The 113,186-nt window shown below is 74.9% G+C and carries 104 protein-coding genes, 1 pseudogene and 1 riboswitch (2 of these 106 only partly in view); of the genes and pseudogenes, 64 read left to right on the forward strand and 41 right to left on the reverse strand.

What is annotated here, in order from left to right; translation table 11 throughout:
• The 6 genes from J0910_RS08450 to J0910_RS08475 form a co-directional block, all read left to right on the forward strand.
• A protein-coding gene (locus J0910_RS08450; RefSeq protein WP_420157966.1) for an Asp23/Gls24 family envelope stress response protein crosses the window boundary here: on the forward strand, positions 1–363 show its 3' portion. Its footprint begins 75 nt before the window's first position; 363 of the gene's 438 nt are visible here — the last part of the coding sequence; its start codon lies off the left edge, out of view; its stop codon occupies positions 361–363.
• A 70-nt stretch (positions 364–433) separates the two neighbouring features.
• Entirely contained in the window at positions 434–1,039 is a 606-nt protein-coding gene (locus tag J0910_RS08455) for a DUF6286 domain-containing protein (RefSeq protein ID WP_420157967.1), read from the forward strand.
• Between the two features lie 5 nt (positions 1,040–1,044).
• Positions 1,045–1,629 (forward strand): alkaline shock response membrane anchor protein AmaP, encoded by a 585-nt coding sequence (locus tag J0910_RS08460; protein WP_420157968.1) that lies wholly within the window; start codon positions 1,045–1,047, stop codon positions 1,627–1,629.
• 736 nt (positions 1,630–2,365) lie between these two features.
• Positions 2,366–3,226 carry a hypothetical protein gene (locus J0910_RS08465; RefSeq protein WP_420157969.1) on the forward strand — a complete coding sequence of 287 codons (861 nt, stop codon included), beginning with the start codon at positions 2,366–2,368 and terminating at the stop codon, positions 3,224–3,226.
• Between the two features lie 167 nt (positions 3,227–3,393).
• Positions 3,394–3,798: a VOC family protein gene (locus tag J0910_RS08470; protein WP_420157970.1), complete on the forward strand. Its 405-nt coding sequence runs from the start codon at positions 3,394–3,396 to the stop codon at positions 3,796–3,798.
• A gap of 67 nt (positions 3,799–3,865) precedes the next feature.
• A complete protein-coding gene (locus J0910_RS08475; RefSeq protein WP_420157971.1) occupies positions 3,866–4,051 on the forward strand; it encodes a hypothetical protein in 186 nt (61 codons plus the stop codon).
• Positions 4,052–4,089: 38 nt separating this feature from the next.
• On the opposite strand, the gene J0910_RS08480 is transcribed toward J0910_RS08475, so the two are convergent.
• The 8 genes from J0910_RS08480 to J0910_RS08515 all read right to left on the reverse strand — a co-directional run bounded on the left by J0910_RS08480 (position 4,090) and on the right by J0910_RS08515 (position 12,915).
• A complete protein-coding gene (locus J0910_RS08480; RefSeq protein ID WP_420157972.1) occupies positions 4,090–4,524 on the reverse strand; it encodes a PIN domain-containing protein in 435 nt (144 codons plus the stop codon).
• Positions 4,515–4,760, reverse strand: coding sequence for a ribbon-helix-helix domain-containing protein (locus tag J0910_RS08485; RefSeq protein ID WP_420157973.1), 246 nt, complete (start codon positions 4,758–4,760; stop codon positions 4,515–4,517). Before J0910_RS08485 ends, J0910_RS08480 begins: the two co-directional genes overlap by 10 nt.
• A 40-nt stretch (positions 4,761–4,800) precedes the next feature.
• Entirely contained in the window at positions 4,801–6,213 is a 1,413-nt protein-coding gene (locus J0910_RS08490) for an L-serine ammonia-lyase (protein ID WP_420157974.1), read from the reverse strand.
• 338 nt (positions 6,214–6,551) lie between these two features.
• A complete protein-coding gene (locus J0910_RS08495; protein WP_420157975.1) occupies positions 6,552–7,823 on the reverse strand; it encodes a serine hydroxymethyltransferase in 1,272 nt (423 codons plus the stop codon).
• Between the two features lie 5 nt (positions 7,824–7,828).
• Positions 7,829–8,209: a glycine cleavage system protein GcvH gene (gene gcvH, locus J0910_RS08500; RefSeq protein WP_420157976.1), complete on the reverse strand. Its 381-nt coding sequence runs from the start codon at positions 8,207–8,209 to the stop codon at positions 7,829–7,831.
• A gap of 193 nt (positions 8,210–8,402) precedes the next feature.
• Positions 8,403–9,524 (reverse strand): glycine cleavage system aminomethyltransferase GcvT, encoded by a 1,122-nt coding sequence (gene gcvT, locus J0910_RS08505; RefSeq protein ID WP_420157977.1) that lies wholly within the window; start codon positions 9,522–9,524, stop codon positions 8,403–8,405.
• Positions 9,525–9,673: 149 nt separating this feature from the next.
• Positions 9,674–9,773, reverse strand: a riboswitch (glycine riboswitch).
• A 240-nt stretch (positions 9,774–10,013) separates the two neighbouring features.
• The gene (locus tag J0910_RS08510; protein WP_420157978.1) at positions 10,014–11,069 is read right to left on the reverse strand and encodes a 3-deoxy-7-phosphoheptulonate synthase; all 1,056 of its coding nucleotides are present in this window, start codon (positions 11,067–11,069) and stop codon (positions 10,014–10,016) included.
• 142 nt (positions 11,070–11,211) lie between these two features.
• Entirely contained in the window at positions 11,212–12,915 is a 1,704-nt protein-coding gene (locus tag J0910_RS08515) for an AMP-binding protein (RefSeq protein WP_420157979.1), read from the reverse strand.
• Positions 12,916–13,479: 564 nt separating this feature from the next.
• Between J0910_RS08515 and pip the strand changes: the two genes are divergently transcribed.
• A complete protein-coding gene (gene pip / locus J0910_RS08520; RefSeq protein ID WP_420161921.1) occupies positions 13,480–14,439 on the forward strand; it encodes a prolyl aminopeptidase in 960 nt (319 codons plus the stop codon).
• A gap of 133 nt (positions 14,440–14,572) precedes the next feature.
• Entirely contained in the window at positions 14,573–14,764 is a 192-nt protein-coding gene (locus tag J0910_RS08525; protein WP_420157980.1) for a ferredoxin, read from the forward strand.
• Here the strand turns inward: J0910_RS08525 and J0910_RS08530 are convergent.
• Both J0910_RS08530 and J0910_RS08535 read right to left on the reverse strand, forming a co-directional pair.
• A complete protein-coding gene (locus J0910_RS08530; protein ID WP_420157981.1) occupies positions 14,748–15,962 on the reverse strand; it encodes an NAD(P)/FAD-dependent oxidoreductase in 1,215 nt (404 codons plus the stop codon). The genes J0910_RS08525 and J0910_RS08530 overlap by 17 nt on opposite strands.
• 61 nt (positions 15,963–16,023) lie before the next feature.
• Positions 16,024–16,986, reverse strand: a complete 963-nt coding sequence (locus J0910_RS08535) for an asparaginase (RefSeq protein WP_420157982.1) — start codon at positions 16,984–16,986, stop codon at positions 16,024–16,026.
• A 210-nt stretch (positions 16,987–17,196) separates the two neighbouring features.
• On the opposite strand from J0910_RS08535, the gene J0910_RS08540 reads away from it, so the two are divergent.
• Positions 17,197–18,141, forward strand: coding sequence for a 3'-5' exonuclease (locus tag J0910_RS08540; protein ID WP_420157983.1), 945 nt, complete (start codon positions 17,197–17,199; stop codon positions 18,139–18,141).
• A gap of 50 nt (positions 18,142–18,191) precedes the next feature.
• On the opposite strand, the gene J0910_RS08545 is transcribed toward J0910_RS08540, so the two are convergent.
• From J0910_RS08545 to J0910_RS08555, 3 genes are all read right to left on the reverse strand, one after another.
• Entirely contained in the window at positions 18,192–18,383 is a 192-nt protein-coding gene (locus J0910_RS08545; protein ID WP_420157984.1) for a hypothetical protein, read from the reverse strand.
• Between the two features lie 858 nt (positions 18,384–19,241).
• Positions 19,242–19,871 (reverse strand): TetR/AcrR family transcriptional regulator, encoded by a 630-nt coding sequence (locus J0910_RS08550; protein ID WP_420157985.1) that lies wholly within the window; start codon positions 19,869–19,871, stop codon positions 19,242–19,244.
• Between the two features lie 224 nt (positions 19,872–20,095).
• On the reverse strand, positions 20,096–20,764 hold the full coding sequence (locus tag J0910_RS08555) for a biliverdin-producing heme oxygenase (RefSeq protein WP_420157986.1): 669 nt from the start codon (positions 20,762–20,764) through the stop codon (positions 20,096–20,098).
• A gap of 540 nt (positions 20,765–21,304) precedes the next feature.
• Here J0910_RS08555 and J0910_RS08560 point away from each other — a divergent pair.
• The 6 genes from J0910_RS08560 to J0910_RS08585 all read left to right on the forward strand — a co-directional run bounded on the left by J0910_RS08560 (position 21,305) and on the right by J0910_RS08585 (position 27,229).
• Entirely contained in the window at positions 21,305–22,546 is a 1,242-nt protein-coding gene (locus J0910_RS08560) for a PP2C family protein-serine/threonine phosphatase (protein ID WP_420157987.1), read from the forward strand.
• On the forward strand, positions 22,543–24,252 hold the full coding sequence (locus J0910_RS08565) for a sensor histidine kinase (protein ID WP_420157988.1): 1,710 nt from the start codon (positions 22,543–22,545) through the stop codon (positions 24,250–24,252). Before J0910_RS08560 ends, J0910_RS08565 begins: the two co-directional genes overlap by 4 nt.
• A 37-nt stretch (positions 24,253–24,289) precedes the next feature.
• A complete protein-coding gene (locus J0910_RS08570; RefSeq protein ID WP_184397724.1) occupies positions 24,290–24,703 on the forward strand; it encodes a response regulator in 414 nt (137 codons plus the stop codon).
• A gap of 105 nt (positions 24,704–24,808) precedes the next feature.
• On the forward strand, positions 24,809–25,339 hold the full coding sequence (locus J0910_RS08575) for a low molecular weight protein-tyrosine-phosphatase (protein ID WP_420157989.1): 531 nt from the start codon (positions 24,809–24,811) through the stop codon (positions 25,337–25,339).
• 8 nt (positions 25,340–25,347) lie between these two features.
• Positions 25,348–26,226 carry a fructosamine kinase family protein gene (locus J0910_RS08580; protein ID WP_420157990.1) on the forward strand — a complete coding sequence of 293 codons (879 nt, stop codon included), beginning with the start codon at positions 25,348–25,350 and terminating at the stop codon, positions 26,224–26,226.
• A gap of 154 nt (positions 26,227–26,380) precedes the next feature.
• The gene (locus J0910_RS08585; protein WP_420157991.1) at positions 26,381–27,229 is read left to right on the forward strand and encodes a DUF8017 domain-containing protein; all 849 of its coding nucleotides are present in this window, start codon (positions 26,381–26,383) and stop codon (positions 27,227–27,229) included.
• Positions 27,230–27,270: 41 nt separating this feature from the next.
• Here J0910_RS08585 and J0910_RS08590 read toward each other — a convergent pair whose 3' ends face one another.
• Together J0910_RS08590 and J0910_RS08595 are read right to left on the reverse strand one after the other, a co-directional pair.
• Positions 27,271–27,816: a hypothetical protein gene (locus tag J0910_RS08590; RefSeq protein WP_420157992.1), complete on the reverse strand. Its 546-nt coding sequence runs from the start codon at positions 27,814–27,816 to the stop codon at positions 27,271–27,273.
• Positions 27,813–28,151 (reverse strand): SHOCT domain-containing protein, encoded by a 339-nt coding sequence (locus J0910_RS08595; RefSeq protein WP_420157993.1) that lies wholly within the window; start codon positions 28,149–28,151, stop codon positions 27,813–27,815. The genes J0910_RS08590 and J0910_RS08595 overlap by 4 nt, the downstream gene beginning before the upstream one ends.
• Positions 28,152–28,285: 134 nt before the next feature.
• On the opposite strand from J0910_RS08595, the gene J0910_RS08600 reads away from it, so the two are divergent.
• Complete coding sequence (locus J0910_RS08600; protein ID WP_420157994.1) at positions 28,286–29,563, forward strand: sensor histidine kinase; 1,278 nt, start codon at positions 28,286–28,288, stop codon at positions 29,561–29,563.
• Positions 29,560–30,219 carry a response regulator gene (locus tag J0910_RS08605; RefSeq protein ID WP_420157995.1) on the forward strand — a complete coding sequence of 220 codons (660 nt, stop codon included), beginning with the start codon at positions 29,560–29,562 and terminating at the stop codon, positions 30,217–30,219. The genes J0910_RS08600 and J0910_RS08605 overlap by 4 nt, the downstream gene beginning before the upstream one ends.
• Positions 30,220–30,312: 93 nt before the next feature.
• Here J0910_RS08605 and J0910_RS08610 read toward each other — a convergent pair whose 3' ends face one another.
• From J0910_RS08610 to J0910_RS08620, 3 genes are all read right to left on the reverse strand, one after another.
• A complete protein-coding gene (locus tag J0910_RS08610; RefSeq protein ID WP_420157996.1) occupies positions 30,313–31,290 on the reverse strand; it encodes a carbohydrate ABC transporter permease in 978 nt (325 codons plus the stop codon).
• Positions 31,287–32,267 (reverse strand): carbohydrate ABC transporter permease, encoded by a 981-nt coding sequence (locus J0910_RS08615; protein WP_420157997.1) that lies wholly within the window; start codon positions 32,265–32,267, stop codon positions 31,287–31,289. The genes J0910_RS08610 and J0910_RS08615 overlap by 4 nt, the downstream gene beginning before the upstream one ends.
• Positions 32,268–32,335: 68 nt before the next feature.
• Positions 32,336–33,688, reverse strand: a complete 1,353-nt coding sequence (locus tag J0910_RS08620) for an ABC transporter substrate-binding protein (RefSeq protein ID WP_420157998.1) — start codon at positions 33,686–33,688, stop codon at positions 32,336–32,338.
• A 205-nt stretch (positions 33,689–33,893) separates the two neighbouring features.
• On the opposite strand from J0910_RS08620, the gene lon reads away from it, so the two are divergent.
• The 5 genes from lon to J0910_RS08645 all read left to right on the forward strand — a co-directional run bounded on the left by lon (position 33,894) and on the right by J0910_RS08645 (position 41,926).
• A complete protein-coding gene (gene lon / locus J0910_RS08625; RefSeq protein ID WP_420157999.1) occupies positions 33,894–36,308 on the forward strand; it encodes an endopeptidase La in 2,415 nt (804 codons plus the stop codon).
• Between the two features lie 133 nt (positions 36,309–36,441).
• A complete protein-coding gene (locus tag J0910_RS08630) occupies positions 36,442–37,527 on the forward strand; it encodes a Gfo/Idh/MocA family oxidoreductase (RefSeq protein ID WP_420158000.1) in 1,086 nt (361 codons plus the stop codon).
• A 346-nt stretch (positions 37,528–37,873) separates the two neighbouring features.
• Positions 37,874–39,106, forward strand: coding sequence for an MFS transporter (locus tag J0910_RS08635; RefSeq protein WP_420158001.1), 1,233 nt, complete (start codon positions 37,874–37,876; stop codon positions 39,104–39,106).
• Positions 39,107–39,207: 101 nt separating this feature from the next.
• Entirely contained in the window at positions 39,208–40,578 is a 1,371-nt protein-coding gene (locus J0910_RS08640; protein ID WP_420158002.1) for a four-carbon acid sugar kinase family protein, read from the forward strand.
• A gap of 223 nt (positions 40,579–40,801) precedes the next feature.
• Positions 40,802–41,926, forward strand: a complete 1,125-nt coding sequence (locus J0910_RS08645) for an adenosine deaminase (RefSeq protein ID WP_420158003.1) — start codon at positions 40,802–40,804, stop codon at positions 41,924–41,926.
• A gap of 137 nt (positions 41,927–42,063) precedes the next feature.
• Here J0910_RS08645 and J0910_RS08650 read toward each other — a convergent pair whose 3' ends face one another.
• The 4 genes from J0910_RS08650 to J0910_RS08665 all read right to left on the reverse strand — a co-directional run bounded on the left by J0910_RS08650 (position 42,064) and on the right by J0910_RS08665 (position 45,935).
• On the reverse strand, positions 42,064–42,381 hold the full coding sequence (locus J0910_RS08650) for a DUF4873 domain-containing protein (protein WP_420161922.1): 318 nt from the start codon (positions 42,379–42,381) through the stop codon (positions 42,064–42,066).
• A 5-nt stretch (positions 42,382–42,386) separates the two neighbouring features.
• Positions 42,387–43,940: a flavin-containing monooxygenase gene (locus J0910_RS08655; protein ID WP_474646588.1), complete on the reverse strand. Its 1,554-nt coding sequence runs from the start codon at positions 43,938–43,940 to the stop codon at positions 42,387–42,389.
• A 143-nt stretch (positions 43,941–44,083) separates the two neighbouring features.
• The gene (locus tag J0910_RS08660; protein WP_420158004.1) at positions 44,084–45,028 is read right to left on the reverse strand and encodes an AurF N-oxygenase family protein; all 945 of its coding nucleotides are present in this window, start codon (positions 45,026–45,028) and stop codon (positions 44,084–44,086) included.
• 64 nt (positions 45,029–45,092) lie between these two features.
• Complete coding sequence (locus tag J0910_RS08665; protein WP_420158005.1) at positions 45,093–45,935, reverse strand: SDR family NAD(P)-dependent oxidoreductase; 843 nt, start codon at positions 45,933–45,935, stop codon at positions 45,093–45,095.
• A 104-nt stretch (positions 45,936–46,039) separates the two neighbouring features.
• Here J0910_RS08665 and J0910_RS08670 point away from each other — a divergent pair, with 104 nt between their 5' ends.
• Positions 46,040–46,822 carry a MerR family transcriptional regulator gene (locus tag J0910_RS08670; RefSeq protein ID WP_420158006.1) on the forward strand — a complete coding sequence of 261 codons (783 nt, stop codon included), beginning with the start codon at positions 46,040–46,042 and terminating at the stop codon, positions 46,820–46,822.
• A 24-nt stretch (positions 46,823–46,846) separates the two neighbouring features.
• On the opposite strand, the gene J0910_RS08675 is transcribed toward J0910_RS08670, so the two are convergent.
• Complete coding sequence (locus J0910_RS08675; protein ID WP_420158007.1) at positions 46,847–47,779, reverse strand: alpha/beta fold hydrolase; 933 nt, start codon at positions 47,777–47,779, stop codon at positions 46,847–46,849.
• Between the two features lie 105 nt (positions 47,780–47,884).
• Positions 47,885–49,777, reverse strand: coding sequence for an FAD-dependent oxidoreductase (locus J0910_RS08680; protein ID WP_420158008.1), 1,893 nt, complete (start codon positions 49,775–49,777; stop codon positions 47,885–47,887).
• A gap of 224 nt (positions 49,778–50,001) precedes the next feature.
• Here J0910_RS08680 and J0910_RS08685 point away from each other — a divergent pair, with 224 nt between their 5' ends.
• Together J0910_RS08685 and J0910_RS08690 are read left to right on the forward strand one after the other, a co-directional pair.
• Positions 50,002–50,631: a DUF6230 family protein gene (locus J0910_RS08685; protein ID WP_420158009.1), complete on the forward strand. Its 630-nt coding sequence runs from the start codon at positions 50,002–50,004 to the stop codon at positions 50,629–50,631.
• 3 nt (positions 50,632–50,634) lie between these two features.
• Entirely contained in the window at positions 50,635–51,987 is a 1,353-nt protein-coding gene (locus J0910_RS08690) for a DUF6114 domain-containing protein (RefSeq protein ID WP_420158010.1), read from the forward strand.
• A gap of 262 nt (positions 51,988–52,249) precedes the next feature.
• On the opposite strand, the gene J0910_RS08695 is transcribed toward J0910_RS08690, so the two are convergent.
• On the reverse strand, positions 52,250–54,112 hold the full coding sequence (locus J0910_RS08695; protein WP_420158011.1) for a UvrD-helicase domain-containing protein: 1,863 nt from the start codon (positions 54,110–54,112) through the stop codon (positions 52,250–52,252).
• 607 nt (positions 54,113–54,719) lie between these two features.
• Here J0910_RS08695 and J0910_RS08700 point away from each other — a divergent pair.
• Complete coding sequence (locus J0910_RS08700; protein ID WP_420158012.1) at positions 54,720–55,091, forward strand: DUF3817 domain-containing protein; 372 nt, start codon at positions 54,720–54,722, stop codon at positions 55,089–55,091.
• Between the two features lie 114 nt (positions 55,092–55,205).
• Positions 55,206–55,799 carry a DUF1707 SHOCT-like domain-containing protein gene (locus tag J0910_RS08705; protein WP_420158013.1) on the forward strand — a complete coding sequence of 198 codons (594 nt, stop codon included), beginning with the start codon at positions 55,206–55,208 and terminating at the stop codon, positions 55,797–55,799.
• A gap of 399 nt (positions 55,800–56,198) precedes the next feature.
• Here J0910_RS08705 and cydC read toward each other — a convergent pair whose 3' ends face one another.
• From cydC to J0910_RS08735, 6 genes are all read right to left on the reverse strand, one after another.
• Positions 56,199–58,004, reverse strand: coding sequence for a thiol reductant ABC exporter subunit CydC (gene cydC, locus J0910_RS08710; protein WP_420158014.1), 1,806 nt, complete (start codon positions 58,002–58,004; stop codon positions 56,199–56,201).
• Positions 58,005–58,137: 133 nt separating this feature from the next.
• Positions 58,138–59,898, reverse strand: a complete 1,761-nt coding sequence (gene cydD, locus J0910_RS08715; protein ID WP_420158015.1) for a thiol reductant ABC exporter subunit CydD — start codon at positions 59,896–59,898, stop codon at positions 58,138–58,140.
• Positions 59,899–59,928: 30 nt separating this feature from the next.
• Positions 59,929–60,987, reverse strand: coding sequence for a cytochrome d ubiquinol oxidase subunit II (gene cydB, locus J0910_RS08720; RefSeq protein ID WP_420158016.1), 1,059 nt, complete (start codon positions 60,985–60,987; stop codon positions 59,929–59,931).
• A 13-nt stretch (positions 60,988–61,000) separates the two neighbouring features.
• On the reverse strand, positions 61,001–62,464 hold the full coding sequence (locus J0910_RS08725; protein ID WP_420158017.1) for a cytochrome ubiquinol oxidase subunit I: 1,464 nt from the start codon (positions 62,462–62,464) through the stop codon (positions 61,001–61,003).
• A 287-nt stretch (positions 62,465–62,751) separates the two neighbouring features.
• A complete protein-coding gene (locus tag J0910_RS08730; protein WP_420158018.1) occupies positions 62,752–63,219 on the reverse strand; it encodes a DUF3515 domain-containing protein in 468 nt (155 codons plus the stop codon).
• Between the two features lie 44 nt (positions 63,220–63,263).
• Positions 63,264–63,497 (reverse strand): Lrp/AsnC family transcriptional regulator, encoded by a 234-nt coding sequence (locus J0910_RS08735; RefSeq protein WP_017592613.1) that lies wholly within the window; start codon positions 63,495–63,497, stop codon positions 63,264–63,266.
• Between the two features lie 110 nt (positions 63,498–63,607).
• On the opposite strand from J0910_RS08735, the gene J0910_RS08740 reads away from it, so the two are divergent.
• Both J0910_RS08740 and J0910_RS08745 read left to right on the forward strand, forming a co-directional pair.
• Entirely contained in the window at positions 63,608–64,582 is a 975-nt protein-coding gene (locus tag J0910_RS08740; protein ID WP_420158019.1) for a thiamine-phosphate kinase, read from the forward strand.
• 269 nt (positions 64,583–64,851) lie between these two features.
• Positions 64,852–65,580, forward strand: a complete 729-nt coding sequence (locus J0910_RS08745) for a cellulose binding domain-containing protein (RefSeq protein ID WP_420158020.1) — start codon at positions 64,852–64,854, stop codon at positions 65,578–65,580.
• Between the two features lie 169 nt (positions 65,581–65,749).
• Here the strand turns inward: J0910_RS08745 and rpmB are convergent, their stop codons facing one another.
• Positions 65,750–65,935, reverse strand: coding sequence for a 50S ribosomal protein L28 (rpmB, locus tag J0910_RS08750; RefSeq protein ID WP_020380098.1), 186 nt, complete (start codon positions 65,933–65,935; stop codon positions 65,750–65,752).
• A gap of 368 nt (positions 65,936–66,303) precedes the next feature.
• Here rpmB and recG point away from each other — a divergent pair, with 368 nt between their 5' ends.
• From recG to J0910_RS08890, 28 genes are all read left to right on the forward strand, one after another.
• Entirely contained in the window at positions 66,304–68,523 is a 2,220-nt protein-coding gene (gene recG, locus J0910_RS08755) for an ATP-dependent DNA helicase RecG (RefSeq protein WP_420158021.1), read from the forward strand.
• A 68-nt stretch (positions 68,524–68,591) separates the two neighbouring features.
• On the forward strand, positions 68,592–69,197 hold the full coding sequence (gene rsmD / locus J0910_RS08760) for a 16S rRNA (guanine(966)-N(2))-methyltransferase RsmD (protein WP_420158022.1): 606 nt from the start codon (positions 68,592–68,594) through the stop codon (positions 69,195–69,197).
• Between the two features lie 43 nt (positions 69,198–69,240).
• A complete protein-coding gene (gene coaD, locus J0910_RS08765; RefSeq protein ID WP_420158023.1) occupies positions 69,241–69,735 on the forward strand; it encodes a pantetheine-phosphate adenylyltransferase in 495 nt (164 codons plus the stop codon).
• A gap of 169 nt (positions 69,736–69,904) precedes the next feature.
• A complete protein-coding gene (locus tag J0910_RS08770) occupies positions 69,905–70,489 on the forward strand; it encodes a YceD family protein (protein ID WP_420161924.1) in 585 nt (194 codons plus the stop codon).
• Between the two features lie 158 nt (positions 70,490–70,647).
• The gene (gene rpmF / locus J0910_RS08775) at positions 70,648–70,824 is read left to right on the forward strand and encodes a 50S ribosomal protein L32 (RefSeq protein WP_017592606.1); all 177 of its coding nucleotides are present in this window, start codon (positions 70,648–70,650) and stop codon (positions 70,822–70,824) included.
• A 294-nt stretch (positions 70,825–71,118) separates the two neighbouring features.
• On the forward strand, positions 71,119–71,862 hold the full coding sequence (gene rnc / locus J0910_RS08780; RefSeq protein WP_420158024.1) for a ribonuclease III: 744 nt from the start codon (positions 71,119–71,121) through the stop codon (positions 71,860–71,862).
• Between the two features lies 1 nt (position 71,863).
• Entirely contained in the window at positions 71,864–72,745 is an 882-nt protein-coding gene (gene mutM, locus J0910_RS08785; protein WP_420158025.1) for a bifunctional DNA-formamidopyrimidine glycosylase/DNA-(apurinic or apyrimidinic site) lyase, read from the forward strand.
• Positions 72,746–72,810: 65 nt separating this feature from the next.
• Positions 72,811–73,098: an acylphosphatase gene (locus tag J0910_RS08790; RefSeq protein WP_420158026.1), complete on the forward strand. Its 288-nt coding sequence runs from the start codon at positions 72,811–72,813 to the stop codon at positions 73,096–73,098.
• Between the two features lie 276 nt (positions 73,099–73,374).
• Entirely contained in the window at positions 73,375–73,566 is a 192-nt protein-coding gene (locus tag J0910_RS08795) for a hypothetical protein (protein WP_017592602.1), read from the forward strand.
• Positions 73,567–73,965: 399 nt separating this feature from the next.
• Positions 73,966–77,520, forward strand: a complete 3,555-nt coding sequence (smc, locus tag J0910_RS08800; protein ID WP_420158027.1) for a chromosome segregation protein SMC — start codon at positions 73,966–73,968, stop codon at positions 77,518–77,520.
• A 300-nt stretch (positions 77,521–77,820) separates the two neighbouring features.
• Entirely contained in the window at positions 77,821–78,759 is a 939-nt protein-coding gene (locus J0910_RS08805) for an ABC transporter substrate-binding protein (RefSeq protein WP_420158028.1), read from the forward strand.
• Positions 78,760–78,764: 5 nt separating this feature from the next.
• Positions 78,765–79,799 carry a FecCD family ABC transporter permease gene (locus J0910_RS08810; protein ID WP_420158029.1) on the forward strand — a complete coding sequence of 345 codons (1,035 nt, stop codon included), beginning with the start codon at positions 78,765–78,767 and terminating at the stop codon, positions 79,797–79,799.
• Positions 79,800–79,980: 181 nt separating this feature from the next.
• The gene (ftsY, locus tag J0910_RS08815; protein WP_420158030.1) at positions 79,981–81,183 is read left to right on the forward strand and encodes a signal recognition particle-docking protein FtsY; all 1,203 of its coding nucleotides are present in this window, start codon (positions 79,981–79,983) and stop codon (positions 81,181–81,183) included.
• 313 nt (positions 81,184–81,496) lie between these two features.
• Complete coding sequence (locus tag J0910_RS08820) at positions 81,497–82,804, forward strand: ammonium transporter (RefSeq protein WP_420158031.1); 1,308 nt, start codon at positions 81,497–81,499, stop codon at positions 82,802–82,804.
• A 463-nt stretch (positions 82,805–83,267) separates the two neighbouring features.
• Positions 83,268–84,440: a LolA-like protein gene (locus J0910_RS08825; protein ID WP_420158032.1), complete on the forward strand. Its 1,173-nt coding sequence runs from the start codon at positions 83,268–83,270 to the stop codon at positions 84,438–84,440.
• 145 nt (positions 84,441–84,585) lie between these two features.
• Entirely contained in the window at positions 84,586–86,172 is a 1,587-nt protein-coding gene (gene ffh / locus J0910_RS08830; RefSeq protein WP_420158033.1) for a signal recognition particle protein, read from the forward strand.
• A gap of 302 nt (positions 86,173–86,474) precedes the next feature.
• On the forward strand, positions 86,475–86,930 hold the full coding sequence (rpsP, locus tag J0910_RS08835) for a 30S ribosomal protein S16 (RefSeq protein ID WP_420158034.1): 456 nt from the start codon (positions 86,475–86,477) through the stop codon (positions 86,928–86,930).
• A 1-nt stretch (position 86,931) separates the two neighbouring features.
• Positions 86,932–87,174, forward strand: a complete 243-nt coding sequence (locus tag J0910_RS08840; RefSeq protein ID WP_420158035.1) for an RNA-binding protein — start codon at positions 86,932–86,934, stop codon at positions 87,172–87,174.
• Between the two features lie 165 nt (positions 87,175–87,339).
• Entirely contained in the window at positions 87,340–87,867 is a 528-nt protein-coding gene (rimM, locus tag J0910_RS08845) for a ribosome maturation factor RimM (protein ID WP_420158036.1), read from the forward strand.
• 6 nt (positions 87,868–87,873) lie between these two features.
• Entirely contained in the window at positions 87,874–88,680 is an 807-nt protein-coding gene (gene trmD, locus J0910_RS08850; RefSeq protein WP_420158037.1) for a tRNA (guanosine(37)-N1)-methyltransferase TrmD, read from the forward strand.
• A gap of 163 nt (positions 88,681–88,843) precedes the next feature.
• Positions 88,844–89,203 (forward strand): 50S ribosomal protein L19, encoded by a 360-nt coding sequence (gene rplS, locus J0910_RS08855; RefSeq protein ID WP_420158038.1) that lies wholly within the window; start codon positions 88,844–88,846, stop codon positions 89,201–89,203.
• 203 nt (positions 89,204–89,406) lie between these two features.
• Positions 89,407–90,240: a signal peptidase I gene (gene lepB, locus J0910_RS08860; protein ID WP_420158039.1), complete on the forward strand. Its 834-nt coding sequence runs from the start codon at positions 89,407–89,409 to the stop codon at positions 90,238–90,240.
• 142 nt (positions 90,241–90,382) lie between these two features.
• On the forward strand, positions 90,383–90,709 hold the full coding sequence (locus J0910_RS08865) for a DUF2469 domain-containing protein (protein WP_420158040.1): 327 nt from the start codon (positions 90,383–90,385) through the stop codon (positions 90,707–90,709).
• A 1,655-nt stretch (positions 90,710–92,364) separates the two neighbouring features.
• Positions 92,365–92,748, forward strand: a complete 384-nt coding sequence (locus J0910_RS08870; protein WP_420158041.1) for a YraN family protein — start codon at positions 92,365–92,367, stop codon at positions 92,746–92,748.
• Positions 92,749–94,272, forward strand: coding sequence for a YifB family Mg chelatase-like AAA ATPase (locus J0910_RS08875; protein WP_420158042.1), 1,524 nt, complete (start codon positions 92,749–92,751; stop codon positions 94,270–94,272).
• 298 nt (positions 94,273–94,570) lie between these two features.
• Entirely contained in the window at positions 94,571–95,722 is a 1,152-nt protein-coding gene (gene dprA, locus J0910_RS08880; protein WP_420158043.1) for a DNA-processing protein DprA, read from the forward strand.
• 509 nt (positions 95,723–96,231) lie between these two features.
• On the forward strand, positions 96,232–96,603 hold the full coding sequence (locus J0910_RS08885) for a RidA family protein (protein ID WP_420158044.1): 372 nt from the start codon (positions 96,232–96,234) through the stop codon (positions 96,601–96,603).
• Positions 96,600–97,505 (forward strand): tyrosine recombinase XerC, encoded by a 906-nt coding sequence (locus tag J0910_RS08890; protein ID WP_420158045.1) that lies wholly within the window; start codon positions 96,600–96,602, stop codon positions 97,503–97,505. Before J0910_RS08885 ends, J0910_RS08890 begins: the two co-directional genes overlap by 4 nt.
• Positions 97,506–97,883: 378 nt before the next feature.
• Here J0910_RS08890 and J0910_RS08895 read toward each other — a convergent pair.
• Positions 97,884–98,489: pseudogene (locus J0910_RS08895) on the reverse strand (murein hydrolase activator EnvC family protein); the annotation flags it as partial.
• A gap of 229 nt (positions 98,490–98,718) precedes the next feature.
• On the opposite strand from J0910_RS08895, the gene rpsB reads away from it, so the two are divergent.
• The 5 genes from rpsB (at position 98,719) to J0910_RS08920 (ending at position 103,057) form a co-directional block, all read left to right on the forward strand.
• Positions 98,719–99,630 (forward strand): 30S ribosomal protein S2, encoded by a 912-nt coding sequence (gene rpsB, locus J0910_RS08900; protein ID WP_420158046.1) that lies wholly within the window; start codon positions 98,719–98,721, stop codon positions 99,628–99,630.
• An 86-nt stretch (positions 99,631–99,716) separates the two neighbouring features.
• The gene (gene tsf, locus J0910_RS08905) at positions 99,717–100,550 is read left to right on the forward strand and encodes a translation elongation factor Ts (protein WP_420158047.1); all 834 of its coding nucleotides are present in this window, start codon (positions 99,717–99,719) and stop codon (positions 100,548–100,550) included.
• A gap of 135 nt (positions 100,551–100,685) precedes the next feature.
• Entirely contained in the window at positions 100,686–101,453 is a 768-nt protein-coding gene (gene pyrH / locus J0910_RS08910; RefSeq protein ID WP_017592579.1) for a UMP kinase, read from the forward strand.
• A gap of 91 nt (positions 101,454–101,544) precedes the next feature.
• Complete coding sequence (gene frr / locus J0910_RS08915; RefSeq protein WP_420158048.1) at positions 101,545–102,102, forward strand: ribosome recycling factor; 558 nt, start codon at positions 101,545–101,547, stop codon at positions 102,100–102,102.
• Positions 102,103–102,118: 16 nt separating this feature from the next.
• The gene (locus J0910_RS08920) at positions 102,119–103,057 is read left to right on the forward strand and encodes a phosphatidate cytidylyltransferase (protein WP_420158049.1); all 939 of its coding nucleotides are present in this window, start codon (positions 102,119–102,121) and stop codon (positions 103,055–103,057) included.
• 75 nt (positions 103,058–103,132) lie between these two features.
• On the opposite strand, the gene J0910_RS08925 is transcribed toward J0910_RS08920, so the two are convergent.
• From J0910_RS08925 to J0910_RS08950, 6 genes are all read right to left on the reverse strand, one after another.
• On the reverse strand, positions 103,133–103,699 hold the full coding sequence (locus J0910_RS08925) for a TetR/AcrR family transcriptional regulator (RefSeq protein ID WP_420158050.1): 567 nt from the start codon (positions 103,697–103,699) through the stop codon (positions 103,133–103,135).
• Entirely contained in the window at positions 103,692–104,510 is an 819-nt protein-coding gene (locus tag J0910_RS08930) for an alpha/beta fold hydrolase (protein ID WP_420158051.1), read from the reverse strand. The genes J0910_RS08925 and J0910_RS08930 overlap by 8 nt, the downstream gene beginning before the upstream one ends.
• A 676-nt stretch (positions 104,511–105,186) precedes the next feature.
• Entirely contained in the window at positions 105,187–106,113 is a 927-nt protein-coding gene (locus tag J0910_RS08935) for an NAD(P)H-binding protein (RefSeq protein WP_420158052.1), read from the reverse strand.
• A 26-nt stretch (positions 106,114–106,139) separates the two neighbouring features.
• The gene (locus tag J0910_RS08940) at positions 106,140–107,399 is read right to left on the reverse strand and encodes an MFS transporter (protein ID WP_420158053.1); all 1,260 of its coding nucleotides are present in this window, start codon (positions 107,397–107,399) and stop codon (positions 106,140–106,142) included.
• Entirely contained in the window at positions 107,396–108,001 is a 606-nt protein-coding gene (locus J0910_RS08945; protein WP_420158054.1) for a helix-turn-helix domain-containing protein, read from the reverse strand. Before J0910_RS08945 ends, J0910_RS08940 begins: the two co-directional genes overlap by 4 nt.
• Positions 108,002–108,443: 442 nt before the next feature.
• A complete protein-coding gene (locus J0910_RS08950; RefSeq protein ID WP_420158055.1) occupies positions 108,444–109,526 on the reverse strand; it encodes a suppressor of fused domain protein in 1,083 nt (360 codons plus the stop codon).
• A gap of 357 nt (positions 109,527–109,883) precedes the next feature.
• On the opposite strand from J0910_RS08950, the gene rlmN reads away from it, so the two are divergent.
• Together rlmN and J0910_RS08960 are read left to right on the forward strand one after the other, a co-directional pair.
• Complete coding sequence (gene rlmN, locus J0910_RS08955; RefSeq protein WP_420158056.1) at positions 109,884–110,981, forward strand: dual-specificity RNA methyltransferase RlmN; 1,098 nt, start codon at positions 109,884–109,886, stop codon at positions 110,979–110,981.
• A gap of 16 nt (positions 110,982–110,997) precedes the next feature.
• Positions 110,998–111,489 carry a hypothetical protein gene (locus tag J0910_RS08960; RefSeq protein ID WP_420158057.1) on the forward strand — a complete coding sequence of 164 codons (492 nt, stop codon included), beginning with the start codon at positions 110,998–111,000 and terminating at the stop codon, positions 111,487–111,489.
• Positions 111,490–111,514: 25 nt separating this feature from the next.
• On the opposite strand, the gene J0910_RS08965 is transcribed toward J0910_RS08960, so the two are convergent.
• Together J0910_RS08965 and J0910_RS08970 are read right to left on the reverse strand one after the other, a co-directional pair.
• Positions 111,515–112,009 carry an Lrp/AsnC family transcriptional regulator gene (locus J0910_RS08965; protein ID WP_420158058.1) on the reverse strand — a complete coding sequence of 165 codons (495 nt, stop codon included), beginning with the start codon at positions 112,007–112,009 and terminating at the stop codon, positions 111,515–111,517.
• 128 nt (positions 112,010–112,137) lie between these two features.
• Positions 112,138–113,186, reverse strand: the 3' portion of a protein-coding gene (locus J0910_RS08970; RefSeq protein ID WP_420158059.1) for a PucR family transcriptional regulator. Its footprint extends 574 nt past the window's final position; 1,049 of the gene's 1,623 nt are visible here — the last part of the coding sequence; its start codon lies beyond the right edge, outside the window — the gene reads right to left on this strand; the stop codon is at positions 112,138–112,140.

Genomic DNA, 113,186 nt, shown 5'->3' on the forward strand with positions numbered 1-113,186 from the left:
GCCGCCCGGCCGGCGCGGCCCGGCGCCCCGGTGGAGGCCGGGGCGCGCGGCAGGACCGCGATCCCCGCCCGGGTGGTGGAGAAGATCGCGGTCCGCACCGCCGCCGAGCAGCCCGGGGTGCGCCCGCTCGGCGGCCGCGGCCCGTTCGGCGGACCGGAGCCGGCGCGCGCCCAGGCCCGGCTGAGCGGCGGCACCGCGGTCATCCGGCTGACGGTGGCCCTGGCCTACCCGGTCCCGCTCCGCAGCACCACCGCCGAGCTGCGGGCCCGGGTCGCCGGACGGGTCGAGGAGCTGACCGGGATGCAGGTGCCCAGGGTCGACATCGACGTCGCCGGGCTGGTGCGCGCCGGGCGGGTCGGATGAGCGCCGGGGAAGGCGCGGAGCGGGGGCGCCGCCGGGCGCGGCGCGGAGAAGCGGCGATCGGGAGGGCGCGATGACGACGGTGGAGGAGGCGGTCGGCCGCCCCGACGGCGCGACCGTGCGGCGTGCGCGCCGGGTGGCCGTGCACACCTTCCGCCCGCGCAGGTCGTGGCCGGCGCTGATCGCGGCGGCCGTGCTGCTGGCCGTCGCGGCGCTGGCCGCGACGGTGGTCATCGCCGGCCTGGCCGGCGCACCGCTGCGGATCCCGTTCTTCACCGCGGCCGCCGACCGGCTGGCCGGCGCCCGGCTGGGCGACCCCGGCGTGCAGGTCGCCTCGGCGGTGCTGGTGCTGATCGGGCTGCTGCTCATCGGGTCGGCCCTGCTGCCCGGCCGCTCCGGGTGGACCGCGCTGCGCACCGACGACCCCGATCTGGTGGTCGGGGTCTCCCGGTCCGCGCTGAAGCGCGCGCTGGCGGCCGCCGCGCGCGAGGTCGGCGGGGTGCGCGGGGTGCGGGTGTCGGTGCGCGGCCGCCGGGTGCGGGTGCGGGTCGACAGCGACCTGAGCGGCTCGCCGACCCTGCGCGACGAGGTGAGCGATGCGGTGCGGCGGCGGCTCGGCGAACTCGACCCGCTGCGCGGCATGCGGGTCGGCACCAGGGTCCGGTTCGCGAGGACGTGAGGACGATGGCGCTGACACGGACGGCGCGCCGCGGCGCGCGCGGAAACCGCTGGGGGCTCGGCCTCCTCGGCCTGCTGCTGGCCGCGGCCGGTGCCGCGGGGGCGGCGGCCGGGGCCGGGCTGCTCGGCCCGGAGGCGGCCGGGGTGCGGATCGGTGCCGCCGCGGCGGCCGCCCCGCCGTGGGCGCCCTACGCCGCGGCCGCGGCGGCGGTGCTGATCGCCCTGGCGGCGCTGCGCTGGCTGCTGGTCCAGGCGCGCCCGGAGGCCGTCCGGCACGTGCTGCTGGAGCCGGAGGAGGGGCGCGGCCGGAGCGAGGCGGCGGCCGGTGCCGTGCAGGGCGCGGTCGAGGAGGCGGTGGCCGGCCTCCCGGGGGTGCGCAGGGTCCGCGCGCGGCTGATCGACTCGGCCCGCGACCCGCGGCTCCGCCTCGACCTGACCCTCGAAGAGGACGCCGACGTGGTCCGCGTCCGCTCCCGGATCCGCGACGAGGCCCTGCGCGACCTGCGCACCGCCCTGGAGGCCGACCGGGTCCCCGCGGTCGTCCGGATGGCCATGACCCCGCCCCGCAGGGACCGCCGCCGGGTGGCCTGACCGGCACCGCCGGAGAGGGCCGCCCCCGCCCGTGCGCCGCCCCGCTCTGCGAGGGCCGCGGTCCGCCCCGGGCCCGCCCGGTCCCGGCGCCTCCCGGCCGTCGGCCGCTCCGGGCCCTCCGCACCACCCGGTCTCCTCCGTCCCGCCCCTTCCCGGGGCGCGCTCTTTCCCCGGCCCTTTCCCGCCAGGGAGAGCCCTTCGGGGAGCCCTGCCGCCCGCGACCGGACCGGCCGGAGGAGGCGGCGCGGGACTCGGCGGCCGCCCCGGTTCCCTGCCGCCGCCTCCGGGACGGCTCCGGCGGGCCTCCTCGCCCGCAGAGGCGGCGGTCGGGAGGAGTGTCGCGGGCGGCTCTGCCCCGGCGGCGCCGCCGTACGCGCGGCCGCACCGCTCAGAGACCGTCGGGTATGCGGGTGGTCGCCCGGACTCGGCGGCGGACCGCCCCGTTGATCTTGGAGCCGCGGGGGTATCAGGGCGCCCTGATACCCCCGCAGCGCCGAGACCAACGGGGAAGCGGGACGGCGGCGCGCGGCCCGGAGCGGCCGCGGCGGCGCCGGGCCCCCGAACCCCGCCTCTCCCGACCCGGGGCCGGACACTCCGGGCGACCGGCCGCACACCCGACGGTCTCTCAGGCGGACCCCGCCGTTCCCCCGGAGTGGAAGATGAGGCTAGGCTTACCTATGGTCTGAGGGTCGGCGCGGGAGCCCCCTCGCGGTTCCTGCTCGCCTCAGGGGGGTCCATGAAGAGCTGCCATCCGCTGGCAGGGGTCGTGCGCTGGGTCAACGAGCGCGAGCTCGCGATCGGCGTCCGGCTCGTCGCCCCCGCGGCCCCCGGCCCCGACGGCGACGGGTGGATCCGGGCGGACCGGCTGCCCGAACGGGTCCCCGAGCTCATCGGCCTGCTCGCCGAGCGGTCCTGCTCCGGGCACCGGACGGCGGCCGCCGCCTTCCTCGCCATCGACACCGGCCGGCAGGTGCTCTGCTTCGCCTCGGTCTCGGCCTACCTCACCGGCAGGGCGCCGGAGCTGGCCGCGGACCGGTTCTGGGTCCGCCACGACGAGAACGGCCGCGTCGTCGAGGCGGCGTTCCGCCAGGGCGCGGCGGCCGTCCTGGCCGGGGACCCGATGTCGGCGCGCCCCGGGGTGCTGCCGGTCCGCAGTGACCGAGAGCTGGACGCCTGGTTCGTCGCCGGAGCCGTCTCGGTGCTGGAGCCGGTGGTCGAGGCGGTCCGCGCGCACACCCGCTTCGGCGCCCGCGCGCAGTGGGACCGCATCTCCGACGCCCCGTTCGAGGCGCTGCTGCGCGGCGCCGAGGAGGTCGGCGCGGACCAGGCCGCGGCCTGGGAGCGCGCGCACCGGATCGCCTCCTGCCTGAACCGGGACCGCAGGCGGGTCGAGCTCCGCCAGCGCCCGTTCCCGCTGGCGCTGGCCGGCCGCCCGGGGCACCGCCCGGAGCGGACCTTCCTGGTCCGGGCCGGCTGCTGCTTCTACTACCGCTTCGCCGACACCAAGTGCGCCGGCTGCCCGCTCAGCGACGACGGGACGCGGGAGGCCGCGCTGCGCGCCGCGCACGAGCCGGCCGCCCTGGCCGCTCGGGACTGACCGGCGCGGCCGGCCCGGAGCGCCGGGAACCGGCCTCCGCGCGACACCCGTCCCCGATTCCTCCGGCGCCGGGATCGCCCCACCGGCAGGGGATCCCGGCGGCCCGAGCCCCATCGGCCCCGCCCTGACCAGGGGCGATCTGCGGTCGCAGGTGTTACCTTCGTCACATGAGCAAGCAGATCTTCGTGAACCTGCCCGTGGCCGACCTCGACCGGGCCAAGGACTTCTACACCGGACTCGGCTACCGGATCGACCCGATGTTCAGCGACGAGAACGCCGCCGCCATCGTGATCAGCGACGAGATCTCCGTGATGCTGCTGGTGCACGACTTCTTCAAGCAGTTCACCGACCAGGCGGTCGCCGACACCGCCGTGCACCGCGAGGTCATCAACGCCCTCTCCGCGGACTCCCGCGCCGAGGTCGACGCCCTCCTCGACCGCGCCCTCGCCGCCGGCGCCACCGAGCCCCGCCCGGCCCAGGAGGAGGGCCCGATGTACGGACGCAGCTTCCTCGACCCCGACGGCCACCTGTGGGAGGTCGTCCACATGGACATGTCGGCACTGGAGGGGTAGTCACCGGATGGAGGACGCTGATCGGCGACCGGCTGCTTCACCTGGTGCTCCAGAGGGGGGAACACCCGTGTCAGACAGGGAGACCGCCAGTGGCGGCGGAGAGCGGCACCACTCGGGACCGGGTGAGGACACCGAGGTCCAGAAGCGGGCCGGGGAAGAAGCCCTCGCCGAAGCCCGCCGCCGGCACGTCATGGAGACCGCGCGCCGGGTGGTCCGGGTGTCTGCCGGGCTGAATGGACGGCTCGCCCGCTGACGAGCCGTGCGCCGGGATTCTTCGGTGGAGGGGCCCGCTTACAGGTCGTCGGGGAGCAGGCGGAAGGCCTTGTGCTGGGTCAGGGGGCGTATGGCTCGGAAATCGCGGCGGTCCAGCGTCAGGACGGTATCGGTCCTGTACTCGCCGGCCAGGGCCGCGTTCACCGCATCGGCGAGGTCCAGGTCGAGAGCGCTGTAGCGCCGCTGAACGTCCTGTGCCGTATTGAGGACCTCCGTCCCGACCTCTGGAATCTGAAAGCGGAGTCGGCGGGCCTGCGCGAGGATGAATGAGATGAGCTTGTTCCGGGCATCGGAGCCGTACCTGGCCTTCGCCAGGTGATCGACCTCCGCCAGCACAAGAGGAGAGATGATCACGGTCCCTGCCTCCTGCAGCACGCTCTGACACGCTGCCGACTCGGAGGAGTTCCGGTCGGACGCTGCGATGATCCCGGATGTGTCGGCGATTACGAGCACCTGTCAGAGGCCCCTTCGGAGACCGCCGCCGTCACGTCCTCGCTGGTTGCGGTCTCACCACTGCCGTCGAAAACGGGCCAGTCGAGAGGTTCGTCCCAGACGCGGTTCGCCATGGCCGCCAGGTGGATGGCTTCACGGATGAGTTCCGCCTCGGGGACACCGCGCCGCTGAGCGGCTTCCTTGAGGAGGGCGAGGTCCTCTGGGTCGGCGTAGACATTGGTTCTCTTCATGGACATGTACCAATGCTAGTCCATGTACCAGGACGCCGCCTGTGTTTCAGCACTCGATCACGTTGACGGCGAGGCCGCCGCGAGACGTCTCCTTGTACTTGTCGTGCATGTCGCGGCCGGTGTCCCTCATGGTCTTGATGACCTTGTCCAGGCTGACGAAGTGGCTGCCGTCGCCGCGCAGCGCCATCCGGGTGGCGGTGATGGCCTTGACCGAGGCCACCGCGTTCCGCTCGATGCAGGGGACCTGGACCAGGCCGCCGATGGGGTCGCAGGTGAGGCCGAGGTTGTGCTCCATGGCGATCTCGGCGGCGTTCTCCACCTGGGCGGGGGTGCCGCCCAGGGCCTCGGCGAGGCCGGCGGCGGCCATCGAGGAGGCGGAGCCGACCTCGCCCTGGCAGCCGACCTCGGCGCCGGAGATGGAGGCGTTCTCCTTGAACAGGATGCCGATCGCGGCGGCGGTGAGCAGGAAGCGGACCACGCCCTCGTCCCCGGAGCCGCGGCAGAAGTGCAGGTAGTAGTGGAGCACGGCGGGGACGATGCCGGCCGCTCCGTTGGTCGGTGCGGTGACCACCCGGCCGCCGGCCGCGTTCTCCTCGTTGACGGCCAGCGCGTACAGCGTGATCCAGTCGCTGCCGTGCATCGGGTCGCTGGTGTCCGGGGACGCCGGGGCGAGCAGGCCGGTGTCGTCGCAGGCGCCGCCGAGCTGGCGGTAGAGCCGGTGCGCGCGGCGCGGCACGCGCAGCCCGCCCGGCAGGGTGCCCTCGGTGCTCACCCCGCGGCGCACGCACTGCCGCATGGCATGCCAGATCTCCAGCAGGCCCGTCCGGATCTCCTCCTGGGTGCGGCCGAACGCCCGCTCGTTGGCGAGCACCACCGAGCTGATCGACATGCCGGTCTTCCGGCACACCTCCAGCAGCTCCTCCGCGGTGGAGAAGGGGTGCGGCAGCACCGTGGTGTCCGGGGTGATCCGGTCGGCGCCGGCCGCGGCCTCGTCGACCACGAAGCCGCCGCCCACCGAGTAGTAGACCTTGGAGCGGAGCTCTGCGCCGTCCGCCCCGTAGGCGGTGAACCGCATCCCGTTCGGGTGGCCGGGCAGGCTCTCCTTGCGGCGGAAGTCCACGTCGTGCGCCGGATCGAAGGCGATCTCCGGGCCGCCGGCGCCGAGCCGCATCCGCCCGGTCTCCCGGACCGAGGCCAGCAGCTCCGGGACGGCGTCCACGTCGACGCCCTCCGGGGTCTCGCCGAGCAGCCCCAGGATGACGGCGGTGTCGCTGCCGTGGCCCTTGCCGGTGAGGGCGAGCGATCCGTACAGGTCGCAGCGGACCGACGCGGTCAGGGGGGCCTTCCCCTCCGCGGTGAGGCCTTCGACGAAGGTGAGCGCGGCCTTCATCGGGCCGACGGTGTGCGAGCTCGACGGCCCGATGCCGATCTTGAACAGGTCGAAGACGCTGATGGCCATGGGTCCTGCCCTCCTCGTTGAGCACAGGGGATGAAGCGGGGTCCGGAGCGGCCGGGTGTGCGCGGGGCCGGGGCCGGACGGGACGGGTAGCGGGATCCGGGGGCCGGCGCGGCGGCGCACCCGGTGGTGCGCGGCGCCCGGCAGGATCGCTGTGGCTGTGTGGCTGTGTGGCTGTGTGGCTGTGTGGCTGTGCGGCTGGTGCGGCCGTGCGGCCGCGCGGGCGGTCCCTCCTGGGCGAGGGGCCGCCGGAAACGGGGGCAGCCGGGCCGCGCCCGCCCCGGGCGGGGCGCGCTCGACCCGGCTGCCGCCGGACGGACCGGCCGGACCGGAAGGGCCGGCTACAGGCCCGGGTAGAGCGGGTGCTTGCGCACCAGCGCCTCGACCCGGCCGCGCAGCGCGGCGGAGTCGTAGCCCGGCTTGAGCGCCTCGGCGATGATGTCGGCGACCTCGGTGAAGTCGGCGTCGCCGAAGCCCCGGGAGGCCAGCGCCGGGGTGCCGATGCGCAGCCCGGAGGTGACCATCGGCGGCCGCGGGTCGTTCGGCACCGCGTTGCGGTTCACCGTGATGCCGATCTCGTCCAGCCGGTCCTCGGCCTGCTGGCCGTCGAGCTCGGAGTCGACCAGGTCGACCAGGACGAGGTGGACGTCGGTCCCGCCGCTGGCCACCTTGACCCCCGCCTCGGCGGCGTCGGCCTGGGTGAGCCGCTCGGCGAGCAGCCGCGCCCCGGCCACGGTGCGGCGCTGCCGGTCGGCGAACTCCTCCGAGGCGGCGGCCTTCAGCGCGACCGCCTTGGCGGCGATCACGTGCTCCAGCGGACCGCCCTGCATGCCCGGGAAGACCGCGGAGTTGATCTTCTTGGCGTACTCCTGCTTGCACAGGATCAGGCCGCCGCGGGGGCCGCCCAGGGTCTTGTGCGTGGTGGTGGTGACGATGTCGGCGTGCGGCACCGGGTTGGGGTGCAGCCCCGCCGCGACCAGCCCGGCGAAGTGCGCCATGTCCACCATGAGCAGGGCGCCGACCGAGTCGGCGATCTCCCGGAACCGGGCGAAGTCCAGCTGCCGCGGGTAGGCCGACCAGCCGGCCACGATCATCGCCGGCCGGTGCTCCTCGGCGAGCTTGGCCACCTCGTCGTAGTCGACCAGGCCGTCGGCGTCGCGGACGTGGTACGGGACCGGGTTGAGGATCTTCCCGGAGTAGTTGATCTTCATCCCGTGGGTGAGGTGGCCGCCGTGCGCCAGGTCCAGCCCGAGGATGGTGTCGCCCGGCTTGAGCAGGGAGAAGTAGACCGCGGTGTTGGCCTGGGCGCCGGAGTGCGGCTGGACGTTGGCGTGCTCGGCGCCGAACAGGGCCTTGGCCCGGTCGATGGCGAGCTGCTCCACGACGTCCACGTGCTCGCAGCCGCCGTAGTAGCGGCGGCCCGGGTAACCCTCGGCGTACTTGTTGGTGAGAACGGTGCCCTGCGCCTCCAGCACGGCGCGCGGGGCGAAGTTCTCCGAGGCGATCATCTCCAGGGTGTCGCGCTGGCGGGACAGCTCGCTGTCCACGGCCGCGGCGACCTCGGGGTCGAAGTCGGCGAGCGTGCGGTCGAGAAGGTCGTCCTGGTCGCTCATGCTGATCAGCCCTCGCCTTCGGTCAGCTGGGTGTACTGCTCGGCGGTGAGCAGGTCCTTCGGCTCCTCGGACAGCTCGACCTTGAACAGCCAGCCCTGGCCGTAGGGGTCGCTTCCGATGACCTCGGGGTCCTCCACAGCGGCCTGGTTGACCTCGACCACCTCGCCGGCGACCGGCGCGTAGAGGTCGCTGACCGACTTGGTGGACTCGATCTCGCCGCAGGTGTCTCCGGGGGAGACGGTGTCGCCGGAGTTCGGGGGGTCCACGAAGACGATGTCGCCCAGTGCCTCGGCGGCGTACTTCGTGATGCCGACGGTGGCGACGCCTTCGTTGACGGCCACCCACTCGTGTTCGCTGGTGTAGCTCAGCTCAGCGGGAACGCTCAATTTGGATTCTCCAGGAGGATCTGTGCTGTCGACCGGTCCGCGCCCGTTCGCTGTGCGCGCCCTCGGCCTCGGAGTGCAGGCCTCTGTCGCGGTCCGCACCCCACCCACCTGCAAATTGTGCCGGGTGGCGGGGGCGGAGCGCACGCCAGGTCCGCGTCCGGAGCGCCTGCGGGCGCCGGACGCGGCCGGCGGGCTAGCGCTCCCGCTTGTAGAACGGCAGGTCGACCACGTCGACCTCCTCGCTGCGGCCGCGGACGTCCACGCTGAACGCACCCGCGGAGGTGTCCAGTTCGGCGTCGACGTAGGCCATCGCGATGGGCTTGCCGAGGGTCGGGGAGGGCGCACCGCTGGTGACCGACCCCACTTCGACCCCGTCGCGCAGCACCGGCATGCCCTTGCGCACCGGGCGGCGGCCCCGGCCGACCAGCCCGATGAGCTTGCGGGAGCGGCCCTGGTCCGCGGCGCGCCGCAGCGCCTCGCGGCCGACGAAGTCGCCCTCCTTCTCGAACTTGACCACCCGGCCCTGGCCGGCGTCGAACGGGGTGAGGTCCCGGCTCAGCTCCTGGCCGTACAGCGGCATCCCGGCCTCCAGGCGCAGGGTGTCCCGGGAGGAGAGCCCGGCGGGCACCAGCCCGTGCGGCTCGCCGGCCTTGAGCAGGGCCTCCCACACCGCGGGGGCGTCCGAGGCCTCGACGAAGAGCTCGAAGCCGTCCTCGCCGGTGTAGCCGGTGCGGGCGAGCAGCACCGGGTGCCCGGCCACGGTGTGCCGGTAGCCCGCGTAGTACTTGATGCCGTCCAGGTCGGCGTCGGTCAGCGGGGCGAGGATCCCGACGGCGGCCGGGCCCTGCAGCGCGATCAGCGCGGTCTCGGCGGAGCGGTCCTCGACGCGGGCGTCGAAGCCGGCGGCGCGCTCGGTGAGCGCGGCCAGCACCGTGCCGGCGTTGGCCGCGTTGGCCACCACCAGGTAGTGCTCCTCGCCGAGCCGGTAGACGATGAGGTCGTCCAGGACGCCGCCGTCGGCGTCGGTGATCATCGTGTAGCGGGCCCGGCCCACCGCGACCTTGGACAGGTGGCCGACGAGGGCGTGGTCGAGCACGGCGGCGGCCTCCGCGCCGAGCACGTGGATCTCGCCCATGTGGGACAGGTCGAAGAGTCCGGCCTTCTCCCGGACCGCGGTGTGCTCGGCCTTCTCGCTGCTGTAGCGGAGCGGCATCAGCCAGCCCGCGAAGTCGACGAGGGTGGCGCCGAGCGCCTCGTGTGCGGCGCGGAGCGGGGTCTCGCGCGGTTCCGCGGAATCGCTGCCGGCGGCTGTCATGGTGACTCCTGAGAGGATGGTCGTCGGTCGGAAACCAGGGCTGTGGCCATCCTCCCCCTCTGTCATCGGTGCCTGAGAGCTTCACCGCGCGCACGGCGCGGCTTGCACCTTCGGCGAGGGGCACCGGCGCCCCTGCTTTCCAGAGTGGTCTCGTCCGTGCGGTCCGTCTCGCCTGAGAGGTTCTCTGGGGAGGAATTGCTCCTTCGGCGGCCCGCGCCGGCTGCGCGGGCGCTCTCCCGCACGGGGTCGGCGACCGGGAGCCAGCCTAGCAGCGACGCCGGTCACATCCCAGGCCCGGGCGGCGGCGCCCGGGCCCGGCCCCAGGTCGGCGCGGGCCGATGGCGCCGTGCCGCAGCACCGCCCGCACGCCGCGCTCCGGCCCGGCCAGGGCGGAGACGCCGGCGAGCGAGAGCCCTCCGGCGCACCGGCGGGCGCACGGCGAAGGCCCCGCGGCGGAACCGCCGCGGGGCCTTCGCCGTGCGCCCGGGGTCAGGCCTTGCGCCGGCCGCGGACCGCCTCGGCCAGGCCCTGCAGCACCTGCTCGGTGGTGGACCAGCTCATGCACTTGTCGGTGATGGACTGCCCGTAGACCAGGTCGGCGGGGTCGCCCAGCTTCTGCGCCCCCTCCTCGATGAAGCTCTCCAGCATGACGCCCACGATGCCCTGCTGCCCCTCGGCGATCTGGTCGGCGATGGCCTGGGCGACCAGCGGCTGGCGCTTGTGGTCCTTGCCGCTGTTGGCGTGGCTGGCGTCGATCATGACGCGGCGGCGCAGTCCGGCCGCCTCGATGGTGTCCAGCGCGGGCCCGACCTCTTCGGCGCCGTGGTTGGGGCCGGAGCGGCCGCCGCGCAGGATGACGTGGCAGTCGGCGTTGCCGGAGGTGACGACGACCGAGCCGGCGCCGGCCGGGTCGACGCCGAAGAAGGTGTGCGAGGCGGCGGCGGCCCCGCAGGCGTCCACCGCGACCTGCACGTCGCCGTCGGTGCCGTTCTTGAACCCGACCGGCATGCTCAGGCCGCTGCTGAGCTGGCGGTGCACCTGGCTCTCGGTGGTGCGGGCGCCGATGGCGCCCCAGCTCACCGCGTCGGCGATGTACTGCGGGGTGATCGGGTCGAGGAACTCGGTGCCCGCCGGGACGCCCAGGGAGTTGATGTCCAGCAGCAGCTTGCGCGCGGTGCGCAGGCCGCGGTGGACGTCGTGGCTCTCGTCCAGGCGCGGGTCGTTGATCAGGCCCTTCCAGCCGAGCGTGGTCCGCGGCTTCTCGAAGTAGACCCGCATCACGACGCACAGGTCGGCGCTGAGCGAGGGGATGAGCGCCTTGAGCCGGCGCGCGTAGTCCAGCGCGGCGTCCGGGTCGTGCACCGAGCAGGGGCCGACGATGACCAGCAGGCGGTCGTCCTCGCCGTCCAGCACCCGCTTGACCTCGGCGCGGGCGTCGGCGACCAGGTCGCTGCGGTCCGGTCCCATCGGCAGCTCGGCGAGCAGGTCCCGCGGGGCGATCAGCGGCGTGTAGCTGGTGATCCGGGTGTCGTTCGTGCTCATCATCGCTGCGCCGAGTCCTCTCCCAAGCATGCCTGAACTGCCCATCTGCACCCTAGCGGGTGGCGGGCGGACCGGCGGGCGGCGAGGGTCGAGTGTGGTGCGGCTCATCAGGGCGGGACCGGGCCGGGCGGGCCCTCCCGCCGGCTCACCCCTTCAGCCCGGGGAAGTCCTCCTCCCAGTACTCGTGGGGGTTGCGGTCCGCCTCCCCCGGGTCGCGGCCGCCCTCCGCGGTGCGCAGCTCCACCCGGCGGATCTTGCCGGAGATCGTCTTGGGCAGCGGGGCGAACTCCAGCCGCCGGACCCGCTTGTAGGGCGAGAGCCGCTCCCGGCAGAACTCCAGGATCGACCGGGCCAGCTCGGCGCCGGGCTCCTCGCCCTCGGCCAGGGCGATGTAGGCCTTGGGCACCGAGAGCCGGACCGGGTCGGGCGAGGGGACCACCGCCGCCTCGGCGACGGCGGCGTGCTCGATCAGCACGCTCTCCAGCTCGAAGGGGGAGATGCGGTAGTCGGAGGCCTTGAAGACGTCGTCGCCGCGGCCGATGTAGGTGATGTACCCGTCGGCGTCCCGGGAGGCCACGTCGCCGGTGTGGTACCGGCCGCCGCGCATCGCCCGGGCGGTCGCCTCGTCGCCGTCCCGGTACCCGGCCATCACGCCGACCGGGGCGTTCTCCAGCGCCACGCAGATCTCGCCCTGCTCGGAGAGCTCTTCGGTGACCGGGTCCTCCAGCACGACCTCGTAGCCGGGCATCGGCCGCCCCATCGAGCCGGGGCGCACCTCCTGGCCGGGGGAGTTGCCGACCAGCAGGGTCGTCTCGGTCTGGCCGAAGCCGTCCCGCACGGTCAGCCCCCAGGCGGCCCGGACCCGCTCGATCACCTCGGGGTTGAGCGGCTCCCCGGCGGAGACCGCCTCGCGCACCCCGACCTTCCACCGGCCCAGGTCGGCCTGGATGAGCATGCGCCACACGGTCGGCGGGGCGCAGAAGGTGTCCACCCCGCAGCGCGCGACCTGGTCCAGCAGGCCCGCGGCGTCGAACCGGCCCTGGTTCACCGCGAGCACGGTGGCCTGCGCGTTCAGCGGAGCGAAGACGTTGCTCCAGGCGTGCTTGGCCCAGCCCGGCGAGGAGATGTTGAGGTGCACGTCGCCCGGGCGGATGCCGATCCAGTACATCGTGGTGAGGTGGCCCACCGGGTAGGAGAGGTGGGTGTGCTGCACCGGCTTGGGCACCGAGGTGGTGCCGGAGGTGAAGTAGAGCAGCAGCGGGTCGTCGGCGCGGGTGGTGCGGTCGGGCGCGAAGTCCAGCGCCGCGTGCTGGGAGTCCTCGTAGGAGAGCCAGCCCTCCATGTGGCCGATGCTGATCCGGGTCCAGTGCCCGGGCAGCCCGGCGAACTTGGGGGTGTCGGCGGCGTCGGTGACCACGTGCGAGACCCGGCCGCGCTCCAGCCGGTCGGCCAGGTCGCCGCCGGCCAGCAGCGGGGTCGCCGGGATGACCACGGCGCCCAGCCGGATCGAGGCCAGGGTCGTCTCCCACAGCTCGGCCTGGTTGCCGAGCATCACCAGGATCCGGTCGCCGAACCGGACGCCCTGGTTGTGCAGCCAGTTCGCGACCTGGCGGCTGCGCTCGGCCAGCTCCCGGTAGGTCACCCGGGTCTCGCCGCCCTCCTCGTCCACGATCCGCAGCGCGAGCCGGTCCGGGTGCTCCTCGGCCGCGGGGTCGAAGTGGTCCTGCACCCAGTTGAACCGCTCCGGAGCCGGCCAGCGGAAGCCGCGCCGGGCCGCCTCGTAGTCCTCCCGGTGCTCGAGCAGGAAGTCGCGCGCCTCCCGGAAGGCGGCGGTGGCGCTGTTCTTCATGGTGGGGACCTCCGCGTCCGACGTGTGAGCGGTGTCACTCTAGCCCGCGCCCGCCGCCCCTGTCCCGCCGCCTCGGCCGCCTGTGGACGGACGCGCCCTGGGCCGCCCGGCCCCGCTGTCACCGGGATCCGCCGGGTGAGCGAGCTCGGCGGTGACCAGGGCGTGTGGCGGTTCGGCGAGGACGGGGCGCGGATCGAGTACGCCGACAAGCGGGGGTGCACCGGCTGCTGCGGGCGGTGGGCGCCTGCACGGTGCCGTTCGCGGCCGTCGCCTCGGTCGGCTTCCACGCGGGCAAGTGGCGGCGGAAGAGCCGGACGCCGCCGGCGGAGCGGATCCTGCGCGCCGAGTGGCAGGAGCCGGGCGGGGGGCCCGCTGCCCTGGCGGCCGCGCCGCGGATGCCTCCGGGCGGACGATCCTGGGATGATCCGCGGAACAGGGCCCGGAGCGGCCGGCCCGGAGGCCGCCCCCGGCCCCGGGGAGGACCCCTGCGCCGGCCCTCCCGCGCCGACCGCGGCTCCGCGCCCGGCGCGACCGAGAAGAGAAGGAAGGCACCACCCCATGTCCCTGCGCACCCTCTACCCGCCGATCACGCCCTACGACAGCGGCATGCTCGACGTCGGCGACGGCGACCGCGTCTACTGGGAGCTGTGCGGCAACCCCGAGGGCAAGCCGGCCGTCTTCCTGCACGGCGGCCCCGGCGGCGGCTGCGGCCCCGACCACCGGCGGCTGTTCGACCCCGAGCGCTACCGGGTGCTCCTGTTCGACCAGCGCAACTGCGGCCGCAGCACCCCGCACGCCGGCGGGATGGACGTGGACCTGTCCGCCAACACCACCTGGAACCTGGTCGCCGACATGGAGCGGCTCCGGGAGATGATCGGGGTGGAGGAGTGGCAGGTCTTCGGTGGCTCCTGGGGCAGCGCGCTGGCGCTCGCCTACGCCCAGGAGCACCCCGAGCGGGTCAGCGAGCTGATCGTGCGCGGCATCTTCACCCTGCGCGACGACGAGCTGCGCTGGTTCTACCAGGAGGGCGCCTCGCACCTGTTCCCCGACGTCTGGGAGGGCTACCTGGCGCCCATCCCGGAGGAGGAGCGGGGCGACCTGATCTCCGCCTACGCGGCCCGGCTGAACCACCCCGACCGGGAGGTCCGGGTGGCGGCGGCGCGCGCGTGGAGCGTGTGGGAGGGCTCGACGGTGACCCTGCTCCCCAACGAGGCGCTCCGCGCGCACCACGCCGAGGACGACTACGCCCTGGCCTTCGCCCGGATCGAGAACCACTACTTCACCAACGGGGGCTTCTTCACCCCGGGCCAGCTCATCGAGCGGGCCGACCGGCTGCGCGGCATCCCCGGCGTGATCGTGCAGGGCCGCTACGACGTGTGCACCCCGGCGCGGACCGCGTTCGACCTGCACCGGGCCTGGCCGGAGGCGGAGTTCCACGTGGTGGACGACGCCGGGCACGCGTTCAACGAGCCCGGCATCCTGCACCGGCTGATCGAGGCCACGGACCGGTTCGCCCGGGACTGAGCGCCGGCGGCCGGGCGCCGGCGGACCCCTCGGGGCCCCCGCGCCGGTGCGCGGCCCGCCCCCGCGCGGGCGCGGGCCGCGCACCGGGTCTAGGCTCGGGGCAGGCGAGCAGGAAAGCGAGGAGGATCACACCATGCGGGTCATCGCCGATTACGACCTGTGCGAGAGCAACGCCGTGTGCATGGGCATCCTGCCGGAGGTGTTCGAGGTCCGCGACGACGACAACCTCTACATCCTTCAGGAGGAGCCGCCCGAGGACATGCGGGCCAAGGTCGAGGAGGCCGTCCGGATGTGCCCCAAGCAGGCGCTCAGCGTCGAGGGGTGAACCCGGCCGCGGCCAGCGCCTCGTCCCAGGGGGTGCGCTCGGCCAGCAGTGGCCGGTAGCGCATCGTCTTCGGGGTGGAGCGCAGTCCCAGCACCCCGGTGAGCAGGCCGTCCCGGCCGAGGAACGCGACGAACTTGCGGTCCTCGGCCGAGCCGTGCACGAACTCCACCGTGTCGGCGGGGGCGGCCTGCCCGAGCAGCTGGATCTTCATCTTGTACTGGTCGGACCAGAAGTACGGGACCGGCTCGTAGGGCTCCTGGGCCCCCTCGCCGGCCAGCAGGTTGCGCGCGGAGACCGCGGCCTGCTCGCCCGCGTTGGTCCAGTGCTCCAGGCGCATCCGCCCCCCGTACCGCGGGTGCGGGAAGTTCGCCAGGTCGCCGGCGGCGTACACGCCGGGCACGCTGGTCCTGCCGTGCGCGTCGCAGAGCACGCCGCCCGCCCCGTCGGCCAGCCGCACCCCTGAGCCGGCCAGCCAGCCGGTGTTCAGCTCCACGCCCAGGCCGCAGACGACCAGCGGCGCCTCCACCGCGGTGCCGTCGGCCAGCCGCACCCGCTCCACCCGGCCGGCCCCCTCGAACCCGGCCACCGGCGTGCCCAGCCGCACGTCCACCCCGTTGTCCCGGTGCAGCTCGGTGAGGACCGAGCCGACCCGCGGGTCCACCGCGCGGGTCAGCGGGGCGGGCGCCGCCTCGATCAGCACCACCTCCAGGCCGGCCGCGCGGGCGCTGGCCGCGACCTCGGCGCCGACGAACCCGGCGCCGACCACCGCGATCCGCCCGGCGGAGCCGAACGCGTCGCGCACCGCCTCGGCGTCCTCGATGGTGCGCAGCACGTGCACCCCGGGCAGGTCGGTCCCGGGGCGGCGGGCGGTGGCGCCGGTGGCGATGATCAGCCCGTCGCCGCGGACCACCGAGCCGTCGTCCAGCTCCACCGCGCGGTCGCCGGGGCGCAGCCGCACCGCCGCGCGCCCCAACCGCAGGTCCAGGCCGAGGGCGTCGATCTGCTCGTCGTCGCGGAGCGCCACGCCCTTGGGCGAGCCGATCCCGGTGAGCACCTCCTTGGAGAGCGGCGGGCGGGAGTAGGGCCGGTGCCGCTCGGCGCCGACCAGGATGATCCGGCCGTCGTGGCCGGCGTCCCGCAGCGCCTCAGCGGAGTGCAGGCCGGCCATTCCGGCGCCGGCGATGACGATGTCGCGCATGTGCTCTATCCCGCCTTCGTCGTACAGGTGAGGGGTCCGGTGCGGCCGGGCCGGCCGCGGTTCACAGCGGGCGGATCGACCCGACGCTCCGGCCGCCGCCCAGGATGTCGCCGCTGAGCAGCTCGGACAGGGGAGAGACGTCCGCCCCGAGGGCGTCCAGCGCGGTGAGCCCGACCATGGTGCGCGCCCGGGTCTCGGCGTCCCCGTCGCTGATCTTCACCGCGGCGGTCTCCCCGGTGGGGGCGGCGATCACGATGACCCCCTCGGCGCCGATCTTGGAGACCGCGCCGGGCAGGCCGCGCATGATCCGGGTGTCGTCGCGGCCCTCGCCCGCGACGTACTCCGGGAACGCCCGCATCGCCGCGATGACGGCGCCCTCCGGGGTGTCCGGGGCCGCGGCGGCCATGGCCTGCACGCCGCGCGCCAGGCCGGTGAGCGAGATCGCCATCTGCGGCGCCCCGCACCCGTCGACCGCGGTGTGCGCGACCGGCTCCCCGGACAGCTCCTCGATGGTCGAGCGGACCAGCACCTGCAGCGGGTGGGCGGGGTCCAGGTAGTCGCCGGTGCTCCAGCCGCGGGCGACGCAGGCGGCGAGCATCGCGGCGTGCTTGCCGGAGCAGTTCATCAGCAGCCGGGTCGGCTGCCCCCCGCTGCGCAGCAGGTCGTCGCGGAACCTGCGGCCCATCGGCCAGTCCGGCGGGCACTGCAGGTCGTCGGCGGTGAGGCCGGCCTTGGCCAGGGTCTTGGAAGCGGCCTCCACGTGGATGTCCTGGCCGCTGTGGCTGCCCGCGGCGATGGCCAGCCGGGCCCCCTCGACGTCGGCCCCGGCGCGCAGCGCGGCCGCCGCCTGGAAGGGCTTGGCGGCCGAGCGCGGGAACACCGGCAGGTCGACCGGGCCGCGGGCGTACCCGGTCCCGCCGGAGACGGTCAGCCCGACCACGGCGCCGAAGTGCACGCTCTCCCGGAGGCCGGACCGGGTGGTCTCGGCGAGGGGGACGTAGGCGGGAAGCTCAGACGACGGCACGGACACGCGTACTCCATTCGCGGCTGGTGAGGATGCTGCCAGACGGCTCAACGTATCGCGGGGCGGACCTCTTCCCGCGGCCCGGCTCCGGCCGGGAGGGGCGGCCCGGCTCCGGCCGGGAGGGGCGGCCCGGCTCCGGCCGGGAGGGGCGGCCCGCCGGTGCCGTAGGGTCGGTGCCCGGCCCCCGGTGGACAGGCGGGCCGGGCGTCGGTGGACGGAGGTGCGCAGGACGTGCTGGAGCGGCTGGCGGACAGGCGGGCGCGGACGCCGGGGGCGGTCGCCTCCGGGGTGCTGACCCGGTCGGCGGGCGCGGGCGCGCGGCCCGTGCGCGATCTGGAGTTCGCGGTGCTCGCGATGGGGCCGGCCGGCCCCGGGCAGGAGGACCGCGACCGGCCGCGCGAGGTCGGGGTGGTGCGGATGCGCGGCGGCGGGGAGGTGCTGCGCGAGTTCACCACCCTGGTCTACCCGGGCGTCCCGGTCCCCGGCGCGGTGCACAGCGGCATCACCGGCGGCGACATGCTGGGGGCGCCGCGCGCCGAGGAGCTGGCCGCCCCGCTGGCGGAGCTGCTCTCCGGCGCGGTGCTGGCCGCGCACGGCCTGGAGGAGGCGGAGGCGTTCCTCGCCGCGGTGCCGGGCGAGGGCGGGCGCCCTGCCCGGGTCCCGGGGCTGTGCACGCTGCGCGCGCTCCGCTCCCAGGTCGACCTGGATTCCTATTCGCTGCCCCGGGCCTCGCACGCGCTGGGCGGCCGGTGGCCGACCGGGCAGCACACCGCGCTGGGCGCGGCCCGCGCCTGCGCCCGGCTGCTCGCCGAGGCGGCGTCCGCCGCGCCGGGTCCGCTGTACTACCGGGGGCCGGCCCCGCGCCCGCTGCGCGCCCCGGCGGGCGCCCCGGTCCGCCTCAAGCCGCGCACCTCGGCCCGGGGGGACCTGGGCCGCGCGGCGGAGTGGCCGCCGGTCTGGCGCCCGCTGGAGCTCCGGCCCGGGCTGTGCGGCGGGGAGTTCGGCCCCGAGGCCCGCCGCGCGGCCGAGCAGGACGCCCGGGACCGCGCCCGGCGCCGCGAGGCGGCGGCCGCCGCCGCGGCCCTCACCGGTGCGCTGGCCGCCGCCGCGGCGGGCCGGGCCCTGCTCCGCGCCCCGCTGCGCGCCCTGCGCTGACCGGCCCCGCCGCTCCGGCGGGAGGCGGCGGGCGCCCCGGAGGGGCCCGGTCAGAGCCCGGAGAGAGCGAGGAAGAGGGCGGCGATCAGCGCGCTGCCGCCGAGGGTGGTGAGCGCGGCCCGCCCGGTCTCGGTGAGCCGGAGGGGGAGCGCGGCGGCCGCCGGGCGGAGCCGGGGGATGCGGTCGGCCAGCGCGGCGGCGACCAGGGCCGCACCGGTGAGGAGGCAGAGGAGGGAGAGCACGGGTCGGCCTTTCCGGAGGGGAGCGGAGGCGTCTGCGAGCGTGCCTGATTCTGCCCCATCCGGGGCCGGAGCGGGAGAGGGCGGGAAAGGCGCCCGGCGCACCGCTCCGCCCGTGCCTTCCAGCGCGGCCGCTGAACTTGTTCTTCGACCTCGGGGACGGCCGGGGCATCGAGGCGGCCGATGGGTGGAGGCGGCCTGTGATCGCCGCCCGTACCCGGCTCCGCCCGGCCCGGCCGCCGAGGACCTGCGCCGCCCCTGGGGGCGGCCCCGGGCGGCCGGGGCGGTGAGCCCGGCGCGGGTGCGGCGGGGCTTTCGCGGCGCCCGCGCGGAGGCGGCCCGTCCCGCCGGTGCGCTCGAACCCCCGGCTCCGGGCCCCGGCCGCCCCCCCGGGGGGCGAAGAACCGGCGCCGGGCACCGCGCCATGACGCGGGAAGGACAGCCGAACGCGCCATAGGCCTGAAGGAGCACCGCGCCCGCCCAGGTTGAAAACAAGCCGAAGGGGAGCCCGCCCCGGGGCGATGGCCTCGGCGCGGCGGTCCCGGTAGAGCCTCGCGGAGCCGCGGCCGGCGCGGTCGGGGACCTGCCGGGCGCTCCCGGGGCCCGTCCCGGTGTTCGGAGGCCTCCTCCTGCGGTGGCTGAAGGGGGAGTCCGTCCTGAAGGGCGGTCTCGGCGCGGGGGCCTTGGCAGGGCGCCGCGGAGCCGGGCGGTCGTCGCGGCGGAGGACCCGCCGGGCGGTCGCGGGGGCGGTCCGTCCCCGGCGTCCGGCAGGGCCGTCCGCTGCGGCCGGCCCTCCCGTCGCGGCCCCGCTCTCCCGCCCTCCCGCCCGCGGGGGCCGGCGGAGGCGGTGCCGGGGCGGGGTCAGCCCCGGCCGGGCTCCGGCCGCTCCGCCTCCGCGCCGGCCCCCAGGGCGCGCAGGGTGAAGGAGGTGACCAGCCGGTGCGCCTCGTCGAGCGCGGTCTGGCCCTGCTGGATCGGGACGCGCTGGGCGCTGATCATCGCCAGCACCAGGCGGGCGGTGGGCTCGGCCGGGGCCGGGTCGAAGGCGCCCTCCTCGACGCCGTTCTGCAGCACCTCGACCAGCAGGCGCTGCATCGGCTCCACGTGGTCGGCGAGCTTCTGGTAGGCGTCCGGACCGAGGCTGGCGCCCAGTTCGGCGGCGGCCGGGTGCGGGTGCTCGGCGAGCGCCTCCAGCTGGAAGCGGACGAAGGAGGAGAGCCGCTCCGCGGGGGTGGCGCCCCCGGGCAGGGCGGCGCGGTAGCGCTCGACGAATCCGGCGGTGCCCTGCTCGGCGAAGGCCAGCAGCAGGGCGGCCTTGTCCGGGAAGTAGTTGTACAGCGCGGTGCGCGTGATGCCCGCCCCGGCCGCGACGTCGGTCATCGAGATCTCGTCGATGCCCTGGGTGCGGGCGAGCTCGGCGACGGCCGCCAGGATGCGCTCGCGCGTCTGGGCCCGGTGCGCGGCGATGGTCGGAGCGGAGATCTTGGGCATGGAACCCATGGTGGCACGGCGGCGCGCCGTGCGGGCGTCCTCGCGCGGGGCGGTCGGACGGGGACGCGCGGCGGCGCCCGGGAGGAGCGCCTTCCGGCGCCGGGGCCGCGGAGGCCGGGCGCGGGCGGGGGCGCTCACTGCGGGCCCGTTCCCGCCGGGGGCCGAGGGGGCGGAGCGGAGGGGCCGCGGGCGGCGCGGATCGCCCGGGGCCCCTCCGCCCCGGGTCAGGCGGCGAGGCCTGCGGCGTGCCGGCGGCCGAGGTCGGCCAGGACCTCGGTGTTGAGCTGGTAGGCGAGCCGGGTCTCGCGGATCATCCGGTGCCGGGCGGGCTCGTCCAGCTCCAGCGCGTCCAGCCGGGAGCGGTAGCCCTCTTTGAACCGGGGGAGGCTGCCGAGGGCGGAGAAGTCGTAGAAGGAGGCGCCGCCGTCCTCGCCGAAGCCGTAGGTGCGCACCGCGATCCTGCGGATGAACTGGCCGCCGGAGATGTCGCCGAGGTAGCGGGTGTAGTGGTGCGCCACGTACCCGGCGGGGTCGTCGGCCATCTGCCGGATGCGCGCGGCGTAGGTCGCGGTGGGCGGGGTGGGGGAGATGCGGTCGGCCCAGTCCGGCCCGTAGAGCAGGGCCAGGTCGCGTTCGAGGGCGGGCAGGCGGAGCAGCTCCGCGGTGATGAACGGGCCGGCCAGCGGGTCGCCGGCCAGGGAGCGGCCGACCTCCTCCAGGGCGGCGTAGGCGAAGTGGTGCTGGGCGGCCATGGCGGCGTAGCCGCTCCGGTCCAGCCGCCCGTCGAGCAGCGCCCGGGTGAACCCGTGCTGCTCGGCCTCCTGGTGGGCCTCCCAGGTGGCGGCCTTGAGTCTGGCGGAGAAGGGCTCCGCCCCGGTGCTCGGTGCGTCCATGCGGGTACTCCTCGATTCCGCGGCGCGGCCCGGGGCTCCCGGGCCGTCGAGGTTCTTTCTGACATGATGTCACCAAGACGGCGGCGGGTGTCAAGGCGGATATGACACTCTGTCGGGAACGCGGGATGCGTCACTCCGGGCGGAACCGGAGCGCGCCGCTGCGCCGCCGGTCAGGGCGGGTGCGCACCGGTCTTTCGCGTGTGCGCGGCGCGGGGCGGGGGCGGCCGGTATCCTGTCCGGCGGACAAGGTGTGCACAGTTCTCGAATCGGGACGAAACGTCCACGGCGCCCGAAGCGGGCCGCCGGGCCCCCTCGCCGGGAGGAACCGCGGGCGGGGGCGGTGGGAACGGGGCGCACCGGTCCGAGCGTTGTGCACGGTGGCGGCCGAGCGGCGCGCCGCCGACGGAGGGGCGACGGCGCCGCGCCGGAGCGCTGAGGCCCTCGTCGCATGTGGTGGCGGGGGCGCGCGGCGGGACATTATCGTTTGTCTGCCGTGCAGGGGGCGGCGCGGGCAATGTCGACGATCGAGGACTTGGGGCTGTGAGCGTGACGCGATCCGAATCAGCGGGGCCGGCCGGTGCCGACCGCGCCGGTGAGGCCGCCGCCGCGGCCGGTCCCGGGGAACCCCGGGTCTCCTCGGTCGACGTGCTGCTCATCGAGGACGACGCCCAGGACGCCTTCCTGGTCGAGGAGCTGCTCGCGGACACCGCCCTGGAGTGCAGGATCACCTGGGTCCGCACCCTCGGCGAGGCGCGCGGCGCGATCCCGGGCTTCCGCGGCTGCATCCTGCTCGACCTCAACCTCCCCGACGCCGGCGGCATGGACCTGCTGCGCACCGTGCTGGACAGCGCCGACTCCGCCGCCGTCGTGGTGCTGACCGGCCTGGACGACGAGCACGAAGGGGTCGCCGCGGTCGCCGCCGGCGCCCAGGACTACCTGGTCAAGGGCCAGGTCGACGGCTCGCTGCTGGCGCGCAGCCTGCGCTACTCGGTGGAGCGCCAGCGCGCCGACGAGAACGCCCGGCAGCTCCGCGAGGCCGAGCTGTACGCCCGGGAGAACATGCGCCTGGAGCGCGGCCTGCTCCCGCAGGTCCTGCTGGACAGCTCGCCGCTGTCGCACCGCACCTTCTACCGCCCCGGTCGCAAGCGGGCCCTGGTCGGCGGCGACTTCTACGACGCGGTGGAGAAGGACGGCACCACGCACGTCATCGTCGGCGACGTCAGCGGGCACGGCCCGGACGAGGCCGCGCTCGGCGTGCAGCTCCGCATCGCCTGGCGGGCGCTGGTCATGGGCGGGGTCGCCGAGGGGGCGCTGCTGCCCGCGCTGGAGGAGATCCTGGTCAGCGAGCGCACCCAGGAGGAGATGTACGCCACGCTGTGCCAGATCAGCCTGGACAACGGCGGCGAGCGCGCCCGCATCCGCCTGTTCGGCCACCCGCCGCCGCTGCTCATCGAGGCCGGCAAGGTGGAGGAGGTGTGCGCCTCCCCGCACCCGCCGCTGGGCGTCTTCCCGGACAGCGAAGCCGACGTGGAGGAGTTCGCCTTCCCCCGCGGGGCCACCCTGATGCTCTACACCGACGGCCTGGTCGACGCCTACGACGGCGGCCCGCCGGACCGGCTGGAGGTGGCCGGCCTGCGCCGGATCCTCACCGGGGTGATCGACTCCGGCACCTCCATCGTGGACCTGCCCGAGCGCGTCGTCGACGAGGCCGAGCGGTACAACGGCGGACCCCTGCAGGACGACGTGGCCATGCTGCTGGTCACCCACGGGAGCACTCGTTGAATCCTTGGACCCTCCGGCGCCGGGTCACCGTCCTGCTGGCGATCGTCGCCGCGCTGCTCATCGCGGCCGTCTCGGTGATCACGTTCGCCTCGCTGAACGCCCGCGAGTCGCTGGACCGGCAGGTCGACGAGCTCTCCCCGGCGCAGTCCGCGGTGCAGCAGACCATGTCGGCCTACCTCAACATGGACAACGGCATCCGCGGCTACGCGCTGACCGAGGACGTCGAGTTCCTCAGCCCCTACCAGCAGGGCGGGAACACGCTGCGCGAGACGCGGCCCACGCTCACGGCGGTCGCGGAGAGCAACCAGCAGATCTCCGACGCCGTGCAGCGGGTGCTGGACGCCGGAGAGGCCTGGCAGCAGCAGTTCGCCGAGCCCACCAAGGACAAGGTCGAGGCCGGGGAGGAGGTCGACGCCTCCGACTACGGCCTGGGCCGGGACCTCTTCGACGAGCTGCGCCGGGCCTCCGCCTCCGCGGACCGGCTGATCGGCGAGGAGATCGAGAGCGCCCGCACCGGCCTGACCTACGCCACCCAGCAGGTGGTCGCGCTCCTCGTGCTGGTCGGCTTCACCGTGCTGATGCTCTCGGTCTTCCTCTGGGTGATGCTGCAGCACTGGGTGCTCCGCCCGCTCGACGAGCTCGGCAGGCACCTGCAGCAGGTCTCCGAGGGCTACTACGCGCACCGCATCGAGCTGCACGGCCCGCCGGAGATCACCCGGGTCGGCCGGGACGTCGACGCGATGCGCGAGCGCATCGTCAGCGACCTGCAGGAGGTCGGCGCGGCCCGGCGCAAGCTGCAGGAGCAGTCGGACCTGCTGGAGGAGCAGGCCGAGGAGCTGCGCCGGTCCAACCTGGAGCTGGAGCAGTTCGCCTACGTCGCCTCGCACGACCTGCAGGAGCCGCTGCGCAAGGTGGCCAGCTTCTGCCAGCTGCTCCAGCGGCGCTACCGGGGGCAGCTCGACGACCGGGCCGACTCCTACATCGACTTCGCGGTCGAGGGCGCCAAGCGCATGCAGACCCTCATCAACGACCTGCTGGCGTTCTCCCGGGTCGGCCGGACCAAGAACTTCGCCCAGGTCGACCTGAACACCGCGCTGGAGGACGCGCTCAACAGCCTGGAGACCCGGCTGGACGAGGCCGGCGCGGTGGTCACCGGCGAGGACCTGCCCACCATCGAGGGCGACCGCACCCTGCTCACCCAGGTCTTCTTCAACCTGGTGGGCAACGCGGTGAAGTTCCGCGGCGAGAACGACGCCCGGGTGCACATCAGCGCCCGGCGCGAGGGCGACGAGTGGGTCTTCTGCTGCGCCGACAACGGCATCGGCATCGACCCCCAGTACGCCGAGCGGATCTTCGTCATCTTCCAGCGGCTGCACACCCGGGACAAGTACGGCGGCACCGGCATCGGGCTGGCCATGTGCAAGAAGATCATCGAGTTCCACGGCGGCCGGATCTGGCTGGACACCGAGTCCGACGAGCCCGGCACCCGCATATGCTGGTCCCTGCCCGCCGCGCCCGACGACCGGGGTACCGAGGAGGGCGCCGCGGCGGTCTCCGCCGGGGACGGCGCCGAGACCCCCGCCGGGGGGGCGCCCGAGCCCGGCCCCGCGCCGGAGGGCGCCGCGGAGGGCCCCGGCGGCCCGGACGGGGACGCGGGCGACGGCGGCTCCGGAGGGGCGGCTCCCGACGAATCCGAGAAGGTCTGAGACATTGAGCGAGGTCACTTTGGTGCAACCCATAGAGGTGCTGCTGGTCGAAGACGACCCCGGCGACGTCCTCATGACCAAGGAGGCGTTCGAGGAGCACAAGGTCGGCAACCGGCTGCACGTCGTCTCCGACGGGGTCGAGGCGCTGCGCTTCCTCCGCCGCGAAGGGGAGTACACCGAAGCCCCGCAGCCGCACCTGATCCTGCTCGACCTCAACCTGCCCCGCAAGGACGGCCGGGAGGTCCTGGAGGAGGTCAAGGGCGACCCCGACCTCGCGCACATCCCGATCGTCGTGCTGACCACCTCCGAGGCGGAGGAGGACATCCTGCGCTCCTACCGGCTGCACGCCAACGCCTACGTGGCCAAGCCCGTCGACTTCGAGCAGTTCATCCAGGTCGTCCGGCAGATCGACGACTTCTTCGTCACCGTGGTCCGGCTGCCCAAGGGCTGAGGCGGGGCGCCGCCGGCCCGCGCCGGCCGGCCGGCGCGGACCCGGATCGCAAGACGCCCCTTGTGGTGCGGCGGCCTGAGGGCCGAACTGGAATACGGTGGGGTCATGAGCTTGCCCGAACCCCGCAGGACCGCGGGCGCCTACCGCATCATCCTCGTGTGCCTCGGCAACATCTGCCGGTCGCCGATGGCGGAGAAGGTCCTCGTCTCCGACCTGCAGCGCGCCGGCATCGCCGACCGGGTCGAGGTGGACAGCGCCGGGACCGGCGGCTGGCACATCGGCTCCGGGATGGACGCCCGCGCCGCGGCGACGCTGCGGGTGCACGGCTACCCCACCGGCCACGAGGCGCGGAGGTTCGCCCCGTCCTGGTTCGCCGAGCGCGACCTCGTCCTGGTCATGGACACCGACAACCTCGACGAGCTGCGCGCCCTGGCCCCGGACGAGGAGTCCCGCTCCCGGATCGCGCTGTTCCGCTCGTTCGCGCCGGGCACCGGCGCCAACCCGGAGATCCCCGACCCCTACTACGGCGGCGAGGACGGCTTCACCGCCGTGCTGACCATGGTCGAGGCGGCCGCCAAGGGGCTGGCCGAAGAGCTCGCCGAGCGCCTCGGCACCGACCCCGCCCGCGCGCGCTAGGAGGCCGAGTGGACAGCGAGGAGCGGATCGCCGCCCGGGTGGGCGAACTGGCCGGCCGCGACGCGGTCCGGGCGCACGACCTCGGGGCCTCGCACGCCTGGCGCACCTACCGGGTGGACACCGCCGACGGTCCGCCGCTGTTCGCCAAGGCGCTCCCCGAGGGGGACACCGGCTTCCCCGGGCTGTTCCGCGCCGAGGCGCTCGGCCTGGACTGGCTGGGCCGGTCCTTCGGGTCCCCCGCGGCGCCGGTGCAGGGCTGGGACGACGCGACCCTGGTGCTGCCCTGGGCCGAGGCCCGCCCGCCCTCCCCGGAGGCCGCCGAGCGGTTCGGCCACCAGCTCGCCTCGATGCACCTGGCCGGCGCGGACTCCTTCGGCGCCCCCAGGGACGGCTACATCGGCCCGCTCCCGCTGGACAACGCCCCGCACCCGGAGTGGCCGGAGTTCTACGCCACCCGCAGGCTGGAGCCCTTCCTGCGGCGCGCCGCCGACCGCGGCGCCCTCACCCCGGGCGACGTGCGCGAGGTGGAGAAGGTCATCGGCGCGGTCGAGGAGCTCGCCGGCGAGCCGGAGCCGCCCGCCCGGATCCACGGCGACCTGTGGGGCGGCAACGTCATCTGGCAGGACGACGGGGCGCTGCTGGTCGACCCGGCGGCCTGCGGCGGCCACCGCGAGGCCGACCTGGCGATGCTGGCCCTGTTCGGCCTGCCGCACCTGGACCGGGTCCGGGACGCCTACAACGAGGCGGCGCCGCTGGCGGCCGGCTGGCGCGGCCGCATCGCCCTGCACCAGCTCTTCCCGCTGCTGGTGCACGTCTGCCTGTTCGGCGCGGCCTACCGCACCACCGCCATGGACACCGCCCGCGCCGCGCTGCGCGGCCCGGCGTGACCCCCGGGGGCCCGCCCCGCGGAGATGGCCGGGTCCGGCCCGGCCCGGCCTGATCCCCGGCCGCGGGGAACCGCCGGACCTGCTCTAAAGTCTCACCTGACGTACCCCCGATCGCCCCGATCCCCCGTACACGGGGCGCGACCAGGAGAGACCAGTGAGTTATCAGGGTGGAGGCTACGGGCCGCCGCAGGGCCCGATGCCGGGCGGACCGCCACCGGGCCGGCAGAGCGCGGGCAACCGCATCCTCATCGTCTCCCTGGCGCTGGTCATGGTCGCGGCCGCGGCCATCGCGATCGGCGTCGTGGTCTGGTCCTTCCGCGGCGAGGGGCGGGAGGGCGGCGGCACCGCAGCCTCCCCGGCCCCGAGCGCCTCCCCGGCCTCGGAGGAGTCCCCCGAGCCCTCCCCGGAGGCCTCCTCGGGCGCCGACGACCTGGTCAACCCGGGCTGGAAACTGGCGACCGCCGAGTTCTACGACTTCTACTACGAGGTGCCCTACAGCGACTGGACGCTCTCCCCCGGGCGCGGCAACGACATCGGCTTCGACGAGAACGGCGACGGGGAGCTGGACTACGTCTGGGAGGGCGCCGCCTCCTACCTCAGGTCGCCCTGCGAGGACTGGGGCGCCCGCGCCGACGTCGGCGCCTTCGGCGTGCTGGACTCCACCGACACCGAGGCCTCCGTGCCGAAGGTCGCCGAGCTCTGGGGCGAGCTGGGCTACAGCGGGGAGAAGGAGGACCAGGCCTCCTCCACCGAGGTCCGGTCGGTCGAGGCGCTGGAGGTCAACGGGCTCTCCGGGCACCTGGCCATCGTGGACGTCACCGTCCCCGGCGGGCTGAGCGAGTGCGCGCCGGAGAAGGCCGTGGTCTACACCGCGGCCTTCCCCGACGAGGAGCGCGAGGGGCGGCTGCGCACGCTGAGCGTGGTGGCCGACGCCGGCGTCCCCGACGCGCTGAGCGAGTCCCGGATGCGCAGGATCATCGAGAGCGTCCGCGACATCGGCTGACCCGGCGCCGGCGGCGCGCCCCGGGCGCCCGGACACCGGGTTCACCGGTCCGCGCCCCGGCGGGCGGGGCGGCGGGGGATCCTGCCGAACGGCTTGACCGTGGAGAGCAGCACCGTCGCCAGCAGCACGGTGAACGAGACCGACAGCGCGCCGAGCGCGGAGGCGCGGTCGGCCGCGCCGGCCGCGGCCGGGTCCGCGCCGATCGCGCGGACGGCCGGGCCGATGCTCAGGTTGCTCCCGGCGACCAGCAGCGCGGTCAGCCCCAGCTTGACCGCCACCCAGTAGTGCCGGAACAGCCCCCACGGGGTGCCCAGGGACAGGACCAGCCCGCTGGCCAGCGCGGTCAGGCTCAGCGGCAGGACGAGCAGGCCGGACAGGAGCCCGGCGGCGCCGTAGGCGGCCTCCCGGGTCGCCTCGGAGCCGGTCGCCCACCCCAGGGCGGCCAGGGTCAGCAGGCTCCCGTGCACGCCGACCCAGCCCGCCGAGGCGGTCACGTGCAGGCTCAGCGCGGCCTTCCGCCACCCCGGCGGGAGCCGCCGGGCGCGCACCGCGCCCGGCGGTCCCGCGGCGGCCGGAGCGGTGGTCACCGCCGGTCCTTTCCGTCCCGGCCGGGCGTCCAGTTCAGCGCGCTGGCGCGCTCCATGAACTCCTCGACGGTGATGTCGCCCTTGGCGAAGCGCTCCGCCAGCACCCGGCGGGCGGCGTTCTCCGGGCTCTCGGCGGCGGGACCGCCGGCCCACGGCGGCCGGTGGTGCCCCTTCTTGGCGCGGATCAGCAGGAAGGCGCCGAGGGCGATGAGCAGGATCAGCAGGCACAGCATGGCGGCTCCAGCGAAGGGTGCGAAGGGCGGCGGGCCGTGGCCGGCCCACCCGGGTCCGTATCGGGTCGCGGCCTCGGCCGCGGCGGTGAGCATCGTGGTCATGGACCCACCGTCCGCCCGCCGGCCGGTCGCGCGCATCGTCCGGCCGTCGTCACCGCGGCTACGCTCCGGCGACGACGCGCACTACGCTCCCCGGCCGACGCGCGGGGCCGGCCCGCCGGGCTAACGTCACCGGTGTGAGGTCGTTCCTTGAGAGGGCCCGCGCCCCGTGGCGGTCCGGCGCCGCCCGGCGGCTCGCCCTCGACGTGCCACTGGGCCTGCTCGTCCTGGCCTTCTCGGCCGTCTTCCTGCGCGCCGTGCGGGCCCCCGGCCCGCCCCCGGCGGACGGCCCGGGCGGCGGGCCTCCCTGGAAGGGGCCGCCGGACTGGGGGGACGGCCCGCCGTGGGCGGGGGCCGGCCCGCTCCCGCCGGAGCCGCTCGCCTTCGCCTGCATCTGGGCGGTCGCCCTGGCGGTGGCGCTGCGCCGGTTCTACCCGAGGGCCGCGTTCGCCGTCGCCGCGCCGGCCGCCGCGCTGTTCGCCGTCGAGGCCGGCGGGACCGGGCCGATCCTGGCCGGCGCCGTGGTGACCGCCTACACCATGGCGTCCCGGGCGCCGCTGCGCTCCTGGGCGCCGTGGACCGCGGCCGCCGCGCCGCTCCTCCCGGCCGCCGGGGCCGGCCGGCCCTACCTGGGGCTGCTGGACGCCTCCACCTACGCGGCGGCCGTCCCCTACACCGCGCTGCTGCTCGCGGCGCTCGCCGTCGGCGTCACGGTCCGCGGCCGCCGGGAGAACGCCCTGCAGGAGCGCCGCGAGGAGCTGCGCCGCTCCGCCTACGAGGAGCGGCTGCGCATCGCCCGGGAGGTGCACGACCTGGTCGGGCACAGCCTCTCGGTGATCAACATGCAGGCCGGCGTGGCGCTGCACGTGCTGGACAAGCGCCCCGACCGGGTCCGCGACTCCCTCGCCGCGATCCGCTCCACCAGCAAGGACGCGCTGGAGGAGCTGCGCGGCACGCTGGCGGTGTTCCGCGAGGGCGACGGCGCCGCCCCGGCGCCCGCCCCCGGCGACGACCGGGCCCCGCTGCCCGGCCTGGACCGGCTGGGCGAGCTCGCGGCCCGGATGGAGTCGGCCGGGCAGCGCGTCTCGGTGCACACTGATGGAAGCCCGGTGGTCCCGCCCGCGGCGGTCGACCACGCCGCCTACCGGATCGTGCAGGAGGCGCTGACCAACGCGCTCCGGCACGCCCCCGGGGCCGAGGCGCGGGTCCGGATCGGCTACGAGCGCACGGAGGTCGCTGTGGAGATCGAGAACGGCGGTGCCGCCGTCCCCGAGCACGCCGAGGGGAGCGGGATCGCCGGGATGCGCGAGCGGGCCCGCGCGGTCGGCGGGAACCTGCACGCCGGGCCCCGGCCGGAGGGCGGCTTCGCGGTCCGCGCCCGGCTGCCGCTGGGCGCCCCCAGGAGCGGCCGGTGAGCGCGGTCCGCGTCGGCCTCGCCGACGACCAGGCGCTGGTCCGGATGGGCCTGCGGGTGCTCATCGAGGAGGAGGACGGGCTGGAGCTCGCCGGGGAGGCCGCGGACGGCGCCGAGGCCGTCGAGCTGGTCCGCCGGGACCGCCCCGACGTGCTGCTGATGGACGTCCGGATGCCGGTGATGAACGGCATCGAGGCGCTCCGCGCCATCGCCGCCGACGAGGAGCTGGCCGGCACCCGGGTGGTGGTGCTGACCACCTTCGAGCTGGACGAGTACGTCTTCGACGCGCTGCGCGCCGGCGCGGCCGGGTTCCTGATCAAGGACAGCCCGCCGGAGGAGCTGCTGCGCGCGATCCGGCTGGCCGCGGAGGGGGAGTCGCTGCTCTCCCCGTCGGTCACCCGGCGGGTGATCGCCTCCTTCACCGCGGCCGCGCCGTCGGCCGAGGGGCCCCGCCCCGACCTGGGCGGGCTGACCGAGCGGGAGCGGGAGGTGCTCTCCCTGGTCGGCGAGGGGCTGTCCAACGCCGAGATCGCCGAGCGGCTGTTCGTCAGCCCGGCGACCGCGCGCACCCACGTCAGCCGGGCCATGGTCAAGCTGCGCGCCCGGGACCGCGCCCAGCTGGTGGTCATCGCCTACCGGGCGGGCCTGGTGCGCTGAGCCGCCCCCGGGCCGATGATCTTGACGTTGCGGGGGCATCAGGACGCTCTGATGCCCCCGCAACGTCAAGATCATCGGCGGTGAGGGGCGCCGCTAGCCCTTCATGCTCCCGGCCATCAGGCCGCGGGCGAAGTAGCGCTGCAGGGAGAAGAAGACCAGCAGCGGCACCACCATCGAGACGAAGGCGCCCGCGGTCAGCCGCTGCCACTCGTTGCCGCGGGTGCCGGCCAGCTCGGCCAGGCGCACGGTGAGCGGGGCGACGTCCACGCTGCCCCCGGCGAAGATGAGCGCGACGAGCAGGTCGTTCCAGACCCACAGGAACTGGAAGATGGCCAGCGACACCAGGGCCGGCACGGTCAGCGGCAGCACGATGCGGCCGAAGATCGTGCCGTGCCCGGCGCCGTCGGCGCGGGCCGCCTCGATGATGCTGGAGGGGAGCCGGGACACGAAGTTGTGCATCAGGAAGATGCCGAGCGGCAGCCCGAAGATGGTGTGCGCGATCCACACGGTGGTGAACTGGAAGGCCCCGGGCAGCTCCCAGGCGGGCAGCACCTGGACGCCGCCGACCGACATCCCCTCGGAGAACAGCCGGAGCAGCGGTACCAGCGACATCTGCAGCGGCACGATCTGCAGCGCGAAGATCCCGATGAACACCCAGTCGCGCCCGGGGAAGCGCATCCACGCCAGGCAGTAGGCGGCCAGCGCGGCCAGCAGCACCACGAACACCATGGCCGGCACCGTGATGGCGAAGGAGTTGACGAAGTGGCTGGCCAGCTGCCCGTCGCTGGAGCCGCCGAAGAGCACGTCCCGGTAGTTGCGCAGGGTCAGCGCGGGGTCGGAGAGCAGGGTCCACCAGCCGGTGGTCTTGATGTCCTGCTCGGGGCGGAAGGAGGAGACGAGCAGCCCGGCGGTGGGCACGGTCCACAGCAGGGCGATCACGATCGCCGCCGCGCTGCCCCCGGCGCCGGAGAGCCGGCGGCGCACCCGGGCGGCGCTCCCGCCGCCGGTGCGGGAGGGGGCGGTGCGGGCGGAGGCCGAGCGCGCGGGCGCGGTCCGTCGCTGCTGTGTCACGCGGCCTCCCTGGAACGCCGGGTGTTGCGGATCTGGATCAGCACGAGCGGGACGACCAGCACGAACAGGAAGACCGCCAGCGCCGAGCCCTGCCCCAGCTCCCCGTAGCGGAACGCCTGGTTGTACATCTCGTTGGCGATCACCGAGGTGGAGAACTGGCCCCCGGTGACGGTGCGGACGATGTCGAACACCTTGAGGGTCTGCACCGAGATGGTGATCAGCACGACCGCGGTGGTCGGCCAGATCATCGGCAGGGTGACCCGCCAGAACAGCTGCCAGGGGCTCACCCCGTCGATCCGGGCGGCCTCCACGATCTCGGTGGGGATCGCCTTGATCGCCGCGGACTGGATCACCATGGCGAACCCGGCCTGGATCCAGATCAGCACCACGATCAGCAGCAGGCTGTTGAGCGGCTGCTCCAGCAGCCACTGCCGGGGCTCGCCGCCGGCCGCGGTCCACAGCGCGTTGAGCACGCCGATCTGCTCCGCCTCGGGGGGCCGGTAGGCGTAGACGAACTTCCAGATGATGCTGGCGCCGACGAAGGAGATCGCCATCGGCATGAACAGCAGCGACTTGGCGAGCGACTCGTAGCGGGAGCGGTCCACCAGCACCGCGTAGGCCAGCCCGGTGGCGGTGGCCAGCACCGGCGCGATGAGCACCCACAGCAGGGTGTTCCGGAGCACCAGGAGGATCTCCGGGCGGGTGAACATCCACACGTAGTTGCGGAACCCGACCCAGGCCTCACCGGGGCCGTCCATGAAGGACAGCATGGTGGTGCGGAGCACCGGGTAGACCAGGCCGACCCCGAGCAGCAGCGCGGCCGGGCCGAGGAAGCAGGCGGCCTGCCACCACTCGTGCCGGGTCCGCGGCCCGCGGTCCACCACCAGCAGCACCAGCCCGATCGCCGCGAGGAACGCGGAGACGGCGATCAGCAGCCACAGGAGCTTGGGCAGCTCCTCGAACACGTCGAAGCCCATGGTCCTCCAGATCGCCCGCCGCGGGTGCGCGTGGGGCCGGGCCGGGGCTCACCCGGCCCGGCCGGCCCTCAGTCCTTCCAGGAGTCCTCGATGTAGCCGAGGGTCTCCTCGGTCCCCTTGCCGTTGATCCAGTCGGTCATCCCGCGCCAGAAGGTGCCCGAGCCGACCGCGGCCGGCATGTAGTCGCCGCCGTCCCAGCGGAACACCACGTCCGGGTCGCGGAGCAGCTCGGAGGAGAGCCGGTCGATCGGGTTCTCCAGCAGCTCCTGGTCGAGGTCGCGGTGGGCGGAGAACCACCGGCCCAGCTCGGCCCGGCTGTTCGCGAACTCGGCGGTGGCCAGGTACTCCTGGACCGCGACCACCTCGGGGCGGTCGGCGAAGGCCGCCGCGAACTCGCCGCCGCCGACGATGGGGGTGCCGATCTCGGGGTCGATGGGCGGCAGGTTGTAGGCGTAGATGTCGCCGCCCTCGGAGATGTCGGTCTCCTCCGGCCAGTTCGCGGCGTAGAAGGAGCCCATCATGTACTGGCCGCACTCGCCCTCGTGGACCGGGAGCCCGGCGTCCTGCTGGGAGGTGGTCGCGATGGACTTCACGCCGCCGTGGCCGCCGTTGACGTAGTCCGGGTTGCGCAGCACGCCGTCCACCCGGTCCAGGGCGTCGACGATCTTCGGGTCGTCGAACGGGATCTCGTGCTCGATCCACTGGTCGTAGACCTCGGGGCCGTGCTCGCGCAGCACCGCGTTCTCCAGCCAGTCGGTGGCGGGCCAGCCGGTGGCCTCGCCCGACTCGATCCCGGCGCACCAGGGCTTGAGCCCGTCCTCGGCCATCGTGTCGGAGAGGTCGATCATCTCGTCCCAGGTCTCGGGGATCTCGTAGCCGTTCTCCTCGAAGACCGCGGGCGAGTACCAGACCAGCGATTTCACGTTGGCGGCCTGCGGGGTGGCGTACAGCTCGCCGTCGTGCTCCACGTAGGAGAGCCAGTCCTCGCTCCAGCCCTGCTCGGCGCGCTCCCGGGCGCCCTCGGGCAGCGGCAGCGCGTCGCCGGACTCCATGAACCGGGCGAGCAGGCCGGGCTGCGGGAAGATGCCGATGTCCGGGGCGTTCCCGCCGTCCACCTTGACCTGGATCTGCGCCTCGAACTCGCCGCTGCCCTCGTAGGCGATCTCGATCCCGGTGCAGTCGGAGAACTCCGACCAGGCCTGCTCCAGGCGCTCGCCCTCCTCCTCCCGGATGGGCCCGTAGATCTCCACGGTGCCGCCGATGTCCTGCCACTCGGCGTAGGGCTCGCAGGCGGCGGAGTCCTGGTCGGCCCCTCCGCCGCTCTCGCCGGCCAGGTAGGCGCAGCCGCCGGCCAGCAGGACCAGCGGCATGCCGGCGGCGGCCAGGCGGAGTCTCGGTGTCGGGGGCGGGAACGGGGCCATGCGCACACCTCCAGGAACACCCGGCAACTGGTATAGACCGGTGGCCACCGATGTAAGTGCCTACCGGGGCGGATGTCCAGGGCCGGGCGCGATGCGGACGGCAACGGTTCAGTCACGGCCGTGATCGCTCACGGCGAACAGCAAGGCGGGAAGAAACTCGGACTCTTCTTTATTGAGTGAAAGTGACTCAACCATGGAGGGTTCGATGAGTGAAGCGCACACCGGTGCGACGCTGCCGGTTCTCCCCCTTGATGACGACGTCGTGCTCCCCGGCATGGTGGTGCCGGTGGATCTGTCCGACTCCGAGGTCCGCGCGGCCGTCGAGGCGGCGCAGGCCGCCGCGAAGGACGCCCCCGGTGCCCCCGGCATCCGCTCCGAGCCGGCCAGGCCCCGGGTCCTGATCGTTCCGCGCGTCGACGGCTCCTACGCCGGCGTGGGCACCGTCGCCCTCGTCGAGCAGGTCGGGCGCACCCCGCAGGGGGAGCCCGCCGCGGTGCTGCGCGGTGCGGCCCGCGCCCGGGTGGGCGCCGGCACCACCGGCCCCGGCGCGGCCCTGTGGGTCTCGGTCGAGGTGCACGAGGAGGCCGCCCCCGAGGGCGGCTACCCCGGCAAGGTCACCGAGCTCGCCCGCGAGTACAGGACCCTGGCCGCGACCTTCCTGCAGAAGCGCGGCGCCTGGCAGGCGATCGACGCCATCCAGCAGACCGAGGACCCCGGCCGGCTGGCCGACCGCGGCGGCTACTCGCCGTTCCTCAAGACCGACCAGAAGCTCCGGCTGCTCCAGGCCTACGACGTCGCCGAGCGGCTCCGCCTGCTGGTCGAGTGGACCCGCGAGTACCTGGCCGAGCTGGACGTCGCCGAGACCATCGACAAGGACGTCCAGGAGGGCGTCGACAAGCAGCAGCGCGAGTTCCTGCTCCGCCGCCAGCTGGAGGCGATCCGCAAGGAGCTCAACGAGCTGGACGGGCGCCCCGGAAGCGAGGAGGACGACTACCGGGAGCGGGTGCAGGCGGCCGACCTCCCCGAGCACGTCCGCGAGGCGGCCCTGGCCGAGGTGGACAAGCTGGAGCGGGCCGGCGACTCCTCGCCGGAGTCCGGGTGGATCCGCACCTGGCTGGACACCGTGCTGGACATGCCGTGGAACGTCCGCACCGACGACGCCTACGACATCTCCGGCGCCCAGCGGGTGCTGGACGCCGACCACACCGGCCTGGACGACGTCAAGGAGCGGATCATCGAGTACCTGGCGGTGCGCAAGCGCCGCGAGGAGCGCGGCCTCGGCGTGATCGGCGGCCGGCGCAGCGGCGCGGTGCTGGCCCTGGTCGGCCCGCCCGGCGTCGGCAAGACCTCGCTGGGGGAGTCGGTGGCCCGCGCGATGGGGCGGAAGTTCACCCGGGTCGCGCTCGGCGGCGTCCGCGACGAGGCGGAGATCCGCGGCCACCGGCGCACCTACGTCGGCGCGCTGCCCGGCCGGATCGTCCGGGCGATCCGCGAGTCCGGGTCGATGAACCCGGTGGTGCTGCTGGACGAGATCGACAAGGTCGGCACCGACTTCCGGGGCGACCCCACCGCCGCCCTGCTGGAGGTGCTGGACCCGGCGCAGAACCACACCTTCCGCGACCACTACCTGGAGGTCGACCTCGACCTGTCCGACGTGGTCTTCCTCGCCACCGCCAACGCGCTGGAGACCGTCCCGGGCCCGCTGCTGGACCGGATGGAACTGGTCGAGCTGGACGGCTACACCGAGGACGAGAAGGTGCGGATCGCCCGCGACCACCTGCTGCCCCGGCAGCTGGAGAAGGCGGGCCTGGCCGAGGGCGAGGTGGAGTTCGACACCGGTGCGCTGCGCCTGCTGGCCGGCGAGTACACCCGCGAGGCGGGCGTGCGCGGACTGGAGCGCTCCATCGCCCGGGTGCTGCGCAAGATCGCGGCCCGGGAGGCGGTGCAGGAGTCCGAGCTGCCGGTCGCGGTCGGCCCGGACGACCTGAGGGGCTACATCGGCCGGCCCCGGCACACCCCGGAGTCGGCGGAGCGCACCGCGGTCCCCGGCGTGGCCACCGGCCTGGCGGTCACCGGAACCGGCGGCGACGTCCTCTTCGCGGAGGCCTCCCTGGCCGACCCGGAGTCGGGCGCCTCCGGGCTGGCCCTCACCGGCCAGCTCGGCGACGTGATGAAGGAGTCCGCCCAGATCGCCCTCTCCTACCTGCGCTCCCGCGGCGCCGAACTGGAGCTGCCGGTCGCCGACCTGAAGGACCGCGGCGTGCACCTGCACGTCCCCGCGGGCGCCGTGCCCAAGGACGGCCCGAGCGCGGGCGTCACCATGACGACCGCCCTGGCCTCCCTGCTCTCCGGCCGTCCCGCCCGCTCCGACGTGGCGATGACCGGAGAGGTCTCCCTCACCGGCCGCGTCCTGCCGATCGGCGGGGTCAAGCAGAAGCTGCTGGCCGCGCACCGCGCGGGCATCACCACGGTCCTCATCCCGGCCCGCAACGAGCCCGACCTGGACGACGTCCCCGACGACGTCCTGGAGCGGCTCACCGTCCACCCGGTCTCCGACGTCCGCGAGGTCCTCGACCTGGCCCTCTCCCCGGCCGGGGCCCGCGAGTCCGTCGCGGCCTGACCCGCCGCCGGTCCCACGGGGCCGCCGCCCGCACCGGGCGGCGGCCCCGTGCCGCGCGCGGCACGCGGGGCGGCCCGGTCCGGCGGCCGCCGGGTGGCCGGGCGGGTGCCGGGGGATGGCTACTGTGGGGCGCATGAGCTCAGAGAACGGTGAGAGCGGGCCGCAGTTGCACGTCGTCCTGATCGGGTACGGCAAGGGCGGCGAGGTGTTCCACGCGCCGCTGATCGCGGCGACGCCGGGGCTGAGGCTGGCGGCCGTGGTGACCGGGAACCCGGAGCGGGCCGCGGCGGTGCGGCGGCGGTACCCGGGGACCGAGGTGATCGGCTCGGCCGAGGAGCTGTGGGCCCGGGCCGGGGAGTTCGAGATCGCCGTGGTGACCACGCCGAACGACACGCACGCTCCGCTGGCCGCCGCCGCGCTGGAGGCCGGGCTGTCGGTGGTGGTGGACAAGCCGTTCGCGCTCGGCTCGGACCGGGCGCGCGGGCTGGTCGAGCAGGCCGAGCGGCTCGGCCTGGCGCTCACCGTCTACCAGAACCGGCGCTGGGACTCCGACTTCCTCACCCTGTGGCGGCTGATCGACGAGGGGACGCTCGGCCGGGTGCACCGGTTCGAGTCCCGGTTCGAGCGGTGGCGCCCCAAGGCCAAGGACACCTGGCGGGACGGCGGCACCGTCGAGCAGGGCGCGGGCATCCTGTACGACCTGGGGCCGCACCTGATCGACCAGGCGATCAACCTGTTCGGGCCGGTGGCCGGCGTCTACGCGGAGCTGGACGCGCGGCGGGCCGGCGTCGCCGCGGAGGATGACGCCTTCCTGGCGCTGACCCACCGCGGCGGGGTCCGCTCGCAGCTGTGGATGAGCGCGCTGGCCGCCCGCCCCGGGCCGCGCTTCCGCGTCCTCGGAGACCAGGGCGGGTTCACCGTCCAGGGCCTGGACGGCCAGGAGGACAGGCTGGCCGCGGGGGAGGCCCCGGACGCCGCGGACTGGGGCGTCCAGCCGGAGGGGGCCTGGGGCCTGGTCGGCGCCGAGGACGACGTCCGCCCGGTGCCCGCCGTGCGCGGCGCCTACCCCGACTTCTACGCCGGGGTGCGGGACGCGGTCGGCGAGGGCGAGCCGGTGCCGGTCGAGCCGCACGAGGTGGTGCACGGCCTGGAGGTCATCGAGGCCGCCCGGCGCAGCGCCGCGGAGGGCCGCGTCGTCGCCCCCGGCGAACGGGGTTAGATCGCTGACGGGAGAAGGCGGCGGGCGCGGAAGAACCCCCGCCCCCGCCCTTCCTCCGCGATGATCTTGGAGTCGCGGGGCCGTCAGAGCGCTCTGACGGCCCCGCGACTCCAAGATCATCGCCCTGGGGCGGAAGCTCCCATCGGCGATCTGGATCTGAAACCGACGGCCCGGCCCCGCGCAGGGCGGGGGCCGTGCGGGCCGCGGCCGTCCGGCCCCGGGGGCCGCCGCATGCGGGCGGTCGGGCGCCCCGGGCGCTCCGATCCCCTCCGCCCGCCCCCTCGACCGCTTCCTCCGGCCGACCCGGTGCGGGGGCGGCCGGAGGGCGGCGGCTAACGTCGGATGAGTGGACGAGTCGCTGAAGGACGGGCGGGACCGGATCGGGCACCGGGCGGGGAGCAGCGGCTACCGGCGTGTCGTGGTGGCGATGACCGCCGCCGGGATCGCCACGTTCGCCCAGCTCTACGCGGTGCAGGCGGTGCTGCCGGGGATGGCGGGGGAGTTCCGCGCGCCCGCCTCCGCGGTCGCGCTGACCGTCTCCTTCGCCACCGCCGGGCTGGCCGGCTGCGTCCTGGTGTGGAGCGGAGCGGCCGACCGGTTCGGGCGGGTGCGGGTGATGACCGCCGCGCTGGTCCTGTCCACCCTGCTCGGCCTCGCCGCGCCGTTCGCGCCGGACATCGCCTCGCTGCTGGTGCTGCGCGCGCTGCAGGGGGCCGCGCTGGGCGGGGTCCCCGCCGTCGCCATGGCCTACCTGGCCGAGGAGATCGCCCCCTCCCACCTGGGCCGGGTCGCGGGCGTCTACATCGCGGGCAACACCGTCGGCGGGATGAGCGGGAGGCTGGTCGCCGGGGCCGTGGCCGACCTCGGCGGCTGGCGCTGGGGCGTGGCCGCCGACTCCCTGCTGGGCCTGGCCGCGCTGCTGGTCTTCCTGGTCGCGGTGCCGCCCGCCCGGGGCTTCGTGCGGCGGCCGCGCCGCCGCGGGACCGGGGACCGCGGAGCGGGCATGGCCGCCCGTTTGGCCGGGGCGCTGCGCGACCCCGGGATGATCGCGCTCTACCTCCAGGCCCTGCTGCTCATGGGCGCGTTCGTGACCGTCTACAACTACCTGGGCTTCCGGATGGCGGGTGAGCCGTTCGGGCTCTCCCCGACCCTGGTGGCGTTCCTCTTCGTCGCCTACCTGGCCGGGACGGCCAGCTCCGCCGGCACCGGCCGGGCCATCGAGCGCTTCGGCCGCCACCCGGTGCTGGCCTGCTCGGTCATCGCGATGGCCGCCGGCGCGGCCCTGCTCGCGGTGCCCGCCTTCACCGCGGTCGCGGCAGGCCTGCTGCTGCTCACGTTCTTCTTCTTCGCCGCGCACACCACCGCCGCGGCCTGGGTCGGCCACCGGGCCGCGCCGGCCGCCCGCGCCCAGGCCTCCGCGCTCTATACCCTCTGTTATTACCTGGGCTCCAGCGCCTTCGGCTGGCTCGGCGGCCTCCTCTACGACCACTGGGGATGGAACGCGGTCGTGGGCTACGTGCTCGCGCTCTGCGCGTGCGCGCTCCTCGCCGGGGCGGCCCTGCGCACCGGCCGCGGGTGAGAGAGTCGAGGTGACCGGGGCGGCGCGGCCCACCGAGGGGCGGCGGCGCGCCCTTACCCAGTGAGCGATGCGGCGCAAAGGCGCGCGAAGGAGCGACTACCGTGGCCCAGGTTCTCGTCGTGGCAGATGACCTCACCGGGGCCAATGCCACCGGTGCCCGCTACGCCCGCGCGGGCATGCGGGTGGCCACCGTGACACCGGAGCAGGTGTCGGTGGCCGCCGACGACTACGACGTGGTGGTGGCCAACCTGGACAGCCGGCACCTGACCGCCGAGCAGGCCGCGGACCTGGTCGCCGACGTGGTGGAGGCGGTCTGGCCGGTGGAGCTGGTGGTCAAGCGGACCGACAGCACGCTGCGCGGCAACGTCGGCGCGGAGCTGGAGGCGGCGGTGCGCGCGGTGCGCGAGCGCCTGCCGGGCCGCAGGGTGCGGGCGCTCATGGTGCCCGCGCTGCCCGCCTCCGGCCGGGTCACCGTGGACGGCGTGCAGCTGCTCGACGGGGTGCCGCTGGAGCGCTCCGAGGTCGCCGAGGACCCGTTCTGGCCGATGGAGACCGGCCTGGTCGCCGACATCCTCGCCCACCAGACCGAGCTGGCCGTCCGGCACGTGCCCGCCCGCCAGGTCACCCGGGAGCTGCTCACCGCCGACCTGGTCGCCGGGGACGAGCCGGTGGTGCTCTGCGACGCGGTGGACGAGAACCGGATCGAGGACATCGCGGAGGCCGCCGCCGAGGCCGCCCGGGGCGAGGGCGTGGTGTGGGTTTCGGCCGACCCCGGGCCGGCCGGGGCCGCGCTGGCCTACGCGATGCGGCTGGGCGGCCGGGGCGGCGCCCCGGGCCCGCTGCTGGCCGTGGTCGGCAGCACCACCGGGCTCACCCTGCGCCAGCTGGAGACGGTGGCCCGCACCGGGCCGGTGCGCTTCGTCGACGTGGACCCGGTCCGGTTGGCCGAACCGGGCGGAGCCCACGCCGCGGAGGTCGAGGAGGCCCTGCTGGAGCAGCTGACCGGCGCGGTCTTCCCGGAGTTCGTGGTGGTGCGGGCGCTCCCCCCGGGGCCGGGCGCCGAGGACCCGGGCGCCGCGCTGCGCGCGCTGCCCGCCGGGCTCGCCTCGGCGGTGGCCCGCGCGGTGCGCGCCCTGGAGGCCGGGACCGGCTCGCACGCCCTGCCCACCGGGCTCTACCTGACCGGCGGGGACCTCGCCGCGAGCCTCCTGGACGAGCTGGGCGTGCGGGCGTTCGCGGTCGCCGGGGAGATCGTGCCGCTGGCGGTGCACGGCACCGTCGGCGGCGGCCCGCTGGACGGGGTCCCCGCCATCACCAAGGGCGGCCTGGTGGGCGACGCCACCACGGCGGCCGAGTGCTTCGGCCGGCTGCGCAGGTTCGCCCAGGCCCGGCTGCACCAGGTCGACGCCGAGGTGCCCGAGCGGATCCCGCCGGCGCCCCGGCCGCGCCCCCGCAGGCCCGCGGGCAGGTGACGGGCCGCGCGCCGGGAGGCGCCCCGCCGGCCCCCTTCCCCGGTGCGGCGGGCGGTCCCGGCGCCCGCGCGCATCGGGGACCGGCGGGCGGGGAAGGGCCGGAGAGAGGCGTCTCACAGCCGGCGGAACCGCGCTGAGCTGGAGCCGTGGTCTAAGATCTCGGGCAATTTAATCGGAACGCGTCCGTCCGGGAGGACCGGGTGGACACGGCTTTGGGAGGACGATGACCCGACTCGCCTACGAAACGATCCGCCGGATGCCCAAGGTGCTCCTCCACGACCACCTGGACGGCGGGCTCCGCCCGGAGACCCTGCTCGACCTGGCCGCCGAGACCGGCTACCGGGGCCTCCCGGCGACCGGCCCGGACCGGCTCCAGGAGTGGTTCTCCGGCGCCGCGCACGGCTCCCAGGAGGAGCAGCTCTCCCGCTACGAACCGGTGCTCGACCTGCTGCAGACCCGCTCCGCCCTGGTCCGGGCCGGCGTCGAGTGCGCCCAGGACCTGGCCGAGGACGGCGTGGTCTACGCCGAGGTCAAGCTCGCCCCCGAGCAGCACACCCGGGAGGGGCTCACCCGCGAGCAGGTGGTCGACGCGGCGCTGGAGGGGCTGCGCATCGGCACCGCCAAGGCCCGGCTGTTCGGCCGGGAGATCCGGGTCCGCCTGCTGCTCACCGCGATGCGCCAGGCCGCGGACTCGATGGAGATCGCCCGCCTGGCGGTGGCCTACCGGGACGCCGGGGTGGTCGGCTTCGACATCGCCGGCCCGGAGGCGGGCTACCCGCCCACCCGGCACATCTCCGCCTGCGAGCACATCCAGCGGGAGAACTTCAACCTCACCCTGCACGCGGGCGAGGGGTTCGGCCTCTCCTCCATCTGGGAGGCGATCCAGTGGTGCGGCGCCGACCGGCTGGGCCAGGGCGTCCGGATCGTCGACGACATCGCGCTCGCCGAGGACGGCACCGCCAAGCTGGGCCGGCTCTCCTCCTACATCCGGGACAAGCGCATCCCGCTGGAGCTGTGCCCGACGTCCAACGTGAACACCGGCGCCGTCGCCTCGCTCGCCGAGCACCCGGTGGAGACGCTCCGCCGGCTCCGCTTCCGGGTCACCGTCAACACCGACGGGCGGCTGGTCAACGCCACCTCGATGAGCGGCGAGTTCGCCCGGCTGAGCAAGGAGTTCGGCTACGGGATCGACACCCTGCGCTGGTTCACCGTCAACGCGATGAAGTCGGCCTTCGTCCCGCACGACGAGCGGCTGGACCTGATCGACCGGGTGATCAAGCCGGGGTTCGCCCGGCTGCGCACCGAGCACGTCGGCGCGTCCTTCTTCCGCCGGGAGGATCCCTGGTGACCGCCGCGGGCCGGCGGAGGGCCGGCCGGGCGCGGCGCACCGGGCGGATGGACGGTCCCCTATAACAGCGATCCATCCGCCCGGCACCCGCTTCCTCCCCATGCCACGAGGAGGCGTTCAGGGGGCGGTCCCGCAGGTCAGTCCTGGTCGGGATCGACCTCGGGGACCGGGAAGGGCGGCCGTCCGCGGCCGGTGAGCCGGTGCCCGCCCCACGGGTTGGCCTCGGTGAGGGTGCCGGGCGCCTCGTGGCCGGCGGCGGTGCGCACCAGGACCGCGGTGTTGCCGGCCCGGAACTCGGCGTCGACCCCGGGGGAGGCGGAGATCCGCCCGATCCAGCGGTAGCCGCCGCTGAGCGGGTCGAAGTGGCCGGCGATGTGCGCCTCGGCCTCGACCGGCCGGTCGCCGCCGAAGACCAGGGTCACCGGGCCCTCGTACTCCTCCTCGTCGTCGCCCATGCCGCTCACGCGGACACCTCCCGCCGCCCGCTCCGCCGTCCCGCGGCGCGGCCCCGCCCCGGCGCCCGGCCCCGGGGCGCCCCGCCCTCCCAGCGGATCCGGTAGTTGTGCGGGTCGAAGCGGAGCGTCCGCAGGGCGTACTCGAAGCTGAACCCGGGCCAGAGCGTGACGTTGCGCCCCTTGTCGTTCAGGTACCAGCTGTCGCACCCGCCGGTGACCCAGACCGAGTCGCGCGTCTTGTGCTGCATGAGGGCGGCGTAGGCGGCCTGCGACTCGGGCAGCGGCTCCAGCCGGTCGGCGCCGTTGCGGGCCGCGTAGCCCAGCGCCGCCATGATGTAGCGCATCTGGGCCTCGAGGAAGAAGACGTGCGAGGTGTGCCCGGGGCCGGTGTTGGGGCCGGCCATCAGGAACAGGTTGGGGAACCCGGCGACGGTGGTGCCGTTCAGCGCCTCCAGGTCCTGGCCGTGCACGTCGAACAGGGTCCGGCCGTCGGCGCCGTGCACCGCCTTGGCGGCCGGCATGTCGGTGACGTGGAACCCGGTGCCGAAGATGATGGTGTCGGCCTCGCGCTCGGTGCCGTCGGCGGCGACGATCGACTTCTCCCGGATCTCGGCGACCCCGTCGGTGACCACGTCGACGTTGGGCCGGTCCAGCGCGGGGTAGTAGTCGTTGGAGAGCAGCAGCCGCTTGCACCCGGGCAGGAAGTCCGGCACCAGCTTGGCGCGGAGAGCGGGGTCGCGGACCTGCCGCCTGAGGTGCGCCTTGGCGAGCGCCTCGACGCCCTTCATCAGCGCCGGGTACTTCACGAAGCCCAGCACGTAGCTCTCCCGGCCCCAGTAGATGTTCTTCCGGAACACCTGCTGGGCGAGGGGCACGTGGTTGAAGAGCCAGCTCTCCGCGCGGGTCACGGCGCGGTCGTGCTTGGGGATGATCCACGGCGGGGTGCGCTGGTACAGGTCCAGCCGGCCGACGCTCTTCTGGATCTGCGGCACGAACTGGATCGCCGAGGCGCCGGTGCCGATGACCGCCACGTTGCGCCCGGTCAGGTCGTGGTCGTGGTTCCACCGGGCGGAGTGGAAGACGGTGCCCTCGAAGTCGGCGAGCCCGGGCAGGTCCGGGACGGCCGGGTCGGCCAGTGCGCCGCACGCGCTGATCAGGAACTGGGCGGTGTGCACGCCCCGGCCGGTCTCGATCCGCCACCGGTTGGCGTCCGGCTCCCAGTGCGCGCCGGTGACCTCGTGGTGGAACCGGACGTGCCGGTAGACGTCCTCCTCCTCGGCGACCCGGCGCAGGTAGTCCTGGATCTCGGCCTGCGGGGAGAAGGTCCGCGACCAGCCCGGGTTGAGCCGGAAGGAGAGCGAGTACAGGTGCGATGGGACGTCGCAGGCGGCGCCGGGGAAGGTGTTGTCCCGCCAGGTCCCGCCGACGTCGCCGGCGCGCTCGAAGAGGGCCAGGCTCTTCAGCCCGGCGCGCTTGAGCCGGGCGGCCATCCCGATGCCGGAGAACCCGGTGCCGATGATGGCCACCCGGTGGTGCGGCGTCGTCTCGTTTTCGGTCACCGTGAACGTCCCTTCGGTGCGCGGGGTGCGGGGAGGGCGGGGCGGGCCCGGGTGGGAGGGGAGGGGCCGGGCCCGCGGGACTCGGGCGCGTTCGAGCCCGCGGGCCCGGCCGTCCGTGCGGGCCGCGGCGCGGCCCGGGGAGGTCAGCGCGCGACCGCGGCCGGCGCGCCGGGGCGGCCGAGCAGGCCGGCGCGGCGCCAGAGGTACTTGGCGGGGCCGGCGAGCAGGCCGGCCTTGTCGAAGGTCGCGACGACCTTGCGCGCCGCCCAGGTCTTGGTGTCGGTGTGGTGGTGGTTGCGGCGGGCGGCCCTGGCGGCCTCGCGCGGGTCCAGCCCGACCGAGGTGTAGACCTCGGGGCTGATCAGCCGGGTGGTGGCGAAGTAGACGACCAGCCCGAGGACGAACCGGCTGTAGGCCTTGGAGACCCGGCCGTGGTGGTCCCAGTCGCGGATCAGCTCCTCGCGGGCGTAGCGCATGTGCCGGGCCTCCTCCACCACGTGGATCCGGGAGACGGCCTGCACCAGCGGGTCGAGGGTGTCGTCGACCATCGCCTCGCGCTGCAGCTGGTCCAGGATCTCCTCGACGTAGAGCGCCCCGGCGAAGGTCAGCGGGCCGTTGGAGATCGCCTTGAAGAGCCGGCCCAGGTTGTGCGTGATGAAGTCCGGCCGGTAGTGCCGGCCGGCGAGCTTCTGCGTCATCTTCGCGAACATCACCGAGTGGCGGCACTCGTCGGCGATCTCGGTGTAGGCGTACTGGACGTGGTCGGTGGTGGGGTCGCGGTCGTAGGCGTGCCGGACCAGCATCTGCATCAGGATGGTCTCGAACCACAGCCCGATGGAGGCGACGCTGGCGACTTCGTGCCGGCTGAGCTCCTTGCGCTGCTCCTCGCTGAGCCGGTCCCACAGCTCGGTGCCGTACAGCGAGATGCGCTCCGGCTTGAGGGCGTAGCGCTCCTTGTCGATGGGCGCGTCCCAGTCGATCTCGACGAGCGGGTCGTAGGAGGCCTTCGCCGAGGAGCGGAGCAGCCGCTTGGCGATGTCCTCGCGGTCGGTGATCGCCGGCTTGGGCGCCGGGGGCTGCACGGTCATCGCGGTTCTCCTTCGCGGGGGTGCGGGCGGTGGCCCGGAGCCGGGCCGGACCGGTCGGAGGTCGTCAGGGGGCGGTGGCCGGGGCCGCGCCGTGCCGCTCGCGCAGCCCCCGGGTGATCTCGCCGCCGGAGAGTTCGCCGGTGCGCACCAGCTCGGCGATCTCCACCGCCGCGACCCGGTCCGCCAGGGCAGGGGCGTGCCGGGCGAGGCGCAGTGCGGCGCCGCCCAGCGGGGTGGAGGCGGTGTCGCGGGGCGGCTTGCGGGCCGCGGCCGCGCGCAGCACGGTGAGCACGGTGTCCCGGAGCCGCTCGGCGGGGACCAGCCCGTCGAGCGAGGCGCCGGCGGCGCGCGAGGCGTCGTGGATCGGGGTGTCGACGTAGCCGGGGTGCACGGTGGTCACCCCGATGTGCGTCCCGTACTCGGCGCGCAGGGTGTCCGCGTAGGCGGTGACCGCGCGCTTGGAGACGGCGTAGGCCCCGGCGAACGGGAGTGCGATGCCGGCCAGCAGCGAGGCGGTGACCACCACCCGCCCCCGGTCGCGCAGGAGCGCGGGGAGCGCGGCGGCGGTGACCCGCCAGGTGCCCAGCAGGTTGACCTCGAGCGCCTCGTAGGCGAGCCGGTCGGGCATGGCGCCGATGTCCACCGCGGGGCCGACGCCGGCGAAGTGGATCAGCCGGTCCAGCCCGCCGAGCCGCTCGACCGCCTCCGGGACGGCCCGGCCGACCTGGGCGGCGTCGGCGACGTCGCAGGCGAGCACGGGGCCGGCCGGGTCGGGCTTGCGGTCGAGGCCGATCGCGTCCGCGCCGACGTGCCGCAGGACCCGCATGGCGGCGCCGCCGAAGGCGCCGGAGGCTCCGGTCACCAGGACGCGCTTGCCGGCCAGGCCGCGCAGGGTCGGTCGGGGCATATGTGATCTCCTCCACACGTCTTGCCGGAACGTTACAACGAGCATTGTCACGGTGCAAGAGGGTCAAGTCGTGGAAACGGCGCGGAATCCATAGGCTTGGGTCCATGGCCGAATACCGGATCGACGAGTTGGCGCGCCTCGCCGACACGACCGTGCGCAATGTGCGCGTCTACCAGGACCGGGGCCTGCTCTCCCCGCCCCGGAGGGAGGGGCGGGTCGGCATCTACACCGAGGCGCACCTGGCCCGGCTGCGGCTGATCGCCCAACTGCTCGCCCGCGGCTACACCTTCGCCAACATCCGCGAACTGGTCACGGTCTGGGAGCGCGGCGGCGACCTCAACGACGTGCTCGGCTTCGAGTCGGCGGTGGGCGACCCCTGGACCGACGAGATCCCCGGCCACATCACCGCCGACGAGCTGCTGGAGCTGTTCAAGGGCGGCGTCACCGACGCCGACATCGAGCGGGCGGTCCGGCTCAACCTGCTGGAGGCCGACGGCGACCGGTTCCGGGTGCCCAGCCCCCGCCTGCTGCACGCCGGCGCCGAGCTGGTCGCCGCGGGCATGTCGGTGAGCAGCGTGCTGGACATCGCCCAGCGGCTGGAGGGGCACGTCGACGCCGCCGCCGGGGAGCTGGTCCGGGAGATCGCCGACCACATCCTCGCCGAGCACGCGCCCGACGGGATCCTGCAGGGCAGCGACATAGGGGAGGCCGCCGACCTGGTGCGCCGGCTGCGCCCGCTGGCGCAGAGCGCGGTGGACGCCATGCTCGCCCGCGCCATGGCCCGGCACATGCACCACGTCCTCGGCGACCACTTCTCCGACATGCTGGAGCACATCGCCGCCCAGCACGCAGAAGAGGCCGAGCGGAAGGCCGCCGAGACCGCCTGACCGGCCCTCCCCGGGCCGGTCCGGTCAGAGCGGGGCGAGCTCGACCCCGCACAACTCGGCGAGCAGGGCGGAGACCTCCTCGGGCGCCTCGACCGGGAGCATGTGGCCGGCCCGCTCGACGGTGCGCATCCGGGCGCCGGGCAGGGCGCGGAGGAGCTCTCCGGCGTGGCTCGGGCCGATCATCCGGTCCTGCCCGCCGGCCAGCACGGTGACCGGGACGCCGCGCAGCGCGTCCAGCCGGTCCCGGACATCGTGCCCGATCAGCGCGGCGTGGTGCTCGCCGAGCACGTCGGCGGGTACCGCGTGCAGCTGCTGGGCGCAGGCGGCCACGTCCGCGACCCGGGCGTCCGGGCCGAAGAAGCCGCGCCGGACCGCCGCCCGCCAGAGCGCGGAGTGCGGGGCGGCGAGCCGGCGCACCGCCTCCACCGGGCCCGGGGCCGCCCGCAGCGTCCGCATCACCGTCCCGACCGCCGCCCCGCCGGCCCGCTCCGGAAGCGGGAACTCCGGGCCGGTGGTGTCCAGGCCGCCGGCGGTCGCCGCGGCCAGCAGCACCCCGGACACCCGGTCGCCGAACAGCTCCGGGCGGGCCGCCGCCAGCGCGGTCACGGCCGCCCCGCCCAGTGAGTGCCCGCCCAGCACCACCGGGCCCTCCGCCGCGGCCTCGGCGATGACCAGGGCCAGGTCCCCGGCGAGCAGGTCCGTGGTGATCGGCGCGGTCCCCCGCCCCGACCCGCCGTGCCCGCGCTGGTCCCAGCGGACCACCCGGAGGGCGCCGCCGCTCCCCGAGGCCAGCCGGGACGCCTGCGCGGACCAGGTGTCGGAGGTGAACCCCCAGCCGTGCGCCAGCACCACGGTGCGCAGGGCCCGATCCGGGCCGCGCACGTGCATGCGCAGTTCGGCGCCGTCGGGGGTGCGGAGGGTCTCGGTGCGGTCGGCGGCATGGCGCAGGTGGGTCATGGGGCCTCGCAGCAAGGGGGGTGGGGGAGGGCGGCGGACCGGGGACGGCGGGGCGGCACGCACCGCCCCGCTCTGGTTCTCCCCTGTTCTTCCCGGTTTCTCCCGCTATTCCGCGGGGCTTTCCGCGGTCCGGGCGGCGCCGGCCGCGACGGCGGCGGGGTCCGGGGCGGGGTCGGCCGGGCTGATCGGCAGGCTCCGGGTGAAGCGCAGCTCGCCGAAGGCCCCGGCGGGCACCGCCGGGTCGTGCGGGTGCACCGGGGCCACCGAGCGGTACGGGGCGCCCTGCTCGGGGCGCGGGTCCGGCTCGCCGCTGTTCGGCCAGAAGGACATGGCCCGCTCGGCCTGGGCGGTGATGGTCAGCGACGGGTTCACCCCGAGGTTGGCCGAGACCGCCGAGCCGTCCACCACGTGGATCCCGGGGTGCCCGTAGAGCCGGTGGTAGGGGTCGATCACCCCGTCCTCGGGGCCCGCGCCGATCGGGCAGCCGCCGAGGAAGTGCGCGGTCAGCGGGATGTCGAAGACCTCGCCGACGGTCCCGCCGGGGAAGCCGTCGATCTTCTCGGCCAGCCGGCGCAGCACCTCCTGGCCCTGCGGGATCCAGGTCGGGTTGGGCTCGCCGTGGCCCTGCCGGGAGGTGAGCACCCGGCGGCCCAGCGCCCCGCGCCGGGTGTAGGTGGTCAGCGAGTTGTCCAGGGACTGCATGACCAGGCCGATGATGGCCCGCTCGGAGAACCGGCGCACCGACAGGCTGCGCGCGAAGACGTAGGGGTGGCGGGCGGCCTCGCCGAGGAAGCGCAGCCAGCGCGGCACCCGGCCGCCGCCGGGGACCTGGATGGTGGCCAGCATCCCCATCGCGTTGGAGCCCTTGCCGTAGCGGACCGGCTCGACGTGGGTGTGCCCGTCGGGGTGGATGGAGGAGGTGATCGCCACGCCGCGGGAGAAGTCCTCCGGCGGGTCGGTGTGCCGGGTCATCGCCCCGCCCAGGGACTCGGAGTTGGTCCGGGTGAGCGTGCCGAGCCGGGCCGACAGCCGGGGGAGCAGGCCGGTGTCGCGCATCCGGTGCAGCAGGTTCTGGGTGCCCCAGGTCCCGGCGGCGACCACCACTTGGCGGGCGGTGAAGGTGCGGGCGTTGCGCCGGATCCGCCGGGCGCCGGTGGCCAGGGCGTCCACCGCGTAGCCGCCGCCGGCGGAGGCGGGCCGCTCCCGGAGGCGCTCCACCGTGGTCATCGGGTGGATCTCGGCACCGTTCCGCTCGGCGAGGTAGAGGTAGTTCTCGGTGAGCATGTTCTTGGCGCCGTGCCGGCAGCCGGTCATGCACTCGCCGCACTCGGTGCAGGCCCGCCGCTCGGGGCCGGCGCCGCCGAAGTAGGGGTCGCCGCCGGAGCTTCCGGGGGCGGCGGGGCACGACCCGTCGGCGTCGCGGCCGTCGCCGAAGTAGACGCCCACCGGGGCCAGGTGGAAGGAGCCGCCCACGCCCATGTCCTCGGCGACCGCCTTGAGGTGCACGTCGGAGGGGGTCATGGTGGGGTTGGTGCGCACCCCCAGCATCCGCTTGGCCTGGTCGTAGTAGGGGCCGAGCTCGCGGCGCCAGTCGGTGATGCCGCGCCACTGCGGGTCGTCGTAGAAGTCGTCCAGCGGCTCGTAGAGGGTGTTGGCGTAGTTCAGCGAGCCGCCGCCGACGCCCGCCCCGGCCAGGATCATCACGTCGCGCAGCAGGTGGATGCGCTGGATGCCGTAGAGGCCCAGGTGCGGGGCCCAGATGAAGTTCTTCAGGTCCCAGGAGGTCTCCGGCAGCGTCTCGGGGGTGTGGCGCCGGCCGGCCTCCAGGACGCCGACCCGGTAGCCCTTCTCGGTGAGCCGCAGCGCGCTGACCGAGCCGCCGAAGCCCGAGCCGATCACGACGACGTCGTAGTCGAAGGCGTCCCGGGAGCGGCCGTCGGCGCTCGTCGGGGCGGGGTCTGCGGGCCGGCCGGCGGGAGGCGCGGATTCAGAAGCCACAGGGGGCACCTTTTCTGCGTCCGGGGAGGTCGCCTCGGTGTGACCGCTCTGTTGCGCGGGGAGGCGAATCAACCACTTGGAAACGTGACATTAACTATTGTAATCTTCCTCACTACCCCCGAGTAGGCGTGATCCATGTAACACGCGAGGCGATGTCCGGCGCAAGGTCCCCGATCCCCCTGCCACGCCGCCCCAGAGCGGCGAGAGAGTCAGGAGCAACCCCCATGCCCGACCAGCCGATCGAAGAGACCCCGGCCGAAGAGGCCCCCGACGGCGGGACCCGGTGGCGCACGTTCGGCATCGCCGTCCTCCCCGGCCTCGGGGCGGCGGCGATCCTCGGCCTGATGACCACCCAGGGACTGCTGGCCGCCTCCTTCGCGGTCTCCGGAGACAGTTTCAAGATGTCCGCCTCCTCCCTGGAGGGCGAGGGCTTCACCCAGTACGGCGACGTCGCCACCTCGGTGGACGACGGCTCCCGGCCGGTGGGGCTCTCCACGGTCGACAGCGCCGAGCTCGCCGACATGTGCATGTCGGTGCTGATGCCGCTGCCCATCGGGGAGGCGACGCTGCTGATCAACGCCGGCGGCGAGCGGCCGGTGGAGGGCAGCAACCTCACCCTGGACATCGAGCAGCTGGAGGGGAACGCGGAGTTCTCCCAGATCGAGATCGGCCGCGACGCCAGCACCCTGGACAAGGCCGAGGGCGGCGCCGGCCCGGCCGGCGGCTTCGGGCTGCAGGCCGACACCATCAGCGTGCAGGACCCGGAGATCACCTCCTGGGCGGTGAACGCCGGCACGCTCAAGCTCAGCGGGCTCACCCTGGCGCTCAAGCCCGGTGACCACGAGTGCTTCTGACCCATGGCCGATGACAGCACCGCGCGCCGCGGCCCGCTGCGCGCCTTCCGCGACTGGCGGCGGAGCCGCCCCTTCTGGGGCGGCCTGCTGCTCATCGCCGCCGCGGTGGAGATGCTCGTCGCCCCGTCGGCGCAGAGCCTGATCCTCCCGCTGAACCTGGTGATCTACGCGGGCATCGCCGGCATCTCCGTCTACCTGGTCAGCCTGCTGCTGATCGCGCTGGGCCTGCTGGTCTGGGTGCAGCCGCAGCAGCGGATGTTCTACGGCGTGGTGGGCACCCTGCTCTCGGTCGCCTCGTTCGTCACGGCGAACTTCGGCGGTTTCGTGATCGGGATGCTGCTCGGCGTCGTGGGCGGGGCGCTGGTCTTCTCCTGGGAGCCGGCCCGGCGGCGGGGCGGCCGGCGCCGGGCGCGCCGCCCGCGCGGGGCCGGAGGGGGAACCGGAGCCGAGGGGGCCGGGGCGGACGGCGACGGCGGCCGGCCGCACGCCCTGGCGGCGGCGCCGATCGCGCTGCTGCTGGTGCTGCCCGCGGCCGCGCCGGCCGACTTCCGCTGGCCGTGGGACGACTGGTTCGGCGGCGGCGGTGACGGCGAGGAGAGCGCCCCCGCCGACCCCGGCGCCTCGCCGAGCCCGTCGCCCTCGCCCTCCCCGTCCGCCTCGGAGCGGCCCGGCGGGCCGGGGGAGGAGCCGGGCGGCGGGGACCCGGAGGAAGGGGGCGGAGAGGAGCCCGGGGAGGACCCGGAGGAAGAGCCGGAAGAGGAGTCCGGAGAGGCCCCCGCGGACGGCGCCGACCCCGCCGAGTGCGAGCTGCGCACCGGCGAGGAGTCGGTCGCGGCCGGAGAGGAGGAGCTCCTCGACGCGGTGCGGGCCTGCCAGGCGGCCCGCGAGGCCGGGGAGTCCCCCGAGGTGCCGGTGGTCCGGGGCGACGACGGCCCGTTCACCGCCTCCGACGCCGAGTCCGGCCTCACCGCGGAGTGGCTGACCATGCGCGGCGCCCGGTTCGGCGGCGTGGTGGAGTACCCCGCGAGCAGCGGACCCGAGCGCTACCTGCGCATCGTGATGACCGAGGGCGACGTCACCGACGGCGAGCTGTGGTGGCGGCACGGGGAGTCCCGGGCCTCGCTGGCGCTGCCCTCGATGAACCTCTCCGGCGCCGACGGCGGCGACATCGTCATGCACGTCCGGTCGCTGACCATCACCATCCTCGGCATCCCCATCACCTTCACCCCCGACTTCCCGCCGCCGCTGCTGCCCTCGCACATCCCGGTGCCCAACGTCGACGTCTCCCGCCCGGTGGCCGAGGCCGACCACCTGGCCGTGGACGGCCTCGACCTCAGGGCCGGCAGCGAGGGCTAGACCGCTGCCGGGAAAAGGGGCGGCGGCCGCAGAAGACCCCCGCCCCCGCCCCTCCCCCGCGATGATCTTGGCGTTGCGGGGGTGTCAGAGCGCTCTGACACCCCCGCAACGCCAAGATCATCGCCCTGGGGAGGGCTTCTCCCGTCAACGATCCGGCGGGGAGGGGAGAACGGAACGGGGCGGGCCCCGGTGCCCGGGCGGATCCTCTCCGCACCGGGCGCCAGGGCCCGCCCCCACCCTCAGCGGAGGTCCGGGCCGCCGGTCAGCGGGCCGGGGAGCCGGCCGGTTCGGCGGCGCCCTCCTCCGCCGGGTGCTCGGCCTGGGGCAGCAGCCGGCTGGGCGTCCCCACGTAGGACACGTACAGCGCGTCGCGGGCCCGGGTGCAGGCGACGAAGAGCAGGTTCCGCTCGTGCTGGTGCACCTGCTCCAGCGCGACCGGGTCGCCCTCCGCGGAGTCGATGGCGGCCTTGGGCGGCAGCAGCGGGTCGCTGATGCCGACCAGGGCCACGCACCGGAACTCCTGCCCCTTCAGCTTGTGCATGGTCCCCACCCGGACGCCGGAGCGGTCGCCGGAGGCGTCCAGCGGCGCCGTCGGGATGCCGCGCGCCTGCAGCTCCTTGGTCACGTGCCGGACCACCCACTGGTTGCGCGCCGCGACGGCGACCGAGGACGGCGCGACCCCGGCCTCCAGCCAGACCCGCACCCACTCGCCGAGCGCGCTCCGCTCCTCGTTCCGGTCCCGGCAGCCGCGCAGCACCGGCTCCGGGCCGTGCAGCAGCGAGCGGTACCCGGCCAGGGTGTCGGCGTCGTCGTCGAGGCCGACCGCGGAGTGCCGGGCCAGGATGGGCATCGCCCAGTTCAGGATCTCCTGGCTGACCCGGTAGCTGATCCGCAGCCGGTGGCCGCGGCCGCGCACGTTGATGCCGAGCGAGGCCAGCGACACCCGGTTGTCCGAGATGCGCTGGTGCGGGTCGCCGACGATGAACAGGTCGTCGGGCCCCACGGGGACGGCGGCGCGCAGCATCCGCCACTGCGCCGGATGCAGGTCCTGCGCCTCGTCCACCACGACGTGCCGGTACCGCGCCCCGGTGCGGCGCAGGTGCTCGGCGGCGTGCGCGGCGATCTGCGGGTAGGACCACTCGCCGGAGACCCGCATCGCAGCGGTGTAGCGCTGGATCGCGTCCCACACCTGCGGCCGGTGCTCGGGCGCCAGGTGCAGCAGGCGCCCGCTGCGCTCGCAGCGGATGTAGTCGGCCGCGCCGGTGAAGTCGTGCGCCAGGACGACCTGCTCCCACTCGTCGACCAGGAAGCGGCCGGAGTAGGGCAGGCCCTCCGCGGAGGCCGCCTCCCGCCAGCGCTCGCTGAGCGCCTCCTTGCCGAGCGCGTCCGGGATCAGCCCGGTGTGCTCGTAGACCACGCTGCGGGCCAGGCTGTCGATGGTGATGACCTGCACCCGGGAGCGCACGTCCGGCTCCGGGACGAGCCGGTCCAAGTGGCCGGAGAGGGTCTGGGCGAGCAGCCGGTTGTAGGTGGTGAGCAGCACCGACGGGCGGGCGTCGCCGGGGTGCTCGGCGGCGTCCCGGGCGGCCAGGTGCGCGGCGCGGTGCAGTGCGAGAACGGTCTTCCCGGTGCCGGGGCCGCCGGTGATCTGCGCGGACCCGGCGAACCGCGCGTCGACGATGCGGTGCTGGTTGGGGTGGAGGGTGATCTGCCATTCGTCGAAGGACTTGCCGAGGTGGGCGGAGAGCTCGTCGGGGCCGGTGACCCGGGGCGCGCCGGCCGGCGGCGCACTGCCGGAGAACAGCTCGGCGCTGGACTGCGGCGGGACGAAGGCGGAGCCGCCGGGCTCCGCGGAGACCTCGCGGGCCAGCGCCAGCGCGTCGTCGCTGCGCCGGATCGCCACCAGGCAGCGGCCGTCGCCCGGGCCGGGAGCGACCACGCCGGCCCACTCCGGGCCGATGCGCAGCAGCCGGACCCGGTGGTCCGCCAGGTCCGGGATGGTCTCCAGGCGGGTTTCGTCGCCGTCCATGAAGGCCTGCACGACGGTCAGGGCGGCGCCGCGCACGCCGGGGTCGAGGCGGGAGAAGTCGGAGAGGAAGGTCGGAGAGATCGCGAGCTTGGGCACGTCCTGCTGTCCTCCGGTCGCCTAGGAGAAGGTGAGGGGGTGGACGGTCATGGGCCGACCTGCGGTTTCGTTAGAGACATGCTCGCGGTGGAATTCCGGCAAACGCCGCGCGGAGGGCGATTCCACTGCTTTGGCGAACCTCGGCGGGGCGGCTTGTCCTCGCAGGTCACAGCGGTCTTTTCGGGAGTGTTTTCGAATCCCCTCCGAAGATCTTTCCGAAGGCTTCCGCGACCTGCGGTTCCGTGCGGAGTCCAGGTGTCCTAAACCTGGGTAACACGCTGACCGAAATCGGAGAACCGGGACGGATGGGCCGGTCGATGCCGCTGGTCGAAGGGGTGGCCGGGGAGGAAGGCGCGACACGGGTTTCGGGCGGTGCCGGTCGCCCGCCGGAACCGCCCGCCCTCCGGCGGCGGCGCCCTGGCGCGGCACCGCCGCCCCGGGCCCGGGGCGGGCCGGGAGGGAAGCGGACCGGAGGGCCGAGCGCGGGGCGATCCGGATCACGCCGGGGGCGGTGCGGGGCGCGTGCGGGCGTCGGCGAGACTGGACCCGGCCGCTCCGCCTCCCGGGGCCGGCCGCCCTTCCGGACCGAACCGACCAGGAGATCCGCATGTCCTCCTCCGCCCCCGCCGCACCGCGGCAGCGCACCGAGCCGGTGCTCACCGCCTTCCGGATCATCGCCGTCGTCGAGGCGGTCACCTGGGTCGGGCTGCTGATCGGGATGTTCTTCAAGTACGTGGTGGTGGGCGACGAGATCGGGGTGAAGGTCTTCGGGCCGCTGCACGGCCTGGCGTTCATCGTCTACGTGGTCGTCGCCGCGGCCGCCTGGTACCGCCTCCGCTGGGGCCTGTGGACCGGCCTCCTCGCCCTGGCGGCGAGCGTCCCCCCGCTGGGCACCGTCGTGTTCGAGCGGGTGGCCGGCGCCCGAGGCCTGCTGGACGCCCCGGCGGCCGAGGAGCGGCCCGCGCCGGCCCGCGGGTGAGCGCCGGCGGCGCGGCGGAGGGGATACGCCTTCCCGGGGGTTCCGGTTAGTGTGAGTCACACCAGAGCCGACACGGGCGGGTGAGCAGTGGAGCACCGAGTACCCCACGGGCAGATGCGGGCCTCCGACGCCGACCGGGAGCGGGTCGCGGGCGTCCTCCGGGAGGCCGCGGCCGCCGGCAGGATCACCCTGGAGGAGCTCCAGGAGCGGCTGGACGCGGCGTTCGCCGCCCGCACCTACGACGACCTCGCACCGCTCACCGCGGACCTGCCCGCGGAGCCCGGCCCCCGCGCCCCCGCCCAGCGCCGCGCCGCCGCGGCGCCCCGGCCCGAGCGGGAGCGGCCCCTGGTGCTCCGGGCCAAGGTCGGCAACGTGGTGCGCCGCGGGCACTGGACCGTGCCGCGTAGGATCCAGGTCTCCAACCCGATGGGCTCCACCGTGCTGGACTTCCGCTCGGCCGAGCTGCCCGACGGCCCGGTCGACGTCGACCTGGCCACCTCCTGGGGCGAGACCCGGCTGGTGCTGCCGGACGGCGCGACCGCCGAGATCCGGGTCAACTCCTCCTGGTTCGGCCTGGTCGACAGCCGGGTCCCGGAGACCCCGGCGCCCCCGGCACCGCACTTCACGGTCCACGGCGACATGCGCGGCGGCTCGCTCAAGATCCGCTACAAGATGCGCCTGGAAGAGATGTTCGGCCTACACGACTAGGCGCCGCCCGCAGGCCCGCCGCTTGGGAGCGCCCGGCGCCCGCCGGGATCCGCGCCCGCCCGGAGCGCCCGGTCCCGCCCCGCACCGCAGCAGGGAGGAGGCCGCCCCGCCGCGCGCCGGATCCCCGGCGCGGATGCGCCCCCGCCGGTCGGACGCGCGCTCCCGCGGCCCGCCGGGGCTTGGGCCGGCCTGAGAGCGGAAGGCCCGGCCGCCCGGGGTCCGCGGATCGGTCTCCTCACCCCGGCGGTGAGCACTCCCCGCCGGCCACCGCCGCGTCCGGGCGGGCGGTCGGCTCCTGCGGCCCGCCGGGGCACGGGGCGCCGGGGAGGGGGAGGCCCGGCCTCCTCGCCCGGAGGCGAGCGTCCCTCCCCGCCGCCCTTCCGGGGAGCGGGCCCGGGGTCAGCCCCCCGGGTTCAGGGCACTGCGGTACCAGCCGTCCCGGGCCGCGAGCTCGGCCGGTGGGCCCTCCTGGAGGACGCGGCCCTCGGCGAGGACGTAGACCCGGTCGACCCGGTCCAGGCCGGCCAGGTCGTGGGTGATCAGCAGGGTCGAGCAGCCCTCCGCGGCGTCCAGCAGGTCGGCCACCACCGCGTCCCGGGTGTCCGGGTCCAGGTGGGCGGTGGGCTCGTCCAGCACGAGCACCCGAGGCGCGGCGAGCAGGGCGCGGGCCAGCGCCAGCCGCTGCCGCATGCCGCCGCTGAGCCGGGCGCCGTGCACGCCGACCTCGGTGTCCAGGCCCTCCGGCATCGCCTCGACGTCGCCGTCCAGCCGGGCCCGGCGCAGTGCCTCCCACAGCTCCCCGTCCCCGGCCTCGGGCCGGGCCAGCCGGAGGTTCTCCCGGAGCGTGCTGGTGAACACGTGCGGGTCCTGCGGGACCCCGCCGACCACCCGGCGCACCTCGTCCCGGGGGTAGCCGGTGACGTCCTCGCCGCCCAGCTCCACGGTGCCCCCGTCCGGGTCGCGGAACCGGAACAGCACCTCGGCCAGGGTGCTCTTGCCCGCGCCGCTGGGCCCCAGCACGGCGACCTTCTCCCCGGGGCGGACGTCGATGTCGACCCCGTGCAGCGCCCACGGCTCCTCCGGGCCGTAGCGCACCCTGAGGCCGCGGATCCGCAGCTCGGCGGGGAGCGGGTCGGGCAGGGAGCGCTCCTCGTCCGGCTCGCGCACCAGGGACGGCGTGTCCAGCACGCCGAACAGCCGCTCGCCGGAGGCGCGCATCGCCCCCAGCCGCGCCGCCACCGCGGGCAGCGGCGCCACGATCTCGAACGCGGCCAGCGTGGTCAGCACCAGCACCGCGAACGGAACCGGGCCCAGCGTCCCGCCCTGCACCGCGGCGACCCCCAGGAGCAGCGAGCCCCACACGGTCAGCCCGGTGATCAGCGCGGTGGCCCCGGCGCCGAAGCCGAGCAGCCCGGCGTCGCGGCGGGCCACCCGGGTCAGCTCCGCGTCGGCCTCCTCCACCCGGCGCACCGCCCGGTCCATGGCGCCGTAGGCGATCAGGTCGGGGGCGCCGTGCAGGGCGTCCACCAGCGAGGTGGACAGGGCGCCGCGCGCCTCGGCCTGGCGCCGCCCCGGGCCCTTGCCCAGGGCCGCCGCGGCCAGCGGGACGGCGAGCCCGGCGAGCAGCAGCCCGGCGGCGAGCAGGGCGCCGCCGGGGGCCAGCAGCGCGGTGCACACCGCGACGGCGGCACCGCCGGTGACCACCGCGACCAGCGGCGGGGTGAGGCCGCGGATCAGCAGGTCCTGGGTGGCCTCGGTGTCGTTGACCAGCCGGGAGACCAGGTCGCCGGAGCGGAACCGGCGGATCGGCTCGGTCCGGGCCAGGCGCTCGTAGACCCGCACCCGGACGTCGGCCAGGGTGCGGAACGCCGCGTCGTGGGTGACCAGCCGCTCCAGGTAGCGGGTCAGGCCGCGGGTGACGCCCAGCGCCCTGGTCGCCACGATGGCCACGCTCAGCGCGGTGATCGGCGGGTGCTGGGCGGCCATGGCCAGCAGCCAGGCCGACACCCCGAGCAGCGCCACCCCGGAGCCGGTGGCCGCGCCGCCCAGCAGCACCCCCAGTGCGAACCGCGAACCGCGCGGCCAGGCCAGCATGATCATCCGCCGCAGCGGGTCCCGGCCGCGGTCGGCGGGGATCGGGGGGCCGGCGGCGGTCTCCGCGCCGTCCGGCAGGGTCGCCGGCCCTGTGCCCTGCTGCGCGCTCATCGCGGCGCCTCCGTTCGGATCAGGCGGGTCGAGGGACGCGGTGCCGCCGGGCACCGCAGCCGGGCGCGGCGGTCCCCGCGCCGCGGCCCGGTGCGGAGGGCGGCGGGCACCCGGCGGGCCGGTCCGGTCGGGGTCATCGGGCCGCCTCCGTGGCGATCCGGCCGGCGCGCACCTCGACCACCTCGTCGACGACCGAGGCCCAGCCGGTGTCGTGCGCGACGACCAGGGCGGTGCGGTCGCGCAGCAGCCGCCGGACCGCGCGCCGGACCGCGGCGGCGCTCTCCGGGTCCAGGTGGGCGGTGGGCTCGTCGAGCAGCACGACCGGCGCGTCCCGCAGGAAGGCGCGGGCCAGCGCGATCCGCTGGCGCTGGCCGGCGGAGAGCCGGGTGCCGCGCTCGCCGAGCCGGGTGCGGTAGCCGTCCGGCAGCTCCTGGACGAACCCGTCGGCCTCGGCGAGTTCGGCGGCCCGGCGGACCGCCTCGTCGGCGGCGTCGGGCGCGCCCAGCCGGATGTTGTCGGCGACGGTGTCGTCGAAGAGGTAGGGGTGCTGGGGCACCCAGGCGATCCGCCGCCGCCACTCGTCCGGCGCGACCCCGCCGGCCGGCACCGGGCCGTCCGGGGTGAGCGCGAGGACGCGCCCCTCGGTGGGCTCGTTGAACCGGAGCAGCAGGGAGAGCAGCGAGGTCTTCCCGGACCCGCTGGGGCCGGTGATCAGCACCCGGCGGCCGGCCGGGACCTCCAGGTCGACGCCGTGCAGCGCGGGGTCCTCGCGCCCGGGGTAGGTCAGCCCGGCCCGCTCGAAGCGGACGCCGAGCGCGGCGCCGGGGAGCACGCGGGCGGGCTCCCCGCCGCCGGGCCGGGCGGCCGTGGCCGGGCGGCGGTCCAGCTCCTCGAAGACCTGCTGCGCCGCGGCGACGCCCTCCATGCTGGCGTGGAACCGGGCGCCGACCTCGCGCAGCGGCAGGTAGGCCTCCGGGGCGAGGATCAGCACCAGCAGCGCGGTCTCGTAGTCGAGCATGCCGTACATCAGCCGGATGCCGATCTCCACCGCGACCAGGGCCACGGCCAGGGTGGCCAGCAGCTCCAGCACGAACGCGGAGAGGAACGCGATGCGCAGCGTCGCCATGGTGCTGCGCCGCTGCTCGCCGGTGATCCGGCGGATGACCGCGGCCTGGGCCTTGGCCCGGCGGAACACCGCCAGTGTGGGCAGCCCCTCCACCACGTCCAGGAAGTGCCCGCCCAGCCGGTTGAGCAGCCGCCACCGGCGCTCGGTGCGGGCCTGGGTGTGCCAGCCCACCAGCGCCATGAAGACCGGGATCAGCGGGACGGTGACGGCGATGACCAGCGCGGAGATCCAGTCCGCGCCGGCCACCACCACGAGCACGGCGATCGGGACGAGCACGGCCAGGACGAGCTGAGGAAGATACCGGGCGAAGTAGTCATCCAGAGCATCGAGGCCACGCGTGGCGAGGGTGACCAGTTCCCCGGCCGTACCCGTCCCGCCGGAACCGGTCCGCCCTGACGATCGGACCGCTTCCCGATCCGGGGGCGGCGAAGCCCCCGGTGAGCCGCCCGGCTCCGCGCCGGCCCCGGTGACGTGGGCGACGAGGCGGCGGCGGAGTTGGGACTTCGCGCGCGCCGCGGAGCGCAGGGCGGCCGTCTCGGCGCCGTAGGACAGCGCCGCCCGGGCGATCGCCACCGCGGCGACGGCCGCGATCGCCCAGGACAGTTCGTCGAGTCCCGCACCGCCCGCGGCGCCGGCGATGGTGTGCGCGAGCAGCCACGCCTGGGCCAGTACCAGCCCGGTGACGGCCAGGCCGGAGGCCGCGGTCACGGCCAGGTGGACCCGCACGGCGCTCGCCGTGCGGACCAGGCGCGGATCGAGAGGGCGCATGGGGCTCCGTTCCCTGAATCCCGGGTGCGTTCAGCCGGTCGGGGCGGCCGGCGCGGTGCCGCTCCCGGTTCCCCCACCGCCACCATAAGCGGGGACCGGCTCGATCTGCTCACGGGTCACGCGCTTGCGGAAGACCCAGTAGGTCCACGCCTGGTAGCCCAGCACCACCGGGAGGAAGACCACGGCCACCCAGGACATCACGGTGAGGGTGTAGGGCGCCGAGGAGGCGTTCTGCACGGTCAGGCTGTAGGCCGGGTCGATGGTGGAGGGCAGCACGTCGGGGAAGAGCGACCCGAACAGCAGCACCGAGGCGGCCCCGATGGACACCGCGGTCGCGGTGAAGGAGAGCCCTTCGCGGCCGCGCAGCGCCAGCAGCACGCCCAGCACCAGGGCGCCCGCGGCGATGGCCGCCACCGGCCAGGTCCAGGCCTTGCCATGGGCCAGCTGGGTCCAGACCAGGAACGCGGCCCCGGCGGGCAGGGCGACGGCGGAGATCCGCACCGCGGCCCGGCGCGCCGCCGAGCGGACCGGGTCGCCGGTCTTGAGGCTGAGGAACACCGCGCCGTGCAGCGCGAACAGCGACAGCGTGGTGACCCCGCCGAGCAGCGCGTACGGGTTGAGCAGGTGGAGCAGGCCGGCGGCGAGGATCTGGTCGGCGTCCACCGGCACGCCCCGGACGATGTTGGCGAAGGCGACGCCCCACAGGAAGGCGGGCACCGCGCTGCCCCAGAAGATCGCCTTGTCCCAGCCGGCGCGCCAGCGGTCGGTGTCGACCTTGGCGCGGTACTCGAAGGCGACGCCGCGGGCGATCAGCGCCAGCAGGATGAGCAGCAGCGGCAGGTAGAAGCCGCTGAACAGGGTGGCGTACCAGGCGGGGAAGGCGGCGAACATGGCGCCGCCGGCGGTGATCACCCACACCTCGTTGCCGTCCCAGACCGGGCCGATGGCGTTGATCATCACCCGGCGGTCGACGTTCTTCCGCCCGATGAAGGGCAGCAGCACCCCGACCCCGAAGTCGAACCCCTCCAGGATGAAGTAGCCGGTCCACAGGACCGCGATGGCGATGAACCAGATGGTCGCGAGATCCATTGCTGCGGTCTCCTCAGTAGGCGAAGGCGGGGACGGAGGCGTCGTCGGAGCCGTCCTCGCCGCCCTCGTCGGGCGCGGGGGCGACGTGGGAGGGACCGGCCTTGACGTAGCGCCACAGCAGGCCCGCTTCGATCACCGCGAGCGCCCCGTAGACCAGGGTGAAGACGGCGAGGGAGAAGGCGACCTGCCCCAGGCTCACCCCGGGGGAGACGCTCTGCGCGGTGAGCAGCTCGCCGTGGACCGTCCACGGCTGCCGGCCCATCTCGGTGAGGACCCAGCCGAAGATGTTGGCGCTCAGCGCGGCGGGCAGCGCGGCGATCGCGGCGTAGTAGAACCAGCGGGTGCCCGGCAGCCGGCGGCCGCGGGTCAGCCACAGGCCCAGCAGCGAGATCCCGACGCCGGCCAGCCCCAGGCCGATCATCAGCCGGAACGACCAGTACATGACGAAGACGTTGGGGATGTAGTCCACCTCGCCGTACTCGGCGTACTGCTCCTCGTACTTCGCCTGGAGGTCGTTCATCCCCTCGACGGTGCCGTCGATCTTCCCGGTGGCCAGGAAGCTGAGCACGTGCGGGATGGTGAAGTCGATGCTGTTCTCCCCGGCCTCGGTGTCGCCGACGGCGAAGGTGGAGAACGGGGCGCCCTCCTCGGTCTCCCAGTGCGCCTCGGCGGCGGCGAGCTTCATCGGCTCGTACTCCGCGGCGAGCTTGGCCTGGTGGTCGCCGGAGAAGACGACGACGGCCCCGGCGATCAGGGTGGCGACCATGCCGGCGCGCAGCGTCTTGCGGAACAGCTCGCCCTCGCCGGCGGGCGGAGCGACGCCCTTGTCCCCGGTGTCGCCGTGCCGCCGGGCGCGCCAGAGCTTGAAGGCGCTGACCGCGACCACGAACAGCCCGGCGGTGATGAACGCCGCCGAGACCACGTGCAGGTAGGTGGACCAGGCCTGGGTGTTGGAGAGCACCGCCCAGATGTCGGTGAGCCGGGCGCGCCCGGTCTCCGGATCGACGTCGAAGCCGACGGGGTGCCGCATCCACGCGTTGGCGGCGATGATGAAGTAGGCGGACATGTTGGTGCCGATCGCCACCAGCCAGATGCAGGCCAGGTGCACCCGGCGGGAGAGCTTGTCCCAGCCGAAGATCCACAGCCCGATGAAGGTGGACTCCAGGAAGAACGCGAGCAGCGCCTCCATCGCCAGCGGGGCCCCGAACACGTCGCCGACGAACCGCGAGTACTCGCTCCAGTTCATGCCGAACTGGAACTCCTGCACGATGCCGGTGACCACGCCCATCGCGAAGTTGATCAGGAAGAGCTTCCCGAAGAACTTGGTGGCCTGGAGGTAGGAGTGCTTCCCGGTCCGGTACCAGGCCGTCTGGAACGCGGCGACGATGGCCGAGAGGCCGATCGTGAGCGGTACGAACAGGAAGTGGTAGACGGTGGTGATCCCGAACTGCCACCGCGCCAGGTCCAGTGCTTCCATGCGCCTCTCCTGCTGCCGGATCTCGTGCTGCCACGGCATCGACGAGCCGTAGTACTACAAACTGTAGTGCTACGGCGCGTAGGAGAGCGAGCCCGGGGCGGAAGATCACAGCGGGGCGGTGCGCGGAACCGGGGTGCGGCGGCCGGGAGCGGAGCGCGGACGGGACCGGTGCGGACCGCTCCGAACAGCGCGGACACCGGATGAGGAGAGGGCGGGGCGGGGGCGGCGCACCGCGGCCGCCGGCCGGTCCAGGGTGACCGGGAACACGCGGGCGGAGCCCGCCCGGGTCAGAGCTCCCCGTCGGGCAGGGCCGGGACCGCGTCGCCGATCGCGTCGCCGATCGCCACCAGCGCCTCGGCCGGCGGCGAGTAGGACGGCGGCACGGTCACCTCCACATAGGCCTCGCGGCCCAGCGCGGTGTAGGCGGTCGGCCGGTCCGCGGGCTCGGGCAGCCAGGCCACGCCGTTGACCACGGTCAGCTCGGAGTCGGGCCGGTAGGACTCCGGGCGCTCCACCCCGCAGCGCAGCGCGATGGCCGGGTCCCCCCAGGCCGCGACCAGGTCCGACTCCGGTTCGGTGGGGACCTGCCGCTGGCCGAAGATCTCGTCCGGGAGGCCTTCCGCGAGCGCGCCGCAGAGCCGCTCGGCCTCCGGGTCCGGGGAGGGGAGGGGGACCTGGACCGCGCCCGCGGTGCAGCCGGCGAGGAGCATCAGGGTCGCCGCGGATGCCCCGGCGGCGGCGCGTCGTCTCGTCATCGGCCCTCCAGCCCCTCGGCTCGGCCCAGGGGTCACGGGCCGGCTCAGATCTGCACGATCGGACAGGTCAGCGTGCGCGCGATGCCGTCCAGCCGCTGGATGCGGGCCACGACCAGGCGGCCCAGCTCGTCGATGTCGCCGGCCTCGGCGTGCACGATCACATCGTAGGGGCCCGTCACGTCATCGGCCCGGGTGACGCCGTCGATGCCGCGGATCCGGTCGACCAGATCGCCGGCGAGGCCGGCGTCGGTCTGCACGAGAACATAGGCCTGCACCATGGTGGAACCCTCCCAGGAAACTTCGGACGCCGCGGCGGCACGGCACCGCCCGGCGGGGGAACGCGCGGGTCCAGGCCAGTGCGCCAAGCCGACACCGTACCCTGTTGCCCGTGGCGAGCACGATTGGGGACCTGGGCGAATTCGGGCTGATCGCACGCGTGACGGCCAGATTCCCCGAGACGGACGATGTAATCCTCGGACCCGGGGACGACGCCGCCGTCGTCGGCGCCCCCGACCGGCGCGTGGTGGCGACCATGGACGTACTGGTGGAGGGGGCCCACTTCCGCCGGGACTGGTCGGCCGCGCGCGACGTCGGGCACAAGGCCGTCGCGCAGAACTGCGCCGACGTCGAGGCGATGGGCGCCCGGCCCACCGCCCTCCTCATCGGCTTGGCCGTCCCCCCGGACCTGCCCGTCGACTGGGCCGACGGGTTCGCCGAGGGGGTGCGCGCCGAGTGCGCGGCGGCCGGTGCCGCGGTGGCCGGCGGGGACACCGTGCGGTCCGACCGGATCACGGTCTCCGTCACCGCGCTCGGCTCCCTGGACGGCGGCCGGGCGGTGACCCGCGCGGGCGCCCGGCCGGGCGACGCGGTCGCGGTCGCCGGGACGCTCGGGCTGTCCGCGGCCGGAATGGCGCTGCTCATCGCAGGCGCCGAGGAGGAGGCGGTGGAGAAGGCCGGGGCCCGGCCCGCCCTGGACGAGCACCGCCGCCCCGCCCCGCCCTACGGGGAGGGGCCGCGCGCCGCCCGCGCGGGCGCCACCGCCATGCTCGACGTCAGCGACGGGCTGCTGCAGGACCTCGGGCACATCGCCGCGGCCTCGGGGGTCGCCGTCGACGTGCGCCGCGCCGCCCTCGCCCCGCCGCCGGGGCTGGCCGAGGCCGCCGCACTGCTGGCCGGATACGGCCACCGCCGGGCCCCCGCCGACCACATGCTGGCCGGGGGAGAGGACCACGCCCTGGCCGCCGCCTTCCCCCCGGAGGCGGTCCCCGCGGGCTGGTCGGTCATCGGCGAGGTCCGGGAAGGCTCGGGCGTCACCGTGGACGGCCGCCCGCCCGCCCTGTCCGGTTGGGACCATTTCGGCTGAGGCGCCGCCCCGCCCGGAGCGGACGGCAAACGATGCGTCAGGCTTCTCCAGGGCGGGTTAGCCGGGTCGGGCTTAGGGGGTAAATCACGCTAAGCTGTCGCCCCGTGCCGCCGATGCGGCCACAGGGCATGCGGGCCCGGCGGGCATGGAACAGAGCCGAGAGGGCGCCCCGGCCTCCGGGCCGGGGAGCGAGGCGCGGCCGAGCGGAACGGGGCGGCGCCGACCGGGCGCCCTCCGCGGCGGCTCGGCAAACGGTCGGAAGGCGTTGTATGGGGCGGTCAGAGGCAGCCGGTCGGGGCCGGCGCGGCGCGCACCGGTCCGAGCCGGAGAACTCCGGCCCCCTGGCGACGGTCGGCCACGTCCTGGAGAGCACCGTCCCCAAGCGGGTCCGCCCGCCCCGCCTGCTCAGCGTCCTGGTCATCTCCGGGGTGATGATCGGGCTGGTGCTGTTCGGCTACAGCACCACCCAGATCTACCTCCGGTTCAGCGAGCCCCCGGTCGAGCACGGGGCCGGCCCCGCGCCCGGCGGCGCCCTCGACTCCGCGCCCAGCCCGGACGCGGGCGGGGGACGGGACGACACCACCTCGCAGACCGGCGCGGAGCAGCCCGGCGAGGAGCCCGGCCGGGACGGCGGGGAGCCGGAGCGGTCCCCGGAGGCCGCCCAGGAGGAGGACGGTGCGGCGGCGGCCGGTACCGCCGGCGCGGTCAGCTACTCCACGGTGGAGTCCTCGGAGTCCAACTTCACCGGCCGGGTCACCGTCACCAACACCGGCGACGGCGCGATGGACGGCTGGGAGCTGGTGCTCGGGTTCTCCGACGCCACCGTCACCTCGGCCTGGGACGTCGAGTGGGAGGCCACCTCCGACGGCGTCGTGGCCCGGCAGCCCGCCTGGTCCGGCGGCATCGCCCCGGGGGAGTCGGTGACCGTGAGCTTCACCGCCGAGGGCAGTGCCCAGGAACCGACCAGCTGCACGCTGAACGGCGCGCCCTGCTCCTAGCGGCCCCCGATGATCTTGGCGTTGCGGGGGCATCAGAGCGCTCTGATTACCCCCGCAACGCCAAGATCATCGGTTCCGGGGCACGACGAAAGCGCCGCGCGGCCGTATCCGGCCGTGCGGCGCTCTGCTGTACTTCTCCGGCGGGCGGGCACTGCGGCCCGCTCCCGGATCAGTGGTCGACCTTGCCCGCCTTGATGCAGGAGGTGCACACCTTCAGGCGCTTGGGCGTACCGCCCTGCTGGGTGCGCACGGTCTGGATGTTGGGGTTCCAGCGGCGGCGGGTGCGGCGGTGCGAGTGGGAGACACTGTTACCGAACCCTGGGCCCTTGCCGCAGACGTCGCAGACGGAAGCCACGGTAACTCCATTCAAGCGCTCGGGCCCGCATGCGCTCGGCACGCGTTGCTGTGTCGACCCGAGAGAGGTCTGATGATCAAGGCAGGTCGGCGCGGTGCGCCAACCGTGGAAGCGTACACGATGACCTGGGCGTCCGCTAAACGGAGCGGCAGCCGCCGATCTCTCGGTACCCGCGCACCCCCCGGAGGGCGGCCGTCGGCGCGCCTCCCCGGCCGGGGATGACGGATCGAGTATAACCCGGCCCCGGGTCCGCGGGCGTCGCGCGAAGTCGGCGGAGGGTCCTACGGTGGGATCCGCGGGGCCGCACAGGCCGTGGAGCGCGGGCGGTCCGCGAACGCGGGACCGCCCAGGGACCGGGAGGGGAACCGGTGGTCGTTCAGGACGAACCGCTGCGCACGACGCAGGGCGGGACGGCGGCGAAGAAGCTCGCCGCGGAGTTGGACCTGCACACCGCGGGCGACCTCCTGCGCCACTACCCGCGCCGGTACGCCACCCGCGGCGAGCTCACCGACCTGGCCTCGCTCGCCGAGGGGGAGCAGGTGACGGTGGTCGCCGAGGTGCTCAGCGCGACCCGCCGGGACCTGCGCGGCGGCCGCGGGCCGCGCAGCCTGCTGGAGGCGGCCATCACCGACGGCACCGGCCGGCTGACCCTGGCCTTCTTCCACAACACCGGCTACCACCTGCGCGAACTCCGCCCCGGACGGCGCGGCATGTTCGCCGGCAAGGTCTCCACCTACCGGGGCAAGAAGCAGCTGGCCCACCCGGTCTACGAGATGCTCCCCGACGACGGCACCGGCGAGGGCCGCGCCCAGGAGTTCGCCGAGCGCCCCATCCCCATCTACCCCGCGACCAAGGGCGTGTCCTCGATGGACATCACCCGCTGCATCGCCGCGCTGCTCGGCCCGCGCGGCGGCGACCCCGGGATCGAGGACCCGATGCCCGCCGAGGTCCGCGAGCGGCAGCGCCTGGTCGGCCTGGGCGCCGCGCTGGAGAAGATCCACCGCCCCGACGACATGGCCGAGATCGGCCCGGCCCGCAAGCGGCTCAAGTGGGACGAGGCCTTCGTGCTCCAGCTGGCCCTGGCGCAGCGGCGCCGGGCGGCCGAGGAGGTCCCGGCCCGCCCCCGGCCGCGCGGCTCCGGCGGCCTGCTCGACGCCTTCGACGCCCGGCTCCCGTTCGAGCTCACCGACGGACAGCGCGAGGTGGGCGCGTCGATCGCGGCCGGCCTCGACTCCGCCCACCCCATGCACCGCCTGCTCCAGGGCGACGTCGGAGCGGGCAAGACCCTGGTCGCGCTGCGCGCGATGCTGCAGGTGGTCGACGCCGGCGGGCAGGCGGTGCTGCTCGCGCCCACCGAGGTCCTCGCCCAGCAGCACCACCGGTCCATCACCGGGATGCTGGGACCGCTGGCCGAGGCCGGCCGGCTCGGCGGTGCGGAGGAGGCCACCCGGGTGGCGCTGCTCACCGGCTCGCAGGGCGCCGCCGCCCGGCGCGAGGCGCTGCTGGAGGCCGCCTCCGGCCAGGCCGGCATCGTGGTCGGCACGCACGCCCTGCTCCAGGAGCACGTCTCCTTCGCGGACCTGGGCCTGGTCGTGGTCGACGAGCAGCACCGGTTCGGCGTCGAGCAGCGCGACGCCCTGCGCGAGAAGGCCGCCGAGGGCCGCCCGCACGTGCTGGTGATGACCGCCACCCCCATCCCGCGCACCGTGGCCATGACCGTCTACGGCGACCTCGACGTGGTCTCGCTCACCCAGCTGCCCAGCGGCCGGGCGCCGATCTCCACGCACGTGGTCCCCGCCCGGGAGAAGCCGCACTTCCTGGCCCGCGCCTGGGAGCGGATCCGGGAGGAGGTCGCCCAGGGCCGCCAGGCCTACGTGGTCTGCCCGCGGATCGGCGGCGAGGCCGGCGCCGAGGAGGAGGGGCCGGACGGCGCCGACGCCCCCGGCGATGCCGACGGGGCGCAGGCCGACCGGCGGCCGCCGCTGGCCGTGCTGGACGTCGCCGCGGAGCTGGCCGGGGGGCCGCTCTCCGGGCTGAAGGTGGAGGCCCTGCACGGCAGGCTCGCCCCGGACGAGAAGGAGGCGGTGATGGGCCGGTTCGCCGCGGGCGAGACCCAGGTGCTCGTCGCCACCACCGTGATCGAGGTCGGCGTGGACGTGCCCAACGCCTCGGTGATGGCGATCCTGGACGCGGACCGGTTCGGCGTCTCCCAGCTGCACCAGCTCCGCGGCCGGGTCGGCCGGGGGTCGCTGCCCGGGCTCTGCCTGCTGGTGACCGACGCCGAACCGGACACCCCGGCGCGCGAGCGCCTGGCCGCGGTCGCCGCCACCACCGACGGGTTCGAGCTCTCCCGGGTCGACCTGGAGCAGCGCCGCGAAGGCGACGTGCTGGGCGGGGCCCAGTCCGGCCGGCGCTCCTCGCTGCGGCTGCTCACCCTGCTCCGCGACGAGGAGCTCATCGGGCGGGCCCGGGAGGAGGCCGGCGCGCTGATCGGCGCCGACCCAGAGCTCAAGGAGCACCCCGGGCTGGCCGCCGCCCTGGAGGAGATGCTCACCGAGGACCGCGCCGACTACCTGGAGAAGGCCTGACCCCCGCTCTCCGGCGGCCCGGCACGGAGCGGGGGCGCGGGTGCCCGGGCGGCGGTAGCGTTCTGGTCATGAGCCGCATCATCGCCGGCGCCGCGGGCGGGCGCCGGATCTCCGTTCCCGACGGGCGCACCACCCGCCCCACCAGCGACCGGGCCCGGGAGGCCCTGTTCTCCTCGGTCCTGTCCGAACTGGGCGGCCTGGACGGCGCCCGGGTCCTCGACCTGTACGCCGGATCCGGGGCGATCGGCCTGGAAGCGCTCTCCCGCGGTGCCGGGCACGCCCTGATGGTGGAGGCGGACCGGAGGGCGGCGGCGGTGATCCGGCGGAACATCGGTGCGCTCGGCCTGCCCGGCGCCCTGCTGGCCGCCGACCGGGTGCGGCGGGTGCTCTCCCGCGGGCCCTCCGGCGGCCGGTACGACCTGGTGGTCGCCGACCCGCCCTACGCCGTCTCCGAGGAGGAGGTGGGCGAGGTGCTCGCGGCGCTCCGCGACGGCGGCTGGCTGGCCGAGGGGGCCCTGGTGGTGCTGGAGCGCCCGTCCCGCGGCCCGGAGCCGTCCTGGCCGGAGGGGTACACCGGCACAAGGGGGCGCAGATACGGAGAAGCCGCACTTTGGTACGGTCGCGCCGCGAGTCACCACGAATCCACCCCGGCCGCGGGGCACAATTCCGGGTGAGGCGGTTCCGGCCGCCCGCCCGCAGGAGAGGAGAGCGGTCGCCGTGCGCCGAGTCGTCTGTTCCGGATCCTTCGACCCCGTCACCAACGGGCACATCGACATCATCGGCCGGGCCGCGCGCCAGTACGACGAGGTCGTCGCCGCGGTGCTGAACAACGTCAACAAGAAGGGCCTGTTCAGCGTCGAGGAGAAGCTGGAGATGCTGGAGGAGGGGACCAAGGACTTCGGCAACGTCTCGGTCTCCACCTTCGACGGGCTGCTCGTCGACTTCTGCCGGGAGAACGGGGTGGACATGATCGTCCGCAGCCTCCGCTCGGTCAGCGACTTCGACTACGAGCTGCAGATCGCCCAGATGAACTACAAGCTGGCCGGGGTGGAGACCATCTTCATGACCGCCAACCCGCAGTACTCCTTCCTCAGCTCCAGCCTGGTCAAGGAGGTCGCCCAGTACGGCGGCGACGTGAGCAGCCTGGTCACCCCGTTCGTGGAGGAGCGGCTGCGGCGCAAGTACGCCGCCCGCCGGTCCGCCGCAGGCTGATCCGCCGCCGGGGAGGGCGGGCGCGGCGGCGCTGATTTGGGCAGGACCAGTGCCGATCGCTAGAATCCAGGTTCGGCCGCTGCGCACCCGACCGGTACGGGGAGTCGCGGCCGGCGAGATACAGGTCCCTTCGGCCCCGGCGCACCGGGCCGACTCCACGGAAAGCGCGATCACACTGACTCGACTCGACCCCCGCTCCCCGTACGTGGTCGACACCCGGCCGCTGGGGCGGCAGCCCGGCTCCATGAGGACCGCCACCCGCGTGGTCCCCGCTCCCGGTTCGCTCGAGGCCGGGACCTCCGCCATCCCCGAGGGGTCGGAGGTCGAGCTGGACTTCCGGCTGGAGGCGGTCATGGAGGGCGTCCTGGTCACCGGCACCGCCGAGGCCAGGTACGAGGGTGAGTGCGCGCGCTGCCTGGACCCCGTCTCCCACTCGTTCGAGGCCTCCTACCAGGAGCTCTTCCGCTACCCGGAGGAGGACGCCTACGGCCGCGCCGAGGACGTCCCGGACGAGGAGGACGGCGAGGAGGACTACTATCTTGAGGGAGACCTGCTCGATCTCGAACAGGTGCTCCGCGACGCGACGGTGCTCGCGTTGCCGCTCTCGCCGCTCTGCCGGGAAGACTGCCCCGGCCTGTGCGTCGAGTGCGGGGTGAAACTCGCCGAGGCCGGTGCGGACCACGGCCACGGCGAGCGCGTCGATCCCCGGTGGGAGGCGCTGCGGAAGCTGGGCGGCCCGCCCGGCGACGCTTGAGTTCGCGCTTGAGTTCGCGTTCGGCGGCCTGAGGCCCCTCCCGCTCCGCGGGGCGGGCGGGCGGGCCGCCGTCGGAGCGTGCATGGTGGACCCCGCGCCCGCGGGGTGACCCGGTAAGTGAGCTCCCGCGCCCGCGGGGGTGACCCAGGAGGATTGAAGTGGCCGTCCCGAAGCGGAAGATGTCGCGGAGCAACACCCGTACCCGCCGTTCGCAGTGGAAGGCGTCGCGCCCGTCGCTGGTGAACTGCCCGCGCTGCCGCGACCCCAAGCTGCCGCACACCGCGTGCCCGACCTGCGGCACCTACAACAACCGCCAGGTCGTCAACCCGGCCTGACCCGCGGTCCCGCGGGCCCGCCCCGGCGCCGGGGCGGGCCCGCTTTTTCGGCTGTCCGAGGCCGGGGCGGGCAATAAGCTCGTCGAGTACATGTGAATAAGCTTGGGACCGCGCCGATCCGGGCCATCCCGAGGTCGCGGTGGCCGCCGGCAGCGGGGCCTCCCGCCGTCTGTGCGCAGCAGCGGCGGCCACCACGCCTTCGAGCGACCCTGGACGGAGCGGTCGCGGCCGCCGCGCTCCCCGCCCGGGGAGGTCCCGCGGGGCCGCCGGAGACCAGGGGAGTGTGACGATCCAGTGGCCTTTCAGATCAGCGCGGCCGAGGCGCGGGAGTTCAAGCGGGCGGTCGGTGTCGAGATCAGCCCGGAGGTGCTCAGCCGGGCCCTGACCCACCGCTCGTACGCCTACGAGAAGGGCGGGCTGCCCACCAACGAGCGCCTGGAGTTCCTGGGCGACTCGGTGCTGGGCCTCATCGTCACCGACACGCTGTTCCGCAACCACCCCGACCTGCCCGAGGGGCAGCTGGCCAAGCTGCGCGCGGCCGTGGTCAACATGCGGGCCCTGGCCGACGTTGCCCGCGGCCTGCGCATCGGCGGCTTCATCCGGCTGGGCCGGGGCGAGGAGGGCACCGGCGGCCGGGACAAGTCCTCCATCCTCGCCGACACCCTGGAGGCCCTGATCGGCGCGGTCTACCTGGACCTCGGCCTGGACGCCGCCTCCGAGCTGGTGCACCGGCTGTTCGACCCGCTCATCGCGACCGCCTCCGGGCTCGGCGCCGGCCTGGACTGGAAGACCTCGCTGCAGGAGCTGACCGCCTCGGAGCTGCTCGGGGTCCCCGAGTACCACGTCGACGAGAGCGGCCCCGACCACCAGAAGACCTTCCGCGCCACGGTGCGCGTCGCCGGCGAGGACTACGGCGCCGGCGAGGGCCGCAGCAAGAAGGAGGCCGAGCAGCAGGCCGCCGAGTCGGCGTGGAAGGCGATCAAGGCGCGGGCCGAGGCGCGCGCCGCCGAGGCCGGCGGGCAGCAGGGGCGGGCCTGACGTGCCGGAGCTCCCCGAGGTCGAGGTGGTCCGGGCGGGCCTGGAGCGCTGGGTGGTCGGCCGGGCCCTCGGCCCGGTCGAGGTGCTGCACCCGCGCTCGGTCCGCCGGCACGCGGCCGGCGCGGCCGACTTCTCCGGCCGGCTCTCCGGGCGGACCGCCGTCTCCGCCGACCGCCGCGGCAAGTACATGTGGCTCACCCTGGACTCCGGCGACGCGCTCCTGGCGCACCTGGGGATGAGCGGCCAGCTGCTGGTGCAGCCGGGCGGCGGCCCCGACGAGCGGCACCTGAGGGTGCGGCTCGGCCTCCCCGCCGACGGCCGCGAGCTGCGCTTCGTCGACCAGCGCACGTTCGGCCACCTGATGGTCGCGCCGCTGGTGCCGGCGGCCGGCGGCGGCGCGCTCCCGGACGTGATCGCGCACATCGCCGCGGACCCGATGGACCCGCTCTTCGACGAGGAGGCGTTCACCGCGGCGCTGCTCCGGCGGCGCACCGAGATCAAGCGGGTCCTGCTGGACCAGTCCCTGATCAGCGGGATCGGCAACATCTACGCCGACGAGGCGCTGTGGCGCAGCCGGCTGCACTGGGCCCGGCCCGCCTCGGGGCTGCGCCCGGCCAGGGTCGCCGAGCTGCTCGGGCACGTGCGCGCGGTGCTCGCCGAGGCGCTGGCCGAAGGGGGCACCTCCTTCGACAGCCTCTACGTCAACGTGAACGGGGAGAGCGGCTACTTCGAGCGCGGGCTCAAGGCCTACGGCCGCGAGGACGAGCCGTGCGAGCGGTGCGGGGCGCCGATCCGCCGCGAGGCGTTCATGAACCGCTCCTCCTACAGCTGCCCGCGCTGCCAGCCCCGCCCGCGGGGCGCGGCGGCCGGCGCCCGGCGGTAGCCGCCGGAGGCGGCGGGGCGAGACCTGCGACACGGAATCCGGGAACCGGAGGGAACGGGGGAGAGATGGGCGCCGACGGGGAGCCGGTGCGGCTGACGGCCTGGGTGCGCGGCCGGGTGCAGGGGGTCGGATTCCGCTGGTGGACCCGGGCCCGGGCGCTGGAACTGGGGCTGACCGGCGCGGCGACCAATCTGGCCGACGGCAGGGTCGAGGTCGTGGCGGAGGGCGGCCGGGACGGCTGCGCGCGCCTGCTGGAGCTGCTGGAGGGCGGCGGGGCGCCCGGCAGGGTCGATTCGGTGGTGCCGCGCTGGAGCGAGTACCGGGGTTCCTTCACCGGTTTCGCCGAACGATGAGTATCCTGGTCCGGTGACGCGGTCCGCGGGTCGCCCCGCAGAGCTTCCCGCACGGCGGGGAGGGGGCGCCTCTCAGGCGGATCGTGCGCCGTTTCCTGCCCTGGTCACGGCGCAGTTACGTACAGTTCCTTACAACCTTGACCGGTGACGTTCGCGGTGAGACTCTGGAAGACAGACCGCGCTCCGAGACCCACGAGGAAGGCGGCGCGACTCTGCCCGCCGTGGCTCATGGGCGCGTGAACCTCATCTGGTCACTCAATGTGGAGGACCCACATCATGGCGAAGGCTCTGTTCGGCCACGTCGGTGGTCCTGACCCGCGTATGGTTCAGGAGATGCGACGGCTGCAGAAGCGGGTACGCGACCTTGAGGACGAGATCGGGCGGCTGCAGGACAGCAACGATCGCCTGTCCGAGGCCATGGCCGAGGTCGCGGTGAACGCGACCGAGCGCGAGCCCGCTCTCGCCTAGCGACCCGCGGTACGCGACGCACCACGGCAAGGGGCGCCCGAACAGAACGAACCCGGCGTCCCTCGGGTGCACCTCCGGGAACGCTCCACCACCCCCGGTGCCCCCATCCGCGCAGAGCGTCCCCCGGCGGAACCGCCTCCTCCCGGCGGCCCGCGGGCGCATCCGCGCGGCGGAACGTGCAGGCGCCCTGCCGTGCCCGATCGCGCTCTAGGCGATTCCGACCCTCTCTAAGCTCCGACCCTTTCACGGTCGGTGTACCCCCGGGACTTTTCTCACAATCCTTGCCCGAAGGGCGGACTCTCGGACGCGATGCGGCCACCGCGAACCGCCGGTCATGGCACCCTTGACTGACCGGTCGGGGGGCGGCCGGGGAGGTCGACCGAGTGAAGGGGCCCGGGGGTGTACCTGAAGAACCTGACGCTGCGCGGCTTCAAGTCCTTCGCCTCCGCCACCACGCTCCGCTTCGAGCCCGGGATCACCTGCGTCGTCGGCCCGAACGGATCGGGCAAGTCCAACGTGGTGGACGCGCTCGCCTGGGTGATGGGCGAGCAGGGGGCGAAGAGCCTGCGCGGCGGCAAGATGGAGGACGTCATCTTCGCGGGGACGTCCTCCCGAGCCCCCCTGGGGCGCGCCGAGGTCAGCCTGACCATCGACAACTCCGACGGCGCGCTGCCGATCGACTACACCGAGGTCACCATCAGGCGGACGATGTTCCGCAACGGCGGCTCGGAGTACGCCATCAACGGCGACACCTGCCGCCTCCTCGACATCCAGGACCTGCTCAGCGACTCCGGCATCGGCCGCGAGATGCACGTCATCGTCGGCCAGGGCCAGCTGGACACCGTGCTGCACGCCGGCCCGGAGGAGCGCCGCGCGCTCATCGAGGAGGCCGCCGGCATCCTCAAGCACCGCAAGCGCAAGGAGAAGGCGCTCCGCAAGCTCGACGCGATGCAGGGCAACCTGGACCGGGTCACCGACCTCACCGCGGAGCTGCGCCGCCGGCTCAAGCCGCTGGGCCGCCAGGCCGAGCTGGCCCGGCGCGCCGCCGTCATCCAGGCCGACCAGCGCGACGCCCGGCTCCGGCTGCTCGCCGACGACATCGTCACCCTCCGGGAGGCCCTGGACAAGGAGGAGGCCGACGAGGCGGAGGTGCGCGGCCGCCGGGAGGCCGCCGAGCGGTCGCTCGCCGACGCCCAGCGCCGCGAGTCGGTACTGGAGGAGGCGGCCGCCGAGGCGGCGCCCGCGCTGGCCCGCGCCCAGGAGGCCTACCACGGGCTGTCCCGGCTCAAGGAGCGGCTGGACGCGGTGGCCGGGCTGGCCGCCGAGCGGCACCGCAACCTCTCCGCCGGACCGGAGGAGCAGCGCACCGGGCGCGACCCCGAGGAGCTGGAGCGCGAGGCCGAGGAGGCCGCCGCCCAGGAGGAGGAGCTGCAGTACCGGCTGGACGAGGCGCGCGCCTCGCTGGAGGAGGCCGTCGCCCGGCGCGCCGCCTCGGAGTCGGCGCTGGAGACCGAGGAGCGCCGGCTGGCCGCCGCGGCCCGGGCCGCCGCCGACCGCAGGGAGGGCCTGGTCCGGCTGCGCGGCAAGGTCGAGGCGCTGCGCAGCAGGCTCACCGCCAGCGAGGACGAGGTGCGCCGGCTGGACGACGCCGCGCTGGAGGCCCGGGAGCGGGCCGAGGCCGCCCGGCTGGAGCACGAGGAGGCCGCGGCCGCCTCCGAGGGCCTGGAGGAGGGCGACGCCGAGCTCGACGCGGCCCTGGAGGCCGCCCGCGCCGAACTGGAGGCCGCCGAGGCCGAACTGGGCGGGCTGCGCTCCGCCGAGCGCACCGCCGAGCGGGAGCGTGCCGCGCTCACCGCCCGGAAAGAGGCCCTGGAGATGGGGCTGGAGCGCAAGGACGGCGCGGCCGCGCTGCTCGGCGCCGGGGAGCGGCTGCCCGGCCTGATCGGGTCGCTGGCCGGGCTGATCGACGTCGAACCGGGGCGGGAGACCGCGGTCGCCGCCGCCCTGGGCGCCGCCTCCGACGCGGTCGCGGTGGACGGGCACGGCACCGCCGAGACCGCGCTCGCCCTGCTCAGGGAGGACGACGCCGGCCGCGCCGGGATCGTCGTCGCGGCCGCCCCCGGCGCCGCCGAGCCCCGCTCCCGGTGGCCGGAGCCGCCGGAGGGGCTGCGCTACGCCCGCGACGCGGTCACCGCCCCCGAGGCGCTGGACGCCGCCCTCACCGCCCTGCTGGACCGGGTGGTGCTGGTGGCCGGCGCCGCCCAGGCCCGCTCGGTGCGCGCCGCCGACCCCCGGCTGAGCTGCGTCACCCCCGACGGCGACGTGTTCGGGCCGGTGCTGGTGCGCGGCGGTTCGGCGTCCGCGCCGAGCCTGCTGGAGGTGCAGGCCGCGGTGGAGGAGGCCGGCGAGCGGATCGCGGCCGCCGCGGACGCGTGCGAGCGCGCCGCCGCCGGGATCGCCGGGGCCGAGGAGCGCCGCGCCGCGGCCAAGGCCGCCCTGGCCGAGCTGGACGCCCGCCGCCGCCAGGCCGACAAGCGGCGCAACGAGATCGCCGGGCGCCTGGGCAAGCTGGGCGGCCAGGCGCGCGCCGCCGAGGCCGAGGTGGAGCGGTATGCGGCCGCCGCGGCCAAGGCCGCCGCCGGGCGCACCGCCGACCTGGACCGGCTGGCCGAGCAGGAGCGGCGGCTGGCCGCCGCCGAGGCCGAGCCGGCCGAGGACGGCGAGCCGGACACCGGGATCCGCGATGAGCTGGCCCTGGAGGCCGCCGAGGCGCGGCGGCTGGAGACGGAGGCCCGGCTGGCGGTGCGCACCGCCGAGGAGCGGGCCCGCTCCATCGCCGGGCGCGCCGACGGCCTGCTGCGCCAGGCCGAGGCGGAGCGGGAGGCGCGGCTCCGCGCCGAGCAGCGGCGCCGGCTCCGCGCCGAGCAGTCCCGGGTGGCCGAGGCGGTCGCGCAGGCGGCCGGGCTGGCCCTGGAGCGGATCGGCTCCTCGCTGGCCGAGGCGGACACCCGGCGCGCCGAGGCCGAGCGGCTCCGCGCCGAGCGCGACGCCGAGCTGAAGACGGTCCGGGCCCGGGTCCGCGAGCTCTCCGTCGAGCTGGAGAAGCTGGTCAACGTGGTGCACGGCAGCGAGGTCGCGCGGGCCGAGCGCAGGCTCCGCCTGGAGCAGCTGGAGACCCGCGCCCTGGAGGAGATGGGCGTGGAGGTCCCGGTGCTGGTCGCCGAGTACGGCCCGCGCGTCCCGGTCCCGCCGCCGCCCGGCGCCGAAGGGGAGGACGCCGTCCCGCTGCCCTACGTCCGCGAGGTGCAGGAGAAGCGGGCCAAGGAGGCCGAGCGGCAGCTCAACCGGCTGGGCAAGATCAACCCGCTGGCGCTGGAGGAGTTCGCCGCCCTGGAGGAGCGGCACTCCTTCCTCAACGCCCAGCTGGAGGACCTCAAGAAGACCCGGCGCGACCTGCTCACCGTGGTCAAGGAGGTGGACGACCGGGTGCAGGAGGTCTTCTCCTCCGCCTACGCCGACGTGCAGCGCGAGTTCGAGCAGATCTTCGCCCGGCTGTTCCCCGGCGGCGACGGCCGCCTGGTGCTCACCGAGCCGGACGACATGCTGGCCACCGGCGTCGAGGTGGAGGCCCGCCCGCCCGGCAAGCGGGTCAAGCGGCTCTCCCTGCTCTCCGGCGGCGAGCGCTCGCTGACCGCGGTCGCCTTCCTCGCCGCGATCTTCAAGGCGCGCCCCTCCCCGTTCTACGTGATGGACGAGGTCGAGGCGGCCCTGGACGACACCAACCTGCAGCGGCTGCTGCTGATCTTCGAGGAGCTGCGCTCCTCCTCGCAGCTGATCGTGATCACCCACCAGAAGCGCACCATGGAGGCGGGCGACGCGCTGTACGGCGTCACCATGCAGGGTGACGGGATCTCCAAGGTGATCAGCCAGAAACTGGAGCGCGCCGCGGGCTGAACCGGCCCTGCCCCCTGCTCAGGGGAGCGGCCTGCGCGGGCAGAGCGTGCACGGCGCACTAAAGTGGACATGACGGCCCGAGTGCCCCGCGTGCGGGGCGCCGGGCCGCGGCACCGACCGAGCGAAGTCCGGCGGGCGGCCCCGCCGCCCGGTGATCCGGCGCTGTCCCGCAACTGTGACGCCCGCCGAGAGGCGGGACGAGCCAGGCCGCCTCGCCGGTGCCGGCGACCACTGTCCTCGTGGAAAGGGCGGTCCGCACCCGGCGGGCCGGGCGCCTTCCACCCTCGACGAAGGAGTCCCGTGCGCATCGCACGTCTGGCACCGGCGGTCCTGCTGCCCGCCGTTCTCGTACTCACCGGCTGCGGCGGCGGCGAGCAGCCCGCCGAGGACAAGGCGGAGGGCGGCGGCGCGTTCCCGGTCACCGTCACCGACGCCCGGGGCGAGGTCACCCTGGACGCCCGCCCGGAGCGGATCGTCTCCCTCTCCCCCACCTCCACCGAGATGCTGTTCGCGGTCGGCGCGGGCGAGCAGGTCGCCGCCGTCGACGAGTACTCCAACTACCCGGAGGAGGCGCCCACCACCGACCTGTCCGGGTTCACCCCCAACGTGGAGGCGATCGCCGAGGAGGACCCCGACCTGGTCATCCTCGCCCGGGACGCGGAGAAGACCGCCGACCAGCTGGAGAAGATCGACGTCCCGGTCCTGGTCCTGGACGCCGCGCAGACCTTCGACGACACCTACGCCCAGATGCGGCTGCTCGGCGAGGCCACCGGCAACGCCGAGGAGGCCGACACCGCCGCCGGGGAGGTCGAGGAGGACATCGAGAAGATCGCCGCCGAGACCAAGGAGGGGCTCGGCGACGAGTCGCCCACCGTCTACCACGAGGTCGACGAGGGGATGTACTCCGCCACCTCCGACACCTTCATCGGCCAGGTCTACTCCGAGCTGGGGCTGACCAACATCGCCGACCAGGCCGAGGGCGCCGCCGAGTCCGGCGGCTACCCGCAGCTCTCCCCGGAGTTCGTCGTCGAGGAGAACCCGGACCTGATCTTCGTCGCCTACCCCGGCGCGGACGCGGTCTCGGAGCTGAAGAAGCGGGACGCCTTCGACACCGTGACCGCGGTCAAGGAGGACGGCGTCGTCCAGTTCGACGAGGACATCGCCTCCCGGTGGGGTCCGCGCATCGTCGACCTGGCGCAGAGCGTCTCCGACGCGGCCCTGGCCGCCCAGGGGTCCTGATCGGCGTGGGGGCTCGGAGAGCGGCGGCGTGGGCCTGGTTCGCCGGCGCGGCCGCCTTCCTCGCGGCGGCGGTCCTCCTCGGGGTCGCGGCCGGCTACGCCTCGATCACCCCCGGCCAGATCGCCGGGACGCTGGTCGCCAAGGCCGTGCCGGGGATGGAGCCCCCGCTGAACGACCGGCAGCTCGCGGTGCTGGTGGAGCTGCGCCTGCCCCGGGTGGTGCTGGGGGCGATGGTCGGTGCGCTGCTCGCCGTCGCCGGCGCCGCCTACCAGGGCGTCTTCCGCAACCCCCTGGCCGACCCGTACCTGCTCGGGGCGGCCGGGGGCGCCGGTCTCGGCGCCACCCTGGTGATGGCCTTCGGGTCGGCCTGGTTCGCGGGGCCCCGCGCCATGGTCCCGGTGGCCGCCTTCCTCGGTGCGCTGATCGGCGTGGCCGCCGCCTACCTGCTGGGCCGCTCCGCGGGGCGGAACGGCACCGCCTCCCTGGTGCTCGCCGGCGTCGCGGTCTCCTCCTTCCTGTCCGCGGTGCAGACCCTGGTCCAGCAGATGCGCATCGACGAGCTGCAGCGGATCTACGCCTGGCTGCTCGGCGGGCTGTCCAAGGGCGGCTGGGAGGACGTGGCGATGGTCGCCCCCTACGCGATCCTGGGCACCGCGGTCGTGCTGGTCTGCGGCCCGCTGCTGGACCTGCTGGCCCTGGGCGACGAGAAGGCGGTCAGCCTGGGCCTGAACACCACCGCGGTGCGGCTGGTGGTGATCGGCGCCGCATCGCTGGCCACCGCGTCGGCGGTCGCGGTCGCCGGGCTGATCGGCTTCGTCGGCATCGTGGTGCCGCACGTGGTGCGCCGCCTGGTGGGCACCGGCTACCGGCTCATCCTGCCGATGTCGCTGCTCTGCGGGGCCGGGTTCCTCGTCCTGGTCGACGTTCTGGCGCGCACCGTCATCGCCCCGGCGGAGCTTCCGCTGGGGGTGGTCACCGCCTTCCTGGGGGCCCCGTTCTTCATCGTGATCCTGCGCACCACCCGGCACCGCGCGACCTGACCGGGCCCCGGGCGTGACCGGATCGCGGCCGCTGGTCTGCGAAACTGGTCTGCGCCGCGCCTTCCGCCCCCGACCAGGCCGGGCCTGCGGCCGACCGGGCGCGGCGCCCCGCGACGAGGGGCGGTGCCATTGACGCGTCCCACTTCTCGACCGCGGGCCGGGGGACCTCGCAAGGAGACTGATGGACTACACGATCTTCGCCGTTGCCGTATTCGTCGTCGCCCTCCTGGTGTTCGGCGGCGTCTTCCTGATCAGGCCGAGGCGCCCCGGAAGCGGAGCCGACGAGCGGCCCGCCGACGAGGGCCGGGAGGCGGCCGCCACCGCGACCGCGGAGCCCGAGGCGCCCGAGCGGGAGGCCGGGCCGGCCGAGCGGATCGACGTGACCGAGGGGGCCGAGCACGCCCCGCCGGCGGAGCCGGAGCCCGCCGCGCCCGAGATCGAGACGCCCCCGCCGTCCGCCGGCCGGCTGGTCCGGCTGCGCGCCCGGCTGGCCCGCTCGCAGAGCGTCTTCGGCCAGGGCCTGCTCACCCTGCTCTCCTCCGACAAGCTGGACGACGACGCCTGGGACGAGATCGAGGACACCCTGATCACCGCCGACATCGGCGTGACCTCGGCCTCCCAGATCGTCGAGAACCTGCGCACCAAGGTCAAGGTGCTGGGCAGCCGCACCCCCGAGGAGGTGCGCGGACTCCTCCGCGAGGAGCTGCTCGCGCAGATCGGGACCGAGACCGACCGCACCGTGCACACCGGCCCGCACGGCGACCGGCCGGGCGTGGTGATGGTCGTCGGGGTGAACGGCACCGGCAAGACCACCACCACCGGCAAGCTCGCCCGGGTGCTGGTCGGCGACGGCCGCAGTGTGGTGCTGGGCGCCGCCGACACCTTCCGCGCCGCCGCCGCCGACCAGCTGGAGACCTGGGGGAGCCGGGTCGGTGCGCCGGTCGTCCGCAAGGACGAGGGCGCCGACCCCGCCAGCGTCGCCTTCGACGCGGTCTCCCGCGGCGTCGAGGAGGGGGCCGACACCGTCATCGTGGACACCGCCGGCCGGCTGCACACCAAGACCGGGCTGATGGACGAGCTCGGCAAGGTCAAGCGGGTGGTGGAGAAGAAGTCCCAGGTGGACGAGGTGCTGCTGGTGCTGGACGCCACCACCGGGCAGAACGGGCTGCGCCAGGCCCGGGTCTTCGCGGAGGTCGTCAACATCACCGGCATCGTCCTCACCAAGCTGGACGGCACCGCCAAGGGCGGCATCATCGTCCAGGTCCAGCGCGAGCTCGGCGTCCCGGTCAAGCTGGTCGGCCTCGGCGAGGGCCCCGACGACCTGGCGCCCTTCGACCCGGAGGGCTTCGTCGACGCGATCCTCGGCGGCGCGGAGGAGGGCTAGCCCGCCGCACCGGGAACGCACCGGGGCCGGCCTCCCAGCAGGGAGGGCCGGCCCTTCGCCGTCTCCGGGGCCGGGAGCCTCCCCGGGCGGCGCCGGGCCCGGTGCCCGAGCGGGCCCGCGTCACCCGCCCGTAACGCGCGGACGAGGTGTTTTACAGCTGCGCAACAAGCCCAGAGCGGTGGGGAAACACGGCGGGCGGACAGTTGCCGTCGAGGCGTTCACGCGGTGCCCGACGATGTGCTCGCGCCGTCCGCCGGCGGATCCCCGCATCCCCCACCCGTATTTCCCTGAAGGCCGTTCAAGGAGGCGACCCATGGAAGGGCTCGACACGGGCACCACCGCGTGGCTGCTGATCAGTGCCGCTCTGGTGATGCTGATGACGCCGGGGCTGGCGTTCTTCTACGGAGGCATGTCCCGCGCCAAGAGCGTGCTGAACATGATGCTGATGAGCTTCGCCAGCATCGCGGTGGTCAGCGTGCTGTGGGTGCTGGTCGGGCACACGCTGGCCTACGGCGGCGGCTCCGGACCGCTCAGCCCGTTCATCGGCGGGCTCGACGACGCCGGCCTGAGCAGCATGATCGGCGAGATCGACGCGGAGGGCGGCTACCCGCTCCTGGTCGACGCCGGCTTCCAGATGATGTTCGCGGTCATCACCGTCGCCCTGATCAGCGGTGCCATCGCCGACCGGGCCAAGTTCGGCGCCTGGCTGCTGTTCGTCCCGGTGTGGTCCCTGCTGGTCTACTTCCCGGTGGCGCACTGGGTGTGGGGCGGCGGCCTGGTGCAGATGCTCGACATCGGCGGCGCCGAGGTGATCGACTTCGCCGGCGGCACCGCGGTGCACATCAACGCCGGTGCCGCCGCGCTCGCCCTCACCTTCGTGCTGGGCCGCCGCAAGGGCTTCGGCTCGGAGTCGATGCGCCCGCACAACCTGCCCTTCGTGCTGCTCGGCGCGGCCCTGCTCTGGTTCGGCTGGTTCGGCTTCAACGGCGGCTCCGCCTACGCGGCGGACGCCTCGGCCGCCCTGGCGCTGGTCAACACCCAGGTCGCCACCGCCGCCGCGACCGGCGCCTGGATGCTGGTGGAGCGGCTGCGCTACGGCAAGGTGACCGCGCTCGGCTTCGCCTCCGGCGCCATCGCCGGCCTGGTCGCCATCACCCCGGCCGCGGCCGACGTGACCCCGGTCGGCGCGATCGCCCTGGGCCTGCTCGCCGGCGGGGTCTGCGCCTACGCCATCAGCTGGAAGTTCCGGTTCAAGTACGACGACGCCCTGGACGTGGTCGGCATCCACATGGTCGGCGGGATCATCGGCTCCCTGGCGCTGGGGCTGCTCGCCTCCGAGGCCGCCGGCGGCAACACCGACGGGCTGCTCTACGGCGGCGACGGCTACCTGCTGCTGGTGCAGCTGGTCGCGGTGGCCGGGGTGGCGCTCTACTCCTTCGTCCTCACCTACGTCATCGGCAAGGCCATCGACCTGGTGATGGGCTTCCGGATCCCGGTCCACGTGGAGACCAACGGCCTCGACGGCGAGCTGCACTCCGAGACCGCCTACGCCTTCGACGAACTGGACGAATACGAGCTCTCCTCGCCGACGCCTCCGGGCGAGGAGGTCGCCCCGCGGTAGGTCCCGGACCCCGCCGCTCAGCGCCGAGCGGCGGGGTCCGGGCCGGTGACGCCGCAGGGCGGACCCTGGGCCGACGACGGGCCGGCGCCCGCGCCGGCCCAGCGGTGCGTCCGGGAGCGGAACGGCCGGAAAGCGGGGCGGTACGGGAAGTCCGGGCGATTCGTGAGCCGTCGTTTGCCAGGAGTGAGGGCGGGATTCGGTACTCTGGCACGCACGGAAGGGCCGGACGGCGCCCGCGGCTGCTCAGCCGCGGCCGGTACCGCCTGGAGCGGCCCTCCGGAACCGCGCCCGGAGCCCTCGGAGGCTCCCGCGCGTCCCGTGACCGACTGAAGAGAGCCCGACATCTCCGCGCACCCCGGAACGAGAGCCGTGCCGCGGGAGCGCCCGCAACGGGCCTGGAGGCAAGATGGCGCCGGTTAAGTCCAGCAGACGACGGTCGAACGGACCGCTCACCTATGCCGCGATGGCGGCTGCGGTCGCGCTCGGCGCGTCCGGCTGCTCCCTCGACCTGAGCGATCTGACCCCGGGCGGCGGGGGGGAGCCCAGCGCGACCGAGGCCGCCCCGGTCGACGCCGCGCCGGTGTTCGAGGGAGCCCTGGAGCAGCTGCGCTCCGCCCCGGCCGTCGCGGTCCAGGGCAAGGTCGCCGCAGGTGAGGGCAAGGAGGGCGTGAACGACACCGCCCTCACCGTCACCAGTGCCGGCACCACGCAGGGCACCTACAAGGAGGGGGAGAACGAGGCCGAGGTACTGGAGGTCGACGGCCGCCTCTTCGTGAACGCCGCCGACGAGTTCTGGCTCGACCAGAGCATCGCCAACCCCGACTCCAGCGAGTACGCCGGGTCCTGGGTCCGGGTCGCGCCGTCGATGCTGGGGGTCGACCCCGGCCAGGTGCTGGCCCCGGACGCGCTCGCCGACATCCTGGAGGGGCTGGGGACCAAGTCGGCCAAGGCCGAGCTGGAGGACCTCGACGGAACCCCGGGCTACCGCGTCGACCTGGAGGGCGGCGAGAAGAACCGGGTGTGGATCAGCGAAGAGGAGCCCTACCGGCTGCTCCGGATGGAGATCGAGAACCTCGCCCCGGAGGGGGAGGAGGAGGGCTCCCGGGTCCAGCTCGACCTGACCCAGCCGGAGCAGGCCGACGTGGACAAGGTCTACGACGACGCGATCACCGCCACCGAGGAGGAGCTGACCTCCTCCCGGGACGCCCGGATCGCGCTGCAGTGGGACGGCCAGCTCCAGCTCGACTGCCAGACCGGCGGCCAGTGCACCATCTCCGGCACCGCCAAGGACGTCTCCGAGGGCGAGGGCGAGGGCAAGGTCATCGTCCGGCTCGACGCGACGTTCAAGAACGACGAGCTCGGCGAGAAGAAGTGCAACGCCTCCGAGGTGCTGGCGGCGGGCGGCAGCGTGGGCATCTCGTGCAGCGCCGACTACGCGCTGGAGCCCAGTGAGCAGCCGCAGGAGTACGAGATCAACGCCAGCGGCCTGCTCTCCACCCGCGGGCTGAGCAAGTCGGCCGGCGAGGAGATCGCCAAGAGCCTGAAGGAGGCCAAGAAGGCCGGGGCCTCCGGCGGCGAGGCCTCCCCCGAGGAGGAGGGCGCCTCCGAGGAGCCCGCCGGGGGCGGCGGGAACTGATCCCGCCCCTCTGCGCCCCGGGCCGGCCGACCGGCCCGGGGCGCTCGCACGCGGACCCGAAAGGGGCCGCGACCGGGGGCGCGCGACGGGCGCCCCGGCAGGTAACCTAGGAAGCCAATCCCGAGACGAAGGACTGGCCACACTCGTGTTCGAGACGCTCTCCGACCGGCTGACATCGGTCTTCACCTCGCTGCGCGGCAAGGGCCGGCTGTCCGAGGAGGACATCAACGCCACCGCGCGGGAGATCCGCCTCGCGCTGCTGGAGGCGGATGTCGCCCTGCCCGTGGTCCGCGAGTTCATCGGGCGGATCAAGGAGCGTGCGCGCGGCGAGGAGGTCTCCAAGGCCCTCAACCCGGCGCAGCAGGTCATCAAGATCGTCAACGAGGAGCTCGTCGAGGTCCTCGGCGGCGAGACCCGCGAGATCCGGTTCGCCAAGAACCCGCCGACCGTCATCATGCTCGCCGGCCTGCAGGGCGCGGGCAAGACGACGCTGGCCGGCAAGCTGGCCCACTGGCTGGCCGCCCAGCGCAACACGCCGCTGCTGGTCGCCGCCGACCTGCAGCGCCCCAACGCCGTCACGCAGCTGCAGGTGGTCGGCGAGCGCGCCAAGGTCCCGGTGTTCGCGCCGCAGCCGGGCAACGGCGTGGGCGACCCGGTCCAGGTCGCCCGGGAGGCCGTCGAGCACGCCGAGCGCTCCAACCACAACGTCGTCATCGTCGACACCGCCGGCCGGCTCGGCGTGGACGCCGAGATGATGCAGCAGGCCGCGGACATCCGCGACGCGGTGCGGCCGGACGAGATCCTCTTCGTCGTCGACGCGATGATCGGCCAGGACGCGGTCAACACCGCCCAGGCCTTCCTGGACGGCGTCGGCTACGACGCGGTCGCCCTCACCAAGCTGGACGGCGACGCCCGCGGCGGTGCGGCGCTGTCCATCCGGCACATCACCGGGCGGCCGATCATGTTCGCCTCCACCGGTGAGAAGCTGGAGGACTTCGACCTCTTCCACCCGGACCGGATGGCCTCGCGCATCCTGGACATGGGTGACGTGCTGACCCTGATCGAGCAGGCGCAGCGCACCTTCGAGCAAGAAGAAGTCGACAAGATGGCCGGCAAGCTGGCCTCCGACGAGGACTTCACCCTCGACGACTTCCTCGAGCAGATCAGCATGGTCCGCAAGCTGGGCCCGATCGGCAACCTGCTCGGCATGATGCCCGGCATGGGTCAGATGCGCGATCAGATCAACAACGTCGACGACCGCGACCTGGACCGGATCACCGCGATCATCCGGTCGATGACCCCGGGGGAGCGGCAGAACCCCAAGCTGATCAACGGCTCCCGGCGGCTGCGCATCGCCAACGGCTCCGGCACCCAGGTCGGCGACGTGAGCGGCCTGGTCACCCGGTTCTTCGAGGCGCAGAAGATGATGCGCCAGATGAAGAACGGCGGGATGCCCGGCATGCCGGGGATGCCGGGCATGGGGGGCAACCGGAAGAAGGCCAAGGCCCAGGCGAAGAAGGCCAAGAAGGGCAAGCAGCGCAGCGGCAACCCGCTCAAGGCCAAGCAGCAGGAGGCGGAGAAGGCCGCCGAGCGGCAGCGCCGCCGCGAAGAGGGCGGCGGGCAGCAGCAGATGCCGGACCTGCCCCCGGGCCTGGGCGGCGGGCAGCTCCCGCCGGCCCTGGGCGGCGGCAAGATGCCCGACCTCTCCGCGTTCAAGCTCCCCGAGAAGTGACCCTCCGCCCCGGGCCGGCCTCCGGCCCGGGGCGGTGCCGCAGGGTGTGAGTTCGGGCGCACCGCGGCACCGGTACGGCCGCCGCGGCCGGGCCCCGGGGGCGGGCGGGGGCGGATCGACCCGCCCGGGGAGGCCGGGACGCACCCGGCGCCGCCGCGGCTCTGGCATAATCGACGGTGCGACTCACGGCACCGGGCCGGCCCTCTACTTGCCCGGCGCCCACGTCCGGCCAGGACGGCCCCCGCAACCCCACGCGGAGCGCTTTCCGGCACCCACATCGTCATAGCAGGAGAAACCACTCCGTGGCTGTCAAGATCAAGCTCAAGCGTATGGGGAAGATCCGTACGCCGCAGTACCGCATCGTCGTCGCCGACGCCCGCACCAAGCGCGATGGCAAGGCCATCGAGGAGATCGGCAAGTACCACCCGAAGGAGCACCCCTCCTTCATCGAGGTCAAGTCCGAGCGGGCGCAGTACTGGCTGTCGCAGGGGGCCCAGCCCACCGACGCGGTGAAGACCATCCTGAAGCGCACCGGCGACTGGCAGGAGTTCAAGGGCCTGCCCAAGCCGCAGAAGCCGCTCCAGGTCGCCGAGCCCCGGAACAAGGAGGCCGAGGAGGCCGCCTTCCAGGCCGTGCTCAAGGAGCTCGTGCTGCCCGACAACGAGGGCAAGGGCAAGGGCAAGAAGTCCGAGAAGAAGGCCGACAAGGCGGCCGAGAAGCCCGCCGAGGCCGAGGAGAAGCCCGAGGGCGAGGCCTGACGTGCTGGAAGAGGCGCTTGAGCACCTGGTCAAGGGCATCGTGGCCAACGCCGACGATGTCCAGGTGAGAGCCCGCAGGCTCCGCAAGGGCAAGGTGCTCGAAGTCCGGGTCCACCCCGACGACCTCGGGAAGGTGATCGGCCGCAACGGCCGCACCGCCAAGGCGCTGCGGACCGTCGTCGGCTCACTGGCCGGCGGCAAGTACGTCCGCGTCGACCTGCTGGACCTTCACGAAGTGCGCTGAACCGCGCACCGGGGCGCCGATCCTGACGGGTCGGCGCCCCGGTGTCATGTCCGAAAGAGGGCCGAGCGGCCCCGGACCCGCCGGACCGCGCCCGGCACCCCTCGCCGAGGGGAAGGCGGCACACCGCCGCCCGCGCGGAGCCATCGAGAGACGACTGGGAGAGGGATGCGCCTCGTTGTCGGCCGGATCGGCCGGGCCCACGGAATCCGCGGCGACGTCGCGGTGGACGTGCGCACCGACGACCCCGTCCTGCGCTTCGCCGTCGGCGCCCGGCTGCTCACCGACCCCGAGCGGACCGGGCCGCTGACGGTGGCCGCGGTCCGGAGGCACTCGGGCCGGCTGCTGGTCCGCTTCGAAGCGGTCGGCGACCGCGACGCGGCCGAGGCCCTGCGCGGCACCGTGCTGCTGGTGGAGTCCGACGAGATCGCCCCGCTGGACGACCCGGACGAGTTCCACGACCATGAACTGATCGGGCTGCGCGCGGTCACCGTCGACGGGGCCGAGGTCGGCACCGTCGCGGACGTGCTGCACCACGCCCAGGACACCCTGGTGATCGACCGCGGCCCCGGCGCCGAGGCGCTGGTGCCGTTCGTCCGGGAGATCGTTCCCGAGGTCGACACCGAAGCGGGGCGGATCACCATCGACCCGCCCCCCGGGCTGCTCGAGCTGGGCGCCCCCGAGAGAACCGACTGACCGCCCATGCGCATCGACATCGTCACCATCTTCCCGGACTACTTCGCGCCGCTGGAGCTCTCACTCATCGGCAAGGCGCGGGCCGCCGGCATCCTCGACGTGCACCTGCACGACCTTCGCTCCTGGACCTACGACCGGCACAACACCGTCGACGACACGCCTTGCGGCGGCGGGCCGGGCATGGTGATGAAGCCCGAGCCGTGGGGGGAGGCGCTGGACGCCGTCATCGCGGCCGGCGCCGCGGCGCTGGGCCGGCCGGACGCGGTGCCCACCCTGGTGCTGCCCACCCCCAGCGGGGTGCCGTTCACCCAGGCGAAGGCCGGCGACCTGGCCGCGGAGCCGTGGCTGCTGTTCGCCTGCGGCCGCTACGAGGGGATCGACTCCCGGGTCGCGGAGGAGGCCGCCGAGCGGATGCCGGTGGTGGAGCTGAGCATCGGCGACTACGTGCTGGCCGGCGGGGAGTCGGCCACGCTGGTCATGGTCGAGACGGTCTCCCGGCTGCTCCCCGGTGTGCTCGGGAACACCGAGTCGGTCACCCAGGACTCCTTCGCCCCGGGTGAGATGGAGAACCTGCTGGAGGGGCCGGTCTACACCAAGCCGTCGGTGTGGCGCGGCCGGGAGGTGCCCCCGGTGCTGCTCTCCGGCAACCACGGGGCGGTCGACCGGTGGCGCCGCGACCAGGCGCTGCGCAAGACCGCGCGGAACCGGCCGGAGCTGCTGGACCGGATTCCGGCCGACCGCCTCGACCGCCACGACCTGGAAGTCCTCGAAGGCGTCCGGTTACAGGCCGGGCCCGAATCTATGGCAGACTAGACGAGTTGCCCCTGCCGTAGACGTTTGTCCGTACGCTGTCGGCTGTCGCCCACGGCCGCGGAGAATTCCGCCAGAGGCACACCTTCGACCCCGGCAGCAGAATCCGCCCGCGCGAACCGCAATGTCCGTCGCCGCGGCGCGCAACCGATGAGGAATCGCTGAGATGCACACCGCTATCCAGGAGCTTGAGAAGACCCAGCTGCGCTCCGACGTTCCCGACTTCCGCCCGGGCGACACGCTCAACGTGCACGTGCGGGTCACCGAGGGCAACCGGACCCGTGTCCAGGTCTTCAAGGGCGTCGTGATCCGGCGGCAGGGCCCGGGTGCCCGGGAGACCTTCACGGTCCGCAAGATCAGCTACGGCGTCGGTGTCGAGCGCACCTTCCCCGTGCACACCCCGGTGATCGAGAAGATCGAGGTCGCCTCCCGCGGCCGCGTCCGTCGCGCCAAGCTGTACTACCTGCGCAACCTGCGCGGCAAGGCCGCCCGCATCCGCGAGCGCCGCGAGCCGATCGCCAAGTAGCGTCCGGCGGCGCCGGTTCCGGCCCGGCGCATTGCACGGCGCCCGCGGCGCCGCTCGGATAAGCTTCGTTCCCGATGAGCAACGAAGCGTCCGACCCGAAGCAGACTGGCTCCCCCGAGCATGAGCACGGGGGAGCCAGACCCGTCTCCGGGGCGGAAGGGGCCGATGGGCCGGATGATCCCGGGGGGAGCGCGCAGAACGAGATGAACGCCAAGAAACAGGACACGGGCGCGAAGTCGGGCTCCTTCTGGAGAGAGCTTCCCCTGCTGATCGTGATCGCGCTGGTCTTGGCGTTCGTCATCAAGACCTGGGTGGTCCAGCCGTTCTTCATCCCGTCCAAGTCGATGGAGGACACCCTCCAGATCGGCGACCGGGTCCTGGTCAACAAGCTCGTCTACCAGGTCCGCGAGATCGAGCGCGGCGACGTGGTGGTGTTCAACGGCGCGGGCACCTGGGACGAGGAGGGCGTCCGGCCGGAGCCGTCGGGCAACCCGGTGAACCGGGCGTTCACCTGGGTCGGCCAGCAGCTCGGCGTGCAGCCCACCGGCAAGGACTACATCAAGCGGGTGATCGGCGTCGGCGGCGACACCGTGGAGTGCTGCGACGCCGAGGGCAGGGTCCTGGTCAACGGCGAGCCGCTGGACGAAGACGCCTACCTCTACCCGGGCAGCCGGGAGACGCACACCGAGTTCGGCCCGGTCAAGGTGCCCGAGGGCCGACTGTGGCTGATGGGCGACCACCGGCAGATCTCCTATGACTCCCGGCTGCACCAGAACGATCCCGGCGAGGGGACCATCGCCGAGGACGACGTGATCGGCCGGGCGTTCGTGCTGGTGTGGCCGTTCGACCGGATGACCACGCTGCCCATCCCGGAGACCTTCGAGCCGCTGAACGAGGAGGGCGAGAAGGCCGCGGCCGCCGCACCGGTGCCCGACGCGTCCCCGCTCGCCCTCGGCGTGGTCGGCGTGCTCCCGCTGCCGCTGCTCTCCCGCCGGCTGCGCCGGCGCGCCCCGTACGCGCAGGATTCCGCCGAATGACAGCGCGCGGTTGACAGATGCCGCATGATGGACCTGGGGCGGAAGACGTCCGCTTTCGAGCATGGCGGGACCAGTAGGCGCCGAACGGGGCGAAGGGGGCCGGGCCGGCGGACCTGAAGTGCACGACGGAAGCGAGTGCGAGATGAGTTCTGAGGACCTGGAGAAGTACGAGGCCGAGATGGAGCTCCAGCTCTATCGGGAGTACCGCGACGTCGTCGGCCTGTTCAGCTACGTGGTGGAGACCGAGCGCCGGTTCTACCTCACCAACCACGTGGATCTGCAGCCGCGGAGCACCGAGAACGGCGAGATGTACTTCGAGGTCGCGATGGAGGACGCCTGGGTCTGGGACATGTACCGCCCGGCCAGGTTCGTGCGCAACGTCCGAGTGGTGACCTTCAAAGACGTCAACGTCGAGGAGATCACCAAGTCCGACCTGGAGGTCCCGCCGGGCGGCCGCCCGCAGGGCTGATCCCGATACACGTACCCGACCCGAGGCGGGGGCCGCACGGCCCCCGCCTCGGCCGTTCCCGGAGATCTCCCCGGCCCGCCGCCGGGGGAGAGGTGGGGAGGCGGAGCGGGGAAGGCGGGGAAGGACGGGGGACAGGAGTCCCGGCCGGGTGCGGCGCCTCGCGGAGCGAAGGCTCAAGCGGGCGGCGAGGGTAGGGGGCGTGCCAGCCGGTCGGTCGGGCGCGGCGCCTCGCAGGGCGGGGGTTCAAGCGGGCGGCGACGGCGCAGGTAGGGGCGGGGCCAGGCGCCCCGGCCGGGCGCGGCGCCTCGCGGAGCGAAGGTTCAAGCGGGCGGCGACGGCGCAGGCAGGGGCGTGTCGGCTGGTCGGGCGGGCGCGGCGCCCCACGGGGCCGGGGTTCAAGCGGGCGGCGAGGGCGGGGAGAGGGACCGGCTGGTCGGTCGGGTGCGGCAGGGCGGGCCGGGGCGGCGTTCACCGGTCCGCCCCCGGGCGCCCGGCGAGGGGGAAGAGGAGGAAAGCGCTGTTCCGGTGGTGGGGCCGGGCCCGCCGCGCCGGCGGAGGGGGTTATGTCCGCTGTGTCGGATCGCCGGCGGGGATCGGGCGGGCCGGGGGTGCCCTGCGCACCTCGGCGGCACCCCCGATGACATCTACCGGCGAGTAGCACCCCCGGAAGCCCCGCCGCCCCCACCGTGGTCACTCAGAGTGGCCGAAGCGGGGCCCGCCGGGAGGACGAATGCGACATCCCGCCCCCTCACCGCCCCTCCCCAGGGTTCCGGCCCGGCCTTTCCCGCCTTCCCGGCGGCACGAGTCCCCGATCACCGTCGGAACCGGGGCCGTTCGGGCCTTCCGGGGCCCGTTCCGGCCCGGGATGCGCGCCCGGGAATCAGCGAGGTGCTCTCGCGGTGCGCAGGCCGCCCCCCACCGCCGTCACCCTCCGTATTCGCCCAGGTCAGGGTGGTGTCGGTGGTCGCCGGGCGGCCCGCCCCGGCGCCGGGGCGGCGCGGGAACGGCGAACCCGCCCCCTCACCCGCCCCACCGCCCTGCCGCAGGCGACCCGCCGACCCCGGCCCACTCCCGCCCTCGCCGCCCGCTTGAACCTCGGCCCCGCGAGGCGCCGCGCCCGCCCGACCGACCGGCCGGCACGCCCCCTGGCCTCGCCGCCGCCCGTTTGAACCTCCGCTCCGCGAGGCGCCGCGCCCGGGCGACACCCGCGCCCCGCCCCTTCCTCTGCCCTCGCCGCCTGCTTGAACCTTCACTTCGCGGGGTGCTGCGCCCGACCGACCGGCACGCCCCCTGCCCTCGCCGCTGGTTTGAACCCCCGCCCCGTGGGGCGCTGCGCCCGGCCGAGATGCCCGGCCCCGCCCCTTCCTCTGCCGTCGCCGCCCGCTTGAACCTTCACCCCGTGAGGCGCCGCGCCCGGCTGACGCCTTCACTCCGTCCCTACCTTCGCCGTCGCTGCTGGTCTGAACCCTGGCCCCGTGGGGCGCCGCGCCCGGCCGGGGTGCTCTGCCCGGCCCCTACCCGGGCCCTACCCGTGCTCCGCGGCCGTTCGCAGGGCCGCCGGATCCGGCTGTCCACAGGGGGCCGTCCACAGGCGGCGGATCGGTCCCCCGCTGCGCGGGCGGAGCGGCCACGGTGGAGGGCGGAGGTGGTCGGAGATGGGCTTCGAGACGCGGAGGCGGACCTGGAGCCGGGCGGCGCTCGCCCGCTACGGGGAGGACCTGGCCGCGGCGCACCTGCGCCGCACCGGGCTGCGGATCCTGGCGCGCAACTGGCGCTGCCGGGAAGGCGAGATCGACATCCTCGCCCGCTGGGGCGGCACGCTGATCGTGGTCGAGGTGAAGACCCGCACCGGGCTGCGGTTCGGCACGCCGCTGGAGGCGGTCGACCGGAGCAAGCGCAGACGGCTGCGGCGGCTGGCCCGGCTGTGGCGCGAGGAGAACCGGCGCGCCGCCCCGCCGCGCACCCGGGTCGACGTGATCGGCGTGCTGGTCCGCAGGGACGGCCGCGCCTATCTCCGGCACGACCGGGGGGTGGCCTGAATGCCGATCGCCCGTACCCGCTCGGTGGCGCTGGTCGGCGTCGAAGGGCACCCGGTCGAGGTCGAGGCCCACCTGGGGACCGGCCCGGCCGCGGTCACCCTGGTCGGGCTGCCCGACACCGCCCTGCGCGAGGCCCGGGACCGGATCCGGGCCGCCGTGGCCAACTCCGGGGAGAGCTGGCCCGACTGCGGCATCACGGTGAGCCTCTCCCCGGCCAGCCTGCCCAAGCGCGGCAGCGGATTCGATCTGGCCATCGCCGCCGCCGTGCTCGGCGCCGACGGCGCGGTCCCCGCCGAAGGCGTGCACGACAGCGTCTTCCTCGCCGAACTCGGCCTGGACGGCCGCACCCGCCCGGTCGGCGGGGTGCTCCCTGCGGTGCTGGCGGCCGCTCGGGCCGGCCTGCACACCTTCATCGTCGCCCGGGAGAACGCCGCCGAGGCCCGGCTCGTCCCCGGCGTCGAGGTGATCGCGGTCGGCTCGCTGCCCGAGCTGTTCGCGCGGCTGCGCGGCCGCCCGGTCGAGGAGACCGACCATCAGGAGGACACGGAGGAGGAGCCGGACCCGCCTGGGCGCCGCCCCGACCTCGCCGACGTCGCCGGCCAGCCGATGGCCCGCCGGGCCCTGGAGATCGCCGCGGCCGGCGGCCACCACCTGCTGCTGGTCGGACCGCCCGGAACAGGGAAGAGCCTGCTCGCCGAGCGGCTGCCCACCATCCTTCCCGAGCTGTGCACCGAGGACGCGGTGGAGGTCACCGCGGTGCACTCGGTCGCGGGGACCCTGCCCCGGGGCGGGCCCCTGATCACCAGGCCCCCGTACAGCGCCCCGCACCACTCGGCCACCCGCGCGGCGATGGTCGGCGGCGGCAGCAGCGTCATCCGTCCGGGCTGCGTCTCGCACGCCCACCGGGGCGTGCTCTTCTTGGACGAGGCCCCGGAATTCCAGCGGGGCGTCCTCGATGCGCTCCGCCAGCCGCTGGAGACGGGCGAGGTCCTGGTCTCCCGGGCGGCGGGCGCGGTCCGGTTCCCCGCCCGCTTCCAGCTGATGATGGCCGCCAACCCGTGCCCCTGCGCGCGCCCGGGGGCGGCCTGCATCTGCCCCGCCGCGGTGCGCCGCCGCTACCTGGGCACGCTCTCCGGGCCGCTGCTCGACCGGGTCGACCTCAAGCTCGAACTCCAACCGGTGACCCGCGCCGAGCTCCTCGCCGACCGGGCCTTCACCGAGGACTCCGCCACCGTCGCGGCCCGGGTCGCCGCGGCCCGGGAGCGCGCGGCCGACCGGTTCAAGGGCACCCCCTGGAGGGCCAACGCGGAGGTGCCCGGGGCCGAGCTGCGCCGCACCTTCCCGGTGGGCGACGCGGCCCGCGGCGTTCTGGCCGGGGCGATGGAGCGCGGTGAGATCAGCGCCCGCGGGGTCGACCGCACCCTGCGCGTCGCCTGGACCCTGGCCGACCTGGACGGCAGCCCGGCCCCCGAAGGCGACCACGCGGCCCTCGCCTACGCCCTCTGGTCGGGAGGCCACCCATGACCCGGGCACCGCACCGCGCCGGGGCCGGCGCCCGAGCCCCGGAGGGCAGAGCGGCCGGCCGCCCCGGGGCCGCAGTGCAGGGAGCGGGGGGAGCGGCACCGGGGACGCCGACCGCGTCCGCGCGCCCGCCCGGGGAGCCGGGCCCGGACCGCCCCTCCGGGGCCGCCCGCGCGGCCGTGCGCCCGCCCGGGAGCGCCGCCGGGGGAGGGAGCGCGTCCGCCGGGTCCTGCGGGAGCGGCCCCCGGAGGCGGGCCGGTGCACCATCCGCATCCCGTCCCCGCGGCACCGGGAGCGGGCGGTGACCGGGCCGGTGGAGGACGACGGCACGGCGCGGGCCTGCCTCACCGCGGCCGCTGAAGCGGGGGACGCCGCACTGGGGCGGCTGCTGCGCGAGCGGCCCGCGGCCGAGGTGTGGGCGGCGCTGCGGGGCGGGACCCTGGACCGGCTCCTCCCGGCGTCCGCGGAGGACCGCCGTCGGGACCGGACGGAGCGGTGGCGGCAGCGGGCCGAGCGGGTCGAGGCGGACCGGCTGCTGGACCGGGCGGCCGAGGCCGGTGCGCGGCTGGTGGCCCCGGGAGACCCCGAGTGGCCCGGCCGGCTCGACCCGCTCGGCGACCGCCGCCCCTACGCGCTGTGGGTCCGCGGCCGCAAGGACCTGCGCAACTCCTGCCTGCGCTCGGTGGCGGTGGTCGGGTCGCGGGCGGCCACCTCCTACGGGCTGCACGTCGCCTCGGAGCTGGGCCACGCGCTGTCCGTGCGGGCCTGGACCGTGGTCTCCGGCGGCGCGTACGGGATCGACTCAGCGGCGCACCGCGGGGCGCTGGCCGGCGGGGCGCCCACCGTGGCCGTGCTGGCCTGCGGCCCGGACCGGTTCTACCCGAGGGGGAACGAGGCGCTCTTCGGCGAGATCGCCGAGCACGGTGTCCTGGTCACCGAGAACGCTCCGGGAGCCGCGCCCACCAGGTACGGGTTCCTGGTGCGCAACCGGCTGATCGCCGCGCTCACCCCGGGCACCGTCGTGGTGGAGGCCGGACTGCGCAGCGGCGCGCTGAACACCGCGCACCACGCCCAGGAGCTGCACCGCACGGTGATGGCCGTACCGGGACCGGTCACCTCGGCGCTCTCGGCCGGCTGCCACCGGCTGCTCCGGGACTGGCAGGCGGTCTGCGTCGGCGGCGCCGCGGAGGTCGCCGAGCAGCTCGGCTCCATCGGAGAGGAGCTGGCCGGTACCGGCGGCACCGTGATGGCCTGCGACGGGCTGGATGAAGAGGCCCGCCGCATCCTGGAGGCGGTCCCGGAGAGGCCCGGGGCCGGCCCGGCCGCCGTAGCGGCTCAGGCCGGCACCGGCCTGGACACCGCCCTGCGCCACCTGGGCCTGCTGGCGGCCGGGGGCTTCATCGAACGCTGCCCCTCCGGCTGGCGCCGCCGGAAGGGCAGTGAGCCCCCGTAGCGGCGCGGCCGTCACCGGAGTGCGGCCGCCGCCCCGGCCGTCCTCCGCACGGGGAGGCGCTTCCCGCCCGCCGCCGAACCGAAAGGGGCGGTACCGGGAGGGGCGGCAGCGCAGAGGGCGCGGTCGTCCCGGCGGCGAGCGACGGAGGAGCGGGGGCGCCTTCCTGGGCCCGCCCCCGGTGCCCCCACCGGGAGCGGGGCCGCCTTTCCCGGTCGCTGCCGGAGGGGAGGCGCCCTGCCTGCCGGCGGGCGGAAGGGGGCGGCATCAGGAAGCGGATGCGGAGGGCCGCCGTCCCGGCCAGGGGCGGAGGGGCGGTGGCGGCTTCCCGCACCGGCACCGCTCCGCCTCCCGCACCTCCTCTCCACCGGGGCCGGCACCCCGGAGGGGCGGCGGGCGGAGCGCGGCGGGGGCGTCCTCCGCCGCCGAACAGGCGGTGAAGCGCGGAAGGGGTGCGGGAAACGCCCCGGTTCGTCCGGGAGAGCGGGGCGGGGCGCGGCTAGGGTTGGCGCATGGCGAAGAACTACAGCGACGGCTTCGTCGCAGACGGTCCGCTGCTGTTCATCTCCGGCCAGGTTCCCGAGGCCCCGGACGGCAGTGTCGCCGAGGGGGACGCCGTGGCGCAGACCCGGCAGGTCTTCCGGAACATCGAGGCGGTGCTCGGCGCGCACGGAGCGGACATCCGCCACCTGGTCAAGGTCAACTACTACCTGCGGCACATCGCCGACCTGCAGTCGGTCCGGCAGGTGCTGCGCGAGTTCCTGGTGCACGAGCCCCGGCCGGCGGCGACCCTGGTGGAGGTGACCGGGCTGGCCGACTCCCGCTTCCTGGTGGAGGTGGACGGGGTGGCCTGCCTGCCCCGGGAGCCGGGAGGGGAGCGGTGACCGCGGAGGAGCACCGGGAGCTGCTGGACGACTTCGCCCGGCACCTGGACGCCGAGCGCGGCCGGTCCGCGCACACGGTCCGCGCCTACCTGGGCGACGCCCGGAGCCTGCTGGCCTACGCCGCCGACCGCGGCGCCGGACCGGAGGGCATCGACATCGCCCTGCTCCGCGGCTGGCTGTCCCGGATGGCCGAGGCCGGGGCGAGCCGCGCCACCGTCGCCCGGCGGATCGCGGCGGCGCGGGCGCTCACCGCCTACCTGCACCGGCTCGGGCGGCTCGGCGACGACCCCGGCCCGCTGCTCGCCACCCCCGCGCGGCACCGGCGGCTGCCCAAGGTGCTGGGGGAGGAGCAGGCCGCCGCCGCTCTGGAGCGCCCGGCGGAGGACGAGGGGACCCCGCGCGGCCTGCGCCGGACCGCGGTGGTCGAGGTGCTCTACGCGACCGGCATCCGGGTGGCCGAGCTGTGCGGTCTGGACCTGGACGACGTGGACCGGGAGCGCGGAACCCTGCGCGTCCTCGGCAAGGGCGGCAAGGAGCGGACGGTGCCGGTCGGCGCGCCCGCCCTGGCGGCCCTGGACGCCTGGCTGCGCGACGGCCGCCCGGCGTTCGCCACCGGAGCCGGCGGCCGGGCGCTCTTCCTCGGCGCGCGCGGCGGGCGGCTGGGCACCCGGGGCGCCCGGCAGGACGTGCGCGACCGGATGGGGCCGGGCGAGGACGGCACCGGGTCCTCCCCGCACGCCCTGCGGCACAGCGCCGCCACCCACCTGCTCAACGGCGGAGCCGACCTGCGCAGCGTCCAGGAGTACCTGGGCCACTCCTCGCTGGACAGCACGCAGATCTACACCCATGTCTCCATCGACCGCCTCAAGGAGGTCTACCGGCAGGCGCATCCCCGTGCCTGACCCCGTGCCGCCGGGGGCGCAGGGCGGACGGCGCCTCCGGCGGGCGCCGAGCGCGCCGAAGGGGCGCCGCCCCTGCTCTCCTCTCGCCGGGGCCGGCGGGGCGCCGGAGCCCGCTCCGCCCTCCCGGTGGCGCCCTCCGGCGCCTCGGTGCAGGGCGCGGAGGAGGGGCCGTCGGCCCTGCGGCGGGGAGGAACCCGCGGGAGGAGGCGGGGAGAGGCGTCGGCGGCCCCGGCCGACCGGAGCGCGGCCGACCGGGCCCGCCCGGGCGGAGGCGGTGGAGCGGCCGTCCCGGTGCGGGCCGGGGGCGGCCGGGGGCCGGCCGTCCAGCGGGAGCAGCCGGACCGCGCCCAGGCCGAGGAGGGCCAGCGGATCGAGGTAGTCGCGGCCCAGCCGCAGCCCCCAGTGCAGGCAGGGGCCGCCAGGGCAGTGCCGGGCCCCCGGTTCCAGGGTGCCCAGCGGGTCGCCCGCGGCGACCGGGTCCCCGCGCGCCACCGAGGGGCTCACCGGCAGGTAGGTGGTGCGCAGCGCGCCGTGCCGCACCGAGACCGCGCCGACGCCGGCGACGCGCCCGGCGAACGCCACCCGGCCGGCGCCCGCCGCGCGCACCTCCGCTCCGGCCGGGGCGGCCAGGTCCACCCCGCGGTGGCCGGGCAGCCATGGCTCGGGAGGCGGGGCGAACGGGCGGACCACGCGCGGCCGGCCGTCCAGCGGCCACTGCCAGCGGTGCGCGTCGGCGGAGGCCGGGTGGGGACGGCAGCAGGCGAGCAGCAGGACCGCGGCGAGGAGCGGCAGCGCCGCGGCGGGCACCGGGCGCAGCAGGCGGCGGAGGCGGAGCGGTCGGCGGGGAACGGAGCGGGAGGGGGCGGAGAGGCGGATGGGGCGCATGTCCCCAGGGTGGCCGGGACCCGCCCGCCCTTCCAGGGGAATTCCGCGGGCTGTGGACGGGCGGTTCCGCCACCGCGACACGCGGGTTCCGGGGCGCATGTGCTTGACATCTCGCGGAGTCGGCGGTTACGGGGCGCGCCGCCATCCGATGCCGGTTAGAATCGTGGGCGGCTCACTGTGAGCCGACCAATTCGCACGCCCACGCGCCTTCCGCGAGGGAGGGGTCGTATCCACGGTCCGCACCGCCATCCGGCGGCGCGGCGGTCCGGCCGGGGCGTCAGGAGACAACCGAGGCGGGCCGCGCCCGCCGCGCCAGGGAGGAAGTGTCATGGCCACTGTCGTGACCATCCGTCAGCTGCTCGAGAGCGGCGTCCACTTCGGGCACCAGACCCGTCGCTGGAACCCGAAGATGAAGCGCTTCATCTTCACCGAGCGCAACGGCATCTACATCATCGACCTGCAGAAGTCGCTGGCCTACATCGACCGCGCCTACGAGTTCGTCAAGGAGACGGTCGCCCACGGCGGCACCATCCTCTTCGTCGGCACGAAGAAGCAGGCCCAGGAGGCCATCGACGAGCAGGCCCGCCGGGTCGGCATGCCCTACGTCAACCAGCGCTGGCTGGGCGGCATGCTCACCAACTTCTCCACCGTGCACAAGCGGCTCCAGCGCCTCAAGGAGCTGGAGGAGATCGACTTCGACGACGTCGCCGCCTCCGGCCTCACCAAGAAGGAGCTCCTCGGGCTGCGCCGCGAGAAGGAGAAGCTGGAGCGCACCCTCGGCGGTATCCGCGACATGGCCCGCGTGCCCAGCGCGGTCTGGATCGTGGACACCAAGAAGGAGCACATCGCGATCAGCGAGGCCCGGAAGCTGAACATCCCGGTCGTCGCGATCCTCGACACCAACTGCGACCCGGACGAGGTCGACTACCCGATCCCGGGCAACGACGACGCCATCCGCAGCGTCAGCCTGCTGACCCGCGTGGTCGCCGACGCGGTGGCCGACGGCCTCCTGGTCCGCTCCGGCGCCTCCGCCGGCGAGAAGAAGTCCGCCGAGGAGCCGCTGGCCGAGTGGGAGCGCGAGCTCCTGGAGGGCAAGGCCGAGGAGAAGCCCGCCGAGGCCGCTCCGGCCGCCGAGGCCCCGGCAGCTGAGGCCCCGGCCGCCGAGGCCGCCCCGGCGGAGGAGGCCGCTCCGGCCGCCGACGCCGAGGCCCCGGCCGCCGAGGGCCAGGAGCAGGCCTAGGCCCGCAGCCCTCCCGCCCCCGGGCGGGAGGGCCCCTTTCTCCCCGCGTCCACGTCGACCCACGTCAAGGGAAACAGAGAACAGCTATGGCGAACTTCAGCGCCGCCGACATCAAGAAGCTGCGCGACATGACCGGCGCCGGCATGATGGACAGCAAGAAGGCCCTGCAGGAGAACGACGGCGACTTCGACAAGGCCGTCGAGTTCCTCCGGATCAAGGGCGCCAAGTCCGTCACCAAGCGCGCCGACCGCACCGCCGGCAACGGCCTCGTCGTGCTCAAGCAGGACGACGACAGCAGCGCGGTCCTGGTCGAGCTCAACTGCGAGACCGACTTCGTCGCCAAGAACGACAGCTTCATCAAGCTCGCCGACGAGATCGCCGCCTTCGTCGCGGCCGGCGACCACGCCGACGTGGCCTCCCTGCTCTCCGCCGACTTCGGCGAGGGCAAGTCCGTCCAGCAGGTCATCGAGGAGCGCAGCGCCGTCATCGGCGAGAAGCTGGAGCTCCGCCGGTTCGCCAAGGTGCAGGGCGGCTACGTCGCCAGCTACATGCACAAGTCCGACCCGGACCTGCCGCCGACCATGGGCGTCCTGGTCGAGCTGGACAAGGCCGACGTCGAGGTCGGCAAGGACCTCGCCCAGCAGATCGCCGCGCTCGCGCCGAAGTACGTGAGCAAGGACGAGGTCCCCGCGGACATCGTCGCCAAGGAGCGCGAGATCGCCGAGGCCACCGCCCGCGAGGAGGGCAAGCCGGAGCAGGCCCTGCCGAAGATCGTCGAGGGCCGGGTCAACGGGTTCTTCAAGGAGGCGACGCTGCTCGGGCAGCCGTTCGTCAAGGAGAACAAGAAGACCGTGCAGAAGGTCGTGGACGAGGCCGGGGTGACCGTGAAGCGCTTCGTCCGCTTCAAGGTCGGCCAGTAGTCCTGACGACTTTGACATGATGGAGGTGCCGGGGAGCGCTGATCCCCGGCACCTTCGGTGGATCAAGGCGGGGACACGGTCAACCGGTGCCCCCGCGCCGTACCACTCGGGGGAACCAGAAGGAGGCCGAGCGCCGTGCCGGAGAACGAGGGCCAGAGCGCCGCGGACATGCCGGAGATGCACGATGCCGGATGGCGCCGTGTCGTACTGAAGCTCTCCGGCGAGGCGTTCGCCGGCGGAGAGCAGCTCGGTATCGACGCGGGCGTCGTCCAGTACGTGGCCGAGGCCATCGCGCAGGCGGTCAAGGAGGGCATCCAGGTCGCGGTCGTGGTCGGCGGCGGCAACATGATGCGCGGCGCGGAGCTGTCCGCCAGCGGCGTCGAGCGGGGCCGCGCCGACTACATGGGCATGCTCGGCACCGTCATCAACTGCCTCGCGCTGCAGGACTTCCTGGAGCGCCAGGGCATCGAGACGCGGGTGCAGACCGCCATCCACATGAGCCAGGTCGCGGAGGCCTACATCCCCCGCCGCGCCGTCCGGCACCTGGAGAAGGGCCGGGTCGTCATCTTCGGCGCCGGACTCGGGGCGCCGTTCTTCTCCACCGACACCACGGCGGCCCAGCGCGCCCTGGAGATCGGTGCGCAGGCGGTCCTCAAGGGGACCCAGGTCGACGGGGTGTACGACTCCGACCCGCGGCGCAACAGCGACGCGGCCAAGTTCGACCGGCTCAACTACAACGAGGTCCTCACCCGCGGCCTGAAGGTCATGGACGCCACCGCGGTGAGCCTGTGCATGGACAACGGGCTGCCGATCGTGGTGTTCGACCTGATGGGCGAGGGCAACATCGTCCGCGCCGTGCGGGGCGAGAAGATCGGCACCATCGTCTGCCCGCCGGACGCCTGAGCAGCCCCGGACCGCCTGCGCGGTGCACCGGCCGCGCGGCCCCAGCCGTACAGCCCGACCCCACGGACCACAGCGACACACGGGAGCCGAAATGATCGAAGAGACCCTCCTCGAAGCCGAGGAGAAGATGGAGAAGGCCGTCGGGGTCGCGAAGGAGGACTTCGCAGCGGTCCGCACCGGCCGCCCGGGGCCCGCGGCCTTCAACAAGATCACGGCCGAGTACTACGGGGCCAGGACGCCGATCAACCAGCTGGCCTCCTTCTCCGTCCCGGAGCCGCGCATGGTGGTCGTCTCCCCCTTCGACAAGAGCTCGATGAGCGCCATCGAGCGCGCCATCCGGGAGAGCGACCTCGGGGTCAACCCGGCCAACGACGGCAACATCATCCGGGTGGTCTTCCCCGAGCTGTCCGAGGAGCGCCGCAAGGAGTACGTGAAGGTGGTGCGGACCAAGGCCGAGGACGGCAAGGTCTCCATCCGCAACGTGCGCCGCCGGGCCAAGGAGCTGATCGACAAGGCCGTCAAGGACGGCGAGATCGGCGAGGACGAGGGGCACCGCGGCCAGGCCGAGCTCGACGAGACCACGCACAAGTACAGCGCGGAGATCGACGAGATGCTGAAGGCCAAGGAAGCCGAGCTGCTCGAAGTCTAGGAAGAAGCAAGACCCGGTGGCCAACTCTGACTCGGGTTCCGAGCCGGACCACAGAGCCGAGGCAGGCGGTGAGAGCGCCGAGCCGGCCGCGGAGAGCGGTGCGGCCGGCGCCGACCAGCGTTTCAAACTGCACAAACCGAACGGAGAGCCGGTCCGCACCGGGCGCAACCTCCCGGTGGCGATCGCCAGCGGCGTCGCCCTCGGCGCGCTGGTCCTGCTCTCCCTCTACCCCTTCCCCCAAGCGTTCGCCCTGATCACGGCGGCGGCGACGGTCATCGGACTGCGCGAGCTGAACCGCGCCGTCGGCGGCCAGGGCGCCCGTCTGGCGCTGCCGCCGCTGGCGGTCGGCGGTGTGGCGATGCAGTTCTGCGCCCACTTCGGCGGCCCCGAGTGGCTGGTCGGGGCCACGGCGCTGACCGCGATCGCGGCGCTGGGCTGGCGGCTGCGCGGCGGTGCGGAGGGCTACGTCCGCGATGCCGCGGCGAACCTCTTCACCCTCTGCTACCTGCCGTTCCTGCTCGGCACCTGGCAGCTGCTGGCGGCCGACCCGGACGACGGCCGGGCCAGGCTCATCGCGTTCATCGTGGTGACGATCAGCAGCGACATCGGCGGCTACTTCGCCGGGATCCTGCTCGGGCGGCACAAGATGGCTCCGGTGATCAGCCCGAACAAGACCTGGGAGGGCTTCGCCGGATCGGTGCTGGCCTGCATGATCGCCGGCGCGCTGACGGTGTCCCTGATGCTGGGCGGGCCGGTCTGGGTGGGCCTGGTGCTGGGCGTCGCGGTGGTCTGCGCCGCGATCCTCGGCGACCTGATCGAATCGCTGATCAAGCGCGACCTCGGGATGAAGGACATGGGCCGGTTCATGCCCGGCCACGGCGGCCTGCTGGACCGGGTCGACTCGCTGCTCATCGCGGGACCGGTGGCCTGGGTGGTCCTGGCCCTGCTGCTCTGAGCGGCTCCGCACGGTGAGTGCGCGGGGCGGCGGCCGACCGATCGGCCGCCGCCCCGCGCGCGTTCCGGTGCCGGGTCAGCCGGACCGGGCGCGCAGGCCGGCCACGCACCGGTCGACCAGCACCTCGAAGCTGCGGTCCACGTCCCGGGGGAGCCCGAACCCGCCGCGGGCCTCCAGGTCGACGAAGCCGTGCAGGGCGCTGCGCAGTGCCCGGACCTCGTCCACCGCCTCCTCCTCGGGGACGCCGAACCCGCGCAGCACCGCGGCCAGCACGTCCACCGGGACGCGGTAGGCCTCGGCGGCCTCCGCGTCCTCAGGGGCGGGGGCGAGGTTCAGCGAAGCGTACCGGCCGGGGTGTGCGCGAGCGTAGTCCCGGTAGGCGGCGGCGACCGAGCGGAGCGCCTCCTCTCCGGAGCGGCCCAGGCAGGCGCGGGTGACCACGGCGCCGAACTCGCGGGCGCTGAGCAGGCCGACCGCCCGCCGCAGCCCGCTCAACCCGGCCACGTGCTTGTACAGGCTGGGCACCGCGACGCCGGCGGCCTTGGCGACCGAGGAGAGCGAGAGCCGGTCGAACCCCTCCTCGTCGGCGAGGCGGGCCGCGGTCTCGGCCACCACCGCGGGGGTGAGTCCGGCCCTAGGCATCGGCGCCGCCGGCCGGGGCGACGGCGGCGGCGAACTCCAGCACCGCCGGGGCCACCAGGTCGGGGCGCTGCGCCGCCGGATAGTGGCCGCACTCGGGCACGATGAGCCTCCGGGCGCCGAGCCGGCCGGCGATCCAGTCCGCCTCGGCGGCGGGGTCCGGCCAGTCGGGGTCGTCGGCGCCCATCACCACCAGGGCGGGCGCGGCCACCTCGTCCAGCCGTGCCGGGACCGGCCGGAAGGAGTTGGCGATGGTGGCGGTGACGGCCCGGTAGCGGTCCGCGGGGCCGAGCCCGGCGCGGATCGCCGCGATGTGCTCGGCGTGCCCCTCGGTGGTGCGCCCCTTGAACAGGCCGCGCAGGTAGGCGGTGCCCAGCGCGGGCCCCCAGGGCCGCAGCAGCATCGCGCGGAGCAGCAGCGCGAGGGGGCCGCGGAGCCCGTCGCCGCGGAGGAAGGCGCCGAGCAGCACGGTGCCGGAGACCAGCTCCGGGCGGGTGGCGGCGACCCAGGCGGCGGCGGTGGCGCCCAGCGAGTTGCCGACCGCGATCGCGGGTCCGCCCAGCTCCTCGATGAGCGCCGCGGTGTCGGCGGCGGTGGCGAGGGTGCCGTAGTCGGTGAAGGAGGCGTCGCTGTCGCCGTGCCCGCGCAGGTCCATCACGGCCACCCGGTACCCGGCCCCGGCCAGCGCCGGGGCGAGGTGCCGGTAGGTGGCCCGGACGTCGGCCATCCCCGGCACGCACACCACCAGCGGGCCGCCGGCCGGGCCGTGCAGGTCGTAGGCGATCCGTCCGCCGGGCCGATCGAGGCGGTGCATGGGTCCTCCGCAGCGTTTGCATATCTCTTTTAACCACAAAGCTAATGCTCTTAGCTTTGTGTGTCAAGAGGCCGAGGCCTCCCGCGCCCTTCGCCCGGCCCGGAGGGCGAGGGGCGCGGGCCGCCGGCGGGGCGGCCCGCACCGGTGGGCGGCCGGCGTTTCGGGGAGGGGGCCGGGGGCCTCTGCGCCCTTCGCCCTCTTCCCCGCCGGTGGTCTCGGAGGCCGCCGGGTGTGCGGGCGGCCGGCCGGTCCGGCCCGTCAGGCGGGTCGTTGCGCCGGAGGGCCGATCCGGTCCCCCGCCCGCACGCGCGCCGTGGGGAGGCGGGGCGCGGCCGGGCGGCCGGGGCGCCCGGCCGCGGGCCCGAAGGGCTTTCCATCGGCGGGGAGGGGAGGGCGGGAGAAGTGCGTCGGCGGCCCCGGAGGAGCAGCGCGGGGCCGCGCTCGTCCTCCGGGGCCGAGTGGAGGGCCGCCCCGGCCGGCGGCCTCAGAGACGGTCGGGTGTCCGGCCGGTCGCCCGGTGGGCCGCCTCGGGCTTCTCCGTCCGCCCGCAGCGCGGTCGGCCCGCGCCGAAGGCGCACACCGCCCGCCGCGGCCCCCGCGAAGCCTCCCCGCAGCGGCCGCGGCGGCGCCGGGCCTCGGACCGCCGCCTTCCCCCGGCCCGCCTTCGCCGGCGGCCTCAGGGGCGGAAGTCCGCGAGGTGGTCGGCGACCCACTGCCGGTAGGTGCGCGGCGCCTCTCCGGTCAGCTCCTGCACCGTGTGCAGCTCCTCGGTGTGGCCCGGCGCGGCGAACTCCGCATGCGCCTCCAGGATGCCGTCGGCGTACTCGGCCGGCAGGCCGGAGGCGATCAGCTCGGCCCGCGCCTCGTCCAGGGGCATCGGCTCGGCGCCGATCGGACGGCCCACGGTCTCGCCGACGATCGCGATGCGCTCCGCCTCGCTCAGTATCTCCGGGCCGGTGACCGTGTACTTCTTCCCGTCGTGCCGCTTTCCGCCGTCGGGAGCGGTGAGCACGTGCACGGCGGCCGCCGCCAGGTCGCCCTCGTGCACCACCGAGCGCACGGCGCCGGGGAACGGAGTGGCGATGGAGGTCGCGCCCTGCCGTACCCGCTCGGCCCAGCCCAGGTCGTTGGAGGCGAAGCCGCCGCCGCGCACCGCCGTCCAGCGCAGGCCCGACCGGGCCAGCAGCAGCTCGATCTGCCCGTGGAAGTCGTTGATCGCGTCGCCCTGCTCCAGGGCGGCGTCGTCCACTCCGGCGGAGGAGAGGTAGACCACCTGCTCGGTGTGGTGTGCGGCGGCCTCGATCACGGCCGGCGCGGTCTCCGCGCCGAACAGCGGCCAGACCAGGAAGACCGCGTCGGCGCCGTTGAAGGCGCCCTCCAGGGAGGCCGGGTCGGAGAGGTCCCCGACCACCTCCTCCACCCCTTCGGGGAAGGCGGCCTTGCCGGGCGTGCGGACCAGGGCCCGGACGCTCTCGCCGGCCGCGTGCAGCTGCCGGACCGCCTGCCCGCCGACATTGCCGGTCGCACCCGTCACCAGGATCATCGCAAGGTCCTCCTCGTCGTCGCGGAGCGCGGGGGCGCCCCTCCTCGGCTTCGCGGACAAGCCAACAACCTCAACCAAAGTTGAAGTCAAGCCGCCGGGGCGGGCCCCTCCGCCCGGCGCAGGGTGCGCAGGCCGCGGTCGGTCAGCGCGGCCCCCGTCGCGGCCAGCATCAGCGCCGCCGCGCCGACCAGGGCGGGGCCGGCGCCGACCGCCTCGGCCACCGGCCCGACCGCGACCTGCCCCAGCGGCATGGCCAGGAAGGACCCGAGCGCGTCGTAGGAGTAGACCCGGGCCAGCCGGTCCTGCGGGACGTTCTGCTGGAGCGAGACCTCCCAGGCCACGGTGAACTGCTCCACGGCCACCCCGGCCAGGAACATCGCCGCGAACAGCAGCGGCAGCGCCGGGGAGAGGCCCAGTGCCAGGAGCGGGACCGCCTCCAGCGCGGTCAGCGCGACGCCGTAGAAGAGCGCGCGCCGCGGCTGCCAGCGCGCCGCGAGCAGCCCGCCCAGCAGCAGGCCGAGGCTGTGCACGGTGAGCAGCAGGCCCCAGGCGGTGCGCCCGAAGGACGCGTCGGCGATCGCCGGGCCGAGCACCGAGACCGTGGCGCTCATCGCGGCGTTGACCACCATGAACTGGGCGACGACCAGCCACACCCAGCGGCGCCGGGTGAACTCGGCCCACCCCTCGGCCAGCTCCCGCAGCGGGTTGGCGGGCAGGTCCGAGGAGCGCGCCGGGGAGGCCGTGCGGACGGCCATGAAGCAGACCCCGGCCAGCGCGAACGCGGCCCCGTCGGCGGCGATGGCGCCGCTCGCCCCGACCACCGCGACCAGCAGGGTGCCGAACGACATCCCGACGATCCGGCCGCCCTCCATGCCGATCCGCGCCAGCGCGTTGGCCTGGCGCAGCAGCCCGGCCGGGACGGTCTGCGGGACCAGCGCGGCGGCGGCCGGCAGGTTGGCCGCCGCGGCCGCGCCGTTCACCGCGGCCAGCACGAGCATCAGCGGCAGCGACGCCGCGCCGAGCATCAGCGAGGCGGCGAGCAGGCCCTGGGATCCGGCGGCCACCGCGCAGGCGCCGCAGAGCAGCAGGCCGCGCGGCATCCGGTCGGCCAGCACCCCGCCGGCCAGCAGGAGCAGCACGTTGGCCAGGCTCCGGGCGCCGACCACCAGGCCGAGCTGGGCGACCGAGCCGGTCGCGTCGAGCACCGCGAAGGCCAGCGCGACGGTGGCCAGGCCGTTGCCGAAGTAGAGCAGGGTCCGCCCCGCGGCCAGCGCCCGGAACGGGCGGTGCCGCAGCGGGGCGGTCAGCGCGGGTGCGGCGCCCCCGGCGCGGCCGGTCCCGGTCACGCCTCCTCCCCGGGGCCGGTGCCCGGTGCGCCGCCGGGCGGTTCGGCCGGGGCGCCGTCCGCCATGCCGAAGAGCAGCATGGTGGCGCTGACCCGGACGGTGCCGGGGGAGCGCGGCGCCCGGGCCGCCCGGTGCAGTGCGGCGCTCAGCTCCCCGATCCGGTCGACGATCCCGTCCCACTCGCCGGCGTCCACCCACACCTCGGCGTCGGTGAAGTGCCGGCGCAGGCCGGGGTCGTGCAGGGCGGCGCGGCGGCGCGGCTCGTCGCCCAGTGCGGCCTGCAGGGCCGCGGGGTCCTCCAGCGGGCTCGGGGCGAGCCGGCCGCTCTCCGGGTCGTGCCGGTAGCGGCGGGCCAGGCCGCCGCGGACCGGCACCTCTTCGGCGAGTTCCACCAGTCCGGCCTTGTGCAGCCGCCGCAGGTGGTAGCTGACGTTGGCCTGGGACTCGCCGAGTTCGCGGGCGGCCTCGGCGGCGCTCATCGCCGCCCCGGTGAGCAGGGAGAGCAGCCGGAGCCGCAGCGGATGGGCGAGCACGCGCAGGCCGCGCACGGACTCGCCGGGCGGGCGCTCGGGGCGGCGCGGGGGCCCGTCTGAGTCGTTCATGGCGGCGATCCTGGCGGACCCGGCGCCGACCGTCAAAGAATTATTTGGTGGTCGGAGGGGGCTCCGCGAGGGCCGCCCCGGAGCGGCCGCGCCCGGTACCCGCCGCGGCCGCTGCGGGGAGGTCTCGCGGGGGTGGGCCTCCGGTGCGGGCCGGCCGGGTGCGGGCCGGAGGAGTCCCTCGGGGGGCGTCCCGGAAGACTCTCCGGAGGGCCTTCCGGCGCTGCGCGCCCGCCGCCGGCGGCCGCGTCGGCCCCGCGCGGCGGACGTCCTGAGCGGGCCGGTACGGGCGGGGCGCTCATGGCCGGGACCCTTCGGCCAGGCGCGCCGGCCCTCCCGGTGCGGGCGGGGCGCGCGGGCGCCCGGGGAAGGGAGGCCGCCGCGGCGGGCGCGCGGCACCTGCGCGGCGGTGGCCGGCACGGGACGCGGGGCGCTGCGGGGCCGGTCAGCCCAGGATCCAGCTGCGGCCTTCGGCGGCGAGCTTGTCGATGAGCGTGGCCGCGTCGTGCTCCTTGGCGAACAGGTGCTCGGGGCGGGTGATCGGGACCAGCCACAGCCAGCGCACCGGATCGCCGTGGAAGGCCAGGCCCGAGGTGTCCGGCGGCCGGTGGCCCCCGCCCGCCAGCGCCTCGGGGTCGGAGACCAGCAGCATCGCCGAGCTGTCCCCGCGCACCAGCCGGTCCTCCGGGTTGTCCAGCCACTTCACGCTGTGCCCCGGGCCGAACCAGGTGACCGCCCGCCACGGGAAGGCGCCGATCCACCGGAAGACCCGGGCCGCCGCGTGCGCCGGCAGCGTCGTCGCCAGCGCCAGCTCGATCCGGGCGTAGTCGGAGGTGTCGGCCATGTAGCGGTCCAGGGTCGGCATCCGCTGCCCGCACATGCCCACCGTGCTCAGCACCGTGTAGGCGCGGTCCGCGGTGGGCGGGCGCTCGGTGACCCGGATCAGCGGGGCGTGGCCGTCGGAGACGTCCCAGTAGTGCCCCGGCGGGCCGACGGCGCCGGTCAGGTGGTTGAAGACGGCCCGCTGCACGGTGCGCCAGGCGTTCGGCGCCTCCCGCCAGGACCAGTACGCCTCGGCGTGCACCACCCGCGGCCACAGCTGCGCCCGGACCGGCTCCAGCGCCCAGGCGTAGGGGCTGCGCCCGATCGCCTCGCGGGCGTAGCCCGGCAGCCCGCTGTCGGCCTCGGCCCAGCCGGGGATGATCGCCAGCAGCTCCTCGCCCTCCAGCAGCGCGACCCCGTCGCCCTCCTCGAACCAGACGGCGCGCAGCGCCGCCGCGTCGAACGGCGCCCTGCCCTGCGGGTGGCGGGTGTAGGCGGCCGGCATCAGCGGGGCCCGGCCCCGGTACAGCCCGGCCGGGTCGTTGGTCTCCGGCGCGGGCTCGTGGTTGGCCAGCCACACCGGCACCCGGATCCGGCCCCGGGCGTCCATCAGGTAGGCGGCGGTGGTGCGGGAGTCGCACTCGACGAGGACACGGCGGCTCCGGTAGGGGCTGAACTCGTCCAGCAGCACGCGCGTTCCGGCCACCCTGGCTCCCTTCTCTGCTCTCCGGGCGCCTTCCGGCGACCGCGGCCCGGTGCTCCTCCGGGCCGGGCCGCCCGGCCGCCTGCGGTTCCCTCCGGGAGCGGGGTCCGCCGCTCCGCGGGCCGAGGGGGCCCTGCGGCCCGGCGGTGCGGGCCGGCGCCGAGCGGGGAGGGGACCGGGGCGGGGCGTGCGGCCGCGGGCCTTCGGCGTGCCGCATCCTCCAGGGGGCGCATAGTATGACCGTAGTGCCCGTCCGGCTGCACCGCACTAGCGCGAGCAAGAGCGTTATCGGTCCTCAAGGTTCTCGTCCGCAGCCGGCCACGCCGGCCGCAGTCCCACCCGTCGTCCTAGTGGATGTTCATGCCTGCCGAGCTCACCTTCGCCGCTCCCCGCCGCGCCAAGCCGCCGCGGCACCTCGCCGACCTCAGCCCTGAGGAGCGGCGGGCCGTCGTCACCGAACTCGGTGAGAAGCCGTTCCGGGCCAAGCAGATCGCCCAGCACTACTTCGGCCACCTGGAGTCCGACACCTCCGCGATGACGGACCTGCCCGAGGCCTCCCGGGAGCGCCTGGGCGAGGCGCTGCTGCCGAACCTGCTCACCCCGGTCCGGCACATCACCTGCGATGGCGGGATGACCCGGAAGACCCTGTGGCGGGCCTTCGACGGGGTGCTGTTCGAGTCGGTGCTGATGCGCTACCCCGACCGGGCCACGCTCTGCGTCTCCTCGCAGGCCGGCTGCGGGATGAACTGCCCGTTCTGCGCCACCGGCCAGAACGGGCTGACCCGGAACCTCTCCACCGGCGAGATCGTCGACCAGGTGGTCTCGGTCGCCCGCGACCTGGCCCGCGGCGAGGTCGCCGGCGGCCCCGGGCGGATCGGCAACATCGTCTTCATGGGCATGGGCGAGCCGCTGGCCAACTACAAGCGGGTGCTGGAATCGGTCCGCCGGATGACCGACCCGGTCCCGGGCGGGCTGGGCATCTCCCAGCGCGGCGTCACCGTGTCCACCGTCGGCCTGGTGCCCGCGATCGACAAGCTGATCGCCGAGCGGATGCAGGTCCGGCTGGCCATCTCGCTGCACGCCCCCGACGACGAGCTCCGCGACGAGCTGGTCCCGGTCAACAACCGGTGGAAGATCGAGGAGGTGCTCGACGCGGCCTGGCGCTACGCCGACACCACCGGCCGCCGGGTCTCCATCGAGTACGCGCTCATCCGGGACATCAACGACCAGGCCTGGCGCGCCGACCTGCTCGGCCGGCTGCTCAAGGGGAACCTGGTGCACGTCAACCTGATCCCGCTCAACCCCACCCCCGGGTCGAAGTGGACCGCCTCCCGGCCCGAGGACGAGCGGGAGTTCGTCCGCCGCCTGGAGTCGCACGGCGTCCCGGTCACCGTGCGCGACACCCGGGGCCAGGAGATCGACGGCGCCTGCGGCCAGCTCGCCGCCGCCGAGAACTGATCCCCGGTCGGGGCGGATGGAGGAGACGCTCCTCGCGTTAGCGGTGGGCGCCGCGGCCGGCCTCGTCCCGCTCATCAACATCGAGGTCTACCTGCTGGGGGCGGCGGTCTTCGGCGACGACGCGCTGCGGATCGCCGTCGCGCTGGCCGCCGCGGCCGGGCAGACGCTGGGCAAGATCGCGTTCTACTACGCCGGTATGGGCGTGCTGAACGTCCGGTGGCTGAAGCGGAAGGCCGAGCGGCCGCCCGGCAGGTGGGCCGAGCGGGCCGGGCGGTGGCGCCGCCGGGCCGAGGAGCAGCCCTGGTGGGGGGCGGGCCTGCTGGCGCTCTCCTCACTGGTGAGCATCCCGCCGCTGATGGCGGTCTGCGTGCTGGCCGGGGCGGTGCGGATGCGGCTGAGCGTGTTCGCGTCGGTGACCATGGCCACCCGGTCCGCCCGGTTCCTGGTGCTGGTCTACGCGCCCGGGGCCGTCGCCGCGGTCTCCGGCGCCCCGTGGCCCGGCGGGTGATCCGGGCCGCCGCCCCGGGGCTGCGTCAGCGCGTCCCCCAGGCGTAGGCCTGCTTGCGGAGCTTGAGGTAGAGGAAGCTCTCGGTGGAGCGGACGCCCTGCACGGCGCGGATCGAGCCGAGGATCTGCAGCAGCCGCTCGTCGTTCTCCGCGACCACCTCGACCAGCACGTCGAAGGAGCCGGCGGTGACCACCACGTACTCGCAGCCGTCCAGATCGGCGATGGTGTCGGCGACCGCGGTCAGGTCGCCGTCGCAGCGCACCCCGATCATCGCCTGCCGGCTGAAGCCCAGCATCATCGGGTCGGTGACCCCGACGACCTGCACCACCCCGGTCTCCAGCAGCCGCTGCACCCGCTGCCGAACGGCGGCCTCGGAGAGCCCGACGGCCTTGCCGATCGCGGCGTAGGACCGCCGGCCGTCCTCCTGGAGCTGCTCGATGATGCGCTTGGCGGTCTCATCGAGCACCGGCGCGGCGTGGTTCCGCCGGGGCGCCGGGGACTTGCCCTCCTGCTCGGTCACATGCTCCTCCGCTGGGAGAGAGGGCCGGTGCCCGGGGCGGCGGGCACGGAATCGGCCGTTCGGGGTGGGTCGGACGACGGAAACAAAACTACTGCACGGTACGGGCGGCCGTCCCGGGAACCGCTCGCTCACCCGTCCACCGGCCCGAGGCGGTCCCGCACCGCGTCCAGGGAGAGCAGCGCCACGTGCAGCGACACGCAGGTCTCCACCGAGCCGAGGTCGGCGCCGAGCACCCGGGAGATGCGGCGCAGCCGCTCGTAGAACGCGGGCCGGGACAGGTGCGCGGTGGAGGCGGCCAGCGCCTTGTTCCGGCCGGCCTCCAGGTAGCAGCGGAGCATCTCGGTCAGGTCGCTGCCGTGCCGGGCGTCGTAGGCGAGCAGCGCGCCCAGCTCCCGCTCCACGTAGGTCTGCAGCCGCTCGTCGTCCCGGAACAGGTGCAGCAGGCCGCGCAGGTGCAGGTCGGGCAGGCGGTACAGCAGCCGACCGGGCTGGCGCAGCGCCACGTCGCCCACCTGCCGGGCCTCCAGGAACGAGCGGCGGACCTCGCGGATGTCGTCGGTGGGCGAGCCGACGGCCAGCACCGGGCCGGTGCCGGTGAGCTCGCGGATCCGCTCGGCGAGCCGCTGCAGCTGGGGTTCGGGGTCGCGCCCGCGGGGCAGCGCGAGCAGCACGCCGACCCGGACGTCGTCCAGCGACCCGACCAGCGCCGGCAGCCGGACCTCGCGGCAGGCGCGGGCGACCGCCTCGGCCCCGTCTGCCAGCCGGGCCTCCGCGCTGAGCCCGGTGCCGCCGTCCGGCAGCCGCAGCACCAGCCCGCTCAGCGACCGGCCGTCCAGCGGCACCCCCACGGCGCGGGCGCGCACCAGCGCCTCCTGCGGGTCGGAGTAGGAGCGGTCCACGATGCCCGCGATGATGGTGCGGTGCGTCTGGCGCTCCAGGCTCTCCTGGTGCCGCTCCAGCAGCCGGCCCAGGGCCAGTGTGGTGGCGGCGCGCTCCAGCAGCATCGAGTGCCGGGGCGAAGGGGCGGCGCCGCAGATCAGGATCAGCCGCCCCCAGTCCTGCCCGCGGGCCCCGACCACGGTCGCCAGCCAGCCCATCGGGGCGTCGTGCACGGTGCGGGTCTCCGAGCGCAGGGTGCGCGAGCGCGACTCCCAGGTGGCCAGCACCGCCTCCGGGT

Source organism: Nocardiopsis oceanisediminis (genome assembly GCF_048595525.1).
Taxonomy (GTDB): Bacteria; Actinomycetota; Actinomycetes; order Streptosporangiales; family Streptosporangiaceae; genus Nocardiopsis_A; species Nocardiopsis_A oceanisediminis.

What these genes read in the sequence shown, in the direction of transcription:
- frr (WP_420158048.1), top strand. Translation starts at nt 101,545, where the DNA reads ATGATCGAAGAGACCCTCCTCGAAGCCGAGGAGAAGATGGAGAAGGCC.
- lepB (WP_420158039.1), top strand. Translation starts at nt 89,407, where the DNA reads ATGAACGCCAAGAAACAGGACACGGGCGCGAAGTCGGGCTCCTTCTGG.
- J0910_RS08530 (WP_420157981.1), bottom strand. Translation starts at nt 15,962, where the DNA reads ATGCGCGACATCGTCATCGCCGGCGCCGGAATGGCCGGCCTGCACTCC.
- J0910_RS08665 (WP_420158005.1), bottom strand. Translation starts at nt 45,935, where the DNA reads ATGCCCCGACCGACCCTGCGCGGCCTGGCCGGCAAGCGCGTCCTGGTG.
- J0910_RS08495 (WP_420157975.1), bottom strand. Translation starts at nt 7,823, where the DNA reads ATGAGCGACCAGGACGACCTTCTCGACCGCACGCTCGCCGACTTCGAC.
- J0910_RS08795 (WP_017592602.1), top strand. Translation starts at nt 73,375, where the DNA reads ATGGCGAAGGCTCTGTTCGGCCACGTCGGTGGTCCTGACCCGCGTATG.
- rlmN (WP_420158056.1), top strand. Translation starts at nt 109,884, where the DNA reads ATGCCTGCCGAGCTCACCTTCGCCGCTCCCCGCCGCGCCAAGCCGCCG.
- J0910_RS08865 (WP_420158040.1), top strand. Translation starts at nt 90,383, where the DNA reads ATGAGTTCTGAGGACCTGGAGAAGTACGAGGCCGAGATGGAGCTCCAG.
- J0910_RS08630 (WP_420158000.1), top strand. Translation starts at nt 36,442, where the DNA reads ATGAGCTCAGAGAACGGTGAGAGCGGGCCGCAGTTGCACGTCGTCCTG.
- rsmD (WP_420158022.1), top strand. Translation starts at nt 68,592, where the DNA reads ATGAGCCGCATCATCGCCGGCGCCGCGGGCGGGCGCCGGATCTCCGTT.
- J0910_RS08525 (WP_420157980.1), top strand. Translation starts at nt 14,573, where the DNA reads ATGCGGGTCATCGCCGATTACGACCTGTGCGAGAGCAACGCCGTGTGC.
- J0910_RS08675 (WP_420158007.1), bottom strand. Translation starts at nt 47,779, where the DNA reads ATGACCCACCTGCGCCATGCCGCCGACCGCACCGAGACCCTCCGCACC.
- J0910_RS08485 (WP_420157973.1), bottom strand. Translation starts at nt 4,760, where the DNA reads ATGTCCATGAAGAGAACCAATGTCTACGCCGACCCAGAGGACCTCGCC.
- ftsY (WP_420158030.1), top strand. Translation starts at nt 79,981, where the DNA reads ATGGACTACACGATCTTCGCCGTTGCCGTATTCGTCGTCGCCCTCCTG.
- J0910_RS08620 (WP_420157998.1), bottom strand. Translation starts at nt 33,688, where the DNA reads ATGGCCCCGTTCCCGCCCCCGACACCGAGACTCCGCCTGGCCGCCGCC.
- J0910_RS08730 (WP_420158018.1), bottom strand. Translation starts at nt 63,219, where the DNA reads ATGACGAGACGACGCGCCGCCGCCGGGGCATCCGCGGCGACCCTGATG.
- J0910_RS08595 (WP_420157993.1), bottom strand. Translation starts at nt 28,151, where the DNA reads ATGACCACGATGCTCACCGCCGCGGCCGAGGCCGCGACCCGATACGGA.
- J0910_RS08885 (WP_420158044.1), top strand. Translation starts at nt 96,232, where the DNA reads ATGGCGAAGAACTACAGCGACGGCTTCGTCGCAGACGGTCCGCTGCTG.
- J0910_RS08510 (WP_420157978.1), bottom strand. Translation starts at nt 11,069, where the DNA reads ATGATGAGCACGAACGACACCCGGATCACCAGCTACACGCCGCTGATC.
- J0910_RS08700 (WP_420158012.1), top strand. Translation starts at nt 54,720, where the DNA reads ATGTCCTCCTCCGCCCCCGCCGCACCGCGGCAGCGCACCGAGCCGGTG.
- tsf (WP_420158047.1), top strand. Translation starts at nt 99,717, where the DNA reads ATGGCGAACTTCAGCGCCGCCGACATCAAGAAGCTGCGCGACATGACC.
- J0910_RS08705 (WP_420158013.1), top strand. Translation starts at nt 55,206, where the DNA reads ATGCGGGCCTCCGACGCCGACCGGGAGCGGGTCGCGGGCGTCCTCCGG.
- rpsB (WP_420158046.1), top strand. Translation starts at nt 98,719, where the DNA reads ATGGCCACTGTCGTGACCATCCGTCAGCTGCTCGAGAGCGGCGTCCAC.
- lon (WP_420157999.1), top strand. Translation starts at nt 33,894, where the DNA reads ATGAGTGAAGCGCACACCGGTGCGACGCTGCCGGTTCTCCCCCTTGAT.
- J0910_RS08870 (WP_420158041.1), top strand. Translation starts at nt 92,365, where the DNA reads ATGGGCTTCGAGACGCGGAGGCGGACCTGGAGCCGGGCGGCGCTCGCC.
- rplS (WP_420158038.1), top strand. Translation starts at nt 88,844, where the DNA reads ATGCACACCGCTATCCAGGAGCTTGAGAAGACCCAGCTGCGCTCCGAC.
- J0910_RS08725 (WP_420158017.1), bottom strand. Translation starts at nt 62,464, where the DNA reads ATGGAAGCACTGGACCTGGCGCGGTGGCAGTTCGGGATCACCACCGTC.
- J0910_RS08875 (WP_420158042.1), top strand. Translation starts at nt 92,749, where the DNA reads ATGCCGATCGCCCGTACCCGCTCGGTGGCGCTGGTCGGCGTCGAAGGG.
- cydB (WP_420158016.1), bottom strand. Translation starts at nt 60,987, where the DNA reads ATGGATCTCGCGACCATCTGGTTCATCGCCATCGCGGTCCTGTGGACC.
- gcvT (WP_420157977.1), bottom strand. Translation starts at nt 9,524, where the DNA reads ATGACAGCCGCCGGCAGCGATTCCGCGGAACCGCGCGAGACCCCGCTC.
- J0910_RS08685 (WP_420158009.1), top strand. Translation starts at nt 50,002, where the DNA reads ATGCCCGACCAGCCGATCGAAGAGACCCCGGCCGAAGAGGCCCCCGAC.
- J0910_RS08515 (WP_420157979.1), bottom strand. Translation starts at nt 12,915, where the DNA reads ATGAAGAACAGCGCCACCGCCGCCTTCCGGGAGGCGCGCGACTTCCTG.
- J0910_RS08930 (WP_420158051.1), bottom strand. Translation starts at nt 104,510, where the DNA reads ATGCACCGCCTCGATCGGCCCGGCGGACGGATCGCCTACGACCTGCAC.
- J0910_RS08820 (WP_420158031.1), top strand. Translation starts at nt 81,497, where the DNA reads ATGGAAGGGCTCGACACGGGCACCACCGCGTGGCTGCTGATCAGTGCC.
- J0910_RS08575 (WP_420157989.1), top strand. Translation starts at nt 24,809, where the DNA reads ATGAGCTTGCCCGAACCCCGCAGGACCGCGGGCGCCTACCGCATCATC.
- J0910_RS08735 (WP_017592613.1), bottom strand. Translation starts at nt 63,497, where the DNA reads ATGGTGCAGGCCTATGTTCTCGTGCAGACCGACGCCGGCCTCGCCGGC.
- cydD (WP_420158015.1), bottom strand. Translation starts at nt 59,898, where the DNA reads ATGCGCCCTCTCGATCCGCGCCTGGTCCGCACGGCGAGCGCCGTGCGG.
- J0910_RS08660 (WP_420158004.1), bottom strand. Translation starts at nt 45,028, where the DNA reads ATGACCGTGCAGCCCCCGGCGCCCAAGCCGGCGATCACCGACCGCGAG.
- J0910_RS08470 (WP_420157970.1), top strand. Translation starts at nt 3,394, where the DNA reads ATGAGCAAGCAGATCTTCGTGAACCTGCCCGTGGCCGACCTCGACCGG.
- J0910_RS08455 (WP_420157967.1), top strand. Translation starts at nt 434, where the DNA reads ATGACGACGGTGGAGGAGGCGGTCGGCCGCCCCGACGGCGCGACCGTG.
- cydC (WP_420158014.1), bottom strand. Translation starts at nt 58,004, where the DNA reads ATGAGCGCGCAGCAGGGCACAGGGCCGGCGACCCTGCCGGACGGCGCG.
- J0910_RS08550 (WP_420157985.1), bottom strand. Translation starts at nt 19,871, where the DNA reads ATGCCCAAGATCTCCGCTCCGACCATCGCCGCGCACCGGGCCCAGACG.
- J0910_RS08490 (WP_420157974.1), bottom strand. Translation starts at nt 6,213, where the DNA reads ATGGCCATCAGCGTCTTCGACCTGTTCAAGATCGGCATCGGGCCGTCG.
- J0910_RS08690 (WP_420158010.1), top strand. Translation starts at nt 50,635, where the DNA reads ATGGCCGATGACAGCACCGCGCGCCGCGGCCCGCTGCGCGCCTTCCGC.
- J0910_RS08790 (WP_420158026.1), top strand. Translation starts at nt 72,811, where the DNA reads ATGGGCGCCGACGGGGAGCCGGTGCGGCTGACGGCCTGGGTGCGCGGC.
- J0910_RS08945 (WP_420158054.1), bottom strand. Translation starts at nt 108,001, where the DNA reads ATGAACGACTCAGACGGGCCCCCGCGCCGCCCCGAGCGCCCGCCCGGC.
- J0910_RS08925 (WP_420158050.1), bottom strand. Translation starts at nt 103,699, where the DNA reads ATGCCTAGGGCCGGACTCACCCCCGCGGTGGTGGCCGAGACCGCGGCC.
- J0910_RS08650 (WP_420161922.1), bottom strand. Translation starts at nt 42,381, where the DNA reads ATGGGCGACGACGAGGAGGAGTACGAGGGCCCGGTGACCCTGGTCTTC.
- trmD (WP_420158037.1), top strand. Translation starts at nt 87,874, where the DNA reads ATGCGCATCGACATCGTCACCATCTTCCCGGACTACTTCGCGCCGCTG.
- rimM (WP_420158036.1), top strand. Translation starts at nt 87,340, where the DNA reads ATGCGCCTCGTTGTCGGCCGGATCGGCCGGGCCCACGGAATCCGCGGC.
- J0910_RS08645 (WP_420158003.1), top strand. Translation starts at nt 40,802, where the DNA reads ATGACCCGACTCGCCTACGAAACGATCCGCCGGATGCCCAAGGTGCTC.
- J0910_RS08670 (WP_420158006.1), top strand. Translation starts at nt 46,040, where the DNA reads ATGGCCGAATACCGGATCGACGAGTTGGCGCGCCTCGCCGACACGACC.
- J0910_RS08960 (WP_420158057.1), top strand. Translation starts at nt 110,998, where the DNA reads ATGGAGGAGACGCTCCTCGCGTTAGCGGTGGGCGCCGCGGCCGGCCTC.
- J0910_RS08465 (WP_420157969.1), top strand. Translation starts at nt 2,366, where the DNA reads ATGAAGAGCTGCCATCCGCTGGCAGGGGTCGTGCGCTGGGTCAACGAG.
- J0910_RS08615 (WP_420157997.1), bottom strand. Translation starts at nt 32,267, where the DNA reads ATGGGCTTCGACGTGTTCGAGGAGCTGCCCAAGCTCCTGTGGCTGCTG.
- J0910_RS08555 (WP_420157986.1), bottom strand. Translation starts at nt 20,764, where the DNA reads ATGGACGCACCGAGCACCGGGGCGGAGCCCTTCTCCGCCAGACTCAAG.
- J0910_RS08825 (WP_420158032.1), top strand. Translation starts at nt 83,268, where the DNA reads ATGGCGGCTGCGGTCGCGCTCGGCGCGTCCGGCTGCTCCCTCGACCTG.
- J0910_RS08745 (WP_420158020.1), top strand. Translation starts at nt 64,852, where the DNA reads ATGGGGCGGTCAGAGGCAGCCGGTCGGGGCCGGCGCGGCGCGCACCGG.
- J0910_RS08460 (WP_420157968.1), top strand. Translation starts at nt 1,045, where the DNA reads ATGGCGCTGACACGGACGGCGCGCCGCGGCGCGCGCGGAAACCGCTGG.